This window comes from Colwellia sp. KS18-150 (assembly GCF_057551365.1).
Genome location: NZ_BAAJMC010000007.1, coordinates 1 through 115,343, shown reverse-complemented (window position 1 = coordinate 115,343; position 115,343 = coordinate 1). Strand labels below are relative to the sequence as shown.

104 protein-coding genes and 1 other RNA gene (1 of these 105 running past the window's edge) are annotated in these 115,343 nt (G+C 38.4%); 38 read left to right on the top strand and 67 right to left on the bottom strand.

Translation table 11 applies throughout. From position 1 onward, the window contains the following. Together aspS and AC27IF_RS11215 are read right to left on the bottom strand one after the other, a co-directional pair. A protein-coding gene (gene aspS / locus AC27IF_RS11220; RefSeq protein WP_487054414.1) for an aspartate--tRNA ligase crosses the window boundary here: on the bottom strand, window positions 1-109 show its start. The gene continues 1,664 nt to the left of window position 1, outside the view; only the first 109 of its 1,773 coding nucleotides appear in the window; it begins with the start codon at window positions 107-109; its stop codon lies beyond the left edge, outside the window. A 194-nt stretch (window positions 110-303) separates the two neighbouring features. Then, on the bottom strand, window positions 304-3,120 hold the full coding sequence (locus AC27IF_RS11215; protein WP_487054413.1) for a transporter substrate-binding domain-containing protein: 2,817 nt from the start codon (window positions 3,118-3,120) through the stop codon (window positions 304-306). 136 nt (window positions 3,121-3,256) lie between these two features. On the opposite strand from AC27IF_RS11215, the gene cmoA reads away from it, so the two are divergent. From cmoA to AC27IF_RS11190, 5 genes are all read left to right on the top strand, one after another. Further along, complete coding sequence (gene cmoA / locus AC27IF_RS11210; RefSeq protein WP_487054412.1) at window positions 3,257-3,991, top strand: carboxy-S-adenosyl-L-methionine synthase CmoA; 735 nt, start codon at window positions 3,257-3,259, stop codon at window positions 3,989-3,991. Between the two features lie 13 nt (window positions 3,992-4,004). Next, complete coding sequence (gene cmoB / locus AC27IF_RS11205; protein ID WP_487054411.1) at window positions 4,005-4,973, top strand: tRNA 5-methoxyuridine(34)/uridine 5-oxyacetic acid(34) synthase CmoB; 969 nt, start codon at window positions 4,005-4,007, stop codon at window positions 4,971-4,973. A 409-nt stretch (window positions 4,974-5,382) separates the two neighbouring features. Further along, complete coding sequence (locus tag AC27IF_RS11200; protein WP_487054477.1) at window positions 5,383-6,735, top strand: anti-phage deoxyguanosine triphosphatase; 1,353 nt, start codon at window positions 5,383-5,385, stop codon at window positions 6,733-6,735. Window positions 6,736-6,745: 10 nt separating this feature from the next. Continuing rightward, window positions 6,746-7,549 (top strand): hypothetical protein, encoded by an 804-nt coding sequence (locus tag AC27IF_RS11195; protein ID WP_487054410.1) that lies wholly within the window; start codon window positions 6,746-6,748, stop codon window positions 7,547-7,549. Between the two features lie 38 nt (window positions 7,550-7,587). Continuing rightward, window positions 7,588-8,664, top strand: a complete 1,077-nt coding sequence (locus AC27IF_RS11190; protein WP_487054409.1) for a patatin-like phospholipase family protein — start codon at window positions 7,588-7,590, stop codon at window positions 8,662-8,664. A gap of 283 nt (window positions 8,665-8,947) precedes the next feature. Here AC27IF_RS11190 and rpsO read toward each other — a convergent pair whose 3' ends face one another. From rpsO to rimP, 7 genes are all read right to left on the bottom strand, one after another. Then, entirely contained in the window at window positions 8,948-9,217 is a 270-nt protein-coding gene (rpsO, locus tag AC27IF_RS11185; protein ID WP_487054408.1) for a 30S ribosomal protein S15, read from the bottom strand. A gap of 167 nt (window positions 9,218-9,384) precedes the next feature. Beyond that, window positions 9,385-10,596: a sodium/glutamate symporter gene (gene gltS, locus AC27IF_RS11180; protein ID WP_487054407.1), complete on the bottom strand. Its 1,212-nt coding sequence runs from the start codon at window positions 10,594-10,596 to the stop codon at window positions 9,385-9,387. Window positions 10,597-10,916: 320 nt separating this feature from the next. Continuing rightward, a complete protein-coding gene (truB, locus tag AC27IF_RS11175) occupies window positions 10,917-11,864 on the bottom strand; it encodes a tRNA pseudouridine(55) synthase TruB (protein ID WP_487054406.1) in 948 nt (315 codons plus the stop codon). A gap of 3 nt (window positions 11,865-11,867) precedes the next feature. Further along, entirely contained in the window at window positions 11,868-12,272 is a 405-nt protein-coding gene (gene rbfA, locus AC27IF_RS11170) for a 30S ribosome-binding factor RbfA (protein ID WP_487054405.1), read from the bottom strand. Window positions 12,273-12,477: 205 nt separating this feature from the next. Further along, window positions 12,478-15,156 carry a translation initiation factor IF-2 gene (infB, locus tag AC27IF_RS11165; RefSeq protein ID WP_487054404.1) on the bottom strand — a complete coding sequence of 893 codons (2,679 nt, stop codon included), beginning with the start codon at window positions 15,154-15,156 and terminating at the stop codon, window positions 12,478-12,480. Between the two features lie 23 nt (window positions 15,157-15,179). Beyond that, window positions 15,180-16,676: a transcription termination factor NusA gene (gene nusA / locus AC27IF_RS11160; protein WP_487054403.1), complete on the bottom strand. Its 1,497-nt coding sequence runs from the start codon at window positions 16,674-16,676 to the stop codon at window positions 15,180-15,182. A gap of 185 nt (window positions 16,677-16,861) precedes the next feature. After that, window positions 16,862-17,317, bottom strand: a complete 456-nt coding sequence (rimP, locus tag AC27IF_RS11155) for a ribosome maturation factor RimP (protein WP_487054402.1) — start codon at window positions 17,315-17,317, stop codon at window positions 16,862-16,864. 535 nt (window positions 17,318-17,852) lie between these two features. Between rimP and AC27IF_RS11150 the strand changes: the two genes are divergently transcribed. From AC27IF_RS11150 to nth, 8 genes are all read left to right on the top strand, one after another. Continuing rightward, window positions 17,853-19,763 carry an EAL domain-containing protein gene (locus tag AC27IF_RS11150; RefSeq protein ID WP_487054401.1) on the top strand — a complete coding sequence of 637 codons (1,911 nt, stop codon included), beginning with the start codon at window positions 17,853-17,855 and terminating at the stop codon, window positions 19,761-19,763. A gap of 177 nt (window positions 19,764-19,940) precedes the next feature. Continuing rightward, window positions 19,941-20,522 carry an electron transport complex subunit RsxA gene (gene rsxA, locus AC27IF_RS11145; RefSeq protein ID WP_487054400.1) on the top strand — a complete coding sequence of 194 codons (582 nt, stop codon included), beginning with the start codon at window positions 19,941-19,943 and terminating at the stop codon, window positions 20,520-20,522. A 5-nt stretch (window positions 20,523-20,527) separates the two neighbouring features. Then, a complete protein-coding gene (gene rsxB, locus AC27IF_RS11140; protein ID WP_487054399.1) occupies window positions 20,528-21,094 on the top strand; it encodes an electron transport complex subunit RsxB in 567 nt (188 codons plus the stop codon). Between the two features lie 8 nt (window positions 21,095-21,102). Then, a complete protein-coding gene (rsxC, locus tag AC27IF_RS11135; protein ID WP_487054398.1) occupies window positions 21,103-23,373 on the top strand; it encodes an electron transport complex subunit RsxC in 2,271 nt (756 codons plus the stop codon). 1 nt (window position 23,374) lies between these two features. Continuing rightward, on the top strand, window positions 23,375-24,481 hold the full coding sequence (rsxD, locus tag AC27IF_RS11130; RefSeq protein ID WP_487054397.1) for an electron transport complex subunit RsxD: 1,107 nt from the start codon (window positions 23,375-23,377) through the stop codon (window positions 24,479-24,481). Further along, complete coding sequence (gene rsxG / locus AC27IF_RS11125) at window positions 24,481-25,224, top strand: electron transport complex subunit RsxG (RefSeq protein ID WP_487054396.1); 744 nt, start codon at window positions 24,481-24,483, stop codon at window positions 25,222-25,224. Before rsxD ends, rsxG begins: the two co-directional genes overlap by 1 nt. Then, window positions 25,208-26,014 (top strand): electron transport complex subunit E, encoded by an 807-nt coding sequence (locus AC27IF_RS11120; protein WP_487054395.1) that lies wholly within the window; start codon window positions 25,208-25,210, stop codon window positions 26,012-26,014. Before rsxG ends, AC27IF_RS11120 begins: the two co-directional genes overlap by 17 nt. A gap of 71 nt (window positions 26,015-26,085) precedes the next feature. Then, window positions 26,086-26,745 carry an endonuclease III gene (gene nth, locus AC27IF_RS11115; protein WP_487054394.1) on the top strand — a complete coding sequence of 220 codons (660 nt, stop codon included), beginning with the start codon at window positions 26,086-26,088 and terminating at the stop codon, window positions 26,743-26,745. A gap of 84 nt (window positions 26,746-26,829) precedes the next feature. Here nth and AC27IF_RS11110 read toward each other — a convergent pair whose 3' ends face one another. Both AC27IF_RS11110 and AC27IF_RS11105 read right to left on the bottom strand, forming a co-directional pair. Then, the gene (locus AC27IF_RS11110) at window positions 26,830-28,809 is read right to left on the bottom strand and encodes a TonB-dependent receptor plug domain-containing protein (RefSeq protein WP_487054393.1); all 1,980 of its coding nucleotides are present in this window, start codon (window positions 28,807-28,809) and stop codon (window positions 26,830-26,832) included. 88 nt (window positions 28,810-28,897) lie between these two features. Continuing rightward, complete coding sequence (locus tag AC27IF_RS11105) at window positions 28,898-29,242, bottom strand: hypothetical protein (RefSeq protein WP_487054392.1); 345 nt, start codon at window positions 29,240-29,242, stop codon at window positions 28,898-28,900. Window positions 29,243-29,583: 341 nt separating this feature from the next. On the opposite strand from AC27IF_RS11105, the gene AC27IF_RS11100 reads away from it, so the two are divergent. Together AC27IF_RS11100 and AC27IF_RS11095 are read left to right on the top strand one after the other, a co-directional pair. Next, entirely contained in the window at window positions 29,584-30,501 is a 918-nt protein-coding gene (locus AC27IF_RS11100; protein WP_487054391.1) for a sensor domain-containing diguanylate cyclase, read from the top strand. 120 nt (window positions 30,502-30,621) lie between these two features. After that, a complete protein-coding gene (locus AC27IF_RS11095; RefSeq protein WP_487054390.1) occupies window positions 30,622-31,041 on the top strand; it encodes a VOC family protein in 420 nt (139 codons plus the stop codon). Between the two features lie 33 nt (window positions 31,042-31,074). Here AC27IF_RS11095 and AC27IF_RS11090 read toward each other — a convergent pair whose 3' ends face one another. Beyond that, the gene (locus AC27IF_RS11090; protein WP_487054476.1) at window positions 31,075-32,196 is read right to left on the bottom strand and encodes a pyridoxal-phosphate-dependent aminotransferase family protein; all 1,122 of its coding nucleotides are present in this window, start codon (window positions 32,194-32,196) and stop codon (window positions 31,075-31,077) included. A gap of 175 nt (window positions 32,197-32,371) precedes the next feature. On the opposite strand from AC27IF_RS11090, the gene AC27IF_RS11085 reads away from it, so the two are divergent. Beyond that, window positions 32,372-32,914: a YaeQ family protein gene (locus tag AC27IF_RS11085; protein ID WP_487054389.1), complete on the top strand. Its 543-nt coding sequence runs from the start codon at window positions 32,372-32,374 to the stop codon at window positions 32,912-32,914. A gap of 15 nt (window positions 32,915-32,929) precedes the next feature. Continuing rightward, the gene (locus AC27IF_RS11080) at window positions 32,930-34,303 is read left to right on the top strand and encodes a M28 family peptidase (protein ID WP_487054388.1); all 1,374 of its coding nucleotides are present in this window, start codon (window positions 32,930-32,932) and stop codon (window positions 34,301-34,303) included. Window positions 34,304-34,321: 18 nt separating this feature from the next. Here AC27IF_RS11080 and AC27IF_RS11075 read toward each other — a convergent pair whose 3' ends face one another. Both AC27IF_RS11075 and AC27IF_RS11070 read right to left on the bottom strand, forming a co-directional pair. Continuing rightward, entirely contained in the window at window positions 34,322-34,789 is a 468-nt protein-coding gene (locus tag AC27IF_RS11075) for a GNAT family N-acetyltransferase (protein ID WP_487054475.1), read from the bottom strand. A gap of 86 nt (window positions 34,790-34,875) precedes the next feature. Further along, the gene (locus tag AC27IF_RS11070) at window positions 34,876-39,186 is read right to left on the bottom strand and encodes a response regulator (protein WP_487054387.1); all 4,311 of its coding nucleotides are present in this window, start codon (window positions 39,184-39,186) and stop codon (window positions 34,876-34,878) included. Window positions 39,187-39,368: 182 nt separating this feature from the next. On the opposite strand from AC27IF_RS11070, the gene AC27IF_RS11065 reads away from it, so the two are divergent. Further along, complete coding sequence (locus tag AC27IF_RS11065) at window positions 39,369-40,397, top strand: HD domain-containing phosphohydrolase (protein ID WP_487054474.1); 1,029 nt, start codon at window positions 39,369-39,371, stop codon at window positions 40,395-40,397. A 238-nt stretch (window positions 40,398-40,635) separates the two neighbouring features. Here the strand turns inward: AC27IF_RS11065 and ffs are convergent. The 4 genes from ffs to AC27IF_RS11045 all read right to left on the bottom strand — a co-directional run bounded on the left by ffs (window position 40,636) and on the right by AC27IF_RS11045 (window position 43,288). Next, an RNA gene (gene ffs, locus AC27IF_RS11060) (signal recognition particle sRNA small type) lies at window positions 40,636-40,732 on the bottom strand. A gap of 126 nt (window positions 40,733-40,858) precedes the next feature. Further along, window positions 40,859-41,452, bottom strand: a complete 594-nt coding sequence (locus tag AC27IF_RS11055; protein ID WP_487054386.1) for a lysophospholipid acyltransferase family protein — start codon at window positions 41,450-41,452, stop codon at window positions 40,859-40,861. A gap of 5 nt (window positions 41,453-41,457) precedes the next feature. After that, window positions 41,458-42,351, bottom strand: a complete 894-nt coding sequence (locus AC27IF_RS11050) for a DUF3014 domain-containing protein (protein ID WP_487054385.1) — start codon at window positions 42,349-42,351, stop codon at window positions 41,458-41,460. A gap of 43 nt (window positions 42,352-42,394) precedes the next feature. Then, complete coding sequence (locus AC27IF_RS11045; protein ID WP_487054384.1) at window positions 42,395-43,288, bottom strand: LysR family transcriptional regulator; 894 nt, start codon at window positions 43,286-43,288, stop codon at window positions 42,395-42,397. A 133-nt stretch (window positions 43,289-43,421) separates the two neighbouring features. Here AC27IF_RS11045 and AC27IF_RS11040 point away from each other — a divergent pair, with 133 nt between their 5' ends. After that, window positions 43,422-44,924 carry a CoA-acylating methylmalonate-semialdehyde dehydrogenase gene (locus AC27IF_RS11040; protein WP_487054383.1) on the top strand — a complete coding sequence of 501 codons (1,503 nt, stop codon included), beginning with the start codon at window positions 43,422-43,424 and terminating at the stop codon, window positions 44,922-44,924. Between the two features lie 81 nt (window positions 44,925-45,005). Here AC27IF_RS11040 and AC27IF_RS11035 read toward each other — a convergent pair whose 3' ends face one another. The 3 genes from AC27IF_RS11035 to dbpA all read right to left on the bottom strand — a co-directional run bounded on the left by AC27IF_RS11035 (window position 45,006) and on the right by dbpA (window position 48,645). Continuing rightward, on the bottom strand, window positions 45,006-45,809 hold the full coding sequence (locus AC27IF_RS11035; RefSeq protein WP_487054382.1) for a tRNA-uridine aminocarboxypropyltransferase: 804 nt from the start codon (window positions 45,807-45,809) through the stop codon (window positions 45,006-45,008). A gap of 116 nt (window positions 45,810-45,925) precedes the next feature. Then, window positions 45,926-46,774, bottom strand: a complete 849-nt coding sequence (locus tag AC27IF_RS11030; protein ID WP_487054381.1) for a DUF2884 family protein — start codon at window positions 46,772-46,774, stop codon at window positions 45,926-45,928. Between the two features lie 452 nt (window positions 46,775-47,226). Continuing rightward, window positions 47,227-48,645 carry an ATP-dependent RNA helicase DbpA gene (gene dbpA / locus AC27IF_RS11025; RefSeq protein WP_487054380.1) on the bottom strand — a complete coding sequence of 473 codons (1,419 nt, stop codon included), beginning with the start codon at window positions 48,643-48,645 and terminating at the stop codon, window positions 47,227-47,229. A 113-nt stretch (window positions 48,646-48,758) separates the two neighbouring features. Between dbpA and AC27IF_RS11020 the strand changes: the two genes are divergently transcribed. Continuing rightward, the gene (locus tag AC27IF_RS11020) at window positions 48,759-49,172 is read left to right on the top strand and encodes a hypothetical protein (RefSeq protein ID WP_487054379.1); all 414 of its coding nucleotides are present in this window, start codon (window positions 48,759-48,761) and stop codon (window positions 49,170-49,172) included. 207 nt (window positions 49,173-49,379) lie between these two features. After that, window positions 49,380-49,538: a DUF2986 domain-containing protein gene (locus tag AC27IF_RS11015; RefSeq protein WP_487054378.1), complete on the top strand. Its 159-nt coding sequence runs from the start codon at window positions 49,380-49,382 to the stop codon at window positions 49,536-49,538. 77 nt (window positions 49,539-49,615) lie between these two features. Here AC27IF_RS11015 and AC27IF_RS11010 read toward each other — a convergent pair whose 3' ends face one another. From AC27IF_RS11010 to AC27IF_RS10815, 40 genes are all read right to left on the bottom strand, one after another. After that, window positions 49,616-52,726, bottom strand: coding sequence for an efflux RND transporter permease subunit (locus tag AC27IF_RS11010; RefSeq protein WP_487054377.1), 3,111 nt, complete (start codon window positions 52,724-52,726; stop codon window positions 49,616-49,618). 15 nt (window positions 52,727-52,741) lie between these two features. Continuing rightward, window positions 52,742-53,944, bottom strand: coding sequence for an efflux RND transporter periplasmic adaptor subunit (locus AC27IF_RS11005; RefSeq protein ID WP_487054376.1), 1,203 nt, complete (start codon window positions 53,942-53,944; stop codon window positions 52,742-52,744). Window positions 53,945-54,087: 143 nt separating this feature from the next. Then, on the bottom strand, window positions 54,088-54,444 hold the full coding sequence (hpf, locus tag AC27IF_RS11000; protein WP_487054375.1) for a ribosome hibernation-promoting factor, HPF/YfiA family: 357 nt from the start codon (window positions 54,442-54,444) through the stop codon (window positions 54,088-54,090). A gap of 221 nt (window positions 54,445-54,665) precedes the next feature. Then, the gene (locus AC27IF_RS10995; protein WP_487054374.1) at window positions 54,666-55,139 is read right to left on the bottom strand and encodes a phosphatidylglycerophosphatase A family protein; all 474 of its coding nucleotides are present in this window, start codon (window positions 55,137-55,139) and stop codon (window positions 54,666-54,668) included. Window positions 55,140-55,141: 2 nt separating this feature from the next. Further along, window positions 55,142-56,107 carry a thiamine-phosphate kinase gene (thiL, locus tag AC27IF_RS10990; protein WP_487054373.1) on the bottom strand — a complete coding sequence of 322 codons (966 nt, stop codon included), beginning with the start codon at window positions 56,105-56,107 and terminating at the stop codon, window positions 55,142-55,144. Between the two features lie 57 nt (window positions 56,108-56,164). Further along, the gene (gene nusB / locus AC27IF_RS10985; RefSeq protein ID WP_487054372.1) at window positions 56,165-56,581 is read right to left on the bottom strand and encodes a transcription antitermination factor NusB; all 417 of its coding nucleotides are present in this window, start codon (window positions 56,579-56,581) and stop codon (window positions 56,165-56,167) included. A gap of 10 nt (window positions 56,582-56,591) precedes the next feature. Further along, window positions 56,592-57,056 (bottom strand): 6,7-dimethyl-8-ribityllumazine synthase, encoded by a 465-nt coding sequence (ribH, locus tag AC27IF_RS10980; RefSeq protein ID WP_487054371.1) that lies wholly within the window; start codon window positions 57,054-57,056, stop codon window positions 56,592-56,594. Between the two features lie 104 nt (window positions 57,057-57,160). Beyond that, entirely contained in the window at window positions 57,161-57,940 is a 780-nt protein-coding gene (locus AC27IF_RS10975) for an MlaA family lipoprotein (protein ID WP_487054370.1), read from the bottom strand. Between the two features lie 119 nt (window positions 57,941-58,059). After that, window positions 58,060-58,419 (bottom strand): DUF2802 domain-containing protein, encoded by a 360-nt coding sequence (locus tag AC27IF_RS10970; protein ID WP_487054369.1) that lies wholly within the window; start codon window positions 58,417-58,419, stop codon window positions 58,060-58,062. A 136-nt stretch (window positions 58,420-58,555) separates the two neighbouring features. After that, complete coding sequence (locus AC27IF_RS10965; protein ID WP_487054368.1) at window positions 58,556-59,050, bottom strand: chemotaxis protein CheW; 495 nt, start codon at window positions 59,048-59,050, stop codon at window positions 58,556-58,558. A 53-nt stretch (window positions 59,051-59,103) separates the two neighbouring features. Beyond that, window positions 59,104-59,880 carry a chemotaxis protein CheW gene (locus AC27IF_RS10960; protein WP_487054367.1) on the bottom strand — a complete coding sequence of 259 codons (777 nt, stop codon included), beginning with the start codon at window positions 59,878-59,880 and terminating at the stop codon, window positions 59,104-59,106. Continuing rightward, on the bottom strand, window positions 59,881-60,660 hold the full coding sequence (locus AC27IF_RS10955; RefSeq protein ID WP_487054366.1) for a ParA family protein: 780 nt from the start codon (window positions 60,658-60,660) through the stop codon (window positions 59,881-59,883). A gap of 62 nt (window positions 60,661-60,722) precedes the next feature. After that, on the bottom strand, window positions 60,723-61,730 hold the full coding sequence (locus tag AC27IF_RS10950) for a flagellar motor protein MotB (RefSeq protein WP_487054365.1): 1,008 nt from the start codon (window positions 61,728-61,730) through the stop codon (window positions 60,723-60,725). Then, window positions 61,727-62,473, bottom strand: coding sequence for a flagellar motor protein (locus AC27IF_RS10945; protein ID WP_487054364.1), 747 nt, complete (start codon window positions 62,471-62,473; stop codon window positions 61,727-61,729). The genes AC27IF_RS10950 and AC27IF_RS10945 overlap by 4 nt, the downstream gene beginning before the upstream one ends. Continuing rightward, the gene (locus AC27IF_RS10940) at window positions 62,466-63,611 is read right to left on the bottom strand and encodes a protein-glutamate methylesterase/protein-glutamine glutaminase (protein WP_487054363.1); all 1,146 of its coding nucleotides are present in this window, start codon (window positions 63,609-63,611) and stop codon (window positions 62,466-62,468) included. The genes AC27IF_RS10945 and AC27IF_RS10940 overlap by 8 nt, the downstream gene beginning before the upstream one ends. Window positions 63,612-63,638: 27 nt before the next feature. Then, a complete protein-coding gene (locus AC27IF_RS10935; protein ID WP_487054362.1) occupies window positions 63,639-65,765 on the bottom strand; it encodes a chemotaxis protein CheA in 2,127 nt (708 codons plus the stop codon). Between the two features lie 12 nt (window positions 65,766-65,777). After that, window positions 65,778-66,521, bottom strand: coding sequence for a protein phosphatase CheZ (locus AC27IF_RS10930; RefSeq protein WP_487054361.1), 744 nt, complete (start codon window positions 66,519-66,521; stop codon window positions 65,778-65,780). Between the two features lie 91 nt (window positions 66,522-66,612). Next, window positions 66,613-66,996: a chemotaxis response regulator CheY gene (gene cheY, locus AC27IF_RS10925; protein ID WP_081967698.1), complete on the bottom strand. Its 384-nt coding sequence runs from the start codon at window positions 66,994-66,996 to the stop codon at window positions 66,613-66,615. Between the two features lie 68 nt (window positions 66,997-67,064). Then, the gene (locus tag AC27IF_RS10920) at window positions 67,065-67,784 is read right to left on the bottom strand and encodes an RNA polymerase sigma factor FliA (protein ID WP_487054360.1); all 720 of its coding nucleotides are present in this window, start codon (window positions 67,782-67,784) and stop codon (window positions 67,065-67,067) included. 94 nt (window positions 67,785-67,878) lie between these two features. Beyond that, entirely contained in the window at window positions 67,879-68,721 is an 843-nt protein-coding gene (locus AC27IF_RS10915) for a MinD/ParA family protein (protein WP_487054359.1), read from the bottom strand. An 85-nt stretch (window positions 68,722-68,806) separates the two neighbouring features. Continuing rightward, window positions 68,807-70,354, bottom strand: a complete 1,548-nt coding sequence (flhF, locus tag AC27IF_RS10910) for a flagellar biosynthesis GTPase FlhF (RefSeq protein ID WP_487054358.1) — start codon at window positions 70,352-70,354, stop codon at window positions 68,807-68,809. Between the two features lie 49 nt (window positions 70,355-70,403). Beyond that, window positions 70,404-72,506, bottom strand: coding sequence for a flagellar biosynthesis protein FlhA (gene flhA, locus AC27IF_RS10905; protein ID WP_487054357.1), 2,103 nt, complete (start codon window positions 72,504-72,506; stop codon window positions 70,404-70,406). Between the two features lie 135 nt (window positions 72,507-72,641). Continuing rightward, a complete protein-coding gene (flhB, locus tag AC27IF_RS10900) occupies window positions 72,642-73,772 on the bottom strand; it encodes a flagellar biosynthesis protein FlhB (RefSeq protein WP_487054356.1) in 1,131 nt (376 codons plus the stop codon). 16 nt (window positions 73,773-73,788) lie between these two features. Then, entirely contained in the window at window positions 73,789-74,574 is a 786-nt protein-coding gene (gene fliR, locus AC27IF_RS10895) for a flagellar biosynthetic protein FliR (RefSeq protein WP_487054355.1), read from the bottom strand. Then, window positions 74,574-74,843: a flagellar biosynthesis protein FliQ gene (fliQ, locus tag AC27IF_RS10890; RefSeq protein WP_487054354.1), complete on the bottom strand. Its 270-nt coding sequence runs from the start codon at window positions 74,841-74,843 to the stop codon at window positions 74,574-74,576. The genes fliR and fliQ overlap by 1 nt, the downstream gene beginning before the upstream one ends. A 35-nt stretch (window positions 74,844-74,878) precedes the next feature. Beyond that, window positions 74,879-75,640, bottom strand: coding sequence for a flagellar type III secretion system pore protein FliP (gene fliP / locus AC27IF_RS10885; RefSeq protein WP_487054473.1), 762 nt, complete (start codon window positions 75,638-75,640; stop codon window positions 74,879-74,881). 30 nt (window positions 75,641-75,670) lie between these two features. Then, window positions 75,671-76,192 (bottom strand): flagellar biosynthetic protein FliO, encoded by a 522-nt coding sequence (gene fliO, locus AC27IF_RS10880; RefSeq protein WP_487054353.1) that lies wholly within the window; start codon window positions 76,190-76,192, stop codon window positions 75,671-75,673. Continuing rightward, window positions 76,192-76,599: a flagellar motor switch protein FliN gene (gene fliN / locus AC27IF_RS10875; protein WP_487054352.1), complete on the bottom strand. Its 408-nt coding sequence runs from the start codon at window positions 76,597-76,599 to the stop codon at window positions 76,192-76,194. Before fliN ends, fliO begins: the two co-directional genes overlap by 1 nt. Before the next feature lie 63 nt (window positions 76,600-76,662). After that, window positions 76,663-77,727: a flagellar motor switch protein FliM gene (gene fliM / locus AC27IF_RS10870; protein ID WP_487054351.1), complete on the bottom strand. Its 1,065-nt coding sequence runs from the start codon at window positions 77,725-77,727 to the stop codon at window positions 76,663-76,665. Window positions 77,728-77,798: 71 nt separating this feature from the next. Beyond that, complete coding sequence (gene fliL / locus AC27IF_RS10865; RefSeq protein ID WP_487054349.1) at window positions 77,799-78,359, bottom strand: flagellar basal body-associated protein FliL; 561 nt, start codon at window positions 78,357-78,359, stop codon at window positions 77,799-77,801. Window positions 78,360-78,496: 137 nt separating this feature from the next. Beyond that, window positions 78,497-80,620, bottom strand: coding sequence for a flagellar hook-length control protein FliK (locus tag AC27IF_RS10860; protein ID WP_487054347.1), 2,124 nt, complete (start codon window positions 80,618-80,620; stop codon window positions 78,497-78,499). 102 nt (window positions 80,621-80,722) lie between these two features. Next, a complete protein-coding gene (fliJ, locus tag AC27IF_RS10855; protein WP_487054345.1) occupies window positions 80,723-81,166 on the bottom strand; it encodes a flagellar export protein FliJ in 444 nt (147 codons plus the stop codon). 29 nt (window positions 81,167-81,195) lie between these two features. Next, complete coding sequence (gene fliI / locus AC27IF_RS10850; protein ID WP_487054343.1) at window positions 81,196-82,569, bottom strand: flagellar protein export ATPase FliI; 1,374 nt, start codon at window positions 82,567-82,569, stop codon at window positions 81,196-81,198. 63 nt (window positions 82,570-82,632) lie between these two features. Then, complete coding sequence (gene fliH, locus AC27IF_RS10845) at window positions 82,633-83,415, bottom strand: flagellar assembly protein FliH (RefSeq protein ID WP_487054341.1); 783 nt, start codon at window positions 83,413-83,415, stop codon at window positions 82,633-82,635. Between the two features lie 52 nt (window positions 83,416-83,467). Continuing rightward, window positions 83,468-84,526 (bottom strand): flagellar motor switch protein FliG, encoded by a 1,059-nt coding sequence (gene fliG / locus AC27IF_RS10840; protein WP_487054340.1) that lies wholly within the window; start codon window positions 84,524-84,526, stop codon window positions 83,468-83,470. Continuing rightward, entirely contained in the window at window positions 84,519-86,249 is a 1,731-nt protein-coding gene (gene fliF, locus AC27IF_RS10835; RefSeq protein ID WP_487054472.1) for a flagellar basal-body MS-ring/collar protein FliF, read from the bottom strand. The genes fliG and fliF overlap by 8 nt, the downstream gene beginning before the upstream one ends. Before the next feature lie 179 nt (window positions 86,250-86,428). Continuing rightward, window positions 86,429-86,782: a flagellar hook-basal body complex protein FliE gene (gene fliE / locus AC27IF_RS10830; protein WP_487054338.1), complete on the bottom strand. Its 354-nt coding sequence runs from the start codon at window positions 86,780-86,782 to the stop codon at window positions 86,429-86,431. A gap of 194 nt (window positions 86,783-86,976) precedes the next feature. Further along, the gene (locus AC27IF_RS10825) at window positions 86,977-88,317 is read right to left on the bottom strand and encodes a sigma-54-dependent transcriptional regulator (RefSeq protein WP_487054336.1); all 1,341 of its coding nucleotides are present in this window, start codon (window positions 88,315-88,317) and stop codon (window positions 86,977-86,979) included. Next, a complete protein-coding gene (locus AC27IF_RS10820) occupies window positions 88,314-89,516 on the bottom strand; it encodes a sensor histidine kinase (protein ID WP_487054335.1) in 1,203 nt (400 codons plus the stop codon). The genes AC27IF_RS10825 and AC27IF_RS10820 overlap by 4 nt, the downstream gene beginning before the upstream one ends. Before the next feature lie 111 nt (window positions 89,517-89,627). Beyond that, window positions 89,628-91,127, bottom strand: coding sequence for a sigma-54 dependent transcriptional regulator (locus AC27IF_RS10815; protein WP_487054333.1), 1,500 nt, complete (start codon window positions 91,125-91,127; stop codon window positions 89,628-89,630). Between the two features lie 262 nt (window positions 91,128-91,389). Here AC27IF_RS10815 and pseB point away from each other — a divergent pair, with 262 nt between their 5' ends. The 17 genes from pseB to AC27IF_RS10730 all read left to right on the top strand — a co-directional run bounded on the left by pseB (window position 91,390) and on the right by AC27IF_RS10730 (window position 107,460). Further along, window positions 91,390-92,391 (top strand): UDP-N-acetylglucosamine 4,6-dehydratase (inverting), encoded by a 1,002-nt coding sequence (gene pseB, locus AC27IF_RS10810; RefSeq protein WP_487054471.1) that lies wholly within the window; start codon window positions 91,390-91,392, stop codon window positions 92,389-92,391. Between the two features lie 26 nt (window positions 92,392-92,417). Continuing rightward, entirely contained in the window at window positions 92,418-93,650 is a 1,233-nt protein-coding gene (pseC, locus tag AC27IF_RS10805; protein ID WP_487054470.1) for a UDP-4-amino-4,6-dideoxy-N-acetyl-beta-L-altrosamine transaminase, read from the top strand. Continuing rightward, window positions 93,647-94,573: an aldo/keto reductase gene (locus AC27IF_RS10800; protein WP_487054331.1), complete on the top strand. Its 927-nt coding sequence runs from the start codon at window positions 93,647-93,649 to the stop codon at window positions 94,571-94,573. Before pseC ends, AC27IF_RS10800 begins: the two co-directional genes overlap by 4 nt. A 12-nt stretch (window positions 94,574-94,585) precedes the next feature. Continuing rightward, on the top strand, window positions 94,586-95,401 hold the full coding sequence (locus AC27IF_RS10795; protein WP_487054329.1) for a cytidylyltransferase domain-containing protein: 816 nt from the start codon (window positions 94,586-94,588) through the stop codon (window positions 95,399-95,401). Next, window positions 95,394-96,689, top strand: a complete 1,296-nt coding sequence (locus tag AC27IF_RS10790; RefSeq protein WP_487054327.1) for an aminotransferase class III-fold pyridoxal phosphate-dependent enzyme — start codon at window positions 95,394-95,396, stop codon at window positions 96,687-96,689. Before AC27IF_RS10795 ends, AC27IF_RS10790 begins: the two co-directional genes overlap by 8 nt. Before the next feature lie 19 nt (window positions 96,690-96,708). Next, window positions 96,709-97,830, top strand: a complete 1,122-nt coding sequence (pseG, locus tag AC27IF_RS10785; RefSeq protein WP_487054325.1) for a UDP-2,4-diacetamido-2,4,6-trideoxy-beta-L-altropyranose hydrolase — start codon at window positions 96,709-96,711, stop codon at window positions 97,828-97,830. After that, complete coding sequence (locus AC27IF_RS10780; RefSeq protein ID WP_487054323.1) at window positions 97,820-98,476, top strand: formyltransferase family protein; 657 nt, start codon at window positions 97,820-97,822, stop codon at window positions 98,474-98,476. Before pseG ends, AC27IF_RS10780 begins: the two co-directional genes overlap by 11 nt. Beyond that, on the top strand, window positions 98,466-99,185 hold the full coding sequence (locus AC27IF_RS10775) for a formyl transferase (protein WP_487054321.1): 720 nt from the start codon (window positions 98,466-98,468) through the stop codon (window positions 99,183-99,185). The genes AC27IF_RS10780 and AC27IF_RS10775 overlap by 11 nt, the downstream gene beginning before the upstream one ends. A gap of 15 nt (window positions 99,186-99,200) precedes the next feature. Continuing rightward, window positions 99,201-99,980: a class I SAM-dependent methyltransferase gene (locus AC27IF_RS10770; protein WP_487054320.1), complete on the top strand. Its 780-nt coding sequence runs from the start codon at window positions 99,201-99,203 to the stop codon at window positions 99,978-99,980. Between the two features lie 34 nt (window positions 99,981-100,014). Continuing rightward, window positions 100,015-101,070: a pseudaminic acid synthase gene (gene pseI, locus AC27IF_RS10765; RefSeq protein WP_487054319.1), complete on the top strand. Its 1,056-nt coding sequence runs from the start codon at window positions 100,015-100,017 to the stop codon at window positions 101,068-101,070. Then, window positions 101,060-101,746 (top strand): PIG-L deacetylase family protein, encoded by a 687-nt coding sequence (locus AC27IF_RS10760; protein WP_487054317.1) that lies wholly within the window; start codon window positions 101,060-101,062, stop codon window positions 101,744-101,746. Before pseI ends, AC27IF_RS10760 begins: the two co-directional genes overlap by 11 nt. Window positions 101,747-101,841: 95 nt before the next feature. After that, window positions 101,842-103,026 (top strand): N-acetyl sugar amidotransferase, encoded by a 1,185-nt coding sequence (locus AC27IF_RS10755; protein WP_487054316.1) that lies wholly within the window; start codon window positions 101,842-101,844, stop codon window positions 103,024-103,026. After that, complete coding sequence (gene hisH, locus AC27IF_RS10750) at window positions 103,023-103,646, top strand: imidazole glycerol phosphate synthase subunit HisH (RefSeq protein ID WP_487054315.1); 624 nt, start codon at window positions 103,023-103,025, stop codon at window positions 103,644-103,646. The genes AC27IF_RS10755 and hisH overlap by 4 nt, the downstream gene beginning before the upstream one ends. Continuing rightward, a complete protein-coding gene (gene hisF / locus AC27IF_RS10745; RefSeq protein WP_487054314.1) occupies window positions 103,640-104,401 on the top strand; it encodes an imidazole glycerol phosphate synthase subunit HisF in 762 nt (253 codons plus the stop codon). Before hisH ends, hisF begins: the two co-directional genes overlap by 7 nt. A gap of 2 nt (window positions 104,402-104,403) precedes the next feature. After that, window positions 104,404-105,486 (top strand): hypothetical protein, encoded by a 1,083-nt coding sequence (locus AC27IF_RS10740; protein ID WP_487054313.1) that lies wholly within the window; start codon window positions 104,404-104,406, stop codon window positions 105,484-105,486. 5 nt (window positions 105,487-105,491) lie between these two features. Continuing rightward, window positions 105,492-106,862: a DUF4910 domain-containing protein gene (locus tag AC27IF_RS10735; protein WP_487054311.1), complete on the top strand. Its 1,371-nt coding sequence runs from the start codon at window positions 105,492-105,494 to the stop codon at window positions 106,860-106,862. Window positions 106,863-106,881: 19 nt separating this feature from the next. Then, window positions 106,882-107,460, top strand: a complete 579-nt coding sequence (locus tag AC27IF_RS10730) for a GNAT family N-acetyltransferase (RefSeq protein ID WP_487054309.1) — start codon at window positions 106,882-106,884, stop codon at window positions 107,458-107,460. A gap of 18 nt (window positions 107,461-107,478) precedes the next feature. On the opposite strand, the gene AC27IF_RS10725 is transcribed toward AC27IF_RS10730, so the two are convergent. The 6 genes from AC27IF_RS10725 to AC27IF_RS10700 form a co-directional block, all read right to left on the bottom strand. Continuing rightward, window positions 107,479-109,593, bottom strand: a complete 2,115-nt coding sequence (locus tag AC27IF_RS10725; protein WP_487054307.1) for a GSCFA domain-containing protein — start codon at window positions 109,591-109,593, stop codon at window positions 107,479-107,481. A 75-nt stretch (window positions 109,594-109,668) separates the two neighbouring features. After that, window positions 109,669-111,828, bottom strand: a complete 2,160-nt coding sequence (locus tag AC27IF_RS10720; protein WP_487054306.1) for a motility associated factor glycosyltransferase family protein — start codon at window positions 111,826-111,828, stop codon at window positions 109,669-109,671. A gap of 60 nt (window positions 111,829-111,888) precedes the next feature. Beyond that, window positions 111,889-112,227, bottom strand: coding sequence for a hypothetical protein (locus AC27IF_RS10715; protein ID WP_487054305.1), 339 nt, complete (start codon window positions 112,225-112,227; stop codon window positions 111,889-111,891). Window positions 112,228-112,256: 29 nt separating this feature from the next. Next, window positions 112,257-112,682, bottom strand: coding sequence for a flagellar export chaperone FliS (gene fliS / locus AC27IF_RS10710; RefSeq protein ID WP_487054303.1), 426 nt, complete (start codon window positions 112,680-112,682; stop codon window positions 112,257-112,259). A 39-nt stretch (window positions 112,683-112,721) separates the two neighbouring features. Continuing rightward, entirely contained in the window at window positions 112,722-114,089 is a 1,368-nt protein-coding gene (gene fliD, locus AC27IF_RS10705) for a flagellar filament capping protein FliD (protein WP_487054301.1), read from the bottom strand. A gap of 194 nt (window positions 114,090-114,283) precedes the next feature. Then, window positions 114,284-115,096 carry a flagellin N-terminal helical domain-containing protein gene (locus AC27IF_RS10700; RefSeq protein WP_487054300.1) on the bottom strand — a complete coding sequence of 271 codons (813 nt, stop codon included), beginning with the start codon at window positions 115,094-115,096 and terminating at the stop codon, window positions 114,284-114,286. Window positions 115,097-115,343 lie beyond the last annotated feature (247 nt).

The following is a 115,343-nucleotide window of genomic DNA, read 5'->3' as shown; positions in this document are numbered from 1 at the left end:
CTAAAAAGATCACCGCACCTAAGTCACGACGACGGTTTACCCAACCACAAAGAGTGACCTCTTGACCAATATGAGATTCATTAACCTCACCACAATAAAGACTACGCATAGATTTTGCCTTGATAATAAGATGAACTACTGCTTGCAGGTATTTTTAGCAAGCCTATAAATGCCGCATATTATAAAGCAAAGTTTATTAAAGTCACCTAGGGTATGTTGATCTTTCAGTTTATCATTCTGTTGCGCTTGAAAAAGAGGCCAATTGAGGCGCTTAAAGCCATGTTTGATTATTCTATTTGAACTTTAATAATTTTCATTAAATAAATAATGATTTTTACCTTTAGACTTCACTTGGTACATTAAGCTATCTGCTTTTTTTAATAAATCAGTTTCATTATGACCATCTTCAGGAAATAATGAGACACCAATACTACAACCAACTTGTATCGTTTGAGTGGAAAGTTCAACAGGTACTTGCATTAACTCTATCACTTTTTCTGCGACATATGCGGCTTCATTAGCTGTATGTAAACCCGTAAGTAATAAAACAAATTCATCACCACCAAACCTAACCACTGTGTCAGATTTTCGCACGCATGACTGCAAACGCTTAGCAACTATTAGCAACAACTCGTCACCAACATCATGACCGTACGTATCATTAACTTCTTTAAAGCCATCCAAATCAAGAAAAAGTACAGCCAAAATTAGCGATTGCCGTTGATGAAATTCAATGGCGGTATTCAACCTATCTTTTAATAAAACTCTATTTGCTAATCCGGTTAAATCATCGTGCGTAGCCATGTGCTTCATGCTTTTTTCAAGCTGCTCTCGTCGATTTATCTCTTTTTTCAATCGTCTATTCCAAACTATGATGATGCTCAGAACCACAATAATGAGTATGGTCGCTTGGATTGCCACACGTAATACTATCGCCTTATCTAGACCGGTATTAATATCAACGTTAAACCACTTATCATGAATTTTTTCTCTTTCTTCCTGCGTAATACTTAGCAATCCCTCGTTTAAAATACTTTGTAATTCAACGTCATTTTTATCAACAGCAAAGTGATTCTTTTCTGCTGGTAATCCTTCCATCACTGAGATCATTAAATTCACTAGACTTTCATGTTTTAATAATTGAGTAGCGGATGAGATGTTTACGATTAAACCATCGACTTTCCCTTGCTGCACCAAACGCAGTCCTTCTTCCCTACTTTTAACTATATTCAAGGTGATTAACGGATGACTTTTTCTAATATCTTCGATTAAATAATAATCTTTCACTATCGCTAATTGTTTACCGTAAAAATTGCTCAGCTCTGACTGTCTACCAAGATGATAAGGATGCAATACTGTCCATGGTGTTTCCCGATACTCAACGGTGAACAAGAGCTGCTTGCTTCTTTCTTGTGTTGGCGTGATGCTAGTGACGATATCAATTTCACCATCAAGCATAGCTTGGTAGAGTTGGTGCCAAGTATCATAAGGAACAAAATTAAAATTTAACCCTGTTCGCTCTGCAATCAAATCAATAATATCTCTATCAATCCCTGCAAACTCTCCTTTTTCGTTAATAAACTCAATAGGAGCTAACGTTCTCATTATACCAACATCAATCACTCTATTTTGGGCAATGAATTCCTGCTCTTGAGGTGTCAGTGTTACTTTTTCAAATAAATTTCGGTAATAAGTATTATCGCCGGCTAACCACCTGTCCTCAATAGAGACGAGTTGCTCAAGTTTTAGCTGTTGAAAACCATCATTAATTAATTGTATTAACCGACTATTTCCTTTTTTTACCAAAGGAGAAATGCTAGAAAAAAATATTGGCGAATCAAGAGTATAAAAATACGATTGCAAATTAGACTTTAATAACTTCAACGACATAAAATCCACATGAGCTATAAAAGCAGATATTTCACCTAGCTCAGCAGCTTTTAAAAGCTCATTAAAAGTTGAGTATTCTTTCAAATTCAAATCAGGATATAAGGTAAACAGCTCTTGCTTCAGGGGCGTTTTATCCCAAATCCCTACATAGCCACGCTTATTACTACGATTAAAATAGTTGATAGAATTTACATTATTGATATTTTTGTTGATAAATAGCTTAGCTTTTGACTGATAAATATCTTTAGCCTGTGAAAACTGCTCATTCTCTAGCCAATCGTTTGGATAGCCAAGTAGTACATCTACCTCATTATGATTGATTAACGTTAATAATTGCCCAACTTCTCTGGTAACAAAAGTAATTCTAGTATTGGTTTCTTTAGCCCATAACCGCCACATATCAATAAACAGCCCTTGAGGTTGCCCAGTTGGCGATAAAGCCGCATAAGGGGAATAGTCAGGAGGCAATCCAACGGTTAAGCTATCTTTTACTTTATCTATGCCTAGCCACTTTCTTTCAATAATGGCTCTTTCACTATCACTAATTTTAGCCATTCCAGCTTCAACATAATTGAGTAATGCAACATTTTCCTTAGCGACAGCCACACCATAGTTTCCCTGCTTATAGCGTAAGCGTTTATGGGGAGGGTACATATTTTTGAGTTGTTGGTAATTACTTGATAGCTTTTCTAATCCCGTAAAAACTAAGATCTCTTGCTTTATTGCTGCCTCATATAAGTCATGTCTACCGAGATATAATTTTTGCGTTAGCTCTGGAAAGTTAGCACTCAACATATCAATGTGGGCTGAGCCTTCAACGACACCAATGCCATAGGGAGATAAATCTTCCATATTAGTAACATGAGATAAATCCGTATGAACGTATACATGAGTATAAAGAGGAAATAGCGGCTCAGAAAAAGACAAATAGGTTTTTCTACTCTCTACCATGGATAATCCCGCATGAATATCAACACGCCCCTCTCCAACTTGCTTTAGTGTTTCAAGCCAGGGTAAGGTGACAAACTTAATATCTACATTTTGCTTTTGTGCCCACAGCCGCCATAATTCAGGCATTAAGCCTGTTGCTCCCCCTTCGTCATCAACAAAGTGATAAGGGTAAGATGTTTCATTAATCGCAATCGTTAAGACTTTTTTATTATGGCTATCAGTAATAGATTGTTGCGGTAATGTTGTTGGTACTTGCGCATGCGTCAGGAAACTACTCAAGACGATAACTAAAAACAAGATAAGGCTAGTGCTATATTTCTGGAATTTTAATAACAAACTTTTTCTCAAAATAGGGTTATTTATCTCATTCAATATCAGTTAAAATACTTCATCATATTTAAAAACTAAATTTATCATGCGTAACTCTGATACCGATTTAATCTATTCAAGTCCTCAAGCCCAAGTCAAAGACTTTGCTTTTGATGCTCAAGTTGTTGAAGTCTTCCCTGATATGATTTCACGATCGGTGCCTGGCTATAATACTATTATCGACACAATCGGCCATCTTAGCCAACGATTTGTCAAAAAAAACACTAATATCTACGATTTAGGCTGTTCTTTAGGCGCTGCTACACTAGCAATGCGTAAAGGGATTAATGTTTCAGGGTGCAACATTATTGCTGTTGATAACTCGAGTGCTATGGTTGAACGTTGTACTATGCATATTAACGCCTTTAAAGGTGATACTCCTGTCAATGTTATTGAAGGTGATATTGAAAAAGTGACTATTGAAAATGCCTCCATGGTGGTACTAAATTTTACTTTGCAATTCATTGATAAAGCTAAGCGACAGGCATTAATAAATAAGATTTATAATGGGCTGTGTCCAGGTGCTTTATTAATAATATCAGAAAAAATATCCCACAGTGATGATACTATTGACGAGCACTTAATAAACTTACATCATAACTTTAAACGAGCTAATGGTTATAGTGAGCTTGAAGTTGCACAAAAGCGTACTGCATTGGAAAATGTAATGCGAACAGACTCAATAGAACAGCATATAGCACGCTTAAATAAAGCTGGGTTTAACCATATATCACCATGGTTTCAATGTTTTAACTTTCTCTCTTTTATCGCTATAAAATAAATGCAAATAATTCATGACAAATTTTAATAAATTCTATCAAAAAATAGCCGGTAATCATTTAAATCACTGGTTAAATACCTTGCCTGCTCAACTTACTCACTGGCACAACAATGAGCTGCATGGCGAATACAAGCATTGGCAGAAAACCCTTGATGCTCTACCTAAGGCTAAAAATACTGATATTGAGCTAGTCAATAGTGTCAGCGTAGGTCAATCAGGGGATCTCAATGAAGGTGAATATAAGCGCCTAGAAAACTTATTAAAAAAGTTTAAACCTTGGCGTAAAGGTCCGTATCACCTACATGGCCTTCACATTGATACTGAATGGCGTAGCGACTTTAAATGGGACAGGTTAGCTAAGCACATTGGTGACTTATCTAACAAATACGTACTCGATATTGGCTGTGGAAGTGGCTATCACTTATGGCGAATGCGCGGAGCAGGTGCTAAGTTTGTTGTTGGTATTGATCCCACACAATTATTCTTAATGCAATTTAATGCTGTGCAACATTTCATTCAAGATGATGCTGTTAATTTGCTACCATTAGGTGTTGAACAATTACCAGAGCTAAACGCTTTTGATACTGTTTTTGCTATGGGTGTTTTATATCATCGGCGTTCACCCATTGACTTTCTTTACCAATTGAAAGCACAACTCATTAAGGGTGGTGAATTAGTGTTAGAAACCTTAATTGTTGATGGCGATGAAAATACGGTCTTAGTTCCCGGAGAGCGTTATGCGAAAATGCGTAATGTCTGGTTTTTACCTAGTAGCAAAGCAATGTGTGCTTGGTTAGAACGTTGTGGATTTATCAATATTCGCGTAGTTAATACCGATATAACCGCACTAGATGAGCAACGTAAAACCGACTGGATTGACACTGAGTCTCTATCGGACTTTTTAGACCCTGATGACAATAGTAAAACCATTGAAGGCTACCCGGCACCGCAACGCGCTATATTTATCGCAAATAAAAAATAGTCAACGCTTTTAAAGTGCTCAATTACATAGATGCAGTGAGCCGCAGTACTTTGTTTATACTCAGTTATTTTTATATGTATTTTTAAATGAGCATGTTAATGTAATACCAATCCGTATAAGAAAGTGACCTCTTAGCGAGAATTTAAAGGCTTATAAGCAAGGCTTTGATTGTAGGGAATGGTTATTCCCTTGTCAAAATCAATAACGCCGAATAGAAGCCTTTAAAACTCGCCCTTTGGGAGCGTATGGGCACCATGATTACTACACAAAATATCCTTGATATAGAATAACTATATCTACACACATTTTGTTTGTTCTAATGGCGCCCATGTCGCTCTAAGTCGTCACTTCTTTATGCGAAATGGTATAAGGTTAATTATAATAATAATGCCCTGAATAGGTTAACGGAATAATGACTGAACTTTGGTTAGCTAGGCGACTAAAAAAAGTATCTCAACGACAACAAGATCATCGTGATCCTTTTCAACGAGATAGAGCACGTATACTGCACTCTGCAGCTTTTAGGCGCTTACAATCCAAAACTCAAGTTATGGGCAGTGGTCAAAGCGATTTCTACCGAACACGTTTAACCCATTCTCTAGAAGCAGCCCAAATAGGCTCAGGGATCACTTCTCAATTACGCTGTAAATATCCTGAGCTGTGTCAAAACTTATTTCCCGCTAGCGACAGCCTAATAGAAGCTATTTGTTTAGCACATGATATAGGTCACCCGCCATTCGGTCATGGCGGTGAAGTTGCTTTACACTATATGATGCATAACCACGGTGGCTTTGAAGGCAATGGACAAACATTTAGAATTGTTGCTCGTCTAGAGCCTTTTAGTGAACACCATGGTATGAACTTAACTCGTAGAACCTTGCTCGGTTTAATGAAGTACCCGCAAACATTGGCTAACCTTGAGCAAGCAGTACCAAGCGGTGAAATTAACAGTCACCGTCAATTAAAAGCTGAAGATTGGCATCCTCCCAAAGGGCTCTATTGTGATGATGCAGAGATAATTGATTGGGTTTTAGCACCGCTATCAAAAAATGATCGAGCTTTATTTCAACAAATCAATCCAGCTAAAAATAACAGCACGCATAAAAGAACCCGTTTTAAATCTCTTGATTGCTCAATAATGGAACTTGCTGATGATATTGCTTATGGGATTCATGATCTTGAAGATGCCATAGTAACTGGCGTTGTTGGACAAAGTGATTTTGAACAGCATGTTATCCATAAACTGCAGCAATTAAACGATCCATGGCTGATTGAGTATAGTCAAACGTTAACTGAAAAGTTATTTAGCGAACAGCATCATTTGCAAAAAGATGCTATTGGCGGCTTAGTTAATTACTTGATTACAGCGATCGAGCTAACCGATTTGAATAATGCTAATGATGAAATTAATTTCGACGAGCCATTATTACAATATAATGCTCGTTTACCCAATGTCACTAAGCAAGTATTACAAATATTTAAAGATTTTGTTTTTACTTTCGTCATTAAGCAAACGAGCATTCAACGTTTAGAATATCGTGGTCAACAAATTGTCATGGAGCTATTTGAAGCCTTATCATCAGATCCTTTACGCTTATTACCCGCTAATAGTGCCAAGCGCTGGCAGCATGCTATTGACAGTGGTAACAACGCCCATCGAGTTATCGCTGATTATATTTCAGGGATGACAGATGAATACGCAACTAAGCTTTATCAGGCACTTTTTGTACCTAATGCAAATACAACTTATCACCTAAATTAGAGATGATTAAATGCTAAAACATAAACTCTATTATCTATTTACATTACTGTTAATTTCTTGCGGAGGCGGTAGTGATGAGCCTGCAAAACAAACTGACTCTCAGTATATTAAAGAAGTTGTATCCACCGCTCAAAGTAATCTCAGCATACCAAATAATGAAGTAACAGATCATTATCAAGTTTTATTACTGGGTAATAGTCACGTACAAAGTTTAGCAAGCATGATAAAGCATTTAATTGCTGCTCGCTTTGCTGAAAAACAAATCACCACATCATCGGCTTTAGGTGTGTATTTTTTATCTGAACGTTTAGAGGATAGAACTTCAGTTGAAAGGCTAGTTAATTCGCCTTGGACACATGTTATTTTACAAGCACAAAAATATTCTTCTAGTGGTGCATTTACCTACCCTACCGATGCCGCTGTTACTTGGATACAACTAGCCAAAACACAAAACACTACACCTATCATGTTTCCTGAGCACCCTCCCCTTGGTGACGCAGCAGAAGCGGTTCGCGTTCATTTGCTTCATGAAAGTATCGCAGAAGAAGAGTCCGTTTGTGTAGCCCCGATTGGCCTAGCATGGAATAGAGCAATCAAACTCTACCCTGAGTTAGATTACCACCAAGCAGATGGTAATCATGCCAGCACTACAGGTAAGTTTTTAACTGCTGCAGTGTTTTATCAAATAATTACTGGTGAGCTTGCTGATAGTTTACCTTACATAGAAGCTATAGATGTTGATGAAGCAACCCAAGCTTTATTACGGGAAGTTGCCTCCTATACCCTTGCTCAAAACTTAGCATGTGAGTACTAACTCCTTTATTTCAAATTTTAAAATTACAATTATTAAAAATGCTTAATATTTACGCTGGCGAAAACGCCTTAAAAACCATTCAAGAACACGGCTTTAAACAAGAGATTTTCACTAACTTTTTAGGTGCTAGTGGCGGTCCTAAATGGTTTGCACTGCTTGGATTAGATAAATATCTCTTTGGTGATTTTTTTAAACATCGTCAAACAGAATTAAATCTTATCGGCTCTAGCGCTGGTGCTTTTCGTACGGCCTGTTTTGCACAACACGATCCTATTGCTGCCATCAGCCGTTTAGCAGATAAATATGCCCATATTACCTATTCAGATAAACCTTCGGTTGCTGAAATATCTCAATCCGCCTATGACATGCTCAGCCATGTTTTTAGCAAAACAGGGGTTGATGAAATTATCCACAATAAGGTCTTCAAAGCGCACTTCCTAGTAACTAAAAATAAGGGGCTCACTAGTTATGAAAATAAGCTAGTACAGGGCTGTGGTTTATTGGCGAGTATAATACTAAATAAAATTGACCGAAAACTACTGAACGGCCAGTACGAACGCTATATTTATCGTCCCTCATCGAGTCAACTTAAAATTAACGACCCTTATAATTTTACCAGTCACTATATCGATTTTACCACAGAAAATGTTGCCAACTCGTTGTTAGCTTCTGGCTCAATTCCTTTAATTATGTCAGGGATTAAAAACATAGCGAACTCCCCTCAAGGTACCTATCGAGATGGCGGTATCATTGACTACCATTTTGATTTTTCTTTGCAAAATGACAACGACACTAGTGAAGCATACGGTCAAGGCTTAACACTCTACCCTCATTTTAATGCTCAGCCTAAGGCTGGCTGGTTTGATAAAAGTTCTTCACGGCAAGTACTTAGCAAGAGTTACGGCAATACAGTATTGCTGGTACCCTCTGAGAAGTTTATCAATTCTCTACCATATCAAAAGATACCAGATAGAAATGATTTTAAAAATTTAGACGCTGATACACGCTTGAAGTATTGGTTAAAAGTATTAAGTGAAACTGATAGGTTAGCTGATGAATTAAATGAGTTTATCCATAAACAAGATCTAAATAAGGTAGAAAAGTTTATTGTATAGTTTGAAATGAATTATATTTAACCTGAACTCGGTTTAAGAGATTTTTAACTCGTTGAAATAAAATGATAAATATTTCAATCAATCTCTAACGTGATAGTTTTACTTAATTCAAGGCAAATTTCGCCTCAATAGCTGACCTATTGCAAGAAAATTTAACACAGAAGTCAATAAAAATAGTGGTTAGAGAAACATGTGTTAAGCCGATCTCAGGTTATTTAGACTGTATAAAACTAAAAAAGGAGCCTAAAGGCTCCTTTTTATTTCATTTGTTAAAAACAAATGATTAACGACGTAAACCTAATTTACCGATCAAAGCACCGTAACGTTCAGTGTTTTTACCTTTTAAGTAATCAAGTAATTTACGACGTTGTGCAACCATGCGTAATAAACCACGACGTGAGTGATGATCATGGATGTGCTCTTTGAAGTGACCTTGTAAGTGGTTGATTTGTGTAGTTAACAAAGCAACTTGTACTTCTGGTGAACCTGTATCACCTTCTTTTTGAGCGTATTCTGCAACGATTGCAGCTTTTTCTGTAGCATTTAAAGACATAATAAATCCTTAGTGTAAGAACTCTTACCATAATTGATAAAGAGCTATAATAACGACCTTAGCCAAACACTAATTCAGCCAAGGTAACGAAAGAGCGCGTATTCTATCAGGACAAGACAAAAAAGCAACTAGAAACACGCACTTTCGCCATTTTCGATTACTGTCAATTAGGGGGTAATAAATCCTAAACTTAAATAAACCTGTAATACCAGAGCGTTTGTTATATCAATAAAGAAAGCACCTACTAGCGGAACCACTAAAAAGGCCTGTGGTGATGGGCCGTAACGAGCGACTAATGATTCCATATTAGCTACAGCAGTTGGTGTTGCCCCTAGGCCAAACCCACAGTGTCCACCAGCAATAATTGCAGCATTGTAATTTTTTCCCATCACTCTAAAGGTAATGAAATAGGCAAAAAACATCAGAATAATAGCTTGCAAGATAATCAGAATAAACATTGGGCCGGCTAAATTAGCAAGCTCCCATATTTTAAGTGACATGAGCGCCATCGCTAAGAAAATGGATAATGCCATAGTCCCCCATAAATCAATACAAGCACGGCTGATATGATATCGTTTGGAAAACTCACATAGGTTGGTTGCTACTACACCGCATAGTAAAGGCAATAAAAATGACGGCAAAACTAAACCATTGGCTTTTAAAGTAACGTGTGCCAAATGACCAATGACCATACAAGTTAAAATGATAAACAAAGTTTCCATCATTTTTTTAGGTGTCACTAAATCATGATCTTCTGGATTAAAAGTTATCGTATCATCCAGCTCTTCATGATATTCATCAGCAGATAAATTATATTTGCTGATCAGTCGTTTACTCACAGGGCCACCAATCAAACCACCTAACACTAACCCCATGGTAGCCGCAGCCATTGCTAATTCAAGTACACCTGCACCTAATCCATACTCTGTTGTGAATAAATCAGCGTATGTAGCACCTGTGCCATGACCGCCAGAAAGTGTAACCGAGCCACCTATTAACCCCATTAATGGATCTAAACCTGCAATTAAAGCAACCCCAACCCCAACACCGTTTTGTAAAAACAAATATACTGTTGCTACCGCTAAAAAAAGGAGAACTTTAGGGCCGCCTTTAACCAGTAATGAAAAACTTGCTCCTAAACCCACAGTAGTAAAGAAAACAATCATCAATGGATTTTTAAAGCTCATATTAAAATTAAAATTCACATCAAAATAACCATGGGCAAAAGCAGCTAAAATTGAAAAAGCAATGCCACCAACAACAGGCTCAGGAATGTTGTTCTCACGTAAAAAAGCAATTTTTCCATTTAAAAAGTACCCTGAAAACAATATTAATAATGCTACCAATAATGTTTCAATAAGCCCTACATCTATATTCATTTATACATCAACCTTTATTATTATCTTATGCCAATCGGACTAATCAATTGAACACTGAGTGAGAATTAAAAGGCTTAGAGGCAAGGCATTGATTGAAGAGAATGGTTATTCAAGAGAATATGCTCCTGCATTTTCTAATCAGCTACATCCATGTAGCGCCCTTGTCAAAATCAATAACGCCGCATGTAATCCTTTTAAACTCGCCCTTCGGCAGTTCATTTCTTAAAGAGATAGACATTTCATCGCTAAAAATCCGCTATTTTAGGTAATAAAAAAGCGACAATTATGTCGCTTGTTAAAATCTATCTAGGAGTCAGTATTTATATTACGACGATTCGCTTCGGTGCAACTTGACCATCATCATCAATGATACCTACACCGATAAACTCTGCACTTTCATCGATTTCATCTTCACCAATATACACTTGAACACTTCCTTCCATAGGCGCTTTATAGGCTTTTACAGGGTTACCGTGGCGCAGAAAGTTAGCGGACATATCGTCTACATAAACAGCAGGCATTCCCTCTACCGCGCTTTGCATTGGTAACAGTAAGGGATCAAGTAACTCTGATGGAGTAATATCTTGCTCTTTAGCTTGTTCAAGTAACGCTTCTAGCTCAGCCAGCGTAACCATTTTATCAATAGGGTAACTACCGACAGCTGAACGCCTAAGATCGGAAACATGGGCTCCACAGCCTAATAACTCGCCTAAATCATCCACAATAGTGCGAATATATGTCCCTTTTGATACATGAATATTAAGCTCTACTTCATCATGTTCAAAGCGCAGTAATTCCAAAGAAAAGACTGTGATATCACGAGCTTCACGAGGAACCTCTATGCCTTCACGTGCATATTTATATAAGGGCTGACCTTGATACTTTAATGCTGAGTACATCGATGGTACTTGTTTAGTCGTGCCACGAAAACTATCAAGGGCAATAGCGAGTTGGTCACTCGAAACATCAACAGGCTTTTCGCTTACTATTTCACCATCAGCATCACTGGTAGTAGTTCGAATTCCCAGTTTTGCAATCACTTGATAAGTTTTATCAGTATCTAATAAAAACTGTGAAAACTTAGTGCCCTCACCTAAACATATAGGTAACATGCCCGTCGCAAGTGGATCTAATGCACCAGTATGCCCTGCTTTTTGGGCAAAATAGATACGTTTAACCGCTTGCAGAGCATGGTTTGATGACATTTCATAAGGTTTATCTAATAATAAAACGCCATTAATAGGACGACCTTTTCTACGCTTAGCCATACTCTATTCGCTCTTGTCACTTTCAGAACTGTCATTATCTGCATTTTGTGGTTTGTCACTGGCAACGGCTTGATCCACTAACGAGCTCATACGAACCCCTTCAGCCATCGACTTATCATAAACAAAGCGTAAATGCGGCATAATACGCGCACGTAGGCGTTTGCCTAATAACGAACGGATATACCCTTCAGCTTCAGTCAATACTGATAACGACGCTTCAATTTCTTCTGGCTTATCATTAAAAAATGTTACAAATACTTTTGCGTAAGCTAAGTCACGAGTAACTTCCACCGCTGATACTGTTGTCATGCTCAAACGAGGATCTTTAATTTCGCGCATCAAAATAACCGCGATTTCTTTTTGGATTTGCTGACCAACGCGGTCAGTACGGGCAAATTCTCTAGCCATCGTATACTCCTAAAAGCTGTACTAATAAATAACAGCTTTCTTCTTAAATTTTAAATTATCAACGCAAAAGGGGCATAAGCCCCTTTTGTATTTAACTGTTAGCTCAAAGCTAGTCTATTCAAATACAAGGCGGATGCACGGAGTTGACGTGAGTCAATGAGTACATCCAACGCAGTAGTTGATTCTACTAGCAATGAGATGATAGTTATAATGAACGTTTGACTTCAACCGTCTCAAATACTTCGATTTGGTCGCCAACACGCACATCATTGTAGTTCTTAACACCAATACCACACTCAGTACCGTTACGAACTTCTTGAACATCATCTTTAAAGCGGCGTAATGATTCAAGCTCACCTTCGTAAATTACAACGTTTTCACGTAATACACGAATTGGAGCACTACGTTTAATGGTACCTTCAGTAACCATACAACCAGCGATAGCACCAATCTTAGGCGACTTAAATACGTCACGTACCTGTGCAAGACCAATAATCTCTTGCTTAAACTCAGGAGCAAGCATACCGCTCATGGCTTGTTTGACTTCGTCAATCAAGGCATAGATAACGCTATAGTAACGTAAGTCTATATTTTCAGACTCTATTACTTTACGAGCAGCCGCATCAGCACGAACATTGAAACCAACAACAATAGCATTTGAAGCAGCTGCTAATGTTGCATCGGTTTCAGTGATAGCACCAACACCCGAACCAATTATTTTCACTTTTACTTCTTCAGTAGAAAGTTTTAACAATGAGTCTGAAATTGCTTCAAGTGAGCCTTGAACATCCGATTTAAGTACCACATTAACTTCTGATACTTCACCTTCTGCCATGCTAGAAAACATATTTTCAAGTTTAGATTTCTGCTGACGTGCTAATTTAACGTCACGGAATTTTCCTTGACGGTATAAAGCAACTTCACGTGCTTTCTTCTCGTCTTTAACAACCGTTGCTTCATCGCCTGATTGTGGAACACCACTTAATCCTAATATTTCTACTGGGATTGAAGGGCCAGCAGATTGAATGGCTTTACCATTCTCATCACGCATAGCACGTACACGGCCGTACTCTAGACCACAAAGAACAATATCGCCTTGTTTTATCGTACCTTCTTGAACAAGTACCGTTGCAACAGGGCCACGACCTTTATCCAGTTTAGATTCAACAACAACACCACTCGCCATTTTATCAACAATCGCTGTTAGCTCTAATACTTCAGATTGTAATAAAATTGAATCAAGTAACTCATCGATACCTAAGCCAGTTTTAGCTGATACGTGACAGAACTGAACATCACCACCCCAATCTTCTGGAATAACGTCATGCTGAGAAAGCTCAGTTTTAACGCGATCTGGGTCAGCAGTTTCTTTATCCATCTTGTTAACAGCGATAATGATTGGCGCTTCAGATGCTTTAGCATGCTGGATAGCTTCAATCGTTTGTGGCATTACACCATCATCAGCTGCAACAACAATAATAACGATATCGGTTGCTTTAGCACCACGTGAACGCATTGCTGTAAACGCAGCATGGCCTGGAGTATCTAAGAAAGTGATCATACCGTGACCCGTTTCTACATGATAAGCACCAATATGCTGAGTAATGCCACCCGCTTCACCATCAGCCACTTTCGCTTCACGAATGTGGTCAAGTAATGAGGTTTTACCATGGTCAACGTGACCCATGATAGTCACTACTGGTGCACGAGTAATTGCATCACCGGCATCGCCGCGATCTGCTAATACGGCTTCTTCGAGCGCATTCTCTTTCACAAGTACCACATTAAAGCCCATTTCTTCTGCTACTAATGCGGCAGTTTCTTGGTCAATAACTTGGTTAATGGTTGCCATTGCGCCCATTTTAAACATAGCTTTAACTACTTCAGCGCCTTTCTTAGCCATTTTATTCGCTAATTCTGCTACAGAAATAGTTTCACCGATACGAATATCTTGTACTTTAGTTTCAACAGGCTTAGTAAAGCCATGTTTTAAACTTTGCGGTGCAGACAAGGTTGCTTTACGGCCTTTACCTGAACGACCACCACGAGCATTTCTATCTTGAGGTGCTTTTTTCTTCTTACGACGACGGCCAGCGCCTTCATCGGCAGCATCAACTTTATCTTCAGCTTCTTGAGCGTACTTAGAAGAAGTAACGTGTACTACTTCTTTTTCTTTTGCTTTACGCTCTTCTTCTTGCTCTTTCCAGCGTGCTTCGTTTTCTTCTGCTAGTTTTCTAGCAGCTTCAGCAGCTTCTTTAGCTTCAGCTTCAATTTTAGCTGCGGCTTCTTTTTCTTGAGCTAAGCGAAGTTGTTTAGCTTCTTCAGTTTCTTCAACTTTAACAACCGGCGCTTTGTCTGCGTTCTTCGCTTTTTCTGCTGCGGCTTGTTTAGCTTTTTCTGCATGTTCAGCTTTTGCTGCAGCTTTACGTTCAGCTTCTGCTTCTGCTTTTGCTAACGCTACAGCACGTGCATTTTCAGCTTCTTTAGCAGCTAATTCAGCTTTTGCTGCAGCTTCTGCTTCAGCTTTTGCTGCGGCTTCTGCTTCTGCTTTTTCTGCTTCTGCTGCTAATTGCTGCTCTTCTAACTCACTACGTTTAACATAGGTACGTTTTTTACGTACTTCTACATTAACCGATTTAGCTTTTGAGCCGTGTCCCATAGTCAATGTCGACTTAGTTTTACGGTTAAGGGTTAGTTTATTAGGCTTTGCCGCTGACTCATCGCCATGCTGCTTCTTTAAATACCCTAACAATGATTCTTTTTCGTCTTGCGAAATAGCATCGGTTGCCGATTTGTTTACGCCTGAGTCAGCCAATTGGCTCACTAGACGATCCACCGGTGTACCAATTTCTTTGGCAAGTTCTGCTACTGTTATATCTGCCATTTACACTATTCTCCCGGTGTTAATTATTCTTCGTTAAACCAACAAATGTTACGTGCTGCCATTATTAGCTCACCCGCTTTGGTTTCATCTAATTCTTCAATATCACTAATTTCATCAATGCCTTGCTCAGCTAAGTCTTCCAGTGTACAAACACCGCGACTAGCTAAAACAAATGCTAAATGACGCTCTAGACCATCAAGGGCTAGTAAATCTTCAGCAGGCTCTGCACCTTCTAAAGTTTCTTCACTGGCTAATGCTTGTGTTGTTAATGCTTCTTTAGCACGGTCACGAAGCTCTTCAATAATCTCTTCATTTAAACCGTCAATTTCTAACATTTCAGCCACTGGCACGTAGGCTATTTCTTCTAATGAAGTAAAACCTTCTTCAGCAAGTAAAGTAGCAAAGTCTTCATCCAAGTCTAACTTGTCAATAAACAAGTTAAGTACTTTGTCGTTTTCTGCCTGATGCTTCTCTTTCATATCAGCAACAGTCATTACATTTAATTCCCAACCAGTTAACTGGCTAGCTAAACGAATATTTTGACCACTGCGACCAATAGCCATGGCCAAATTGCTTTCTTCTACCGCAATATCCATAGTGCCTTTGTCTTCATCAACAATGATAGAAGCAACTTCAGCAGGTGCCATCGCGTTGATAACATATTGTGCAACATTATCATCGAATAAAACGATATCTACACGTTCGCCGCCTAATTCACCTGACACAGCTTGTACACGAGAGCCACGCATACCAACACATGCACCAACAGGGTCTATTCGTTTATCATTACTTTTTACAGCAATTTTAGCACGAGAGCCAGGGTCACGAGCAGCGCCTTTAATTTCTAGCATTTCTTCGCCAATTTCTGGCACTTCAACACGGAACAACTCAACTAACATTTCAGGTTTAGTACGGCTAACAAATAATTGTGCGCCGCGAGCTTCTGGTTTAATTTCATATAATAAACCACGAACTCTATCGCCTGGACGGAAGCTTTCACGTGGTAACATGTCATCACGATAAATAATTGCTTCTGCGTTGTTACCTAAATCTAAAATAACACTTTCTCGGCTGGCTTTTTTCACTACACCAGTAACAAGTTCACCCACTTGTTCTTGGTAAGCTTCAACAACTAATGCACGCTCTGCTTCACGAATTTTTTGAACAATAACTTGCTTTGCTGTTTGTGTGGTAACACGATCAAATTTAACTGATTCAATTTGATCTTCAACATAATCACCAACAGTTAATTCTGCATTGTCATATTGAGCAGCAGCTAAACCAATCTCAGCATATGGATTTTCCATAGGCTCTGAACTGTCTTCAACAACTAACCAACGACGAAAGGTATCGAACTCACCAGAAATGCGGTCAATACATACACGTACGGCAATATCACCTTCATACTTTTTCTTAGTCGCTGTTTCTAAAGCAGTTTCCATTGCTTCAAAAATACTTTCTCTAGGTAATGCTTTTTCATTTGATACTGCATCAACAACCAGTAATATCTCTTTACTCATGCTCTTTTAATCCTAATTTTGGCGTAATCAGTCATTTTATATCCTGCCTAATCATAATTTATTAACTGAAAGTACTGATTGATATTCGTCAACTTCGTATTCAATTCTCAAAATTAAACCATACAACTTAAATTTGAACGATTACTGCTATTAAACTTAAAATCTATTCTTTTTCTAAACTAATTCTAAAATTTTGCGACAAGATTTGCTTTATCGACATTATTGATGACAAGTTCATAATCTATACCATCAACTTCTACTATTAATGTATCGTTTTCAATTGCTGATAAAACACCTTTAAATTTTCTACGGCCATTTAATGGCATAGATAATTTCACATTGATGGTTTCACCAATCACTTCTTGAAAGTGAGATAATTCAAATAAAGGTCTATCAACGCCTGGCGAGGAAACTTCTAAATTATATTCACTGCTTATAGGGTCTTCTACATCTAAAATAGCACCGACCTGACGACTAACTTCAGCACAATCATCAACATCAATGCCATTTTCATGGTCAATAAACAAACGTAAAACTGAATTATTACCCGCGCTGATAAACTCCACCCCCAGTAATGCTTTACCTGTTTCTTCCACGGCGGGACGAAGCATGTCAGTTAGTTTTTGTTCGAATTTAGCCAATCGTTTTTCCTCTTTATTTAAAATATATAACGCTATAACATAAGTTTTTCATTGCTCTGATAAATTTCAGATACAAAAAAAGGGCATATAGCCCAGCGTTTTTTTGCTGTAAATTGTCTGTTCGGCAATATTAATTCTCTATGCCTATAAACAAAAAAACCCCATAGCGGGGCCTATATCACTGACCCCAACATCTGAAATTAATTTAATTAGAGATGTTTATAACAAGAATAACATTCAACTTTTTATCTAGTTAAATGCCTCAGTGACATCTTGCTACCAACTTAAGACACCAAAAGGCGTATTTAAGATGGGCGAATTATATAGCGACAAAGCGGCAAGCGCAAGCTTGTTAGTGAATATAACTTAAAAATAAATTGGGAATTAATGCAAAAAATTAACTTATGCTTTACAATCAGTTAGTATAGCTTAAACAATCGTGCTATAACACATTATTGAGTACCAGTCTTTACTCGAGTTTATTCAGTTTAACTGACGGTAAAGTCGTTATTTTTGCGGAGCAATTTAATTTAACATGTACACATTTCCCCAGTTATTAATGAGAAATTCGATTTTAGCACTGATATTTATTTTTACTTTCAGTCTTTTTTCTATTTTCCTTTTATCATCTTTGCTTGAAGATAAAGCCCTTCAACAGCAACATACTATAAGCGCATTAACTGAGCAACTAACCGCTACAGGCGAACAACAAGATGCAAATTTAGTTGCCAATTTATTAAAGCAAGCAAGCGATTATGACAAATTAACTATAAGTAATCTCGCAGGAAAATCACTGGTAAGCTATAAAAATAACAATCCCGGCTTTGCAATGCCTTTTAGTGCTCCTGCAGTTAGAAAAGTTAATGTTAGTAAGCTTAATTTAGTCATCAGCTATCAACTTAATTTCTCAGGTGAATCTTCATTACTGTTAGCTATGTTCCTAATCTCAATAAGCTTAGTGTTAGCACTAGTTTTTTTCGCTGCAACTATGAGTACAAAACGCCATAAGGCGGTATTTACTGTAATTAGCCAACAGATTAAGCAAGATCTTGCTTTAGTAAATCATACCAACCTTCCTCCAGAAGATTACCAAGATAGTGATGATGATATTTTAGAGATACCTGAACTGAAAAAAGGCATTGCAGATATTAAGCAATTAATGACTAAGCAATTAGAAAATGCCATCAATTTAGAAAAAGAAGCGTATGTAGATCACTTAACGAAATTAGATAACCGTGGACGATTTGTACAATTTTATGAAAATCAAATAGTACAAGATAGCCCGGTTAAATTTGGTGTATTAATTATCACTCGTTGTTCTGAATTACAAACTATTAATCAAATTCATGGTTATAAAGAAGGTGACAATTACATTGCTAAAGTCGCCGAGATAATTAAGAAATCACTATCGACTTATAATGACGGTAGGCTCTTTAGATTAAATAGCTCTGACTTCGCATGTATCTTGCCCAATGTAAAATTGCCAGAAGCGGAAAAGCTCACTAAAGATCTTACGGCGGAGTTTAATGATTTCCAACAGTCTTCAGAGTTAGACTCTATCGCTTATTCCGGCTTAGTGGCTTTTGATAAAACTAACCCATTAGGCGAATTACTTGCCTTAGCTGATACTGGCGTGAGTGTTGCTCAAACACAAAGTGCAAACTCTTGGTACTCTCAGAAAGACTCAGATATTTTACAAAAAAATAGCAGTGGTTACGGTAATCAAAACTGGCGTCAAGAAATTGATAGCGTAATAGAAAATCATCGAGTTACTTTATTATTACAACCTATTCAACCTAGTGGTCGTAATAGTAAAGTATATGGTGAAGTTTTAGCACGTTTTCTTAACTCAAATGATGAGATGTTACCGACAGCCTCTTTTATCGCAATGGCAGAGAAGCTTGATAAGATCATTGCCATCGATAAATTAATCATCGATACCACGATTAGAGAAATAGTAAATAAAAATATGCTAGAGCACAGTTTTGGTATCAATATCAGTGCTCGTAGTATTAGCGATGAACATTTTATGATTTGGTTAGAGCGTAAATTGTTACGCGAACCTAAAGTGGCTCCTCGATTAATATTTGAAATCACCGAATACGGTTTACAACAAAACATTAAAACCAGTAAACGATTAATTGATATGCTACATCGCGTAGGCTCTCGTGTCACTGTAGAACGCTTTGGTGTTGGTTTAACCTCATTTAAATTCTTTAGGGACTTAACCCCTGATTACATTAAAATGGATAGTTCTTATACTCGTGATATCGATGATGATAAGAATAATCAATACTTCTTGCGCTTAATGGTTGATTTAGCTCACCGTCTCAGTATTAACGTCTTAGCTGAAAGTGTTGAGAGTCAAGAAGAAAAACATACACTTGAAAAGCTATTTATCGATGGCTGTCAAGGCTTCTATATAGGTAAACCCACCCCTTTATAAGTAGTTATTCTTCAACCTAATATAAAAATAACCAAGCATAGTCAAAGTGCTTGGTTTTTTTTCATCTAAATCCAGTAAAAATCAATAACCCTACCGTTAGTAGTATTGTTATATGTAATAAAAAAAAGGATAATACTGATAATCATATTATAAACAACTTCCTGACTTGTAACGCAAATGACCGATTACATTCTGCTGCTCATTGGCACAGTACTAGTAAATAATTTTGTTTTAGTACAATTTCTTGGCTTATGCCCATTTATGGGAGTTTCTTCACGCACTGAAACTGCCATTGGCATGTCCTTTGCCACAACTTTTGTATTAACTTTAGCCTCGTTATTAAGTTATTTAGTGACTAATTATATTTTAGTGCCGCTTAATCTCGAATACTTAACAACAATGAGCTTTATTTTAATCATTGCCGTAGTTGTACAATTTACTGAGGTGGTTGTCCATAAAACCAGTAGCAGCCTTTATCGTCTTCTCGGTATATTTTTACCGTTAATTACCACAAACTGTGCCGTGCTTGGCGTTGCCTTACTTAACTTAAGGTTACAACATAACTTTTTTGAATCAATCGTCTATGGATTTGGCGCTGCAGCAGGCTTTTCTTTGGTTCTAATTATGTTTTCGGCGATGCGAGAAAAACTTGCCAACGCTGACGTGCCGACTCCATTTAAAGGTGCAGCAATTGCCATGATTACCGCAGGTTTAATGTCTTTAGCCTTTATGGGCTTTACTGGCCTAGTTAAACTTTAGGTGCAATGGATCTTATGATAAATATATTAATTGCCATTATTGTTTTAGGTTTTATCGCAGCATTATTTGGTGCACTACTAGGCTATGCTTCTGTCCGCTTTCATGTTGAAGGCGATCCTATCGTTGAGCAACTTGATGCGTTATTACCTCAAACTCAATGTGGTCAATGCGGATACCCTGGCTGTAAACCTTATGCGGAAGCTGTCGCTAATGGTGAAGCCATTAATAAGTGTGCTCCTGGCGGCGAAGACACTATTAAAAAAATCGCTGATTTAATGGGGGTCGATGTTCAGCCGCTGGATGAAAATCATGAGCAAGAGACAGGCCCTAAGGTTGCCTTTATTATTGAAGAAGACTGCATTGGCTGTACTAAATGCATTCAAGCTTGCCCTGTTGATGCCATATTAGGTGCGGCAAAACAAATGCACACAGTTATTGTTGACGAATGTACGGGTTGTGATTTATGTGTTGCTCCCTGCCCTGTTGATTGTATTGAAATGCGTCCTATTCCTGACACAATTCAAAACTGGCAGTGGGATTTAAATAAAATTGCTGTTAAGCAGTTAGATTAGAGGGCGCAATGGAATCAATTATTGAACGCTTAACACAAGGCAAACTTTGGAATTTCCACGGTGGTATACATCCACCTGAGCAAAAGCAAATAACTAATGAAAAACCAATTAGGCAACTACCATTACCTAAGCAGCTTATTTTACCGCTTCAGCAACATATTGGACGCCAAGGTGATTTATTAGTTAACGTTGGCGATAAAGTGTTAAAGGGCCAAGCCTTAACGCAAAGCTTTAATCCAATGGCAGTACCTGTTCACGCACCAACAAGCGGCACAATTAGCGCAATTAAAAAATCGGTTATTGCTCACCCATCAGGTATGAGTGAGCTTTGCTTATTCATTGATGTTGATGGTGAAGATACTTGGCGCTCACGTGAAATATGCCAAGACTTCACGCAACTTAACCGTCAAGAAATCATCAGTAAAATCGCTAATGCTGGTATTGCTGGAATGGGCGGAGCAGGTTTTCCAACTCATATAAAAGTAAACACCAAACCTGATATTAATTTTTTAATTATTAATGCTGCTGAGTGCGAGCCCTATATAACTTCAGATGATTTATTGATGCGCGAACACAGCGCAACAATTGTTGATGGTATAAAAATACTCGACCATTTGCTTAATCCTGCATTTATCTTAATTGGTATTGAAGATAACAAGCCTGAAGCAATTAAAGCCCTAAAACAAGCAACAGAAGCGATTGAAAAAATTAAAGTTTGCGTTTTACCGACCAAGTACCCTAGCGGTGGTGAAAAACAATTAATTAAGCTATTAACCGGTAAAGAAGTTAACAGCGGCAGCTTACCTATAAGCTCAGGTATCGTCGTTCAAAATGTTGCCACTTGTTTTGCAATCAGTGACGCGGTTATTAATGACACGCCACTTATTCGCCGTGTAGTCACTCTCACCGGTCGAGCATTAGCAAAACCTCAAAATGTTTGGGCATTACTTGGAACACAAGTAAGTTATCTCCTTGAACAAACGGGGTTTAACAATGAAAGCGATGAATCATCAAACAAAAGTACGCCATTAGCTACACCTCCCGTCATTATGGGTGGGCCTATGATGGGCTTTAGTATTTTAAACGAGCAAGTACCCATTGTTAAAACGAGTAACTGTATTCTAGCGCCTAGCCGCAAAGAAATGCCAAGTGCTTTTGATAACAATTCTAACGAAGTAGAATGTATACGTTGTGGTCAGTGTGCTGACGTTTGCCCTAGCCAGCTTTTACCTCAGGAGCTGCAATGGAGTGCAAAAGCGAAAGACTATAATCAACTAGCTAAACTGAACTTATTTGACTGCATCGACTGCGGTGCGTGCGCCTATGTGTGTCCAAGCCAAATTCCTTTAGTCCAATATTACCGCGTAGCTAAAGCTGAAATTCGTCAACAACAGCAACTTGATATAAAAGCTGAAAAAGCAAAAGAACGATTTGAAGCGCGTAAATTGCGACTTGAGCGAGATAAAAAAGCAAGAGAAGAAAAAAGTAAAAAAGCAGCCGCAGCTCGCAAAGCAGCGATGAATAAAAAGACACCTGAAGCTGGCGCAGCTAAATCTGCCGTTGCAGCAGCCCTTGCTCGAGTAAAAGCAAAAAAAGCTGCTAAAGGCTCTGTTGATGAATCTACATCGACACACAACCCTGTACAAGATAATAACGTAACAGAAGCACCTGTTAGCGCTGAAGTGACTGATGAAAAGTCACAAGTGAAAGCGGCAATTGCCAGAGCAAAAGCTAAAAAGCTTGCTAAAAAAGGCTCTGTTGATGAATCTACATCGACAAACAACCCTGTACAAGATAATAACGTAACAGAAGCATCTGTTAGCGCTGAAGTGACTGATGAAAAGTCACAAGTGAAAGCGGCAATTGCCAGAGCTAAAGCTAAAAAGCTTGCTAAAGCGAGAGCTAGCACAACCTCAAGTTCAAATGAAAAAACACCTGAAGATATAAATACACCTGCTGTTATCGAGACTGACCCGGCTGCAGATAAAAAAGCTAAAATAGCTGCAGCAGTAGCTAAAGCTAAAGAGAAGGCGAAAGAGAAGGCAAAAGCTAAACAAGCAATATCACCTTCAGACTCTGAACAAACGAATTCGGTTAAGACGTCTCAGGCAAATCAAAAAGATGATAACGAAGTCAACGATAAAAAAGCTAAAATAGCCGCAGCTGTAGCTAAAGCAAAAGAAAAAGCACGTGCAAAGGCAAAAGCGAAAATGGCGGAAAAATCACAGCCTAAAGCGGCAGAATCTACCTATGAACATAATAGCGATGAAATAAAATAATATGGCTTTTTGGATAGCAAGCTCACCTCATAATCATAATCAAACAGAAACATCAGCATTGATGCGGCTTGTCATATACGCTCTTATACCGGGTATATGTGCACAATGGTATTTCTTTGGTTGGGGCAACTTAATTCATATTTCTTTAGCGATAATCACTGCCCTCATTAGTGAGTTTATTGTTTTATCATTGCGTAGTAAGCATGGTAATAGCAGCTCAAACAAACAAGCGATTAGCAAGCAACTTGGTGATGGCAGTGCTATTCTTACGGCAATATTATTAGGCATAAGTTTACCCGCTTTAGCACCTTGGTGGCTGACGATTATTGGTGTTATCTTTGCTATCGTTGTGGTTAAACAGCTCTACGGTGGTTTAGGTCAAAACCCATTTAACCCTGCTATGGCAGCTTACGTGATGTTATTAATTTCCTTTCCTGTACAGATGACCTCTTGGCAGCCTCCTCTATCATTAATGTCTGTAGATTTAACATTAAGCAATACAATTAATACCATATTTACAGGTTTTAGCAGCGAAGGTTACTCCGTTGAACAGCTAAGAACGAGTATTGATGGTTTTACTATGGCAACTCCTTTAGATACTTTGAAAACGGATGCGAGCTTAGGCTTAACTGTTTATGAAAGTATGCAAAAACAAGTATTTGGACCTAACTTTTCTGTAGGTTGGGAGTGGATTAACGCCGCATTCTTAATCGGCGGAATATTATTAATTGCTAAAAAAGCCATTGCTTGGCAAACACCTTTGAGCTTTTTATTGAGTTTATTTATCTGTACATTTATCGCCTACAGTGCCAGCCCAGATAACAGTGCATCAACTATGTTTCACTGGCTAAGTGGTGGTTGTATGTTAGGGGCCTTCTTCATTTTAACCGACCCTGTAACGGGTGCCACAAGTGCGAAAGGTCGTTTGATTATTGGTGCGCTTGCTGGCTTACTAGTATACGTGATAAGAGATTTTGGTGGTTATCCAGACGGCGTTGCCTTTGCGGTGCTACTTTGTAATATGGCGGCACCATTGATCGATCAATACACTCGTCCACGAACATACGGTCATGCAGCAGAGATAACTAAACAGCAGGCAGGTAAATAATGACTGAGCCAAACCTTCAAAATGACAATAATGAAGTAAAAGAAACAACGAGTATTTTTCGTTTACCTATTCAAAAAAACAGTCAAATTTTAGCAATTTTTGCCATCGCTTGTACGGCGATAGTAGGCTTAGTTTATGAGCTCACTAAAGAAGAAATTCAAGCACAAGCTCAACAGCAATTATTATCTACTTTGCATAGCATCATTGAGCCCAGCCGTTATGACAGTGATATTACAAAAGATTGTGTGAATTTCAGTTTTCTCCCACAAGTTGATGGGCAAGATAACTCAACTACTGCAACCGCTTATATTGCCCGAAAATCAGGAGATGTTATTGCAATGGCAATGACCAATACGGCCCCTGATGGTTACAATGGCGATATAGACCTTATTATTGCGATAAATATGGATGATACGGTTAGCGGAGTACGTGTACTAAAACATAAAGAAACCCCCGGCCTTGGTGATAAAGTAGAGCTACGCAAAAGTGATTGGATCACTAGCTTTACCGGAAAAGATATTATATCTGAAACAGATAACCGTTGGGCTGTTAGTAAAGATGGCGGTATGTTTGATCAATTTACTGGTGCAACTATCACTCCTAGAGCCGTAGTAAATACTACAAAAGATACGCTACTATTTTTTAAGAAGAATAAGCAAAGTCTATTAACCCTTGCTAACGCTTGTGATGTTAGTGAAGAGCAAGAGTCAACAAGCCGCGAGGTAAATGATGACAACAAATAATGAGCAAATATCAGAAACTGATATTGATTCAACATTACCAAACGCTGATACCGAAGCAGACCTAGCCGCCAAAGCGCAAAAAAAAGCTGAGCTTAAAAAAGAATATAAAGAGCTTGCGATACAAGGTTTGTGGAAAAACAACCCCGGTTTAGTGCAATTACTAGGGCTTTGTCCATTACTTGCTGTTACCGCAACCGTTACTAATGCTCTTGGCTTAGGTTTGGCGACGTTATTAGTATTGATATGCTCTAACGCGACAGTATCCGCTATTCGCCAATGGGTACCTAAAGAAATTCGAATTCCTATTTTTGTACTCATTATTGCCGCCTTCGTAACCTGCGTGCAATTATTAATGAATGCCTATACCTTCGGCATCTATCAATCACTTGGGATATTTTTACCCCTAATCGTCACCAATTGCGCCATAATTGGTAGAGCTGAAGCATATGCTTCTAAGAACCCGATAAAGCAAGCCAGCTTTGATGGTTTAATGATGGGATTAGGTTTTGCCTTAGTGCTTTTTGTACTTGGCGCTATACGTGAAATCCTAGGGCAAGGTACCTTATTTGATGGCGCCAATTTATTATTTGGTAATTGGGCTACAGTTTTGCGTATTGAAGTTTATCAATTAGATAGTCAGTTTTTACTCGCTATCCTACCGCCTGGAGCTTTCATCGCCATGGGTTTTATTATCGCACTGAAAAATGCGATTGATAATCACTTAAAACAACGTCAACCTAAGGTTAGTGAGCAAACCATAGAAAGAGTTCGAGTCAACTTTGATTCATAACACTTAAGTTATAGTCGCTAAAATATGTCCTGAATGGGTAAGCTTTACCTAAGAAATAGTGAACAATAATAATGAATAAAGAAAAACGTGTAGAGATGTTGACTAGGTTACATGATGATAACCCTAACCCAACAACAGAATTAAACTTTTCATCCCCGTTTGAGCTACTTATTGCTGTTCTTCTTTCAGCTCAAGCTACCGATGTAGGTGTGAATAAAGCAACAGCAAAGCTTTATCCTGTCGCCAATACCCCACAAGCTATTTTAGACCTAGGCTTAGAGGGGTTGATCTCATATGTCAAAACCATAGGCCTTTTTAATACTAAAGCCAAAAACACCCTGAAAACCTGCCAAATGTTGGTTGATTTACACGGCGGTGAAGTCCCCGAAGATAGAGCGGCGCTAGAAGCCTTGCCTGGTGTTGGTAGGAAAACGGCCAATGTTGTTCTGAATACCGCCTTTGGCCAGCTAAAAGATAATGGAGGTAAATACTTCCTTGCGGTAGATACTCATATCCAGCGACTTGCAAACCGCACAGGTTATGCAAAAGGTAAAACGGTTGAACAAACTGAGCAAGCAATAATAAAGAATACTCCAAATAAAACAGAATTCATGTTCAATTTACATCATTGGTTTATTCTTCATGGCCGTTATACCTGTACTGCAAGAAAGCCCAAATGCGGCTCATGTATTATCGAAGATTTATGTGATTTTAAGGAAAAAACAGAGTAAAAACACTCGTACAACATGATAAAAAACATATAAGGAGGTAATTTAACTTACCTCCCAAATACCTATTTTGTAATTTCAAAAACTTTAGTGGCCAAATTGAACACGAATACCTGCATTAACAGTAAAGCCATCATTACGTGACCAGATATCCGTAGTCCAACGGCCGCTTGGAGCTTGTTCTGGTAGCAATAACGACTCATCTTTGGTTTGGCGTACATTAAGTAAATTCTCTGCATTTAAAAAATAACTCACTCTGCCAACAGTAATTTGACCAAGTAACCCTAAATGCCAATATGCATCACTTTTGTCACGATACGGGTTACCTTCTAGATGCTGTGTACCTGTGTAGTAGGCTTCAAAGCCAACTAGATGACTACCATGCTCTTCCCACATAATCACCGCACCTGCAGAGTGCTTTGGTGTAAGTGTTAAAGGCTCTCGGCCAATGCCTGACTGACTTTGTTTACTGGCATCAGTGTACAAATAACTCCCCGTTAATTTAATGTCATGCCAACGATAGCGAAGCAGTAATTCAGCACCACGAATTTCGCTTTTACCTGAGGCATTTACAATGCGTACTTGTTTATCGGAGTTAATATCATATGAAGGGATCACCTCAAGCTCGGTAACATTATCAACATCAGATGCAAACAAGGTCAGGCTCGTTTCAACACTGTCAACGAGATAACTAATATCAATTGCTGCAGTAGTAGCCTGCTCTTCTTCAAGGTTTTCAAGCGGTGTTAGACGTGATAACCCGGCGTCTTCAATGTCTTCAATAAAGGGAGTTGGAGCAAAAAAACCCTGACCATAAGAGCCACGTACAGTCCAATTTTCTGGGCTATATAACATAGAAATTCGCGGACTTACTTGCGTGCCATATTCACTGTGCCAATCAGCACGGGCACTAAGTGACAGTGAAATATCATCACTTGCGTCATAATCAATTTGCGAGAATAATCCCGGCACTTGGTAATTGTAGTTAAACTCGGAATAATCATTTGAGTCAAAACGATCTGATTGGTAGGCAATACCAACAAGCCAAGCGGTGGTGTCACTATATCCCGACACACTAGATTCAAGTAAGTAACTTTCATGAATGTCATTTTCTTCTACCAAGCCATTTACATGGTCGTGCTCTTGGCGCATAGCCGAGCCACGTACATTAAGGTTAAGCACATCTCCTAGTGGTTGATCAAAAATCAAACCACTGTCAAGTCTTAGCGAATCTTGGCTTTGTTCAAATGGGTTACCATCTGGTACAGTTGCTCCTTCAACTGTACCACCTAGTCGCTCTTCCATCATAGCGCCAAAAGTTAGATATAGATTGGCACCACTTTCGCTTTCCCAATAAACTCGCGGGCGAATGGTTGCACGTTGATACTCTGCCATATCAATCCAACCATCACTATCTAAATCTTGTTGCTCTTGATTGTGTAAGCCAGCAGTTACCGACGCGCTAGTCGCGTCATTTATCGGCGAGGAAAAATATGTAGTGATATCTTGCCCATTTTTCGATGTCGCATTCAATAACACTTCCCCTTCAACTTCATTTGATGGGGTTCGAGAAATCAAGTTAATTACCCCACCAAGTGCTGAGCCACCATAAAGTGATGATGCCGAACCTTTTATGATTTCAACATTAGCAAGATCAGTTGGAGGTATTTGTAATAAGCCAATCGATGCGGTTTGACCACCGTATAGCGGTAAACCATCACTCAGTAATTGTGTATAACGACCATACATACTTTGCAATCGAATATTGGCACTGCCTAAAGCTGGTGAAGTATTTTGAACACGCACTCCGCCAGTTTCTGCAACCAGCATAGAAATGTTGCCTGGCCTCATTAAGGCTTTTTCTTGAATTTCTTCGCCGTTAATTATCTCTGTACGAGTTGCAGACTCTGTCACAATTCGGCCAAGTCGAGATGCGGTTACTTGGATTTTTTCAATTTTACTTTCGCCATGCTCATGATGGTCGTCATGGTGTTCATCTTCACTAGCGTAAGATATTGAAGGAACGAACAGCACCACAAGTGCTATTTTTGAATATTGATTAAGCATTTTTTACCTCAAATAATGCTAAAAATTGTGAAACTTTCACAATTAATGAATAAATTTTAGTGTTGTCTAGGGTATGAGTGTAAGTAATCTAGGAGGTAAAAATTGGCGGCCGATAAAGAGATGTGGCGATAAAGTGCGTATTTTTTGTTGCTAATGACAGCAAAGACTCACCTAAAACCGCTAACTGTGACAGAGGAAGGCTGTTATTTAAATACGCAATAGAAGCGCATGTATTTACAGGGCAAATGCATTCGCCTTCACAACATTCAACTTCACAACAATCATCACTATTTTCTGATAAGTTGGCGCTATTATTATCATTCATCAAAGCTTGCTGCTGTATGCTTGTCTGGAGCTCTTTGCTCTCGTGATATGACGTCATAAAATGATAAGTCACTGTTTGCCCTATAAAGGCAACCAGAAGTGTTATCATAATTAGCAATTTTGACAATGGTTTAAGCATATATAACTCGAATAAAAATCGTGGTCATTGTAGGTGCTTTTAAGATATATGTGAAGGGGAAATTAGTATAAACCTTCTACTAATAGAACAGCTCATATTTCTTTAAGATTTCGAGGTTAATCTCAAGCTATTTTACCCTGAGTAAAACATCCTGAAGTAGCGTTCTAGGAGTTTTCATTAAAATAAAGGCTCGCAATAAGGTACTTGAAGTTAACGCTATAATTAAAACAGAAAATAAGCTGTATTAACATAAGGATTGTCGATAAAATAGACAGCACACTCAATGAATAATTAAGAGAATGGAGTCTATTATGATCATTGTTAAAGGTGATAGCTTAGAAGCTGATTTAAAGCTTTGTCGATTGGTTTTAGATGATATTGGTGCCTATGTTTTTGTTAAAGATATCAATAAAATATACATTTATGCTAACCAACTAACAGAAGCGTTATTTAAAGATCGCTTTGATACCATTATTGGTAGAGGAGATGATGAATTATTTGATATAGAAACCTCTACTGATATTACGGAAAACGACGATAAAGTACTTAATCTTGGCCAATCGATTAAAAAGAAAGAAGTAAACATACTCAAATCAACAGGTGAGAAAAAAGTATACCTGTCAGTTAAAAAGCCCATTTTCAATCAAAACCATGAAGTGATTGGCATAATGGGAATATCAACCGATATCTCTGAAATAAATTCATTAAAAGAAGAGTTAGAAGTACAAGCGACAACAGATCATTTAACAGGGTTATTTAATCGCCGTTTCTTCTTTGATTTAGCCCGAAGAACATTCTCCGAATCTGCTCGACATAACAAACCATTGTCAATCATCATGCTAGATATCGATCTATTTAAAAGAATAAATGATAAATACGGACACCCAGTTGGTGACATCATAATCAAATTTGTTAGCTTACAAGCACGAAGTTTATTAAGACAGGAAGATATACTCGCTCGAGTAGGAGGTGAAGAGTTTACGATATTATTACCGAATACCGACTTGAAAGCGGCTCAATTAATTGCGGAAAAAATTAGATCTCATATTGATTCTCAAAGTGTCAGTGGCGAATGGCTTGGTGCAATAGAGCCTAAAATAAGTTTAGGTGTAGCAACCTTTAATGAGGGTGACACTGAATTTCATGAAATGTATACTCGCTCCGACAAAGCACTCTATGAAGCTAAATATTCAGGTAGAAATAAAGTATTCTCGGCGGTTCGAGTGTAACCAAAAAGAAAGTACCTATTACTTCAGCTCAACGCACAATTTAAGAAGCCAAACTCAAGTAAAACCAGTAAACTACCAACCATTAAAACCTCAAAATAGATGATGACTAAAGGAAAACCAATGAAGTTTTTACATACCATGATACGCGTCAGCAACGTTGAAGAGTCACTAGATTTTTATATTAATAAGTTAGGCTTAATTGAAGTTAGGCGCCATGATGTTCCAGAAGGTAAGTTTACCCTGATATTTTTAGCTGCTGCATTAGGAGAGGCAGAAATAGAGTTAACACATAACTGGGGAAGCGAGGAACTATATCAAAGCGGTCGTAATTTTGGTCATATCGCACTAGAAGTAGATAATATTTATAAAACTTGTCAACACTTGCAGGACAATGGAGTAATTATTAATCGCCCTCCACGTTGTGGCTATATGGCGTTTGTAAAATCCCCAGATAATGTTTCTATTGAATTATTACAAAAAGGCGATGCCCTAGCCCCACAAGAACCATGGCTTAGCATGGAAAATACCGGTACTTGGTAACATCACCAATAAATACTCAGGCGTTAAGTTAATTTATTTCGTTAACGCCGATTTTAAAGCTGCTAAGCATAAGGCTACATTCTCATTACGTGCTGCATAGCCCATCAAACCAATACGCCATGCCGAGCCGGCAAACTGACCTAACCCCGCGCCTATTTCTAAATTGTAATCAGCTAGCAAAGTTTGGCGTACTTGAGCATCATCAATACCTTTAGGAATGTAAACGGCATTAAGTTGCGGTAAACGCTCTTGCTTTGGCACGATAAACTCTAAGCCTAAATCTGCAAAACCTGCCGCAAGATTATTATGCTGCTCACGATGGCGAGCCCAACTTTGTTCTAAACCTTCATTTTGTAGAATAACGAGTGATTCATGTAAGGCATACAATGAATTAACTGGCGCCGTATGGTGATAACTACGTTTACCTTGACCTGACCAATATTCCATTACTAGAGATTGATCTAAAAACCAACTTTGCACACTAGTGTCTCTATTTTTAATCACTTGTGCAGCTTGCTCGCTAAAACTCACCGGAGAAAGTCCAGGTACACAAGACAAGCATTTTTGACTACCAGAATAAACCGCATCTATGCCCCAGTCATCAACCTTTAACTCAACGCCGCCAAGAGAGGTAACCGCATCAACAATTGTTAAACAATCATGCTTACGGGCAATCTCACATAAGGTTTTAGCATCTGATAAAGCCCCCGTTGAAGTCTCAGCATGCACAAAAGCAACAAACTTAGCCTGTGGCGTTTTCTGTAAAGTATCTTCTAACGCCTGTGGGTCAACGGCTCTTCCCCACGTACCATCAACCACCACAACTTTCGCGCCGATACGCTGCACGTTTTCAATCATCCGGGCACCAAATACGCCATTTCGGCATACAACGACAGTATCTTGAGGACTTATCAGGTTTACAAAGCAAGCTTCCATCCCCGCTGAGCCAGGTGCTGAAATAGCCATGGTGTAAGTATTTGTTGTTTGAAATGCATATTGTAATAATGATTTCACTTCATCCATCATACCGATGAAGGTTGGATCTAGGTGCCCAACCGTTGGTCTAGCTAAGGCAGATAACACTCGAGGACTAACATCAGAAGGTCCCGGTCCCATCAAGGTTCTTTGCGGTGGTATAAAAGATTGAATCGTCATCATAATCTCACAGAATAGTATATGCATTTAATTGCTATCAGCATATCACTAGTTTCATTATTTACTTCATTAATACTTATTATCCTAGCTATTCATTGTAAAAATACAGTACTTACCCCACAGCTTACTGATATCATCAAGCATCATTAACTTTTATCAACACGACATTTTCTTAATGGCTCTTAAAGCAACTATTTATAAAGCAAACATTGAACTAGCTGACATGGATCGTAATTACTACGACACTTTACAACTAACCATAGCACGACACCCTTCTGAGACAGAGCAGCGCCTGATGGTGCGAATAATTGCCTTTGTGTTAAATGCTCATCAAGATTTACAGTTTGGTAAAGGAGTAAGTGACGAAGATGAAGCGGCAATCTGGCAAATCAATTATAGTGACGAAATTGCTTTATGGATTGAGCTTGGACAATTGGATGAAAAACGACTCAAAAAAGCCAGTAATAAGGCTGAACAAGTAAAGTTGTATTGTTACGGCAGCAGTGTTGATACTTGGTGGTCACAATCTCAATCTACTTTGAGTAAATATGAGAAACTAGTGATAGAACAATTCGATACTGATACAACTGACGCTCTAGTAAAGTTGCTTAACAGAAATATGGAGTTTCAATGCAGTATTCAAGACGGTCAATCATGGTTAAGTTTTGATGACCAATCCTTATTAATAGAAACAAAAAAATTAAAACCCTCTCTTTAAACAACAAGGAAAAATATGTTTACTAATAAAAATAAGCAACTGATCACACTTTTTCTTACAGCCTGTTTTAGTATGGCTAGTGCTGCTCATACCGATACGCCGACAATATCTTTAAAGCAGGTAACTAAAGATATTAGTTATTTAGCTAGTGATAAATTAAACGGTCGCGGAAATTTTTCGCCTGACATTCAACAGGCAGCCAAATATATCGCCAAACGATTTAAAGAAATCGGTTTAATGCCTATGACAGGAAATGACAGTTATTACCAAAAATATAAGGTGACTCGTTTTTTACCTAATAAGCTTGAAGTAAACATTAATGATCAAAAAATACCTGTTAGCCAATTAGCCGTAGCCAGTACTGAGGAAAACGTCACATGGGATTTTTCCAACGACAATAAAGATAACTTTAAAACTAAGATCACGACAGTTAATGAGCAGGATAATTTTCGAGCTATATTAGGTCAATTGAATACTCAGGGAGGACAACACCTTGTGCTTTTACATCCATCACATCAGGGCATATTCTCTCGGTACCAGTATTACTTCGCGCAAGGCTTAACAAAACTTGCTAATGAAACCAATTCCCATACGGGCGGTACAATAGTTATTGCTTTGACTACCACAACAGCTGAGCAGCTTGATAGCTTATCTATTAATGCGAGTAATACCATTAGTAATGTTGAATTAACCAATGTTGTGGCTATGTTACCTGGCGCAGAAAAAGCTGATGAAATAGTACTTTATAGTGCTCACTATGATCATCTTGGAGCTATGAGTAATGATGACGGCACTGATGCAATATTTAATGGCGCAGACGATAATGCTTCAGGCACCACAGCAGTGATAAACTTAGCTCAATACTATGCTGAGCAAGGGAAACCAAATAGAAGTTTGATGTTTGCAGCCTTTAGCGCTGAAGAAATTGGTGGTTTTGGCTCTCGTTACTTCTCCAAACAGCTTGTTCCTAATACTATTACCGCCATGATAAACATAGAAATGATAGGAAAACCGGCTAAATTTGGTGCTGGTACTATGTGGATGACAGGTATGGATCGCTCTGATTTGGGTGAGCAGTTAAATGCGGCGTTATCTGATAGCGGTATGAAAATACATAAGGACCCTTATCCTGAGCAGCAGCTTTTCTACCGTTCTGACAATGCTACCTTAGCAAGGCTTGGTGTTCCTGCACATAGCTTTAGCAGCACCCAATTAGATAAAGATGAGCATTATCATAAAGTCACTGATGATTTAGCCTCACTAAATCTACCTTCTTTACATAAAGTCATTAATGCTTTAGCCATTGCAACGCAGCCATTAGTTGCCGGTAAAGTGACTCCTACACGTATTGATACAAATTTAGTTAAAAAGGGTGGGCTTATCTATTAAGTCTTTGGCTATGTGATGTTACGCGGCAATCACTTCTAAAGGGCAACGCATTTTAAATTCGATTTTATTCTTGCCCTCAATTTGAAAGCCATGACGCAAGTAAAGCCCTCTTGCAGGGTTTTTGAGTAACACATTAAGCGTTATAGGTAATTGTAACTGTAACGCTTTCTTTTTAATTACAGATAGCACTTTACTGCCAATTCCTTGTCTTTGATATTCAGGCAGAATTTGCAATTGTTTGATATGTAAGCTCTTCGATGTACCTTTATGTGATACCACAGCAAACTTTACCAAACCAATAGGTTTTCTATCACGCAAAATAATATGAGAGTCATAATAATGCTCTTTAATTCGTTCAAGATGCTGTTTGTCGGTCAGATTTATTTTAGCCGCAGATAAATGCCTAGTCATCGATTGTTTTCTAAGTCGTAGCAAGAACTTCAGATCTTCATCTTTTACATTTCTAAAGCCAATAGTAAATTTCATCACACAATTTCATCACACAATGTTCATATTCATATGATATCAATTTTTCTGCTCAAATAAATCCATGAAGACACTAAATTCCCTATTTAGGTGGTACTCTCCGATAATTCAAGCAATGAATCTAACGCCGTTAGAGCATTGTCAAAATCATATTCAGAAATTAATACATCAACTTTTGTTAATAAGCTTGAATAATCTTTTGGATAACTTAATTCAACTAAATCGGTAATGATATCAGCTGCATCAGCATCGTTATCTACCACCATTGCACGTAAACGTTGTAACTTTTCAACATCTGGCAGTTGAACGTCTACAGTATTATCTTCAGTCACAAGGTTTTCTTTAGCGTTAACAAAGCTTTCTAATCCCTGTAATACTGGCGTTAATTGTCTATCTAGTGCTGATATTAATTCAGTAATACTCTGCTTATCAGTAGCGCTCTGGCAAGCGTTCTCTAAATCACCAGCAGCTTTTTCAACATCTACAGCCCCTATCGTTCCAGAAACACCTTTCAAAGTATGAGCAGCCCTTTCAGGGGCGGATTCATCATCATCAAGTAAACTTTGCTTAAACTGAGAAATGAAGTTTTGTTGACTATGATAAAATTTTTCAAGCAGTCTAATAAATAACTTCTCATTGCCTTGTGTGATACTCAGGCCTTTTTGAGTATCAATACCAATAAGACCAGCAAAATCACGTTTTGCTTCAATACTCGCACTATTATCCGAAATTAAAGGCATGTTTTGCCCATCTGCTACGCAAATCCATTTAGCCATAGTCTCTATCATAACTTTAACATTAATCGGTTTGGCAATATGATCGTTCATACCCGCTTTAAGTACTTTCTCTTTATCTCCAGCCATGGCATTCGCGGTCATGGCAAGTATCGGTAATTGTTGAAACTTAGATTGGCTTCTAATGATCTCAGTGGCTTCATACCCGTCCATAACAGGCATTTGACAATCCATAAGTATGCCATCAAAACTATGTTCACTTAATATATCTAGGGCAACTTGACCATTTTCAGCAACGGTAACTTGCATGCCATTAGTTTCAAGTAACTCTACTGCTAATTCTTGGTTAATTTCATTATCTTCTACCAAGAGTATGTTCGCCCCTTTGATTTTATTTTGAGCCAATATAAATGAACGGTTTTCATTCTCAACTCTTGAGTGGATAACAGCTAAACCTTGAGCTTGATAGATAGAGTCAAGTAATGTTGATGAGGTGACGGGTTTAGTTAATATACACTCAAACAAGTCTTCTTTTTGTGAAGATAACACCTGCTCACGCCCAAACCCTGTTATTAAGATTATCTTCGGCGCCTCATTTTGTAAGGTGTTTTTAATTTGTTCAGCACTGTCAATACCATCCATAACAGGCATCTTCCAGTCCATTAAGACGATATCAAACGGTGATTCTAACTTATGTGCATCAATGACCTTATCGAGTGCTTCCTTACCATTTATTGCAACCTCACATGATAAACGAAGGCTTTTTACCATTTCAGCAAGAATGTCACGGGCACATACATTATCGTCAACCACCAAGATTTTTAAATCACTTGGTAGCTCTTTTTTGATAAGTGGCTGTGACTCGGCTTGTGTTTGCAAACCAAACTCAGCCGTAAATTCAAAGCTACTCCCCTCACCCAACGTTGAATTGACAGAAATCTCCCCGCCCATCATCTCTGTTAAGTTTTTAGATATCGTTAAACCTAACCCCGTACCACCGTATTTTCGACTTGTAGAGCTATCCGCTTGTGAAAAAGATTTAAACAGCTTTTGTTGTTGCTCAGGTGACATGCCAATTCCAGAGTCTTGTACACTAAAGCGAATGATTACTTTATCTGATGTTTTTGATTCAACACTGGCAATAACAATAATCTCTCCTTCTTCAGTAAATTTTAGCGCATTGTTACCTAAATTTATCAGCACTTGCCCTAGCCTTAACGGGTCGCCAATAAGGTTTGTAGGTACTTCTGGTGAAATATCAAAGAGAAACTCGAGACTTTTTTGCTCAGCTTTTAGGCTCAATAAATTGACTAAATTATCTAAAACACTGCCTAATTGAAATGAGGTCTGTTCAATATCCATTTTCCCCGCTTCAATTTTTGAGAAATCTAAAATGTCATTGATTATCCCAAGTAAAGACAGCGCCGAATTGTGAACTTTTTCAATATAATTTTTCTGCTTTTTATCTAAACTCGTTTGTAAGGCAAGCTCTGATAAGCCAATAATCGCATTCATTGGCGTTCTTATTTCATGCGACATGTTCGCTAAAAAATCCGCCTTAGCTTGGTTAGCTTCATCTGCCGCTTTTACCGCCACCTCTAGTTGTCTGGCATTTTCTTTTTCATTGGTAATATCAATAAAATTCCCCACTAAACCCGCGGGGTTATTTTCGCTGTCATTAAAACCGGTTACCCAATACAAGGTGTCATGTTCTTTGCCATCGGCAAAGGGGATTTTAATTTCTTTCTTGATAGTTTTTTGATTGGCTATAACATCATTATCTTCAGCTTGGTATAAGCGACGATCTTCTTCCGGTAAATATTCTAAATCAGTGACCTTTAAGCCAATCAATGACTTTGAATCGATACCAAAAGTCTGCTCATAAGCTTTATTAAAACCTTGGAATCGAGTTTGCTCATCTTTATAAAACAGTGGCATTGGCACTGTATCCATTAACAACTGCTGAAACTTGAGTTGCTCTGACAGTCTTTTTTGCGTGGTCTCATTCTTCTGTTCCGCTAATTTTCTTAACGAAATTTCTTTTGCCATTCTTCGGTTCCAAAAAATAACTAAAGCAATAATAAACAATAAGCCGATAGATACTTTTGCGATAAGAGTATAATCACTGCGAGCAACAAATTGATTCCTTCCCCACTTAGCCATTATGTGTTTTTTTTCTGATGGATGAATGGCAGCTAATGCTTTATTGATAATTGGCACTAATGGCGCTAACTCTTCTCTCACCCCAAAAGCTAATTGTGTGTCTAGCCCAGTTTGACCCGAGATTTGAACATTGTTTATCCCCATTGCCGCTATGTGATAACTTGCTTGTGCTAACGTCGCTATTAATACATCTATCTTTCCGGTAGAGACAGCCACTAAACCTTCTTTAATATTGGCGACACGTTTAAATTCAATGTCAGGATAGGCTTTAAATAAGCTTTCAACATAGCCATAATTATTTATCACCGCTATTTTTTGATCTGCTATTTGTGCTAAGTCTTCTACAAACGTCATTTCATCATTGGTGATAATAACAACGGGGCTTGATAAATAAGGCTTAGTAAAAGTGAGTGTGTTGTTTAAGCTTGAGTCACTTGTTTCAGAAATGACATCAATATCCTTATGTTGAATTTTCTCAATAGTTTCACCCCAAGATTTTGTCACGACAATATCTAGCTTGATGGATAGCTTTTCTTCAATAAGCTTAATAAAATCAGACACCATGCCAATATATTGCCCTTGTTCATCAAAGGCCTCATAAGGTAGCCAATCAGGATCGCCACTAAAGCGGATTGTGCCTTGTTCCTTTAGCCATTTTTTTTCACTCGATGTCAATAAACTTGTCGGTTGTTCTGCACCCTGTGCCGCGCTAACGTCTTTTGATTGAGGAAGTTTATCTACCCAACGAGAGTATATAGTTTGTTTTTCTTGTGACGTAACAGAATTAAGGGCTTTCTCAATGATGGATTTTAAACGCGGTGAGTTTTTTTGTATCGCAAAGTGAACTGAATTCCCCCCTAAACCTTGTTCTGATTCAAAAGGTAAAATTGTTCCTATCCCTTTATTCAACAAAGTAAAATTAGCTAATGAATAAGCGTCAAATAAGATTTCTGCCTCACCGGCAATCACTGCCTCAATCGCCTCATCTAAGGTATTAACAGGCAAAACACTAATGTTTGGAAAGTGGTGTTGTAAATAATCATTTTGACTATAGCCAATTGGGATTGCCGCGGTTAGTCCATCGAGATCTGCTAGTTGGTGAGCAGGCACCTTATTACTAATAAAGAAGTAATTATAAACATAAAAATATGATGGAGAAAAAGACATTAACTTTAATCGCTCTTCAGTAGCGTACAAACCGCTATACATAGCAATTTCGTCCTGCTGAAAGTCGCCATTTAATACTGACCATTCCCTTTTTTGTACGTTAAATTTTAACCCTGTACGTGCTGATATGAGTGCTAAATAGTCGCTAGAAATACCTAGATGTTTGCCATCACTAGAGAAATAATCGAGAGGTGGCCATTCAATTACCCCCAACTCAACGGCTGGGTTATCAGCCAACCAAGCTAGCTCTTCGTTAGTAAAATCAATTACATTTTTTTTTGTAATAACGCTTTCTTGTGAATAAACAAAGCTAGAAGTGATTAATGAAATCACTAGGAAAATAGTTAAGATAAATCTGATTTGATAAATGACGAGAGCTAAAATAATAAATATCCTTTTTTATTTACAACCGGTTAAATCCGTGAGTATACTCGTGATTAGGTTAGCACGATTTTTAAACAGTTTTCTAGAGTTTTTACCGTTAGAAGGTAAATCAAGGCATAGTCATGGAAGAGATAAATAAACCCGTCATTTTAATTGTCGATGACACCCCAACAAACATAGAAGTTTTAAGGGGAGTATTAAAAGAAGATTATAAAATAAAAGTAGCTATTAATGGTGACAAAGCACTTACCATAGCTCAAGCCTCCCCTCCCGATCTCATTTTACTCGATATTATGATGCCTGGTATGGATGGCTATCAAGTGTGCAGCATACTCAAAGAGAATATTAGCACTGCGAATATACCGGTAATTTTCGTGACGGCAAAAGGAGAAGTGTCAGATGAAAGTAAAGGTTTTGAAATTGGTGCTGTTGACTATATTACCAAGCCCATCAGTCCTGCTATTGTGCTGGCAAGAGTGCGTACTCACCTAGCATTATATAATGAAAAAAGACTGCTAGATAACTTAGTGCATGACCGTACAGAGGTCATTAACCAAACTCGATTAAAAATCATCCATCGTTTAGGTCGTGCAGCTGAGTTCAAGGATAATGAAACAGGTTTACATGTTATCAGAATGAGTAAATATTCAAAGGTTATTGCTCTAGCTTGTGGAATGTCTGAAGCAGAAGCCGACATATTACTTAATGCTGCGCCAATGCACGATATAGGTAAGATAGGCATCCCTGACAAAGTACTATTAAAACCGGGTAAGTTAGATGAAGATGAGTGGAACATCATGCGCCAACATCCAATTATCGGCGCAGAGATTTTAGGTGAACCCGAGAAAAATTCATTTTTATTAAACATGGCGCGAGACATTGCCCTGACACACCATGAAAAATGGGATGGTAGCGGCTATCCAAATGGTTTAAAAGGTGAAGAAATTTCAATACACGCTCGCATAGTGATGGTAGCGGATGTTTTTGATGCCTTAACCACTAGCCGACCTTATAAAGAAGCTTGGCCAGTTGAAAAAGCTGTCAATGTAATTGAAGCAGATGCTGGCACCCACTTTGACCCTAAAATTGTTGCTGTTTTTAAAAGCGTATTGCCACAGATATTAGAGATTAAAAGTCAGCACGCAGAAGAAAATATTTGAATAGCTATAAAAGATCGCTATTAACCTCACACAGCAAACAGCAACGTAGATAAGGATTTTAATTGTTCGGTTGTTGCTATATTTCTTTTTGGGGCTAAAAATTATATTTAGGTAATCCAGAGTATAGCTTTATGGTAAAGATGTAAGTAAGCAGGTCGAAAGATTAATACGCGTAGCAATTGTTTAGTGGAGTAAATAAACTGAAAATATGCTTAGATATAAGAAGATTGGGTGGCAACCCTAATAGCCACACCTCGGCACATGAGTCGTCTGCTGCGGTTGCTTCCTTCCGGACCTGGCCGAGTTCACAGAGTATCATTGCGAGGGGACCAAAAGGGTCACCATAATGTTGAATCAATGATTGAGAGAAGTATATCTTTCTTGCAAAGTTCAATAACGGCGCGAATTATCGCTAATGGCGTAGCTAGATGCAAGTACTAGTTAGTTTTTTTCCACTGCCATTAAACTGCTTGTGGATTTTTTGCACAGACTCCGGCAAATTTCTCTTTGATAGAAGATAACTCAAGCTCTATATCTTCACCAACGTTAATAGATGGATGAAATTTTAATTCTTTGTGGGCAAAATCTAAACTGACTGGCACAACGGGTACATTCGCTTGATGGGCAATATGTAAAAAACCACTTTTCCATTCTTTAGTTTTACTACGGGTACCTTCTGGCGCTATTCCTAGAATTAATTGATCGTTGTTCTCAAATTGCTCAACCATCTGCCCTACCACGCCATGCTTAGTATTACGATCAATCGCTATACCTCCCAAGTTTTGCAATAATGATTTAAAAGGCCAAACAAAAATTGCTTTTTTACCCATAAATCGAACACGTAAATTAAGCGCTAACATGGCTGAAACCGCGATGATAAAGTCCCAATTAGAAGTATGAGGGGCAACCGCAGCGACAAATTTAGGCTCTTGAGGAAACTCCCCCGTAACTCGCCAACCAAAGGTATTAAGTATAATTAAGCCTACTTTACTGGCAAATGCTCTATTAGTCGTTGGGATACATTCAGGTATATAAGGTAAATCTGCTTTTTTCATTACGACTAATTAACACCATTTTCTTGTTGCGCTAATTTTTCATGTAATTCTAATAAAATAGATTTCATCACTAATAAGTTATCTTTGCCTAAACGTAAAAGTAGTTTATCACTCTCTGGTAAAGACTCTAATTCATCACTGGAAAAATGATACATAACGCTTGGTCTAGTTAACTCCATAGCATTTTTCTCTGGTAACTCCATATCTAATACCCGAGTTATAGCATCTTGTAAGGTCACGGTAAAATCACTATCACCATAACCTAATTCACTATATGCCTCATCAATTAAGGGCTTAACTTCAAAGTACCACTGTACTAGACTTTCACTGTCTATTGAGCGCATTAAATCAACATAAAGGCTAAAACGTCTTGTTGAACTTTCGCTCCATTGCCAAGTTTCCTTATTGTTTTCTAGGTTTACGCTAGCTTGATCAGGAGAAAACTTTTCCTTAGGTAAAATAAACGGGCTATGCTCATAAGCAACAGTGCCTTGAGCAAAGTTATCAGTAAAGACAACAAAACGCCTGATCATATCTTCATCAATCACCAATTTAAGCAATTCTTTTCGCCATGTCACCTCTGGTAATTTAACTTTCAACCAATCATCACTTTCATCGAGAGATGGTAAGGCTGGTTTAGCAACTTCAACTTCTTCTTCAACAACCACAACAACAACTGGCTCTTCAATTTCAGGTTCAATAACTTCTTCCACTTCTTCAACAACAGGCTCAACAATGGCTACCGGTTTTTTCATCTCTTCTGGTGCTTCTTTAGTACCAGTAAACTGCCAAGCGACACCGACACCAATAATGATTATCACTATGATAACAATCAAAGACCAAGGCGCTGAAGACTGCACTGTTTGTTCTGATTGCTGTGTTGAGTTTGAATTATTCATGATCACCTATACATTGTTGTTCAAAAAGCTAAGCCTAGTTGTTTTAGCCTGATGGCATTAATAACTGTGCATTTTGTTGCGTTAACTGTTTTAAATATTGCCATACAGTATTCACTTGTGAAAGTCGTTTAGACTCAGGATGAGCGACTAAATAAAAACTACGTACTAATTTTACTTCATTAACACATAACCCCTCTAAGCTAGCATCTTGCTCAGCTAAAAAGCAAGGTAAAATACCAATACCTAAGCCACTTTTTATCGCAGTGTACTGGCTAGTTATACTTGTACTTTGAAAACTTGGTGAAATATCTTTATTAAGCTCTTTGAGATAAGAAAGTTGCTCAGTAAATAGAAGGTTATCGACATAACTCACCCATTGGTACTGGGCTAATTTATCATAGCTAACGTTGTCATTAAGTGACTGTAAATATTGCTGATGACCATAAAGTCGCAGTTGGTAATCACAAAGTTTGCTAATGATGGTTGAGGTATTTTTAGGTTTTTCAACAGCTATTGCTATATCGGCTTCATTGCGACTTATTTTTACATCGCGAGAAAAGTGAACTAACTCAATATGGATATTAGGGTACAATTGTTTAAGTTGAGAGAGATGAGGAGCAATAAAAAAGCTACCAAAGGCTTCAGTAACTCCTATTCTCACTTTGCCACTATTAATACTTTGTTGTTCATGAATATCATTAAAAGCTTGAGCAGCATCTAACTCCATTCGTCTAGCGTATTGCAGTAGTTTTTGACCATCTGAGGTTAACATATGTCCTTCAGTGGTACGTTCAAATAACTTTGTTGCTAAGCTCTCTTCAAGCTTATGAAGTCGTCTTGATAACGTAGAGGCATCTATAGACAAACGTTTTGCTGCAATTGACAAACGTATGCTACGCGCCACTTCTAAAAATACTTTTATATCATCCCAGTTCATCCGAATATTGTAACAACACCAAACCCAACTTGCAAAAACGCAATAAATATTGCATTTTTGCGTATTGTTCTCTAGGCAATAACCTCCTATTTTAGTAACAAGTATTCAAAATTTATTGTTCTAAAGGCTCGCTATGACTATTAAAGAAATTCCGCTGATCATCAATGGTGAAAAAGTTCGTTCAAACACAGATACCTGGTTAGATGTATTAAACCCTGCCACTCAAGAGGTTGTTGCTCGTGTACCCATGGCAACAAAAGAAGAAGTAGCAGCTGCAGTGAACAATGCCGCTGAAGCTTTTAAAACTTGGTCAAAGGTATCTCTCACTAATCGCATGCGCATCATGTTAACGTTTCAACAGCTTGTTCGAGAGCATACACAAGAGCTTGCTGAATTAGTCACTCTAGAACACGGTAAAACATTACCTGATGCCACTGGTGAAGTAGGTCGCTCGCTAGAAGCTATTGAAAACGCTTGTTCTATTACGCGCTTGCAATTAGGTGATATGGCCAATAATGCGGCAACCGGGGTAGATACATATACCTTAAATAAACCTTTGGGTGTTGGTGTTGGAATTACCGCTTTTAACTTTCCATTAATGCTACCTTCTTTCATGTTTCCACCTGCTATCGCTTGTGGTAACACCTTTGTATTAAAACCTTCAGAGCAAGATCCTTCATCCACAATATTATTGGTTGAGTTAGCTCTTAAAGCCGGTATTCCACCAGGAGTATTAAATGTTGTCCATGGTGGACCTGATGTTGTTAACCAGTTAATCGAGAGTGAGGCTGTAAAAGCAGTATCTTTTATTGGCTCAACAGGTGTAGGTACCCATGTATATAACCACGCGAGTAAGCATGGTAAACGTGCTCAAGCTATGATGGGCGCTAAAAATCATATGGTCATCATGCCTGATGCAAATAAAGATAGAGCTATTAACGACTTATTAGGCTCTGCATTTGGCGCCGCTGGTCAACGTTGTATGGCAAATCCGGTTACTATTTTAGTAGGAGAATCTCGCTCATGGTTACCTGAAATAGTTGAACGGGCAAAACAAATGAAAGTTGGACCAGGCACACAGCTTGATGCAGATTTAGGCCCTGTGGTATCCCCACAAGCAAAAGCGCGCATATTAAGCTTATTAGACTCAGGGGTTGAGCAAGGAGCGACGATGTTAGTTGATGGTAGAGACTGTCAAGTTGAAGGTTATCCAAACGGTAATTTTGTCGGTCCAACATTATTTACTAATGTGACTACTGACATGGATATTTACACTCAAGAAATATTTGGTCCTGCATTATGCGTACTTGAAGCTGAAACCTTAGAAGAAGCGATTGAGATTATCAATGCTAATCCAAATGGCAACGGCACTTCTATTTTCACTTCTTCAGGTTGGAACGCACGTAAATTTGAAAATGAAATCGATGTCGGTCAGGTGGGTATAAATGTCCCTATTCCAGTACCAGTCGCATATTTTAGTTTTACTGGCTCACGTGGCTCTAAACTTGGCGATTTAGGTCCTAATGGTAAACAAGTGGTAAGTTTTTGGACCTATACTAAGTCGGTTACGGCACGTTGGTTTGAACCTGATCATCAAGATGGAACAAATATTCACACTACAATTAGCATGAAGTAGTACTACTGACTGCTTGTAACGTTAACATTATAGTTTTTAGTTACAAGCAGGCTTTTCTTATATACTTAGCGGCTTGCTTCTTTATAAAACACTAATGCTTTTTATAAAGCTTTGGTAATTCTCAATGGCATCAGGGTTGCCTTTAGTACGCTGACAGACACTTTTCTGATATTGAAAATTAAAGACATCAAACCATAAATCTAGCAAATGTGCATTATTATGCTCACCTGACATAGCTAAAACTCTTGCTGCCACTTCCGCAGTGGAAAATTGATGCGCTAATTCAGTTTTTCTTACTGTATAGCGAGAATTATCACCAACTGGCGTCTGTTCAAAAGAAGCTCCTGCTTGTTCGGTATCTAGATTAGTTTCAATAAGTACCTTAGGATCAAATGACACTACAGGAAACTTATCTAGGTATGGGCTTTTACGAAACATTTTTTTCGCTTCTCGCCAACTACCGTCCAACATGATAAATAATGGTCTCTTGCCCGTTTGACAATTAACCGCTTGGCTTTCTACTTGACGTCCATCTTGTACATACTCCTGTGGGAATACTACAAAGGGTTGCCACTTTTCATCATCAAGTACTGCTTGTAATTCATCATTTCTTGTCGTCCGCGACCATAAAAAGGCAAAAGTATCAGGAATTAAGTCGGCAATTAATTTCCCTGTGTTGCTAGGCTTAAGGACTTCAGTATCGTACATCAATAACAAAAATCCAGCATTAGTGTTTACCTGCCCTTTAGTTGGAGCCATATCACAGATACAAAATTGTTTTGCCAATTGGCATAAAGGACAGCGAATTACTCGTTGCCCTCGTGCTTTATAGGTTGTGGTACTTAAACTTTTACGAAAAAGGTGGAGTTGATGAACAGCGTGCATGTAATGAAATTTGCTAATGAACTAAAAAGGCCCAACAATGATAACATTGTCGAGCCTTTCCTTATATTTATATGTGATAGCATTTTTACCGAAATTTTTATCTAAATAGACAGTGATTACATTGCACTTCTGTCATCATGTTTTTTACCATGACCGTCATAGCTTGCTGAAATTACATCAATATCACTAAGTGAGTCGATGTTAGACTTCAACTCTTCCTCAAGTTGATCTATTTCAACCGCAGCTAAACAAAGCTTCTGTGCTTTTTCTTCTATCTGTTTAGCTCTTGATTCCATTTCATGTTCAATGTTTTCTCCAAAGTTTTCCATACGTGTTTCAAAAGTATCACTGTCTCCGCCAGAGAACATCATTTCTTGTCCTACAGCGACCATGATGCTGCCAATTGAACTCATTACTGCTTTTTCAACCGCTGACTCTATACGCTGTTCAAACTCTTTACCCAGTAACTCATCATTTTCTAAACCATCTTCACCAATAGTAAAACCGTGCTCTAAGGTAAAACGCTCTGTTACTTCATTACGGATATTTGATAATTCATAGGTTAGATCTTCTCCGACACTATTACCTTCACCTAAGAGCTCATTAAAAGCAAGATTAACCCCTTCAAGTGCTAGGTCAACGCCTTCAATAGCAACACTTCTTACTTCTGGTACCATAGCTTTAATACTTTTTGAATATTGACTCACTAAAGCTTGTTGCTGCTTGTTTAAATCGATTGATTTGCCGTCAACAATAAGGACTTCATCATGATTAATTTTATACAGTGTGTTTTTATTTTTTTCATTAAAAAACTCAATGCTTGCTTCGTTTATGGTTACACCCGCTTCTAACTCAACATTACAGCTATTATCATGAGCAGAGGCATTGGTTGATGCTAATAAGGCAATTAATGAAGTCGCTAGAAATGTTTTTTTAAATGCTTGAGTATTTTGTTGAGTTGTCATTGTTCTTCCCTTTAGTGATTTTTATTGAAATCAGTGGTTTCTTATGTTGTTATGAATAATATTACAAGAGCAGTGCCAACTTTATTTTCTATATTTTTCAGCTACATACAACAACCACTTGTTTTTAAAATAAATATAAAAGTCACTTTTTGGTTAAATTAACTAAATTATTGTTATTTTAATATCTAACGGTAATTTTGAGTATACTAGTTAGCTATATTGCATTTTAGCTAAACGAGATTGACATCGTTTAAATTCAAACGCTAACTGTGGGCTTTGATAAAGCTTAGACTTGCTGGAGGGTGCTAGAGTTGTTTTGTTTTTCTGAGATAGGTTAAGTTGAATCGATAACTCAGTTAACGCTATATCTGCTAGCAACTGTGCTTTATCCTCACAAAGCACAGTTGTTTAATTAGCTGTTGATATTGTTTTAACAATCTAAAGATTATTGCTTAAACAGCTAAATGGCGTACTTTAAAACTTCTTCCTTTCATTTTTCCATGGCTCAATTTTTTTAATGCCAGTTTTAGTACTTTTTTATTAACCGCTACGTAAGCCTTAATATCTAACACATTAATTTTACCTACATCAGCACCGTTAATATCACCAAGACCTTTAGCAGTAAGAGCGCCTAATATATCTCCAGGACGAACTTTTTGTTTTTTACCGCCATCTATTTGAATTGTGGCCATTTTTGCTTGTAATCTTGGTTGAGAAAGTAGTTCGCTATTAGGCAATAACTCGGCTTTAATCGTTTGTTCAAGCTCATCTTCAAGTAAACCTACTTTGTAACTTTCTTTATCACTAAAGATAGATAACGCTTTACCTGAGCTACCTGCACGGCCAGTACGACCAATTCGATGAATATGTACTTCACTATCATGAGCAATATGATAATTTATCACTACATCAAGCGAGTCAATATCTAAGCCTCGCGCTGCAACATCTGTCGCAACTAAAATAGACACACTTTTATTGGCAAAGCGAAGTAAGGTTTGATCTCTATCACGTTGCTCTAAATCACCATGTAATGCCAGTACACTAAAGCCATCGTTATGTAATCCCTGACAAACAGCCTGAACTTCTTTTTTGGTATTACAAAAAATGACAGTCGACTCTACTGGGTTTGCCATCAAAAGTAATCGCGTGGCCTCGAACCTTTCATCATTATCATCGACATGGTAAAAGTGTTGATTAATACTGCTTTTATCTTCATTAGCACTCACTTTAACCAAAACAGGATCTGTCATAATGCTTTCGCTGATCACTTTAATTTGTTTTGGGAAGGTAGCACTAAATAATAATGTTTGACGTTCAACCGGCGTACGCTCAATAATATTATCAAGTGCTGCTTCAAAGCCCATCTCTAACATACGATCAGCTTCATCAAGCACAAGTAAATTCAAATCATCAAGTTTTAATGTCCCTTTAATAACATGTTCTTCGATTCGCCCAGGGGTACCAACAATAATATGAGCACCATGCTCTAATGAACCAATTTGAGGGCCAAAAGGTGTACCGCCACAAAGAGTGAGTACTTTAATATTGTGAATTGTACGTGCAAGTTTTCGAATCTCTTTCGCCACTTGGTCCGCAAGCTCTCGAGTAGGACAAAGTACCAGAGACTGAATCCGAAATCGCTTAACTTGCAATTTTTCCAGCATAGCTAAACCAAAAGCAGCCGTTTTACCTGAGCCTGTTTTGCCTTGAGCAATAACATCTTTACCGGCAAGCATAGGAGGTAAGCTTTGCCCTTGAATTGGCGTCATTTTTTCATAGCCTAATGAAATCAAGTTTTTCAATAACTCTTGAGGTAACTTTAAAGATGAAAAATCTAGGTTAGTTTTTTGAGAATCCGTTGAAGAATGCAAGGTGTTACCTCTAATTGTAGCAAGACTTAAAGTGAAATTACTTTCATGAGAAAGTGATTGCGCGCATAATAACAGCAAATTTACCCGAGCCCTAATTTTAACTAACGATGACATTGAAATTTAATCCAAGTTTAGCCAAAGAATGGCAATCCCTGCACAGTAGTCATGAGAAATATGAACATGCTTCATTAATCATCAAACTCTTTAGTGTCGCTCTAACCGTTGTTGTTATGGTTTTGCTGCTACCTAAAGTTCTTGCAGTATGTCTTTTAGCTCTTTTATGGTTACAAGAAGGTATCTGGAAAACCTTTCAATCAAGAACCAGTTCCCGTATTGAAAAGATCGAGCAAGCAATCGAAAAAAGCCAATCGAATGAAAGTGATGAAACTCCATTTCAACATTATTGCCAATGGGCAGATAACCGACCATCTAGCGCTACATTGATTATTAGCTATATTAAAAGTGCTTTGCGTCCAACAGTAATGTACCCATATTTACCCTTAATGATATTAGCCATATTTTACTAGGGTCTGTAGAGCTTTCGGGATTTTATTTGCAGTAAAGATGACCCACAAACGGGGTCGAAGGATTCGGCTAACAGCGATTTTTTCATTGTTGAGTAATGTTTGCTTAGAATGACTAGGCAACACATTACTCGCCGCGAATGATACGCTTTTAGCACGAACAAAATTTAATCACGAAAGATCAACAGGCCCAACTTAAGAGAAAACAAAATGAATAGAAAAAAGAAGATCAACGAAACTTTGAAAAAAAAGCAGAAGAAGGCCAATGCAAAACTGCATAAAAGTAACAAGCCGAAATACATATCTAAAGCTGAACGTGAAAAACAAGCGCTAAAAGATAACCAAGAAGATAACTTAACTGAGTCCTAGATAGAAAATCAGCAATAAAAAAAGGCGATATAAATCGCCTTTTTTATTCACTTAAACCGAGTTCAGGTTAAGTAAGTTTAGTTTGTTGCCTCACCTTTTAACTTTTCACGCATACGCTGCACTATTAAGTAAAAGTATGGAACGAGTAAGGTACCAAATATAGTGGCGGCTATCATACCAGAGAGCACTGTAATACCTAACGATATACGGCTACCAGCACCAGCACCACTAGCAAAAACTAATGGTAAAACACCTAATACAAACGATAATGCTGTCATCAATACCGCTCGAAAACGCATTCTTGCGGCATTTAAAGCAGCATCAAAAATACTCTTACCTGCCGCTCTTTCTTCCATAGCAAACTCAACGATTAGAATAGCTGTTTTGGTGGACATTCCAATTAATAATACTAAGCCTACCTGGGCATAAATATTATTTGCCATACCAACAGTATATAAAGTCAGCATGGCCCCAAAGAGAGCTAATGGCACCGCTGCAATTACAGAAAATGGAATACTCCAACTTTCATACTGCGCAACTAGAAACAAATAAACAAATAAGATAGCTAAACCGAATAAGATAGGTGCTAAATTACCTGCTTCTATTTCTTGTTTAGATTGGCCAGACCATTCATAAATATAACCTTGTGGTAATGTACTTGCCATTTCTTGCATAACATCAATAGCCTGCCCTGATGAATAGCCTAAGGCTGCTTGTCCTGTGATACTAGCACTACGATACAAGTTAAAATGTTTAATGGTTGTAGGGCCTAATATTGGCGTTAATTTAGCGAGCGTTGTTAACGGCACCATATCATTATCTTTATTACGTACATAGTAATGGCTTAAATCTGAAGGTTCTTTCCTAAATTCTGTTTGCGCTTGAATAGTTACCTTATAGATTCGCCCAAATTGACTGAAATCATTGATATATAGTGAGCCTAATTGTGCTTGTAAGGTCATAAAGATATCTGATAATGATACACCTTGAGCTTTTGCTTTATTACGGTCTACTTCCAAAAAGTATTGAGGAACATTCGCTCTAAACGTACTAAACACACGATTTAGCTCAGGTCTTTGGTTAGCATCATAAATAAAGCCATTAAGAACTTCTGCTAACAACGCGGGATCACGTCCTTCACTATCTTGTAATTGAAACTCAAAACCAGAGCTAGTCCCTAAACCTGGAATAGGTGGCGGGTTAAATACCATAATTTGCGCTTCAGGCATCGACCAAAGCTGTCCCATCAGTCGTGGTATTAATTGCCTTAAACCAAGCTCAGGTGCTGTTCTATCATCCCAATCTTTCAAAATGATGATACCTAAACCATTATTTGAGCCTGGGCCACCTAATAATGAAAACCCTCCCACTGAAATAAAGTCTTCAACGGCTGGATCGTTTTTAATAATAGGAACAATTTTATCCATTACATCCGATGTTCTATTTGCTGAGGCTGCATCTGGTAACTGTACATCCACAAACAAATAACCTTGATCTTCATCAGGTAAAAATGCTGTCGGTACAGAAGTACTCAAAACGCCTGCTCCGGTAAATAAAATCAGTACAAATATACCAACTCGAATTAAGCGTTTTAGTAAAAAGTTAACCATTGTAGTATAGCCACCTGTCATCCTAGTGATCAGTGCTTCCATTGGCTCTAGCCACTTTATTGGCTTCATGTTTTTTTCTGACAGCAATACACTACACAAAGCAGGACTTAACGTTAAGGCATTAACTGATGAAATAAGAACAGCAAAAGATATTGTCATAGAGAATTGTTTATACAATTCTCCGGTAATACCTGGCATAAAACCAACAGGTACAAACACCGCTAATAACACTAATGTAGTGGCTATGATGGGGCCAGATACTTGTGACATTGCTTTTTCAACGGCTTCTTTAACTGGTAGTTTCTCTTCTTTTAAGATCCGTTCAACATTTTCAATAACAATTATGGCGTCATCAACAACAATACCTATCGCTAATACCAAACCAAAAAGAGTAATAGTATTAATGGAGTAACCCATTAATAACATAAAGGCGAAGGTACCAACCAAAGACACGGGTATCGCTAATGTTGGAATAATGGTTGCGCGCCAGTTTTGTAAAAACAAGAACACCACTAATATTACTAATCCAACGGCTTGAAATAGAGTAACTTTTACTTCTTCTATGGAGCGATCAATAAACTCAGTAGTATCAAAAGGCACCACATAATCTAAACCATCAGGAAAACGCTCTGCAAGCTTAGCCATTTCTTCTTTTATCAAACGAGCAACTTCAGTCGCATTCGCATCAGGAAGCTGATAAATAACCACGAAAGCAGTGTCATTACCATTTAGTCGGGCTTTAGTTGAATAGTCCTCCGCCCCCAGTTCAATACGCCCTATATCACTTAACCGAACAAAATTACCATTATTGTGTGCTCGGATAATGGTTTTACCAAATTCTTCAGGGCTTTTAAGTCTTCCCTGCGCTTGAATAGAATATTCGAACTGTTGATTAGGTAGTGTTGGACTTGCTCCTAATTTACCCGCAGCAACAATCATATTCTGCTCATTTAACGCTTGTTGTACTTCGGTAATAGTAACGTTGAGTGATGCCATACGATCTGGATTCAACCACACTCGCATACTGTATGTCATTTCACCCATCACCTCTGCAGAAGCGACACCTTTTATACGACCTAACGGCTCAACTAAATAGTTAGAAGCATAGTTACTTAAAAAGAGTTGATCTATCCCTTCTTGCTTGGAATAAAGGTTGATACCAAGCAACATTGAACTCGATTGTTTCTTAACATTCACCCCTTGCCTTGTAACTTCAGAAGGTAGGGAGCTTGTGGCTAAAGCAACACGGTTTTGCACGTTTACTTGCGCAATATCTCCATCAGTGCCAACTTTAAAATACACTGTGATAGTCGCACTACCATTATTCGATGCTGAAGAATCGATATACATCATATCTTCAACGCCATTTACTTGTTCTTCAATAGGTCGAATAATTGACTCTTCGACCACTTGAGCACTTGCTCCTGGATAGACTGCAGTAATTTGTACTTGTGGAGGTGTGATCTCTGGGTACATATTGACAGGAAGCAGTCCCATCGCGATTAAACCTGCCAATGAAATAACGATAGAAATTACAAAGGCAAACTTAGGACGATGTATAAAAGTTTTACTGATCATAAAATCGTCCTTTGATTAAGGGTTGTTACTCTGAGGTGATGACGATGTACCAGCTTCATCAGTAATAACACCTGTTAAATTATCAACAGATTTAGTTACCGCTTTCACTTCAATACCCGGTCGGACTTTTTGTAAACCTTCGATGATAACTTGTTCATTAACACTCAAGCCATCGGTTACCACCCACATAGCATTTATTCGACGTCCTAACACCACATGACGTTGCTTAACCGTGTTATTTTCATCAACTACCAACACAAACTTTCCTTGCTGGTTAGATTGCACTGCAGCTTGTGGTACCAATGCCATAGCTTGTTTATTTTGGCTTTCAGTAAGTAAGGTTACAAATAGGCCAGGTAGAATAATGCCATTGGGGTTAGCAAAAGATGCTCTTAACTCAACAGTCCCCATGCCTTGTTCAATCTTGGTATCAGCAAAATCTAACACCCCTTTCTCAGCATAATCACTGTTATTAGGTAAACGTAAAGATAAATCAATTTTTACTTCATCTGGGTTTTTCGAGTTTTGGTGCTTTTGTAAATAATCTAAATAAAGACTTTCTTCAACTTGAAAGCTCACATAAATAGGGTCTGTAACAGTAAGTGATGCTAATACATCGCTAGTTGGTCCAACAATATTACCTATATTATAGTTTACTTTACCAATACGACCTGAGAATGGTGCTGTTATAGTGGTATAGCTTAAATCCAATTCCGCTCTTTTTAATGCCGCCTCAGCAGACTTAACCGCCGCTTTAGCTTGTGATTCTTCAGTGGTTAATCGATCAAAATCAGACTGAGAAATATAACCATCGCTAATTAGATCTTTAGCACGCTTTAAATTACGCACAGCATTTTCTTCACCCGATTGTTTACTAATCAAATCAGCTTTGGCTTGAGTTAATGATGCTTCATAAGCTGCTGGGTCTATTTTTAATAATAATTGTTCTTTTTCGACAAGAGCGCCCTCTTTAAAGTGCCTCTCAATTAACTCACCCTCAACTCGTGCTCGTAAATTAGCCTCTTTAAAAGCTTCAGTTCTAGCAACAAATTCACGTTGACCACCCACTTCTGCGGTATGTATTTTATAAACTGAAACTGCAGGAGGTGGTGTTTGCCTTGGTTTATCTGCTTCGCCACAAGCAAAGAGTGTTAACGAAAGTAATCCAACTAAGGTGATTTTATATCGTTTAAATAAATGTGAATTGCGCTTAACCATCAAGGCTTCCTTTTGATAAGGGTTGAGTTTTTTTAAATTATTGCACAGCAAGCATTCAAAAGTGTATCTATTTGTTAAAAACAGGTAAAAAAAAAGCTGCGAACCATATTCGCAGCTTTTAATTTGTTAAAAATACTTAAATGTTATGCCAAATTCATCTCTTGCACTTTCTCATGTGCAATGTCTGGAGCAGTACTAACTGGCTTGCTATGTAAATTTGCTTTCAATTGGCCTTTACGATGTTTTAAGGCAGAATCTAGTTTCTTCGCTGCACTGGCAATCGCAGGATACATTACATCATCAGCCGCTTTAGCTGATATTCGTGAGCCTTCATAGTTTGTGGTTAACTCAACCTGATGTTTATTATGCTCTTTAGAAAGTATTACATTAAGTGAAATTAAGGTGGGAAAATGATTAGCAATTTTGGAAAATTTTTCCTCGACATGTTCTCTTATTGAATCAGTAACTTCAACATGGTGACCAGAAAGATTTATTTTCATAAGTATTCCTTTTAACTGTTACTTTTAACTGAAATTATTAACAAGCAGTGTTAACAACTTTTCTATTCAACTACTTTTTAAATAGCCTATAGTAGAGCTGAGGGTAGAAAAATAAAAAACAAGTTGTTTAGTAAACTTTTTTCTCCAACTCTGTTTTTAAATTAGCTTAAAAGCCTGAGAATTGCTATTGATCCAAGTCAATAAATAGATAAAAGATAAGACTAAAAAATTAACTGCATGATAATTAAAGCAAAGAATCCGGCAATAACATCATCAATCATAATACCAAATCCCCCCGCTACTTTTTTATCAATAAAAGAGATGGGCCAAGGTTTAACAATGTCAAAAAACCTAAAGAGTACAAAGCCGACAAGTATCGATTGCCAACTAACCGGAATCATAAACATGGTGATAAAAAAACCAACAAATTCATCCCAAACTATAGCCGGATGATCGTGGACACCTACATCTTCTGCAGCCTTACCACAAATGTAAAACCCGACAATTGTCAGAAAAAAAACGACCAATGCAAAGAGTGGAGCCGAGAGCAAACTTAACAACAGGTACACTGGAATAGCAGCCAAGGTACCAAAAGTTCCTGGAGCTTTTGGGGCTAAACCACTGCCAAAGCCTAATGCTAAAAACTGTATAGGATCGCTTAAGGTAAACTTAACCTTTGCTGAGGGATTTTGCATAGCTATTTTGCTGAAAAATGTTCAAAGCCGCTGCTACTAATTGGCACTGGCTTATTATTTAAGGTAGTCGATATGGTTTGCGAAGCATTGACTTGACCAATACAAGTTACAGGCGTGCCTGCATGAGCTAAAGCGGTTTCCATTCCTACTTTATTATCTTCAGAGATGGTGAATAACAGTTCATAGTCATCCCCCCCTGTTAGTGCTAAATTAATAGCATCTTCGAGTAACAAAGATTCACGCATAATGTTAGATAAAGGTATCGCATCGAGTACTATGTTAGCACCAACGTTAGATGCTTGGCATATATGGCCTAGATCAGCAATTAAACCATCAGAAATATCTATCGCTGATGATGCATACTCCCTTAACGTTTGCCCAGCTAACACCCTAGGTTTTGGAAAATCAAGTTTTGCTCTAATTGGTTCGACATACTCAGACTCTAAACTGACTTCCTGCTTAAGATGCTGAAGAGCGAGCGCAGCATCGCCAACATCACCTGTGACATAAATCCAATCACCTGCTTTAGCACCCGCTCGAGATAAATATTTATGCTCTGGTGTTAAGCCTTGAGCTGTAATGGTAATACTTAAAGGCCCTTGTGTGGTATCACCACCAATAAGCTCAACATTATAATATTCACATAACTCAAAAACACCTTCGCAAAACTCACTAAGCCAAGTGTCATCAACCTCTGGAATAGTAATTGCCAGGGACAACCAACTGGGTTTAGCACCCATAGCGGCTATATCCGATAAATTTACCGCGACAGCCTTATGGCCTATTGCACGTGCAGATGTACCTAGAGGGAAATGAACGCCCGCTACCAAAGTGTCGGTAGTAACCACAATATTTTGTTTTTCCGTGTTAGCAATAACGGCGCAATCATCGCCTATGCCAAGTAAAACATCTTTACGTTTTACTGACTGCTCAGTAAAAAAATGTTTTATTAACTCAAACTCTTTCATAATAGGGGCTTAGTTCTTTGTAATAAAAAGTTAAATAATTAATCTTTAACTATTAAGCTAGTCTTGAGAGCGAACTAATTTGACGACTTTGTCTAGGACACCGTTTACAAATTTATGGCTATCATCAGCAGCGAAAGATTTAGCTAATTCTATCGCTTCATTGATAACCACTCGGTATGGTACATCTTGACAATCACTTAGTTCAAAAACAGCAACACGCAGAATAGCCTTTTCTACTTGATCAATATCATCAATAGGTCGGTCTACATGAGGAGAAATAGCCAAATCGAGTTCGTTTATACTATTGGTAACGCCTCGAAGTAATAGCTGAAAATACTCAATATCAAAACGACGCTTAGCGTTGTCAGTGATAAAATTCACTTCAACATCAGCTACCGAGTTTTGACTAAGTTGCCATGAGTAAACTGCCTGAACGGCTAATTCACGTGCTTTTCTTCTTGGTGAAGGTTTCAAAATATCTATCCTAAATTTGGCTAAGAACGTTAACCATTTCAAGTGCGCCAAGAGCTGCCTCAGCACCTTTATTACCAGCTTTAGTGCCAGCACGTTCAATGGCTTGCTCAATAGAGTCTGTAGTAATCACACCAAAAGAAACAGGAATTTCTGATTCCAAGCAAACTTGTGCAAGACCTTTGTTACATTCGCCAGCAACAAAATCAAAGTGTGGTGTTCCACCACGAATAACAGCACCAATAGCAATAATGGCATCAAAATCACCTTTTGATGCTAATTTTTTAGCCGCTAATGGCAATTCATATGCACCAGGTACGCGTACAACAGTAATATCAGCATCAGCAACACTGCCATGACGCTTTAAGGCATCAACAGCACCTTCTAATAAGCTATCAACAATAAAGTGGTTAAAACGTGATACTACAATAGCGAACTTTTTGCCCTTCGCTTCAAATGAACCTTCAATGATATTCATCTATAATTTCCAAAAATGTGGGTTGAATAAAAATTGGCGCAATTCTAACAAATTGCGCTCAATATAGGTACTCGTTTGTGATCTTAAGTTGATATTTCCTTTGATCATTCATCGATATCGTCAAACTCATCTAAAAATGCATCTATTTCAGCTTCTTCATCTTCATCAATAATTAATGGAGGATTACCGTCATAAAGGCGATAATTCATATTTTGAAAATAAGCATTCTTGATAAATTCATATGGGTCTGCAGATTCCACAACGAGTTGTTCTTGATCTCGAATTGCAGCCCTTTTCTCTAGGCCTAAAATTCCCAAACGTACTAGATTAGGCCATAAATCTATCACTGCAAGCGGCCAATATAAGCCGTCAACATAGTCACCAACCTCTTCTCTTACGGAGCTTGGCCCTAAACCGGGTATGACAAGGTATGGACCATCGCCTATACCGTAACTCCCCAATACTTCACCAAACTCTTCTTGCTCACCTGACCATTCAAAGTCACTGGCAGGATCATAAAACCCAAATAAACCAATAGTGGAGTTAAGCACAAAACGGCCCGTACTTTTTGCGGCGGCTGTAAATTTCAATTGTAGTAAATTATTGATAATGCTTGATGGCTCATTTAGGTTTAGCGCCATATTATATAAGCCAGTACGTAAAAAAGGCGGTGTATAAGTGGTGTAAAGCTCAGATGCTGGCTTAGCGACATATTTATCGGCATAGTCCCAAGTAAAGGTCCAAAAAGGACGGTTAATAACTTCTAAGGGATCGCGAGGGTCACTTACTGCCTCATCATTAGAAGGTGTAGATGAACAGCCACCAAGAAAGATAAAAATTCCTAGCATTGAAAAACGAAAAAAATGGGATACTGAAAAATTCACTGGCCTAAAATCCTTGCCGTTGAGCTACATAAAATTACAAATAGGAGATAAAACGGCTCAGTTTAAATAAATTTAACGGCCTTTGTCTAGCGGTAATTTATCGATAGACTTGGAAAATATTAAGAATGGCTTGTACTTTGATAAACAGACAACAACATTTCAACTTCCGCTGCAGGTAGTTCACACTCATCAATGATTTCTTCAAGCTTGGCACCTTTTTTTGCCAATTTAATCGCTCGTGAATAAAACTTATCTTCTCCTTGCGCCAATTGTAATTGTTCCATGGAAGCCTGATGTTCACCAATTTGGTCTTGCAAGGTTTTAATTCTATGCTCTAGTTGCTTGGAGACTTGGATATTCTCTAATGATGCCTGTTCGTGTTTGGTTATAGTGCTATTAAGATCTCGCTGTAATTGCTCATTTGCCGACTGCAAGTTCGCAATCAGCAATTCAAAGGCCTGTGATTGCGATTCAAGCACAGCAAAATTAACTTTGTTACGGCTAGATAAAAGTATAATTATGATTAAACACACAAGGCTCAATACTAAAGCTAGCACTGATATAATAGGTACAGCCAACATAGACATAGAATTCAATTACTCAGCACTTACGTTACTAAAACTGTTTAAGCTCGTCCCACTCATCATCTGAAAGTAACTTATCTAAATCAACAAGAATGAGTAATTCGCCTTCGCGATTCGATACTCCCTGAATAAATTGAGCACTTTCTTCATTACCAACATTAGGTGCATCATCAATTTCAGAAGCTTTCAAATATACCACTTCAGCAACACTGTCGACCAGTATACCTATCACTTGTTTTTCAGACTCAATAACAACTACACGAGTGTTATCAGTTACATCACATGGCTCCAAGCCAAAACGTGAGCGAGTATCAATAACAGTAACAACGTTACCACGTAAATTAATAATTCCTAGTACATACAATGGTGCGCCGGGTACTGGAGCTATTTCGCTATACCTTAAGACTTCTTGCACTTGCATAACATTAATGCCGTAGACTTCATTTTCTAGCTTGAATGTTACCCACTGAAGCACTTCATCATTTGCATCTACTTTATCACTAGTACTGCGTCTTTCATCTGACATACCACTTGCCTCTTAAATTTTATTTTTAATTAATTGTTTACTTAATAATAGTATTAATCAAGATGATTAATTCCGCTACCTTCATTTAGCAATGCAATCAGCGCATCAACATCTAGTAAGGCACACATTTTATCTTTTACTAATCCTGCTAACCAAGGACGCTTGCTTGAATTATCTAACCATTTAACTTCATCTTGCTTTAATACCACAGTATCCACTAAGTTTTCAGCTAATAATCCCCAGCGACTATCACTTAACATGATAATATATTGATAGTTTAGCGAATTTTTTAGCTCTTCGTCACATTTTTCTGGCATTACCCATAATGCAGTATCAACAACATTGATTTTTTCATCGCGATAGAGCATAACTCCTTTGAACCAATCGGGCTTGCCCATTAATGAAGTTGTTCTACTAACTTTATGAATCCCACCTAGCTCAATTAAAGGTACAGCAATAGTTAAGCCTGCGACATTAAAGAACAATGCCTGAAACTCACCTTGACGATAGCTTTTAGGTGTTTTGACAATAAAGTCGCCACTACTTTTTTGTGTTGTTAACACTTCATCTTCTTCGGTGGTAACTTCTGCTATTTCATCAACGGATTTTTGCTGAGCTTCCCTCTTTGTTGTCGATACCTCTTCAGGTGCTATTTCAAGCTCTGCATTGACATTCTGTAATAATGCCTCTAAACGATTACTTTCCAATACATCTGGTTTTGAATCCTGAGACAATATTTCTTGTTTATCGAGTTCAGGAGTTTCCTCCGTCAATAACTCGGACAGATAATTTGTCATCACCTTTTTACTTGCTGCTAATGGCTTTTCCATTTACTTTCTACTTTTAATAGGTGATTTTAATAAATAATCTAATAAACTTTTATAGGCAAAAACGCCTCGAGAGTTAGCTGCAAAATGAGATGGAACCTTTTGCGCTATACTGGCGTTTCTAAAGTTAGTATCGATAGGGATAACTCCAGGCCATACTTTTGATTTATAAGCATCTTGAAGCTGTTGATAGGCTGAAATAGATGCTTTGGTGCGCTTATCAAACATAGTTGGAACGATAGTATACTGAAAAGGGTTATCTTGCTCACCTTGCATTATATCCATGGTTTTGATCATTCTGTCTAAACCCTTTAAGGCTAAAAATTCAGTTTGAACAGGCACTACTATTCGATCAGAAGCAGCTAACGCATTAACCATTAACACCCCTAGAACGGGTGGGCAGTCTAATAGAGCAAAATCATAATTACTCGCTATTTTTTGCATGGCTTTTTTTAAGACTAAACCCATGCCACCCTTGGCACCAAGAGAGCGATCTAATGTCGCTAACCCCATAGTGGCGGGTAAAATATCAATATTATTATACTGTGTTGGGCATAAGCTTTGTAATATTTGCTCTTTTGAAGAAACTTGTACGAATAAATCATAAACGCTAAGTTCTAGATCTTCTGATTCTATACCAAAATAATAACTTAACGAGGCATGGGGATCAGTATCTACTAATAGCACTTTTTTGCCACACTCGGCCAATAATCCCGCTAAGGCAATGGTTGTAGTAGTTTTACCTACACCACCTTTTTGGTTTGCTACAGTCCAAACTTCCAATAGATATTCCTATTTATTTATGCAAAGCTAATTTTATTCGATAAACGCAGGAAAGTTAATCGTTAGTTTTGTTGATCAACGCCATCTTCACCTGCAACATTTTCGCCCTGCTCAACTGATTCAGCTTCATTTCGCGTAGTAATTCGAATGCCGCCATTTGGTAAACGAATAATTTTCACTTCATTTCCTTCTTCAGCTACAGAAGGCACTTTCTTAATAGCTTCAACATCTTTAATACTGATTGTAGGTGCGCTCAATAGGTTTGACTTTTCCAAACCGTATTTCGAAATGGCGACAACAACTTTTCTATTTTTAGCACGCCCCACTGCTGTTGCGTTATCTGCACTAGGATAATATTGGCCATACCCTTCTATTGCCATTCTCGCAGGGTTCATACCTTGATCTTCTAAAATTCTTAATATAGAGGTAGCTCTATAAACCGATAATTCCCAATTAGATGAAAATATTTCAGTATTAATCGCCTGATTATCAGTATAGCCTCTGACGCGGACAAAGTTAGTAACTTCTCCTAGAACATCATAAATAACAGCTAATATATTTGTGGCTGCATTAGTAGCAGAAGATGAGCCACTTGGAAATAACAAGCCACTGTTCAATTCAATTTCTAACCAGTCACCATCAATTTGTAACTGCGCGTAACCTGATTCAACGATTTCATAAAGCGCAGTGTGCAGTTCATTTTCTAAAGAAGTTAAATTGGTGCCTACTTGTGAATCTGAAATGTTAGAGAGAGTTTTCTCTCCATCTAAAACTTCTGGCCCAGCAACATCTAAAATTCCATTTCCATATAACTTTTTATTAGTTTTACTGGAATTAACGTTAAGAATATCGTCGCCATGGCCTCTATTTTTAGGGAGTAAATCATTAGCTTGAAAAACCCGTCCCACAGACTCTGTGATAGTTTCAAACGGCTTTTCATTTACCATAGCCATTGCGTACAATACAACAAATAATGCGAATAACAAGGTCATATAATCAGCGTAAGATATCAACCAACGATGTACATTGTCTTGTTCTACGCTATGCCTGTTTTTTCGTAGCCGATTCATTGGGCTAGCCTAAAAGCCGATAATTTATTCTCTATTGCATGAGGGTTTTCTCCCTGTGCGATTGAGTGTAAGCCTTCAGAAATCATTTCTCGATACATGGTTTGCTGATGAATGATCGCTCTTATTTTATTGGCGATAGGAATATAAATAAGGTTAGCAAAGCCAACACCATAAATAGTGGCAATAAATGCGGTGGCAATACCTTGCCCAAGCAGCGATGGCTCTGTTAAGTTACTCATGGCATGAATAAGTCCTAACACTGCGCCTAATATGCCAATAGTAGGACTATAGCCTCCCATTGCTTCAAAAATATTAGCAGATCTTAAATTGTGCTCACGATAAATATCAAGATCTAGTTCTAGAGAAACTCTTAAATTCTCAATTTCTACACCATCAACTAATAAATTCAAACCCTTTTGAGTAAATGGCTCTTCTTCATCTAAGGCAATATCTTCTAGCGCAAGATAACCAGATTCACGTGATTTTTCTGCCCATAAAACGATATTATTAATCCCTTCATCAATATCATAAGTAGGAGGAGAGAAAACCCACTTTAGTAAAGATAAAGCATGAAAAAACTGACCACTGGATGACTGCAACATAACAGCACCAAGCGTACCGCCAAAAACAATCACAAAAGCTGGTAGCTCAAATAAAGTAGCAACAGAGCCACCATCAAGCGCAAATCCTAAATAAATAGCCAATATTGCAACGAATAACCCTGCAATACTGAGCTTATCCATGGGAAACTTCCTTGGTAATAGCTTCTGCAATATCCTCTAATGGTAAGGACAATTGTGAAATTCCCGCGATATGAACTGCTTGTGGCATCCCATAAACGACACTAGTTTGTTCATCTTGTGCCCAAATTGTTGCGCCTTTTGCTTTTAACATTCGAGACCCCTCTCTTCCATCAGCACCCATTCCCGTTAAAATAACACCTAACACATCGCCGTTGAAAATTTTAGCTGCAGAACCAAAACTAACATCAACACTAGGCTTAAAGGTTATTTTTGCTGAATTATCATCAATTATTTTGATTTTAGCTGCATTTTCTGTACCACTAATAATCATTTGACGACCGCCAGGGGCTAAATAAGCACATCCAGGCTTAAGTATGTCTCCATCGCTCGCTTCTTTGACTTTTATATTGCATAAAGAATCTAAACGATTAGCGAATGCTTGAGTAAACGTTGCCGGCATATGCTGGACCATAATGATCGGCAATGGAAAGTTTACAGGAAATTGAGTAAGGATCTTTTGTAAAGCAACAGGGCCTCCTGTGGAAGTACCAATAGCCAGTAGCTTATAGTTTTTTCCTGAGGCTTTTTTAAAACTCGATGAGGTAGTTTTAATCTCAGGTTTTTCAGCTCTAGTTCTTGTTAGAGAAGCTTGGGATTTTCGAGTACTAAGAGGTAATGGACTTGTTGTTGAACGAATACTTGAAACTCGTTTCGTGGTTAAGTTACTTTTGGTAAAACTTCGCTTTCTAGCTAGTTGAGCAACACGTTGACGAAGCAAACTTCCTGCCTCATCACTATTCTGCGCAATTTCACTGAACTTTTTAGGTAAAAAATCTAACGCACCGGCTTCAAGTGCTTCTAGAGTAGATTTAGCGCCTTGATGGGTTAGTGAGGAAAACATTAAAATAGCGGTTGGTGATTGCAACATGATTTTTTTCACGGCAGCAATACCATTTAACACTGGCATTTCGATATCCATGGTAATCACATCTGGTTTTAAAGACAGAGCCTTATCAACAGCCTCTTGACCATTTACCGCGACATCAATAACTTCTAATTGTGGGTCTTTATTTAGAATATCTGTGACTCGTCGTCTAAAAAAACTTGAATCATCAACAACGAGTACCTTATAGGCCATCTACTTCCTCTACTTATTCAAAATCAGCTATGAACGCAACTTCTTATTTACCGGTGATTTTTTAGCATAAAACTTTAACATATTTGCGATATCTAAAATTAAAGCAATACCACCATCACTTGTGATTGTTGCGCCAGCCATACCAGGTGTACCATGCAATAATCTATCAAGCGGCTTTATGACAACTTCTTCTTGGCCAATCAATCGATCCACTACAAAGGCAATTTGCTGATTTCCTAATTGAACAATAACAACATGTCCTTTATCACGAGGTTTATCTGTATAATTTCGAACTAACCACTGATCTAAATAAAACAAAGGAATAGCTTTTTCTCGAACGATAATAGTTAACTGACCGTCGACACTATTGGTATTCGTTAAATCAAGGTGGAAAATTTCATTAACAGCGGCCAATGGTAAAGCAAATGTTTGCTCACCAATAACAACCATTAACGTAGGTAAAATCGCTAATGTTAGTGGTACTTTTATTTCTAAGACCGTACCGACACCCATTTCAGAATCAATACTAACGGTACCATTGAGCTGGGTAATTTTAGTTTTCACTACATCCATGCCCACGCCACGACCTGATACCTCAGAGATTTCAGTTTTCGTGGAGAAGCCAGGAGCAAATATTAAACTAAACGCTTCTTTATCTGGCATTTTTGCGGCGGCATCTTCATCAAGAACACCACGTTCAATGGCAATACTCTTTAATTTCTCTGCGTCCATACCTGCGCCATCATCTTTGATGGTTAATAAAATATGGTCACCTTCTTGCGAAGCCGCAAGTATAACAGTACCTTGGCGTGGTTTACCTATAGCCTCACGAGCATCAGGGTTTTCAACACCATGATCGACAGAGTTACGCACCAAATGAACTAAAGGATCAGCTAAAGCTTCAACAAGGTTTTTATCTAAATCGGTTTCTTCTCCCTCAAGTACCAGTTTAATGTCTTTATCTAAACTTCGGGCTAAATCACGTACAACACGTGGAAAACGGCCAAATACTTTTTTGATTGGCTGCATGCGGGTTTTCATTACCGCGCCTTGCAAATCAGTGGTTACTGCGTCTAGATTTGATACGGCTTTATTTAAATCTTCATCATCTGAAGTTAAACCTAAACTTGTTAAGCGATTTCTCACTAACACTAACTCACCAACCATGTTCATTATTTTATCGAGACGTTTAGTATCAACCCTAACGGTAGTTTCGCCCTGCGGTGCGGCTGGTTGGGCAGCCTTACCTTTGCTTGGCGCAGATTTAGCAGGTTTAGCTGCCGGCTTAGCAGTCGTGGAAGCTTGTGGAGCAGGTGAAGGTTTCGATGTCGGTACTTTTGCTGCTGCAACAGGAGGTGTAACTGGGCTAGGCTCACTTGCTTTAGGTGCTTGGCCTTTACCATGTAATTCGTCTAACAGGCTTTCAAATTCATCATCGCCTATTTCATCTGATGAAGAGGTTGTCACCGCCGAGTTGCCAGAACTAGCAGAAAATGCGCCTTGGCCATGCAATTCATCGAGCAGTGATTCAAATTCATCATCAGAAATTTCATCGGAATTATCAGCCGAAGAACTCGTGCTCGTTGGTGCAACTGCAGCAGGTGCTTCAACAGTGCTGGGTGAACCACCACCATGTAATTCATCTAAAAGACGCTCAAATTCGTCTTCACTCATTTCATCATTAGCATCAGCGGCTTCAATTACAGGCTCAGGTACATCAGGCACTGCAACTACGGCTTCAGGCTGTGATGCTGTTTCTTGTCCTTCAGGAACACTTAGGCGGTTGAGCTCAGCAAGTAATGCAGGCTCTGCAGCAACCAATGGTTCCCTGTTTTGTACCAAAGCAAACATGTCATTAACAGTATCAAGCGCAGATAAAATAGTATCCATTAATTCTGCAGTAACTGAACGTTGTCCGTTACGAAGTAAATCGAATATATTTTCTGCGCCATGACAAACATCAACTAATTCCGTTAATGAAAGAAATCCTGCTCCACCTTTTACGGTATGGAAGCCTCGGAAAATTGCATTAAGTAAATCAGCGTTATCAACATCATTTTCAAGTTCAACTAATTGCTCTGAAAGCAATTCAAGTATTTCACCCGCTTCAACTAAAAAGTCTTGTAGAATTTCTTCATCAGCTTCAAAAGACATTCGTAACTCCTATTAAAAACCGAGGCTTGATAAAAGATCATCTACATCATCTTGATCTTCAACAACATCATCTCTATTTTCGGTATTAACTATTGGCCCTTCAACAAGGTTTTCACCTACTTTAGGAGTTGATTGCTCTTCTCCTTCTCCTGAAGTGATACCAAATGCAGTTAACATATTGATCAAACTATCTTCAACTTCACGTACTAGATCAATTACCTTGCGGATAACTTGGCCAGTTAAATCTTGAAAATCTTGTGCCATTAATACGTCAGTCATTAAGCTATGGATATGTTGAGTTTCTTTACCTGTTGTTAGCAGTAAAGTATCAATGTCACCACATAAATCTTTAAACTCTTTTAAGTCAATTTCATTATTCATTAGCTTAGTCCACGCAGGATTAACTGCACGTACTTGGTCAGCAATGTTATCCACTACCGGGAATATTGACTCAACCGCATCCATGGTTTTATTAGCCGCTTCTTCTGTGCGAGTAATAACATAGTTCAATCGTTCTTTAGCATCCGGAATATCGGCCGTTGCTAAGTCATTTAAACGGGAATCTAGCTGAAAATTTGTTAACGAGTCATGAAGTTGACGTGTTAACTTACCTATTTCAGCAAATAATTCTGAGTTGATTGGGTTTTGAATTTCAGCAACAAGCGCATCCGCTTTGTCTTGCTGATCAGTTTCTAAAAACTCAACCAAAGATTTAGCCTGCTCTAAAGAAACACGGCCCATCATTGCGATACTCATGCAAAGTCCTTAACTATTAAACCAAAGCATTACTTTGTTTTATCGGGAAATTTTCATTTACCTTTAGGAAACTCCCCAATAAAAACAAAAACTAAGCTAAACGTTCAAAAATTTTGTCTAGTTTCGTTTTTAGCGTTGCTGCGGTAAATGGTTTAACAATATAGCCATTAACACCTGCTTGAGCAGCCATAACAATTTGCTCTTTTTTAGCTTCAGCAGTGATCAGCAATACAGGAATATGCGATAAACTTGCATCAGCACGTATAGCTTTTAATAAGTCAATTCCCTGCATGCCAGGCATATTCCAATCGGTAACGACAAAATCAAAATCGCCACCTTGAAGCATAGGTAAAGCAGTACTACCATCATCAGCTTCTTGAATGTTAGTAAACCCTAAATCGCGCAACAAATTTTTCACTATTCGTCTCATTGTTGAAAAATCATCAACTACAAGCACTTTCATATTTTTATCCAAGGCACCCTCCGGCGAAACATTCAAGTTTCAAATTAATATATATATTACTAAGTTACTACTTATTCTACTCAACTTTGCCAAGATTGCATACGTGATTTTAAACGATGCATTGCTTGACTATGTATTTGACTGACCCGTGATTCACTCACGTCAAGAACTTGGCCAATCTCCCGTAAATTTAATTCTTCATCGTAGTACAGTGACAGTACTAAAGCTTCACGCTCTGGTAAAGAGGAAATACACTCACTAAGGCCTTTTTTAAAAGCACTATGTTCAATGTCTTGATATGGATCATCTGAGTGAGATGATTCATCAAAATTGATAGCATCTTCACTAACACCAAGATCATCAATACCGAGTATTTTTCCTGTACTAACCTCGCTTAATATATGATGGTATTCATTTAATGAAATATCAAGTTTTTCAGCCACTTCTATATCGGTAACATCTCGGCCTAATTCAGCCTCTAGTTGTTTTATCGCTTCACTTACCATGCGACTATTTTTATGCACAGAGCGAGGAGTCCAATCGCCACGGCGCATTTCGTCTAACATTGCACCACGAATACGGATTCCAGCAAAGGTTTCAAAACTTGCACCTTTGGTATTATCAAAATTATTTGCCGCTTCAAATAAACCTATCATTCCCGATTGAATTAAATCGTCAACGATAACACTGGCGGGTAATCTTGCTAATAAATGGTAAGCAATACGTTTGACTAAGACGGTATGCTGCTCTAATAACACCGTTTTATCAATTTGATTGTTATAAGCATTAGCTTTTGCCACGTTATATCGTTCTCACTCAAAATTTATAGTTTATTTAAAATGGTTACGTTTTCAGTTTAATATATCTACCCTGTTAAGGGTGGTGAATCAATGACTAATAATCAAGTAATTGTTCAATAAAAAACTCTAAATGACCTGAGGCTTGTTTAGGAATAGGCCAATTTGTCACTTTGGTTGCTAAGCCTTTAAAAGCTTTAGCTGCAGGTGACTCAGGGAACGCTTCAACAATGGCCTGTTGTTTTCGTACTGATTTTCGAATATTTTCATCAAAAGGTATGACGGCAACTAATTCAAGCGCAACATCTAAAAACCTATCAGTTACCTTGGTTAGTTTTGCAAAAAGTTGTTGCCCCTCTTTAGGAGTACGTACCATATTGGCAACCACTTTGAATTTAAACACGCCATGATCTCGGCTTAATAACTTCATCAGCGCATAGCAATCGGTAATAGACGTAGGCTCATCGCAAACAACTAGCATCACATCTTGCGATGCTCTAGTAAAGCTCAACACCATATCTGAAATACCCGCTGCTGTATCAACGATGAGTACATCAAACTGAGTTTGCATTTCACTGAACGCGCGAATTAACCCTGCATGCTCTGATGGTGTTAAATCGACCATTGATTGTGAGCCGGAAGTTGCAGGAATAATTTTAATATTACTAGGACCAGTAATAATTATATCATCAAGCTCACATTCACCTGATAACACATGAGATAGGTTACGTTTAACTCTAAGCCCTAACATCACATCAACATTGGCTAAACCTAAGTCAGCGTCTAGCACTAAAACTCGTTTGCCTTGTTGACCTAAAGCTATAGCAGTATTTAGCGATACGTTAGTTTTACCTACACCGCCTTTACCACCTGAAACTGCGATTACTTTAACTTTTTTTAAGTCCTGCATTTTTCTTAAGCCGCTCGCTTGATCTGCCATTAACGTTACTTCTTTGATAATTCTTATTATATTACTTCTTTACAGCCGTGAAGAAAACTACAATTAATAAAACTTATATCTCGGTTTATATAACTGCGGCTGGTGCTATTGGCATTGGCCGAGCAGTTGAATAAGAGGTATTTTTCGCTGACTTACTTGCCATTTTATCAGCAAGCGTAACTAATTTTTCAGCATTTGCAACTTTAATATCTTCAGGCACTCTTTGTCCGTCAGTAAGATACCCTATTGGCAAGCCATTTTGAATTGAAGTTGTAATTATTTCGCCAATACTGACACTTTCGTCCAGTTTAGTATAAATACAACCCGATAATGGTACTTTTTTAAAGCGATCGACATTTTCTTGCATAACTTGTTGTTGACTGTTAGCCGCCATCACTAAGTAATTACGAATTCTAACCCGCGTGTTCGAGACTAAATTGGCTAGATTTTCAGCCAATCGCATATCCCTTTGTCCCATACCTGCAGTATCAATCAGTACTAACTTTTTCTGGCTAAACTGTTGTAATAGTGTATCTAACGCTTGACCATCTTTGGCAAGTTTAACCTGACAACCAATAATTTTACCGTATGTTTCTAGTTGTTCAAATCCCGCAATTCTAAAAGTATCCGTAGAAATTAAAGCGACCTGTTCAGCACCATTTATTTGTGCGAATCGAGCGGCTAACTTAGCTATTGTTGTCGTTTTACCTACACCGGTTGGCCCAACTAAGGCAATAACACCACCACGCTGAATAATATCATTTTGTGTGGTATTTATTTGCTCGCTAATTAACTTAGTCGCCTCTTGCCATGCTTGTACTTCATGGTGCTGTGCGGGAATATAACCCGCTATCTGATCCGCTATTTGTTCATTCAGTCCTAATGCTAACAGTCTAGAAACTAGCACGGCTCTTTGAGGATCTTTTTGTGCCATGTCTTGCCACATTAAACCAGAAACTTGGTGCTCAAGAAGCTGTCTAATCGAAGCCATCTCTTGCTGAATTTTATCAAAATCTTGCTGGTTTACTGACGTTTGCTCTGTAGGTTGCTGGCTGTTTTTCTGTTCATTTAATTGTTTAGCCATTTGCTGAGCTTCAACTGAACTATGTTGCTCAGATTCACTAACTTGCATTGATTCTGTATTTAGCGCAGTAGATGTTTCATCAGGTGCAGGTATCGTCCCATCAGGACTTGAATGACGTAATCTTTCGGTAAAGCTTCGTAATTGTTGCTCAATATCATCATCAGCGTTTACAGAGGCATTTCTTTTATGCTCATCACCAATAGTATGGTTTACTTCTTTAGGTTGCTGCACTTGGCGGCCTAATAAAGCGGACAAACTATCCATTGGGATTTTGGGCTCAGTTCTTCCTGATTCTTCCGCATTGGGAACAGAAGTAGAAGGCGCACTAATATTAACGACATCATTGCTCATTTCACGTGGAAGATCGTCTCTTGTTTCAATGCTAGCCTGAGCTTCAGGTACAGATTGGCTATAATCTACAGCTGCCATTAATTCAACCCCTTCTGGGATTTTCTTATTTGACATAATAACCGCATCTACACCTAATTCTTCTTTAATTTGTGCTAATGCGCTACGCATATCTTTGGCAACAAAACGTCTAATTTTCACAGCTAACCTCTCATTTAGTAACTTACTCGCTCGTTACTTAAGCTATTATTTACTGCCCTATGGCACTAACAATTTTAATCTGTTTATCATCAGGTATTTCTTGATAAGAAATCACCCGCAAGCCAGGAATAGTGTATTTTACAAACTTAGCTAAAACGGTACGTAAAATCCCTGATGTTAATAATATTGGCGCTTCTCCGGCCATTTCCTGCTGTTGAGCACCATCAGTAAGTGATTTTTGTAAACGCTCAGCTAAACCAGGCTCAATGCCCGCGCCATCATCACCTGCCATTTGCATAGACTGGTGCAACATTTGTTCCAACTCAGGCGCCAAGGTTATGACAGGTACCTCTGAAGCAGAGCCTACTAGGTCTTGAATTATAAATTTACGTAAAGTAATGCGCACTGCCGCCGTTAATACTTCAGCATCTTGACTCTTAGGTCCATATTCAACAAGTGTTTGTACGATTGAGCGCATATCACGTACTGCTACCCCTTCATTCATCAGGCTTTGTAGTACTTTTACTACGGTGCCTAACGTTAAGGTATCCGGTATAAAACCTTCAACAAGTTTAGGGTAAGATTTTGCTAGCATATCAAGTAGGTTTTGAACCTCTTCATGACCAAGCAATTGTGATGCATTATTCGTTAGAATTTGGCTTAAATGAGTCGCTAATACCGTTGCCGAATCAACTACGGTATAACCTAATGTTTGTGCTTGCTCACGCTGATTTTGATTAATCCAAACTGCGTCGAGACCAAAAGCTGGGTCTTTAGTAGCAACCCCATCTAAGGTCCCAAAGACTTGTCCTGGATTAATTGCTAATTCTTGATCATGTCTGATTTCTGCGCTACCAATCGTTACTCCCATCAATGAAATTTGATAGCTGTTAGGATCTAAATCTAAATTATCACGAATATGTACGGCAGGTACCAAGAATCCGAATTCTTGTGAGAGCTTTTTACGAACCCCTTTAATACGGCTAAGCAACTCGCCACCTTGCGCTTTATCCACTAATGGAATTAATCGATAGCCAATCTCTAATCCAATTACATCAACATGATTCACATCATCCCAATCAAGCTCTTTTACTTCTTCTTCTTTTTGTTTATTTTGTGCTTGCTCTTCTTGAGCTACCTTTTCAATTTCAACGGCTTTATTTGCCTTACGTTTACTACCCAAATAGGCACTAGCCGCAATAACCGCAGCAAAAAACAAAAAGACAAAATGTGGCATTCCAGGAATAACACCCATGACGAACATGACACCTGCTGCGATATATAATGACTTCTCTTGTCCTAACTGGCTGCTTACTTGTTCTCCCATATCTTGGGAGGTGTTTTGTCTGGTTACAACTATCGCTGTAGCTACTGATAATAATAGACCAGGAATTTGTGCTACTAAGCCGTCACCAATAGTAAGTAAGGTATAAATCTCAACCGCACTATCAAAGGTTAAATCATGTTGCACCATACCAATGACTAAACCACCGATAATATTGATGAACAATATTAAAATACCGGCTATTGCATCGCCTTTTACAAATTTACTCGCACCATCCATTGAGCCATAAAAATCAGCTTCACTGGTCACTTCAATTCGACGCTCTCGAGCTTGCTCTTGATTGATGAAACCCGCATTTAAATCAGCATCTATCGCCATTTGCTTACCGGGCATTGCATCTAGAGTAAAGCGAGCAGTCACTTCAGCAATACGACCCGCACCTTTAGTGACAACGACAAAGTTAATGATAATTAGGATTAAAAATACCACTAAACCAACAGCGTAATTTCCACCTATGACCACTGAGCCAAAAGCTTCAATTACCTTACCAGCAGCGTCAGTACCTTCATGCCCTTCTAATAGAACCACACGAGTACTGGCGACATTGAGTGCTAAACGCAATATTGTTGCAATAAGAATAACAGATGGGAACGAGCCAAACTCGAGTGGCTTTAGGGTGTATACCGTAATGAGAAGTACAACCAGAGATAAAGCAATATTGAAGGAAAAGAGCACATCCAAAAGCCATGCCGGCATCGGTAAAACCACCATACCGAGCGCAGCCATAACGAGTAAAGGCGTACCTAAACCGGAAAAATGGCTTAATTTTGTTTGTTTAAATTGATTGATATAGGTGGTTAATTGCATTCGTTACTGCTAGCTCTTAATGATAATTTTTTGACGCTAGTTGTGAAATTGCAAAAGCTATACCAAAAATCAATTCGTGGCGAAGTTTAAACCTTAAAATAAAACGTTTAGCTGTTTATGCTTTGATTTAAGATCTTAGTACTTGAAGTCGTCTGGTATAGGTAAGTTTTTCGCAATTGGGATAGGTCTTTTAGCACGACCTCTTTTATGTAAGTCCAACTGATAAATAAAGGCTAATACTTGAGCCACAGCAGCAAATAGCTCTTCAGGAATATCTTGATCAACTTCCGCAGTATAATATAGTGAACGTGCTAAAGCGGGCGCAGGAATAATTTCCACACCATGCTCTTTACCTATAGTTCTAATATGAATTGCCATTTCATCAATGCCTTTTGCGATAAGAACAGGCGCACCACCTACTGCAGAGTCATACTTTAAAGCAACACTAAAATGTGTCGGGTTAGTGATAATCACATCAGCATTGGGCACTTCAGCCATTTGACGACGCTGTGACATTTCATATTGAGTACGTTTTATACGCCCTTTAATTTCAGGATTACCTTCAGTATTTTTATGCTCATCTTTTATTTCTTGTTTAGTCATTTTTAACTGACGAGTATGATTCCAAACCTGATAGGGGGCATCAATGGCGGCAATGATACCGACTGACAAAGAAAGGACTAAAAACATCCACAATAGCATGTTAACTGCATGTTCAAAGTTCGTTGGTATGGTTTCTAAACTTAAACCTAAAATTTGATCGAAGAAACTACTCAGCAATAAAAAAGCCACGATAAAAACGACGAAAAATTTTAACAAGGATTTTATTAACTCTACTGCGGCTTGTACACCGAACATACGTTTAAAGCCAGCGAGGGGTGATAATTTACTGGCTTTAGGTGCCATTGCTTCCCAAGAGAAACTCATACCACCTAACATAGTATTGCCAACAAACGCGGCAAGTATAACGATAAAAAAGATCCACAATATTGGCCATATAACAGCACCAACGGTGCTACTAATAACATTAAATAGGGCATTAACATCCATTGCTTCAGCTCGGGTGATAGTAAACATACGTTTCATCGCCTGAAATAAGCCATCCACTAGTGAGCTGCCCATTAAGAACATGGCGCATGCGGTGCCCACTAAGACAAACATGGTACCTAAGTCTTTAGAGCGTGCTATCTGACCTTTTTTTCTTGCGTCAGTTAGCTTTTTCGCTGTCGGTTGTTCGGATTTTTCACCGCTGTCTGAATCTGCCATAGTGTTTTACCCTAAATCAGGGAGTTGCTCTACAGTCTATAAGGTAGCAACTAAAATCTAACGCGCGTTGCCACTGTAGTTCAAAATGGGTTAGGAAATTACCAAAAGTCAGCCACATAATAAGTAAACCTGCCATCATGGTAATTGGAAAACCAATAGCAAATATATTAAGCTGTGGCGCAGCTCGAGTCATGATCCCGAAAGAGAAATTAATAACAAGCATCGCCGTAAGAGGTGCTAACGCTAATGATAGCGCCGTCGCAAACATCCAACTTCCCCACTCTGCAATCTCTTTAAATTTAGTACTTGATAAATAATCACTGCCAATGGGTAAAGTATCAAAGCTAGCCACAACAAACTGCAAATAAGCAAGGTGTCCATCCATCACCCAAAAAAGTAATGAAGATAATATTAAAAAGAATTGACCAACAGCGGGAACATTCATACCACTTGCGGGATCAACTAATGAGGCAAAGCCTAACCCAGACTGCATGGCGATAATTTGTCCGGCTAAGGTAAAGGTATTTACCACCATCACTGTGATAAAACCAAGCATGACACCAATAATAGTTTGCTGCGCCACTATAATTACCGTATTAAAAGATAATAACTGTTCAACATTTGTTGGTGGAATAGCCGGCATTATTGCAAAGGTTATTGTTATGCAAAGAAACAGTTTAATACGCGTAGGGATGGTGCGAGCCCCAAAACCTATCATAGTCATTACTAAGGCGGAGACACGAGTGAAAGGCAGAATAAAATCAGCCAGATATTGATTAATAACTGACTCAGTAAATTCCATTAGCTAACCACACTTGGAATACTAGCCACTAACCTGAAAGTATAATCCATCAACTTTTCAACCCCCCAATGACCGCCATAAATAAGCGCTAGCAGAGTAACAATAAGTCTTGGCAAGAAACTTAAAGTTTGTTCGTTGATAGAGGTTGCAGCTTGGAATATAGCGACAATTAAGCCAATAAATAAACTAGGCAAGATCACAGCACTAACCAGTATAATTACTAGTAGTAACGCATCTCTTAATATGTCAACAAAGACCTCTGGACCCATTTTATCTTCTCTTGTTTACTTAAAGGTCTACGCCTTTAACTGCCTAAACCATAACTTGTAGCTATGGTGCCTATCACTAAATTCCAACCGTCAACTAACACGAATAGCATTAATTTAAACGGTAATGACACTATCATTGGCGATAACATCATCATACCCATGGCCATTAAAATACTTGCTACGACTAAATCAATGATCAAAAAGGGAATAAACAAAATAAAACCTATTTGAAACGCAGTTTTTAATTCACTGATAATAAAAGCAGGAATAATCACCGTCATTGGTAAATCAGTTGGCTTATCAACTGCATTTAAACCTGCCATAGAGGCTAAAGTATCTAAATCTTTTAATCTTGTTTGCTCAAGCATAAAAGCGCGTAATGGCACCTTACCTTGATCAATAGCTTCCACTGATGTGAGCTGTTTTGCAAGGTAGGGCTGTATCGCCGTTTCATCTATTTGATTATAAACTGGCGTCATAATAAATAAGGTCATAAATAAGGTTAACCCTATTATCACTTGGTTTGACGGTGTTTGTTGTAAGCCAAAGGCTTGTCGCAAAATCGCCATAACCACAACAATACGTGTAAAAGAAGTCATCATAATAACGGCTGCAGGAATAAAACTGAGCGCCGTCATAAAAATTAATATTTGCAGTGTGACAGAGTATTCTTGTGACCCATCAGCATTGGTGGTGAGTTTTAATGCTGACATAGACAAATCTTCTGCCGCATAGATGCCAAAGCTTGGGCTAAAAGCGATTAAAAATAATAAAGTCAGTAAGAGCGTTTTTTTCATCATAATTATTTATCGTTAACTTACTTTTAATTAATTTTCTTTGAGTTTAGAGGGCTGGTTACTGGCCTTTTTTAAAAAGTTAAGTACATTACCCGCCATTGGCAAGGCTGACTCACTATTTATTTGTAAGGGCTCTTCTAGGTTTTCAATTAAGGTAATTTGTGAAGCTGTAACACCTAACACGAGCTGTTGTTCGGCTATTTGCACTACCACAACACGCTCTTTAGCGCCTAAAGATAAACTGGCTACCACTTTCAATTGACTGGTGTTTTGCTGGGTAATATTAAAACGTTTTAACACTAGGGCACTGATAATGATTATGGCTAATACCATCAACAAGGATACGATCATGCTGCCGGCATCCATATTTGCCATCACATGCTTTCCTACTTCTGGAGTTTGTTCAGCCGCAGCAAGTTTAGACTCTGTACTTTGTTCAGCTATACGCTCGACTCCCTGCTCTGCCTCTTGTTGTGTCTCTTGCTGTGCATAGGCTACTTGGAAAAATAAACTCAATATAATGGCTGATAAAACACTAACGAGTCTTGTCATTATTTTAACTTTTTAATACGTTCTATTTGGCTGATCACATCGGTTAAACGAATACCAAACTTGTCATTAACCACCACAACTTCCCCATGGGCGATTAATGTGCCGTTAACTAAGACATCAAGCGCTTCACCTGCGACGCGGTCTAATTCAACAACAGAGCCTTGGTTTAACTGTAATAAATTTCGGATGCTTATATTACTGCGCCCTACTTCCATTGAGATAGTCACAGGAATATCTAAAATCGCATCTAACTTGCGCTTTTCTTCCCCGGTTATCGGGTTGTCATCTTCGGTAAGCTCTTCAAGCTCAACCGCTTCGGCTTCTTCAGATTCTTTCGATGAGGCTTCGGCTTGTTCGTCTAAAGCCTCGTCCCACATACTTAGATCTTCATCATTATCATTACTCATACCGCTTGCCTCAATGTTCAATTCTGTAAAATATTATGCTTGATTTACAACCCGTTATTTAGGTTATAAATCATCTTCAAGTAGCTGCAACTCTGCATCACTATCAAGACGTTTTCCGCCTTTGGTTAAAATGGTCAACTCAGATTTAACTGATTCTGGACGCCTAATTTTTTCTTCAATTTTCAATGCTACGTTATCGCGGCTTCGACCTAGCTTAGCCCTAAATGTCGGTAAATCTTCGATAAGCACAGTAATATGATCTGGCATTTCAATTGGGATAATATCGCCAGCTTGTAAATCCATTACTTGGCTTAAAGGTATTTCTACTTCTAAAAATTTGGTATTAATTGCAACAGGAACATCCATAATTTCATCTCGAAGTGCTTTCGACCAACGCATGTCAGTATCTTCTTTATCACTTTGCACACCTGCATCGAGAAGCTCCCTAATCGGCTCTAACATAGAGTATGGCAATGCCACATGAAAATCGCCGCCACCGCCATCAAGTTCAATATGAAAGGAGCTGATCACGACCACTTCTGTTGGACTAACAATATTTGCCATTGATGGGTTTACTTCTGAGTCTAAATATTCAAAAGAAACATCCATTACCGGCGACCAAGCTTCTTTATAGTCTTCAAAAATAAGCTTTAACAACATTTGAATAATTCGACGCTCTGTTGGCGTAAATTCACGACCTTCAATTTTTGCGTGATATCGGCCATCGCCACCAAAAAAGTTATCCACTAAAATAAAAACTAATCTTGCTTCCATGGTGATTAAGGCAGTACCTTTTAGAGGACGAAAGCGCACCATATTCAAACTTGTAGGTACAAATAAAGTGTGAATATACTCACCAAATTTAATCATTTGTATGCCATTAATAGACACTTCAGCCGTACGGCGCATCATATTGAATAAACTAATCCGCATATGACGAGCGAAACGCTCATTGACCATTTCCAGCGTTGGCATACGACCACGCACAATACGGTCTTGTGAAGAAAAATCATAGTCAGAGGTACCGTCTTTTCGCTCGGCAACCTCTTCAACTACTTCTTCTTCTTCAACGTCATCAACACCATGTAACAATGCATCAATTTCGTCTTGCGATAGTAAATCACTCAATGGTCATTCTCTTTTTTAACTTAGTTTCTATTAATAACTTAAAGGTTAATTTCTCGTGCACTGGCTTTTGATTACTGCATCACAAAACCGGTAAATAATACTTTTTCAATTGTCTTATTGCCTTCAACATCCGTCATGGCTTTTTGTACAGCGGCTAATGACTGCTGCTTCAACGATTCTTTACCTGCACTTGTTGATAAATCGTCGGCATTGGCTTGTGAAAAAATACCTAATAAGGTGCTTTCAATTAAAGGCACATGCATTTTGGCATTTTCTTCATTATCGCCACCGCGAACGAGTAATTGCACTCTAATCTCTACAAAGCGATCTCGTGCAGCACCAGGAACATTAAATCTAAAAGGTCTTGGCATTGGAACATAAAGGGCAGTACCAACCTGTGCACCTTGTTGTTCAGTGCTTTGCGTGGTTGCTGATTCTGAATCTAATGCTGAATCAAGTTGCTCTTGACTCACTGGCTCATCACCACCTGACATAAAAAAGAAATAGCCACCTGCTGCGCCAAGTAAAACGACTACAGCAATTATGATGATTAGCATTTTTTTCTTTTTACCACCACCATCTAATTCTAATTCAGCTTCATTACCTTCGGCTGTTTCTTTCTCATCTGCCATGATTCGCCCTTGTTTGTTTTATATTGAACATAACTATCATTAGATAATATCCTTGAAACGCATCCTAGCCAATGTGTTTTCATCAACTTAACTACATTTTGCTCAATTTCTGATCGTTTAGCGGTAATTATTTCTTATTAAGCATAATAATCAACAGCATTTACCGATGAGTTAATCATATTTCCTGATAACGTGTGCTCCATCATATCTTCTGCTTGAGCAATATCTTCGTTTTGTTGAAAGCCTGATTTATCACTACCTTTGTTGTCTGACTGTTGTGATTGCTGCTCAACATTGGCATCACCAACATCAACCCCTTGCTCGGCTAGCATATCTCTTAACTTATGCATATTTTGCTCTAATGCGTCTTTAGCATGTTGATTTTGCACCATAAAACTTACCGCGGCTTGCTCGTTCTGCAAGTTTACTCTCACTTGCATATTTCCTAACTCAGGCGGGTCTAGGGTGATATCAAATTGTTGTAACTTTTGTGAAATCATCAACATAACTTTATCTTTTACCGCATCAGTAAAGTCTTTTCTAAAAATAGAAATCGTTTCTTGGTGCAACTGTGCATTTGATTTCTGACTTTGAGGAACTTCAGTTGCCACAGCAGGGTTTAATAGTTCAATTGACTGCTGTTCTTGTGCTTGTTGAGCAACTTGTGTTGCTCTACTACTGACGTCGGTGAAGCTGGCATTTGCTGTCACCTCAGCCTTTACATTTTTAACTGTTTTATCAGCTGCTGCCACCTCTTCAGTGACTACGGCTTGTTTTTTGGCCGCTAACTGTTCTTGCTCAGACAATTGTGATACATCTTGCTTTTGAGCATTATTTTCTTGTTGGGCAATAACTTCATTTGCTTTTACAGCTTGGTTTGTATGCTTCATTTTTTGAACATCAGCGGCTGCAGAACGAGACTGTTTAGTATTTTCAGAGTTAATTGCCGTTTTTCCTGCAACCTGATTACTTGTTGCTATTTGGTTATTCGCTATCGCAACTTTACTGTCACTTTCAGAAACTAATGGCTGCTCAATGTTAACATCACTACCGTCACTAACTACCTCGGTACTGTCTTGTATGGTTGACTCTGTAAAATTCGTTTTTAATTGTTTATCAGCAGATAATAACGACTCTTTGTTTTGCTGTTGTTTCGCTTGTGCTAACGCTTCAACTTTTTGTGATAGTGCCGATTGAGCCTGTTCAAACTGACTTGCCGCATCTGTTGCTATTTTTATCGCAACAGTTTTTTGTACTTCGATCAACTCCGGATTCATAGCGTTTTTGATACTTTCTATCGTAGTATCAGAAATATCAGTAGCATTTTTAACACTAGAAGTAGGTGTAGCATTACCACTTAAACCACTTGTTTTAATTTTGCTCTCTAGATCTTGCTCGGTATGATTTTGAGAGGATTTTTGACCATTACTTTCTTCACTAGGCGTCAAAACTGAAGCATTAATGGCTGTCACTTTTTGTTCTGATTTTGATTTTATTAATTGAGCTTGCTCTGATTCAGTTAAGGTATCAGCACTGCCTGTGGTTTTAACACCTCGCTGCTCACTCCCTATAGCCTCTTCACTTTTGCCTTCAACAAAGGGCTCTACAGGTAGCTTAGCTATACCTTTATCAGCTTTTTCATGTTTAGACTCACTGCTTAACAACTGCTTTTTATCAATAACACTTTGCGTGACTTGTTGCTCAATTTGCTCTGCCGACAACGCTTTAGCAACACCCGATAAATCAGCAACTAGGTTACTACTATTGAGTAAAAGTTTAGTTTCATACAAGGCTTTTTGCTCTGCAGATAAAGGAGCTACGTCTTTATGTGATGACTGAGTGTCATTGAGTAATGTACTGTCGGCTTTATGTAAAAACGACATCAGCTGCTCTGACTCTGATAATGCTTGTTGCTCAGCAGCTTTATCACTTTCTTGACCGTTATTGCCGCTCGCGGCAACTTCTTGCTGCTCAGATGTTTTATCTACATCACCACTGATATCATCTTTATTAAGCTCTCGACCCTTGCTTTGATTTGCTGATTTAGTTGTGTGCTGAGCGTTATCATTATGCCGGGAGTTTTCTGTTGAGGTGTTAGCCTCATCTTTTTTTGCATTCGACTTTTCGTGACTTGTAGCAAGGTGCTGGTCGATAAGTTGTGAAAATTCTTCATTACCCTCAGTGCTAGAAAACCTTGCGTTTTCTTCAGTCGACTCGACATGTTGTGAGACACTAATCGGTAATACATTAAGTTGCGGCATATTTATTCCAACACTAAAGCTAATAGCAAAGTTAACACAGACGGTATATTAATTAGTATAAATGCTGCAAAAAACATTCCAGATTAAAATACTAACTAAGTTTTATGACGATTGACGACGAATAAATTGCTGTGTGGCGATTTCATCAAACATATTTTGCTCTTTTTTATTAGCAATTTTGGTCAGAGCAACTTGCCGTTTAGCTGCCAACATTTCAACGGCCTGTACTTTTTGTCTTTGCTTTAGCCATAATTCTCGACTCTGTGTAACCAATGCTTTTGCTTGTTTCATGGCTATTTCGACTTGTGACGAGGCGTAATCCAGCTTACTAATAAAAGCATGATAATGGTTATACGTAGCGCTATCCAAACCAATACTAGAGCGTTGGCTTAACCGTTTCATATACTCAAGACGATAATCAGCAACACTCTGTAGACGTATAACATTTTGTTGGTAATCGTTTTCAGCCACTCGTAATGTGTTTGCTGCTAACTCTTCTTTACCTTGTTCAAACTTTAATAAGGTTTCAAGTTGCTTTGTCGCCATTACTACTCTCCCAAAATAGTTATAATCACCTAAGCGGGTGCGCCTTGGTTAGCATTTGCTTGGCTGTTGGCATTCGCCGCAGCAATGATTTCTTTTAGCTGACCAATACTTTGCTCATAAGGAATAACTTCTTGCATTTGCTGTTGTAAAAAGAAGTTAATGACAGGGACCACTTTAATCGCTTGATCAATACGGGGATCATTACCTTGGGTATACGCACCAATGGCAATCAGATCTTTGTTTTGTTGGTAAACTGCATATATTTGTTTAAGTTGACGTGCCAAAGATTGGTGCTCTTCACTTGCCACCATAGGCATAACCCGAGAAATAGAGCCTTCTATATCAACGGCTGGATAATGCCCTGAATCAGCTAGCTCTCTTGATAATACGATATGCCCATCTAAAATGGCTCTTGCAGCATCAGCGATGGGATCTTGTAAATCATCTCCTTCCGTTAATACGGTATAAAACGCGGTGATAGACCCTTGACCTTCCCCACCATTACCTGCTCGTTCAACCAACTGTGGTAATTTTGAAAATACCGATGGCGGGTAACCCTTTGTTGCAGGAGGCTCGCCAACAGCTAAAGCTATTTCACGCTGTGCTTGTGCGTATCGTGTTAATGAGTCGAGTAATAATAAAACGTTTAAACCTTTATCACGAAAGTATTCGCTAATTTGTACCGCACTTTCACAGCCCTTTAAACGCATTAAAGGTGAGTTATCCGCTGGTGATGCCACCACTACTGAGCGAGCACGTCCTTCTTCGCCAAGAATTTCTTCAATAAATTCTTTTACTTCTCGGCCACGCTCTCCGACTAAACCTACAACAATAACATCGGCATTTGTACCTCGAGTCATCATGCCCATCAGAACACTTTTACCAACACCTGAGCCGGCAAATAATCCCATTCGCTGCCCTTTCCCCACGCTGATAAAACTATTAATAGCTCTAACACCAACATCAAGTGGCTCAGTAATCGCGCGTCTAGATAAAGGGTTAATTGGCTGATTATCGTTTACATAATCGTTATCTGACTCTATAGGCCCTTTGCCGTCTAATGGTTTACCTATGCCATTAATGACTCGGCCAAGTAATTTCATTGATAAAGGTAAATGTAGTTTTGTTGATACGGGTAAAACACGAGCTCCAGGTGAAACACCTCGCAAGCTTTCTTCTGGCATAAGATAAGTAATATCTTGAGCAAATCCAACCACTTCTGCCAGTAAGTCACCATGAATAGTTTCGACTAAACATTGGCTGCCAACATGCGCTTTAACGCCAACGGCTTCTAAAGTTAGTCCCACCACCCGCACTAAGCGGCCAGCCACACTTTCTTTAAAAGGATGAACAAAGCGTTGACTGTTTTTAAGTCGTTCACTAATGCGTGCACTATCTACCATGACTTACCTTTTTAAAATTACTAAAGCGCGAACAAGTTCCCGCCTACACTTTTTGCATCAAGGCTATTGATGTAAAGCATCTTGCAAAAATGACTCCAATACTTGTTTCAAACGCGATTTCATCTGTAAATCAATATTTGAAGTACTGTTTTCAATTTGACAACTACCTGGAGTGAGTTGAGGTGCTGGCAAAAGGTGCCAACCACTTTCTTTAAGATGTTGTTCACCAAATTGTTGTGCTACTAATTTGATGTCATCTGGGTGTAAGTGAATTTGTGTTTGTGCTTCATTACTTGGCAGGACTTTAATGCCAGTACTGATTGCCGCCATCAAAATATCTGGATTTGTTTTGGCTTCTTGTAATACCACGGCTTCTGTAAGCTGTACCACTAAATTAAGTAGTTGCTCTTCAACATTTTTTTCAACACTTGCTAGCGGTTTATCAAGCTGTTCAATTAAACCTTGCCAGTGAGCGCTTAAATTATCTATGGTTTCTTTACCTGCGGCGAGCCCTTGCTCTGTGCCTACTTCGATTCCTTGATTTGTACCTTCTGTTAGCCCTTCGCTCTTGCCTTCTTCGTATCCTTTGGCAAAACCTTCTTCTTTACCTTGATTAAAACCTTCTTCATGTGCCGCTTGTCTTATGGCTTCAATTTCTTCAGCGGTAAGGGGCTGTACTTCAAGCTCTTCTTCTTCAGGTGGCTCATATTGCCAATTTGTTTTTTTACCTAACGCATTAGTATGCTGTTCTTCTTGTGCTGTTGGCTTAGATTCAACATTAGGCAGTGCCCAGACATCAGAGTCTTGTTGGTCTGCTTTAATGATACGAATAGGTGATTTGTTCATGTTAATTTACTCAATACTGCTAAACATCAAAATAATACCAGAGCATATAAGCTTATAAGAACTCATCGCCGCCGCCGCCGCCGCCAAGCATAATTTCACCTGCATCAGATAATCGACGCGCGATAGAAAGAATTTCTTTTTGTGCCGCTTCTACTTCACTGATCCTTACAGGCCCCATAGCTTCTAAATCATCCGCTAACATTTCGGCAGCACGTTTAGACATATTGCCTAATATTTTCTCTTTCAGGGCATCATCAGTCCCCTTAATAGCTTTCATTAAGGCATCTTGTTGTACTTCACGTAAAATAGCCTGCATGCCTCTATCATCAACATCCGCCAAGTTTTCAAAGACAAACATTAAGTCTTGAATTTGTTGACTCATTTCTTCATCACTTTCACGGATAGCATCCATCAACATACCTTCTACATTAGTATCAAGGTAGTTCATAATGTCCGCTGCTGCTTTCAAGCCGCCCATCTTCGCAGCTTGCGCACCTGCTTGGCCAGCAAACTGTTTCTCCATGATTTCATTTAATTCTTGTAGTGCCGCTGGTTGTACTTCTTCTAAATTGGCAATACGCATCATTAAGTCTAAACGAACTTTTTCAGTAAATTGCCCTACAATTTCAGCGGATTGCTCTGGCTCTAAATAAGATAAAACTATGGTTTGAATTTGAGGATGTTCATTACGAATAATATTAGCTACTTGTTTAGAGTCCATCCACTTCAATGAATCTAAACCTTTAGCACCACCACCCATAACAATTTGGTCAATCAAATTCCCTGCTTTATCTTCACCTAATGCCGCGGTTAAGGCTTTACGCACAAATTCTTCACTTTGGAAACCAATAGTAGAGAAGTTTTGTATTTCATGAATAAACTGCTTGTGAACAGCCGTTATTTTTTCTTGAGTAAAATCTTCCATCGCCGCCATAACCGTACCGACTTGCTGTACTTGCTTTGGCTCAAGATGTTTTAATATTTGCGCAGCATCTTCTTCAGATAAACTTAACAGTAAAATACCTGCTTTTTCAGCGCCTTCTAACTTATCTACATCAAAGCCTGATGGTGCTGCAGTTAATTCAGCAACTTCTTGGGTTTCATCACTCATCTTCGTTCAACCAACTTTTAACTACTTGCGACGACAATTCTGGCTCATTTGCTACTAAGGCACGAACCGCTTTTAATACATCTTCATCTCGGTGCAGATCAGGTAATTGTAAACTACCATCTGGGGCGAAACCAACATTACCAGCATCAAATTCAGAGGTAAGCATATCCATAGTTTCATCACCTAAATCAATATGACTATCCAGTGACTTATCACCATAGTCTTCAGGCGTACTGTCTGGGTAAATTAAGCGTTTCAGCATTGGGCGAACAACGGCTAGAATAAGCACAATAATCACCAAAGCTCCCATCACTAATTTTAGCACCTTCATAAACCAAGGTTGCTCCCAGATAGGAACTTCTGCAACTGCGCCAAAATCAGAACGACTAAATGGAATAGTAATAACTTCTAGGATATCACCACGCTGTAAATCAAAGCCGATACTTCCTTGCAATAAACGGCGTATGGCTGCAATTTCTACTTCAGATCTAGGTGCTTTGCTCGCACTCGCTGTTTGTACATTTTCACTATCCCCCTCTACAGGGGCTGGAGTTGCACCATCAACATAATCTAAAGCGACAGAAACACTGACTTTTCTAATAATACCGGCCTGCTGCTTCGTATGGCTTATAGCTTCATCGAGTTCATAATTTTTAGTGGACTCACTGTGTTTTCTACTCGGCATAGCTTTATGTTGGCCTGTGGTAGCATCTTCTGGAATACTTGACTCTAACGGAGGCTGGTTGGTTAATGCGCCAGGGATTCCCCCTAATGCGCCACCGATAGTGTTATCTTCTACTTTCATTTCACTGCGCAGTGCTGGTAAATCAGAGTTATACCTGCGCGCTGTTTCTTCTGTATGTGTGAAATCCATAGTGACATCAACTTGAGCAGTATAATTACCTAAGCCAACAACAGGAATCAAAATACTATCGATTTTATCTCGATACTCTTGTTCACGTTTTTGTTCAATTTCAAATTCACCACGAGAACGTGATGAAATGGAGTCTTGTGAGCCAGAGTTAAGTAAGCGACCATTTTGATCGGTAACCGTAACTCGATTCGGACTTAACCCTTGTACTGCTGAGGCAACAATATCCACCACAGCATCCACTTCTTCTGCAGATAATAAGCGACCACGTCGTAGCGTTAATACCACAGTTGCCGATGGATTCTTTTCACGGCGAGCAAAAATATTTTCTTTTGGGATGGCTAGTAAGACCTTGGCACGAGAAATACTTTGCAATTGCTCAATAGTTTTGCCTAACCTTTGCTCACGACCGTATTTTAATCGCTCTTGCTCCATTCTTTGGCTGACACCAAAGCCCATGTCCTTCATCAATACGTCTTCACCCTGAGAAGGCTCACTGTTTAAACCTTCACGGGCAAGTAATAATTTAATGTTCTGGTATTCGTCTGTTGGTACTGAAATAGTGTTGTTTTCTTGACGATAATCCACTTTATTGGCATCAAGAAAATCCATTGTTTTGATAAGTTGCTCGGTGGGTAATTTAGATAAAAAACGGTAATCTGGCTCATTGGCTAAAATAATGACAAATACCGCGATAGCCAAACAAATGGATAAAGCCACAACTAAGGTTATTTGACGTAAAATATCAACATTACCTAATGTGGCAGAAAAGCCTGATTTTTGCTCTTGCATGGCACCATTGTCACCTGAATCGCTGGCAATCATATCTGTGCCACCATCAGTTGCTACCATTGTATTTGTGTCAGCCACTTAACTTCTCCACTACTACTTATTTTTAAATTGTTACTTTAGATTTTATTAACTCACATTTAAGAGTGAATAAACCATCAAGAGCAAGGCGCTTGAATGATGAATAGCTTGCCTATTGAGAATGAAAGCAACGAAGCTATTATTGGTTTAGGCCGCTTAAATTAAACTGGCATGCTCATAATTTCTTTATAGGCCTCAACAAATTTATTTCTTACTTGCACGGTTGCATCTAACGCAATACCTGATTTACTTGAAGCGATCATCACTTCTGCCAAAGTCACGTTACGATCCCCCATTTCAAACGCCATTTTTTTAGCGCCGGTATCTTGTTGTAAATCATTAACCGTTTTTAATGCATCGGTGAGTAAATCGCCAAAATTATTCGTTGATTGATTAACTTCTCTTGGCGCATTTACGGCTTGTAAGTCACCACCCACAGCAGGAATTTTACTGCCTGTAGCTTGAGATGACATACTTTGCATTTGAGCAAATAAAGAATTTGTGTTGATATCCATGATGGGCTCACTTGTGTCAATTTTTTGCTTATTAAAGCTTTTAACAACCTATTAATGGTAATAGTGCAAGCATGGTGCCAAAAGGACAGTTTCAACTAGGATGAGCGCTATGCCAGACAAGAGAGCTTGCCGACTGCATAAAAAAGCCACAAGTATTAATGTACCTGTGGCTTGAGGGATTATTCTTTTATTGATTACGCGGGAATTTGAATGCCAGAGTCTCGCATACGGGCTATTTTATAACGTAAGGTCCTTGGACTTATTCCTAAACGCTCAGCAACCTCTTTTCTACTACCGTGACAGGCCTGCAAGGTATCAAGAATAATTTGATGCTCTTGTAGCTTTAATTCACTGCCTAACTTGTCATCAGGTATTGCTTGCTGATCAACCTGACTGACATCTGCGGTCTCAAAGTTTTCAATCAACAAATCTTGCGCATCAATGATTTGATTATTATGTAAAATAAGCGCACGCTGAATAACATTATCTAGTTCGCGAACGTTACCAGGCCAACTGTACGCTTTTAACTTACTACGTGCAGCGGGACTAAACTCAGCAACTTGCTCGCCACTTTTTTGACAGTAACACTCAACCAAATGTTGCGCTAAAGGTAAGATATCATCAACCCGCTCAGCCAAAGGTAACCAAGTTAATGGAAATACATTTAAGCGATAATACAAATCTTCTCTAAAGTCACCTTTACTTACTGCGTCTTTTAAATCCCTATTACTTGTGGCAATAACACGAACATCTAAATTAATCGTTTTTCTACCACCTAAACGCTCTACTTCACGCTCTTGTAATACTCGCAGAATTTTTGCTTGTAAGCCTAAATCCATCTCGGTAATTTCATCGAGTAAAATAGTACCACCTTGGGCTTGTTCAAATTTACCAGGACAAGCTTGAATCGCCCCTGTAAATGCGCCTTTTTCATAGCCAAATAATGTCGCCTCAAGCATATTCTCAGGAATAGCGGCACAATTTATCGCCACAAATGGCTGTTTTGCTCGTGGTGAATTGTTATGCACATATTGCGATAACACTTCTTTACCTGAGCCACTAGGTCCAAGTACCATCACAGAGGCTTCAGTAGTTGCGACTTTTCTTGCTAAATTAAGCAGTTCGATACTGCGTTTATCGGCAACAATTGGAGAGTTACTATTGACAGAAGACGGTGGAATATATTGGCTCACCATATTCAATAACACTTCTGGAGCAAATGGTTTAGCAATATAATTACAAGCGCCATCTTTCATAGCTTGTACGGCATCATCGATGGTGCCGTAAGCGGTCATCAGCAATACCGGCATATTCGGTAACTGACTTTTTATACTTTTTAACAGTGATAAACCAGACATGCCGCCCATTTGTACATCACTGATCACCAAATCTACTTTATGATTTTTAAGTAACAAGAGTGCCGCTTCAGCTGAGTCGGCTTCAACACACTGATAATTGGATAAACTTAAGGTATCAATTAAGGCTTCTCGTAAGCCAGCATCATCCTCAACGACTAAGATCTTATGATGGTTCATTCTATTTCTCCTCGTTTAACGCTGGCCAACTGCGGTAACTTCAGGCAAAAGTGTGCTCCTTGTCCTGCTTGGCTAAGGTAACTAACTTCTCCCTGATGCGCCTCAAGTACCGACTTAACCACAGACAAGCCAAGACCAGTGCCTTTGGAACTCGAGGTATAAAACGGTTCAAAAATTTTATCAACTATCGCTAAATCAATACCGGGACCATTATCTTGAACGCTAATAAATACCATGTTTTGCTCGGCGTACACTTGAATGTTAATCACCGCTTGCTCAGTGCCAACTTCAGCTGCTTGTAAAGCATTATGAATTAGGTTTTGTATTGCGCCAGCCAGAGCATTTTTATTCGCTAAAATTTGACAATACTCATCATTGACATGGACATTAACTTTGGCATTCGCTTTGGTAACTAACGCGTCCATTGCTTGTACAGAATCGTTAATGAGCTCATTAACAAATAATGGTGACACAACTTGTTCGTTGCCACTTTTAGAAAACAGCAACATATCATTGACCTGTTGTTCTAAATCATGCAAACGGGCAGTAAGTTTTTCTTGAAATGTAGCGCGGGCACTATCAGCAAGTTTTCTATTAGACAAGTTAGCGCTGTACAACATAGCTGCAGATAACGGGGTACGAATTTGATGTGCTAGGGTTGAAACCATTTTACCTAACGAAGACAATCGCTGCATTTGCCCTACTTTATCTTGTAATAAGCGGGTTTCAGTTAAATCAGTGATCATAATTAACTGACCAGGCTGATCTCCTAAACTGGCGATTTCTAACTTAACTCGACGACCATCTTTAAGGGAGACTTCATGCCAATCATCGGCTCTGGGCTTAAAAGACCGAGCAATTACGTTAAACCAAGGTTGTCCTAGAATAGGCTCTTCAAGTAAGCTTCTAGCAACTTTATTGATTTTAACAACAATACCGTTACCGTCTAACATCACCAAACCTGTTGGCATCATTTCAATCAGTTGATCCGCCATCTGCGTTTGTTTTAACGCTTTAGCTGATCCTGATGAAATTGGTGTTGGCTGTATATTCGAGCTTTGTTTTAGCTGAGAAAGCTCATTACGAAGAGCCGCTAACTCACCAGGGAAAGCCTCTTTAGCAAGCAAACTATTGCTGCTATAAGCGACGTTAGCTGGGTTAAAGGGTTGTGTGGCATCGAAATGCTGTGCTAGTGCCATAAAACAAAGTCCAAATAAATAACTATCTACTTTGTTTAAAGCATTTTACGTACCACTATTTTTTAGTAGCTAACTCAATAACTTAAAGTGAAAAACCTGACTAACTGAGCGTCAAGTTATTGGCTTTTGCAGATCATATTTACGCATTTTCTCTACTAAAGTCGTTCTACGCATACCTAAGGTTTCTGCAGCTCGAGCAACAACATAATCATGTTTAATGAGTGATTGTGATATTAAAGAAACCTCTAATTCGGCAAGATGTTCTTTAAGGTTTAAGCCATCATTGGGTAATAATCCTGCATTAGATTCAGGTGCTAAATCTTCATCCGCATCAGTGTCATCATCGTCATAATCAAACCCTGCAAACAATTCATTAATAGCGTCCTGCTCTTGTAACTCTTCAGGGTATTCAGGCGTATATTCTTCCACTTCTATATGCTGATATTTATGAGGTAATTCAGCAACATCAACAATTTGCTCACCATACATGATCAACATACGTTCAATTAAATTAGATAATTCACGAACATTGCCCGCCCAAGGATGCTCCATTAATGACTCGATGGCTTTTTCGGTAAAACGAACGGTTCTTCCTTGCTCATGTTCGAAGCGGCTAAGTAGCTCTTTCAGTAATAACGGAATATCTTCCTTACGTTCACGCAGTGCAGGAGTCTCAATAGGAAAGACGTTTAAGCGATAAAATAAATCTTCACGAAAATCACCAGACTTAATCATATCTTCTAAATTTTGATGAGTCGCGGCAACGATTCTAACGTCAGCTTTGATGCTTTTACTGCCGCCAACACGTTCAAAAGTTCGCTCTTGCAACACTCTTAATAATTTCACCTGCATAGGTTGTGGCATATCACCAATTTCATCAAGAAACAGTGTGCCACCTTCGGCTAACTCAAAGCGGCCTTTTCGCGCTGAAATTGCGCCAGTAAAAGCGCCTTTCTCATGACCAAATAGCTCACTTTCTAACAACTCTCCGGGAATAGCACCACAATTTACGGGTACAAAAGTCTCTTTGGAGCGATCAGACAAATTATGAATATTGCGAGCAACCACCTCTTTACCCGTTCCAGACTCACCGAGAACTAGCACACTTGCTGGCGTTTTAGCCACTTGTTCAATAAGAAATCGAACATCATTCATTGGCTTACTTGAGCCCACTAAAGAACGAAATAATGCACTCGTACCAAAATTGCTGCCAGCTCTAGGTAATTTATTATGATATTGATGACAATGATGAATAAGCTCGGTGAGTTGAGCATAGTTTAACGGAGTGGATAAACTGCCAATCACATTGGCGTAACTACTGACTTCACTGGCATCAAGTAAATCATGCAATAAAAAAGGGGTTTTGGGGTTGGTTTTAACAGCCGCTAACGTTGCCGGATCAATATCTCCAGCAAGGATCACCGCCAGTAAGCTATCGTTATTCTTAGTAATCGAGGATATTTCATCTTGCCTACATTGCTGAAAGTGTTCACCTACAAACGATAATACTGTCGCCAGCTGATGCGATCTAGCACTGTCATTATCAACAACAATAATTTGTTTGTGACCTTGAGGATGCGAAAGTGGAACTTTAGAAGCAGTGTCTGGCATAAAAGAATAATATCAATGAATAATCTTAGAGCTGATTTTAGCTACTCAAAACAATTTAGCAACAAAAAATTGACGGTTTTAAGAAAATATAGGCCAGTTTTTTGACTGGCAAAAATAAAACTAATAATTAACCAACAACTTGCTGTAAAAACCAACAAAATCAATTAATTTAGTATCATGGGTATAGAATTTGCTATATTAGTAACTAAGTATTTGGTTATGTTGGTTAGCTCCTTAACGTTTGGAAAGTATTATGACGACGATGTTTGACGATAAAAGTATTTTAATTACTGGTGGTACAGGCTCATTCGGTAAAAAATATGTAGAAACACTATTAAAAAATCATCGCCCTAGAAAAATCATTATTTTTTCCCGAGACGAGTTAAAGCAATTTGAAATGCAACAGGTATTCAACCAGCCTTGTATGCGTTACTTCATCGGCGATGTTCGCGATAAAGAGCGATTAAACCGTGCTATGCGAGGGGTTGACTATGTTATTCACGCCGCAGCAATGAAACAAGTACCTGCCGCTGAATATAACCCTATGGAATGCGTAAAAACCAATATTAATGGTGCAGAAAACGTCATTGATGCCGCACTTAATAATAATGTTGAGAAAGTTATCGCGTTATCAACAGATAAGGCTGCGAACCCGATAAATTTGTATGGCGCGACCAAGCTCGCTTCAGATAAAATATTTGTTGCCGCGAATAATATTTCCGGAGGCCATAACACTACTTTTGCCGTAGTGCGTTATGGTAATGTTGTTGGCTCACGCGGCTCAGTGGTGCCGTTTTTTGAAAAACTTATCAATGAAGGCAGTGATCATTTACCTATCACCCATATGGAGATGACACGCTTTTGGATCACATTACAACAAGGCGTTGATTTTGTCTTAAAGAATTTTCAGCGTATGTTAGGAGGAGAGATATTTGTTCCTAAAATCCCTTCCATAAGGATCTGTGATTTAGCAACAGCCATGGCGCCTAACCTACCCCAAAAAGAAGTAGGGATCAGACCCGGTGAAAAACTTCATGAAGTAATGTGCCCTGCTGATGACTCGTATCATACCTTTGAATATGAAGATCATTTTGTTATCGCACCAAGTATTATATTCTCCAGTCGCAGTAACGACTTTACCATTAATGCCATTAAAGAACGTGGCAAACCTGTTGATCATGCTTTTGAATATAATTCAAAAAATAATAGTCACTTTTCAACGATTAGTGAAATTCAAGCCTTTAATAAGCAAGCTTGTTTATAGTGGTTAAGCCCATGTTTCCAGATGAGATGATCCCCTATGGTAGACAAGATATTAATGACGATGATATTGCCAGTGTTCTGGAAGTATTAAAGTCTGATCTTATAACTCAAGGGCCAAAAGTTATTGAGTTTGAGCAAGCCATAGCCTTAGCCTGTCAAAATAAAAACGACACAACCCCACATGCCATTGCCACTAATAGCGCAACTTCAGCGCTACATATTGCCTGCTTAGCGCTTGATGTGGGCACAGGCGATAATGTTTGGACATCGCCAGTATCTTTTGTAGCTTCCAGTAACTGTGCTCTTTACTGTGGGGCGAGTGTCGATTTTGTCGATATCGATTTAAGCTCAGGTAATATGTGCCCTAAAGCCTTAGCAATAAAACTGGCTGACGCCGAGAAAAATAACTGCTTACCTAAAGTAGTCATTGCGGTACATTTAGCTGGACAGTCTTGTGATATGAAGGCGATAAAACAGCTAGCAGAGCAATATCAGTTCGCCATTATTGAAGACGCCTCTCACGCGATTGGTGCTCGTTATAACGACTTTGCTGTTGGCTGCAATACCTATTGTGACATTAGCATATTCAGTTTCCACCCGGTTAAGATCATCACCAGTGCCGAGGGAGGAATGGCCTTAACTAACAGTGAACCGTTAGCTAAAAAAATGCGTGCATTACGCAGCCATGGTATTACTAGTGATCCTAAAGAGATGACGGAAGAGTCTCACGGCCCTTGGTACTATCAGCAACAATCATTAGGCTTTAATTACCGTATGACAGAGCTACAAGCTGCCTTAGGGGTTAGTCAAACCAAGCGCTTGCACCACTTTACAGCCAAACGAAATGCTTTAGCTAAACAATATGACCAGCAATTTGTGAGCAGCGGTTTAACACCCTTAATTCCCAAAGAAAATGCCTACTCGGCCTACCACCTTTATGTAGTGTTATTACCTAAATTGATTGATAAATCAAAGCAAATTAACATTCATAAAGACATTATAATTCGCCTAAGAGCAAAAAATATTTTAGCGCATGTCCATTATATTCCGATACATTTACAGCCCTTTTATCAAACCTTAGGTTTTGCTGAAGGAGATTTTCCAGCAGCTGAAGAGTATTACCAGCGTGCTATATCACTGCCTTTGTTTCCACAACTCACGAAAGATGAACAGCAATATATTATTGATTGTGTACTATCAGAGGTTGCTAGCATTCCTGTCGAAGATATTGATAAGCTCACAGGTGAAAACCAGCAATGAAACTCGCCTTAGGCACAGTACAATTTGGCCTTGATTATGGTGTCAGTAATAGCCAAGGGCAAGTTGATAAAACAGCAGTGGCTGAGATTTTATCACTGGCTCATTCTCTAGGTATCGACACCTTAGACTGTGCTGGAGCTTATGGTAATAGTGAACAAGTTATCGGCGAAACGCTCACTGAAACGCTCACTGAAACACAATGCACTGCGGGATTTAAACTGATCAGTAAAATTCCAACGCTGGATAAAAGTGAACGTGATATTGACGGCTATATTGAGCAAAGCTTAACTGACTTAAAAACCGATAAACTTGATGCACTATTATTTCATGATGGCGATAACTTAATCCATCATCCCAACAAAGATGAGCTTTTCCATCAACTAGAGCAACTTAAAGCAGAGCGGAAGATTAGTCGTATTGGTGCCTCGTTATATCACCCAGCACAGTTAAAAACTATCGCTGAACAATTTAAGCTCGACCTTGTTCAAGTGCCGTTGAATATATTTGATCAGCGCTTTATCTCAGCAAAGAACATAGCTTTGTGCCAACAACAAAATATCACCCTGCATGTCAGATCGTTATTTTTACAAGGGCTGATATTTTTAACAGAAGATAAACTGGCCCGTTATTTCACCCCTTATAAAGCCAAGTTAAGGGCTTTTTCTGAGCTAGCTCAATTTCTTGGTTGTTCCAAACTAACCTTAGCGCTTGCGATTGTGGCACAAGAGTTGCCTCATTCAAATGACAATCTCGCAAGTGATATTATCGAAAAAGTCGTTATTGGTGTTTGCTCTAGTAAACAGTTAACTGAAATTGTTGAAGACTATCAAAAAGCAAAAACAATAACGGTCAGTACTGATGAATTAATCGCTTTAGCCGATGATAGGCTTGGATTGATTAATCCGAGTTTATGGTCTCTTTAACGACATTAACCAATGAATAACAATATAGCGCCAATGCAAACAGCTGAAACCTTAATTATTTTACAAGCCAGAATGTCATCTTCTAGGCTCCCTAACAAAGTATTAAAGCCAATCTTAGGTAAACCTATGCTTGCGCATCAATTATCGAGGTTGTCTCAAGTAAAAACACCTCATCAATTAGTGGTTGCCACCAGTGACGATACTAGCGATAACGCCATTGATGATTTATGTAAAGCGCTGAATATTCATTGTTATCGAGGCTCTCTTGATGATGTGTTAGCAAGGTATTACTTTGCTGCTACGGCCTTTAATACCAACAAGCAATTGAAAACCATAGTGCGTGTGACCGGAGACTGCCCGGTGCTTGATAGTGACATAGTCGATCAGGTTATTTCCCTGTACTTTTCATCACAAGTTGATTATTGCTCTAATTGCCAGCCAGCAACCTTGCCAGATGGTTTAGACGTTGAGGTTTTTAGTTACGCCGCACTTAAACAAGCATATCAACAGGCTAATAAACCCTCAGAGCGCGAACATGTTACCCCCTACATTAGTAATAATCCAAGCTTATTTACTTGTGAAAATTATCACTATAACGTCGATTTATCGCATTTTCGCTGGACGGTAGATGAAGCAAGTGACTTTGAATTAATCAGTAAGATTTACCAAGCGCTTTATGATAAAAACCCTTACTTTAACTTAACTGATATGGTCAAGCTCATGGCAGAGCAACCACAACTAAGTGAAATTAACCGCCATATTATGCGCAATGAAGGCTTACTTAAGTCAGAGTTAGCCGATCAAACAGCAGGCAAAAATCATGAGTAACACCAGACAATTTACCCAATCAGATTTATTACTAAAGCGAGCTGAAACGACTATCCCATTAGGGTCACAAACTTTTAGTAAAAGCCGTATTGCTTATCCTAACAAGGTTTCACCTTTGTTTATTAAGCGCGGGCTAGGCTGCCAAGTTTGGGACGCAGACAATAACCAATATACTGACTTTGTCAGTGGCTTATTATCAGTGTCATTAGGTTATTGTAATGAAGCGGTTGACGAGGCGGTAATTGAGCAGATTAAATCTGGCGTAACCTTTTCATTACCACACCAGCTGGAAATGCAGGTGGCAGAAAAGCTAGCTGATTTAATTCCCTGTGCTGACATGGTTCGCTTTGGTAAAAATGGTAGCGACGCTACATCAGCTGCTATTCGTTTGGCACGGGCATACACAGGTAAAGAACATATTGCCGTCTGTGGTTATCACGGCTGGCAAGACTGGTATATTGGCTCTACCACTCGAGATTTAGGGGTACCAAAATCAACCAAAGCTCTTACTCACAGTTTTACTTACAATAATATTGATTCCTTAATAAGTTTGTTTAAGGAGAATGAGGGTAAAGTTGCTGCCGTTATTTTAGAGCCAATGAACACACACTTTCCGCAAAATAACTTTTTAGCTCAAGTAAAAGCGCTTTGCCAAGCCAATGGTGCCGTACTTATTTTTGATGAAACCATCACCGGCTTTCGCTACCACATGGGTGGTGCACAAACCTTATTTGATGTTACGCCTGATTTAGCGACTTTTGGTAAAGGTATGGCTAATGGGTACCCTATTTCAGCGGTTGTTGGACGTAAAGACATAATGATGCTGATGGAAGATATTTTCTTCTCCGGTACTTTTGCTGGCGAAACCTTATCTTTAGCAGCAACCTTGGCAACCCTAAACTATATGGAAAAAAACAATGTTGTCGACCATCTAAATGCCATGGGTGAGAAGTTGCGTCTAGGCCTACAAGCGATTATTGATGACATGCAAGCACAGCATTGGCTTAGTATTAGTGGCCATAATGTTTGGTCATTTCTCACCATTGCAGAGCAAGGTAACTATAGCGCTATTAAATTAAAATCTTTATTTTTACAAGAAATGGCTCAACATGGCTTTTTACTCGGCGGTGGACATAACTTAAATTATGCTCATAAAAGTGCTGATATAGAGGCATTATTAAACGCATATAGCCTGGTATTGCCTTTACTTGCTAAGACAATAACAAACAACGATTTTCAATCAACATTTCACGGTGAGTTACTTGAGCCGGTATTTAAAGTACGATAAAGGCAGGAGTAAAATATAGATGCATATTGCCTTTCGTGTAGATAGTTCAACGACTATTGGTCATGGTCATGTGATGCGCTGCTTAACACTAGCGTATGCCTTAACTCGTACGCGAAAAAAACTCCATATCAGCTTTATTACTAAAGCGAATCAAGGAAACATCAATCATTTGATCTGCAATGCAGGTTTTCAATTAGTACTCATTGCCACAGGTGAAGAAGCGATCATTCAATCTGACAGCTCCACTTGGCTTGGCTGCTCAATCGAAAAAGATGCCAGCCAAACCCTTGAAGCAATAAAAGTAATGCCAGCAATAGATTTACTGATTGTGGATCATTACGCCATCGATAATCAATGGCATAACGTTATTGCTCCCCATTACCAAACGCTAATGGTGATTGATGATTTAGCGAACCGAGCACTTGATTGCGACGTGCTTTTAGATCAAACATTAAATCGAGATGCTAAGCAATATCAACCTTTAGTTCCTGAGCATTGCCAGTTTTTACTAGGGCAAGATTACATGTTGCTAAGGGATGAGTTCAGCCATTTGCAAAACGATGCTCAAATACGACGAGAGCAACGATGTGAGAAACTTACTCAAGCCAATATTCTCATCAGTATGGGGGGCGGCGATCCAGATAACCTGTCTGAGCGTGCAATCTTGGCAATAAAAAACCTACGTAATTTATTCCCAAACCTCACCGCGACTTTAGTATTGGCCAGCCAAGCAAAACATCTAATAAGACTCAAAGCATTACAGCAAGAGCTAAGCTGGTGTCAATTAATCACTGACGCAAATAATATGAGTGAATTGATGCTAAACGCTGATATCGCTCTTGGCGCTAGCGGTGCCACCGCATGGGAGCGGTGCTGTCTAGGTTTACCTAGTTTAATTACCATTAACGCAGACAATCAGCAACTTATTGCCGGTAACTTAACAAGTGCAGGCACCAGTATTAATCTTGGCTGGCATGAAAAAATTACCAGTGATGACATCACAGCTAAACTGCATCGCTTAATCGAAAACCCTCAAACTTATTCTGCTATGGTGGCCTCCTGTTTTCGTGCTTGCGATGGTCAAGGGGCGAGCAAAGTGGTAAAAACATTATTAGCGAGGTGGCAAAGCGATGACTCATAATAAAGACATCAACATCATTACTGTCTTGGTTGATAACGACTCTTGGATCTTACCTTATGCTGAGCAGTTAATCGCGGAATTATCATCTAGCTACACCTGCCTTTTAGTGAGACAAGCAGATGATATTCCAGTAGGAGATATTTGCTTTTTACTCGGTTGTACACAATTAGTCAAAAATGAAATTCTGAGCAGAAATCGTCACAATTTAGTAGTGCATGAAAGCAATTTACCCCATGGTAAAGGTTTTGCCCCAATGAGTTGGCAAATTTTGGAAGGTGAAAACATCATCCCCATATGTTTACTATCTGCTAGCGAAAAAGCCGATAGTGGTGATATTTGGTTAACAGATACTATTAAGTTAACCGGTACTGAGCTACATGATGAATGGCGTGATAAACAAGGGCAAGCGAGTCTCGCTTTAGCTAAAAAATTTATTGAAAACTATCAAAATTTAACACCACAAAAACAACTGGGGAGTAGTAGCTTTTATCCAAGAAGAGCCGCCAAAGATAGTGAGCTAGATATTAATAAGAGCTTAGATGAACAATTTAACTTAATGCGCGTAGTGAGTAATCAAGACTACCCTGCCTTCTTTATAAAAGATGGGGTTAAGTACAAATTGCAGGTATCACTTGATGACGAATAACTATGTAGTTGCCACGATTAAAGACTGGCAAATAGAACAGTTTAATAAAACTTGCCCGACACTTGCTGGACAATGGACGTTAATTTCAGAGCATAACAAGCTCACCATAAAGAAGTTAAGAGAGCTAAAACCAAAGTATGTATTCTTTCCACATTGGAGCTGGATCGTACCAGAGGACATACTCAATGAATTTACCTGCATCTGTTTTCATATGACCGATGTTCCTTACGGACGCGGCGGCAGTCCATTACAAAACCTGATAGTACGTGGTAACAAAGAAACTAAACTTAGCGCGCTTAAAATGACCAACGAGTTCGATGCTGGCCCTGTGTATTTAAAAGCACCTCTATCTCTTAACGGTAGTGCCCAAGAAATATATGAACGTAGTGCCGTGTTAACCTATGAAATGATAAGCACCATAGTTAAACTTGAACCCGATGCAATAGGACAAACCGGTGAAGTCACTGTTTTTGAACGTCGTATTCCTATCCAGAGTGAAATTCAAGGTGATGAAGAAATCACTGAATTATATGATTTAATCAGGATGTTAGACGCTAAAAGCTATCCTAAAGCATATTTACATTATGGCGACTTTACCTTAACCTTCGAAAAAGCTAATTTAACGCATAAAATGACATCGTTAGCGGACTCGATTGATAGAAAAAAAGAAACCACTCTTACCGCAAAAGTACATATATTAAAAAATTGAGACCGAAGGAATGACATGAAAAATATAGCAAGTGATACATTATTAGACTTAGCTGCAAGCTCGCAAAACTTACAAAATCGAGCGGCAGGAAACCAACGGTTTGCTTCTGCTGATTTTAGTGCTTGGGTAAATAGCCTCTTTGATAACTATCCGATGAATTCAGTATTAGATATTTGCTGTGGAACTGGCAATCAGCTGGTTATTTACGCAGAAAAGTCTGTTGAGTCAATCACGGGATTAGACATCTCAGCCCAATCGATAGAAAAAGCACAACAACGTCTAGAGAGCTATCAAGGTGAACTTACTTTAGTCGCTTCAGCAATGGAAGATTACTTATCAGCAACACCATCAAACTCCAAAAACTTTATTTCGAGTTTTTATGGTTTATATTATAGCAAAGACATTGCAGAAACTTGTCAGCAAGCACACCGCATATTGTCTGATAACGGCCATTTTTTGGTGTGTGGCCCTTATGGAAACAATAATGCCAGCTTGTTTGCCTTATTAGAAAAATACTACACCTTGCCAGAGTTTGTCACCTATAGCTCAGCGACTTTTATGCAACAGACTCTAAGCTCAACATTAACGGCTTTAGGCATGACACTTGAAAATAAAACCTTTGTTAATACGATAAGTTACCCTGACACAGACGCCGTTCTAAGCTATTTAAAGGCTACCACTTTTTTCAATGAAAACTATCTTGAAAATATTAAACAAGATTTAGACAAACATTTTGAAAGTCACGACAGCTTTCAAGTAGAAAAACATGTTATGGCGCTGATTGCCAAAAAATAGCGCTAAAGACAGTTAATAAGCAGTAGGAAACCTTATGAAAGAAATAACAATTAATGGTCGCGTGATATCAAGTAATCACCAACCTTACATTATCGCTGAGTTATCAGGTAACCATAATGGTGATTTGACCAAAGCCTTAGCTATAATGGAGGAAGCTAAGCAACAAGGCGCTGATGCGATAAAAATCCAAACCTATACTGCTGATACGCTGACTATTGACTGTGATAAAGATGATTTCTTAGTTAAGGGAGGCTTATGGGATGGTAAAACACTTTATCAACTATATGAGTGGGCTCACACACCTTGGGAGTGGCATCAGGCTTTATTTGAAAAAGCAAAAGAGCTAGATATTACCCTTTTTAGCTCACCTTTTGATGAAACTGCTGTCGACTTTTTAGAAACATTAGACTGCCCTGCTTATAAAATTGCCTCGTTTGAATGCACAGATTTCCCTTTAATTAAAAAAGCTGCTGCTACTGGTAAGCCATTAATCATTTCTACTGGCATGGCAAATCTTGAAGAGATCGAATTATTAGTTAACTACCTCGAAGAATTACAAGTTGAGCAATACGCTCTTTTACATTGTATAAGTAGTTACCCAACACCTATTGAGCAATCAAACCTACATACCATGGTTGATATGCAACAACGTTTCGATACGGTTGTTGGCTTATCTGATCATACATTAGGTACAACAGTCGGTATTACCGGTGTCGCCCTTGGCGCAGCAATTATTGAAAAACACTTTATTATTTCAAGAGATGATGGTGGACCTGACTCTGCATTTTCAATGGAGCCTGCAGAATTAAAAGAGTTATGCCAGCAGAGTAAAACAGTATTCTCTGCACTTGGAAAAGCTAGCTATGAGTTAAAAGAAGCAGAAAAAGCGAATATTGTTTTTAGGCGTTCCATCTATATAGTGAAAGATATCAAGCAAGGTGAAGTGTTAACTCATGAAAACACACGTCGAATCAGACCGGGATATGGCTTATCGCCAATACATTTCGAGTCCGTAATAGGTAAAAAGGCCACTCAAAATATCAGCAGAGGCACCCCTTTGAATTGGGAGATGATTGAGAATGAGCACTAAACAAAGTAAACAAAATATCTTAGTGGTCGCCGCTCATGCGGATGATGAGGTACTCGGATGTGGTGGTACATTAGCTAAGCATATTCATCAGGGCGATGCCGTTAAAGTGATATTTATGACCAACGGCGTCTCTTCCCGCTTAGGAAGTTCATCAAGTGATAAAAGTAACCGTGAGATAGCTATGATACAAGCATTAAAAGTGCTTGGCATAGCAGACTATCAATGTTTTGATTTTCCAGATAATCAGATGGACTCAGTGCCATTACTGAACATTGTACAAACTATAGAGCAAGTTATCTCTTCATTCACACCAGATACTATTTACAGTCACTACAGTCATGATTTAAATGTCGATCACCAAGTTACTCATCAAGCGGTGATGACAGCCTGTAGGCCTATTAAAGGTAGCAGCGTAAAAAAAATATTATCCTTTGAAGTATTATCAAGTACCGAATGGCAAACATCCAACCATGCTAACTTTAGGCCTCAGTATATTGTTGATATCAGCCAATACTGGTCGGTGAAAGAGCAAGCTTTGGTTTGTTATCAAGAAGAATTACGTGAATCGCCTCATAGTCGTTCCTTAAATTGTATAAGCGCATTAGCCACTCTGCGCGGTGAAACTCATGGCATGGTAAAAGCAGAAGCGTTTCAAGTTGAACGTATTCTTAATTAAAAGCTAAACCTAGCAACTCTGCACTAATCATGGCATTTAATTTGCTCTAATTAGTGATAAGCACAACACAATAAATAGCATTGGAATAGAGCACTATGCAAAAATGTACTGCCTGTAACTTACCTGAAACTTATGAAACCATTGAGTTTGATGAACATGGTGTTTGTAATATCTGCCGACAAAAAGTATTTAAAGATGAGCAAGTAGACTGGAAAAAACGCGCCGAAATGTTGGCACGTGTGATCGAAAAGCATCGTGGTAAGTATGAATATGACTGTATATTGCCTTTTTCTGGCGGTAAAGACTCTACATACACCTTATGGTATTTAGTAAAACACTTTAATATTCGCCCTTTGGTCGTACAATTTAATCACGGGTTTATGCGTGATACTTTATTGGAAAATAACCGTCGCACTTTTAAAAAACTTGGTGTTGATGTTATTTCATTTACGCCAAATTGGAAGTTAGTCAAACGGCTAATGTTAGAAACATTAATCCGCAAAGGTGATTTTTGTTGGCATTGTCATACCGGTATTTTCGCTTATCCTATGCACATAGCCCTTAAATACCAAGTACCGCTTATTTTCTGGGGTGAGCCATCATCAGAGTACACCGCTTATTATAATTATGAAGATAATGAAGTGGAGCAAGTAGATGAAACTCGATTTAACCGCTTTATTAATTTAGGTATTACAGCTGAAGATATGTATTCGATGATCAAAGACGATTATCAATGTGATCCGCGTGAATTAATCCCTTATACCTATCCTAAATTGAGAGATTTAAAGAAACTAAAATATCAATCAGTTTGTTTAGGCTCGTATATTCCTTGGGATGTAAAAGCCAATACTAAAATGATTGAAGATGAGCTGGGTTGGCAAGGTGACCAGGTTGAAGGGATGCCTTGGGAAGAATATTCTTATGAAAAAATAGAGTGTTCTATGCAAGGAATGCGCGATTATATTAAATACTTGAAGCGAGGTTATAGCCGAGTCAGTCAAATGACGGCGCTCGATTTACGAAACGGTAGAATTGCCAAAGAACATGCCGATAAATTAATTGCCGATTATGAAGGTAGAAAGCCGCCATCATTGAATTTATTTTTGGAGTACTTAGGTATTAGTGAAGATCAATTTAATCACATCGTCGCCAAAACAGTAGTCCCTCCCTTTAAACCAGATTTTGACGGCATGGAGTATGCGCCTAAAACCAGTGATTTCGATCGTTGGTATCGAGAAGATCCTCAAGACCGAGGCATAATCGCGAAGAACTCAGTGTGATAGGTATACTTAATATTGGCTTAGGTAATGTGCAATCGGTTTATAACGCCATCTATGAAAATGGTTATGATCCTGTTTTTGTCAATAAGCCTGAAGAGCTTGATGAACTAAGCCATTTTATCCTTCCCGGTGTTGGAAACTTTAATGCGGTAATGGCTCGTATGCAGCAACTTGGCTTTGTTGATGCAATCAAAGCATTAATTGCCCGTGGCACTCCCACCCTAGGCATTTGCTTAGGAATGCAGTTATTAGCAAGCTCAGGAGAAGAAGGAGGAGTCACCTCAGGCTTTGATGCCATCAATGCAAAGGTCACTAAAATACCGAATAGCTCAGGTTTACGGGTGCCACATGTTGGTTGGAATGAAGTTAAGTTCACCCAAGCACACCCTGTATTTGAAGAGATAAAAGACAGCCGAGATTTTTATTTTGTGCACAGCTACCATATGCAATGTCAGCAAGTAGATTCAGTTATTGCCACAACAGAATACGGAGAAAATTTTGTCTGTGTTGCTGCTCATAAAAATGTTATCGGTGTACAATTTCATCCTGAAAAAAGTCAGAAAAACGGCATGCAATTACTCGAAAATTTTTGTGAATGGGATGGAGTTTTTTCATGTTAAAGAAGCGCATCATCCCAATGATGATGTTACTGGATGATCAGTTAGTAAAAACGAGTCAATTTGATACTTGGCGTAATGTTGGCGATCCAATAAAAAGTGCTAGCGTTTATAACTCACAATATACCGACGAATTAGTACTAGTAAACATCAGCCGCGAAAACAGAAGTTTAGAACAATTAGCTCAACTAATACCTGAAATAGCGCAAGTGAGTTTTATGCCGTTAGCCGTAGGTGGCGGTATTAATAGCCTTGAAGATGCCGCTTATTTGATTAACCAAGGTGCGGATAAAATTATTATCAACTCAAATGCTTATCGTAACCCTGAACTAATCAGCGAAATAGCCAATAAATTTGGCCAGCAAGCGGTGATTATTAGTATTGATGTTAAAACCGATACTCAAGGCGAACACCTGTTATTTTCCCATTGTGGCAAACAGGCAGAAAGCATTAGCTTATCTGAACATATTAATACCTGCCAAGAAGCCGGCGCAGGTGAGTTTATGATCCAATCGATTACTCATGATGGCATGATGGCTGGATTTAACTTACCCTTATTAACACAAGTAATGTCATTGGCTAGTGTGCCAGTGATCGGCTGTAGTGGCTCTGGTAATTACCAGCACCTTAGGGAGGCATTTGTTGAAACAGATGTCAGTGCGCTAGGTTGTGGCAGTTTGTTTAACTTTTCCGATAGCAACCCAATACGGGCTAAAAACTATCTAACCAATTATGGTCTCCCTTTTAAAAAGGTTTAGCTATGGCAGATGATTTTAATAAAAAAGTGAGTGTTAATTATGCTCAGTTAAATCACATCGTTCTTATTGGCGGTGGTGATTTAATGGCAGAAAGCGCTCATATATTGCATAGCGCAGGCTTTAAGATAAGTATCATTGCTGCTACACGTCACATTAATGAGAAGTTAGTGCTAACAGATAGAACCTTGGCACAAGCTTGCGATGAATTATCTTTAAAGCAAACGACACTCGATGATATTAACCAGCTCAGTAAAGCTCAATTACAAGAGCTGCTCCCTGAAAAATCCATGGCCATTTGTTATGGACCCGCTTGGGTGTTTGGCAAACAAGTGATAGCGCAATTTCATTTTGGTATGTTTAATATTAACGCCATCCCTATTCCACATTATTTAGGTGGTGCGCACTATACTTGGCAGTTACTCAATAAAAACCGCCAAGGTGGCTGCTTTTTTCAACAAATAACCCAAGATATTGACCAAGGTGATATCTATGCCAAACATGAGTTCAGTATTAGTGAACAAGCGATTACGCCTGATGAGTACTTTATAGAGAATATAAAACAAGGGAAATGTTTTATCGAAAAACTGGCTGAGCAGTTTAAACAAGGTAGTGGCTTTTCCCCAACCCCCTACTCGCCACTAAATAAAGATAGGCTTTACCTACCTCGTCTTAGAACAGATAAACAAGGCTATATTAATTGGCAATGGTGTGCGGAAGATATTATTAGCTTTTGCGAAGGCTTTGACTCTCCTTATATTGGCGCAGCAAGCTTTCTTAATAACAAGATACTGCGCTTTAAAAACGTAAAATCGATAATATTAACCGGTAATAATGGCGAAGAAGTGCCACCGATGCACCCCTTTTGCGCAGGACTCATTGTACGGAAAACCTCAGATGAAAATAGCTGTCAGATTGTGGTTGCAGCGCAAGGTGGCTTTATCTCATTAGACGGCGTTTTTGATGAGCAAGGTGATTGCGCTAAAGAGACATTAAAAGAAGGTATGCGTTTACATACACCACAAAAAATCCTCGATGAGGCGCTCGCCTATCAAGTGATTATTGATGGTCAAGGATTTAAGGATTAATGACGATGACGGTACTTGCATTAGTCAAAAAGCTCTTCCCTTTTAGTTATTCAATCACAGGTCAAGGTAATGATGATGCCATTGCTCAATACCTAACTGAGCTAGATTTTACTGTTCATGAATATGCTTCAGGTCAAAATTTGAATGGTTGGTTTATCCCACATGCTTGGCAAGTGAATAAAGCCTGTATTTATCAAAACGAACAATTAATTTATGATGCTAAAACATCGCCATTAGGTGTTGCTAGTTTGTCCCCCAGTTTTTCAGGTGAACTTACTTTAACTCAACTACAAAACCATATTGCCAGTAGTGAGTTATTACCAAATGCAGTGTTATATCAATGGCAAAATTTATATCGACCTAATGACATTACTTGGGGAATTTCTATGCCCCATCAGCAAAGAGAGCAATTAACCGATAGCCGTTACCGTGTGGAGTTAGAAACCGAACAGTTTCCAAGCACCATGAAAGTATTAGACTATCTATTAGTCGGTGAAAGTGAAGAAACCATCGTTATTAATGGCCATAATTGCCATCCTTTTCAAGCCAATGATGATATTTCTGGCTGCGCAGTAGCGATTAGAGTGATACAAGCGCTAGCAAAAAAAGCAAAAACTAAGAGACTAAAATACAGTTATCGAGTGCTAATTGCGCCTGAATTACATGGTCCTATGTTTTGGCTAGACGAAATGACAACGCAAGCACAGTCACAACTTAAAGGCTGTATTTTACTTAAATCAGTAGGTAATACCGCCGCTATGCGCTTGCAACGCAGTTATTTAGGGGATAAGTCACTTGATAAAGCGGCGCAACAAGCGTTTGCCAATCAATACGGTGAATTTGAACAAGGAGCATTTCGCAGTATCTATGGTAATGATGAAACGGTTTTTGAATCACCTCCCTATAATATTCCAACAATCTCACTTACTCGTTGGCCTTTTAGTGAATATCATAGCGATTTAGATACTCCGGAAACATTATCTGAACAGCACTTACAAGACAGTGTCGATCTGGTGCTTAATATTATCGACTGTTATGAAGAACTACCGAGTGAAAACCCTATATCTGCTAGCAATACAATAACGACTAAGCTTGCCAGCGACAATTATTCACAAAGTTACAACATTAACTTTCAAGGCTTAGTTTGTTTATCTGCTTATGGTCTATACAAAGCCATTCCACCGGTCGATGATGATGGCGTAGACTATAATTCTTTACATGGTCGCTGGAATAAATTAATGAATTGCTTGCCCAGGGAGCTTGACGATAATATGACGGTAAATGAACTAGCAAACAAATATCAATTACCTGATGATGAAGTGTATCACTACTTACAAGAGTGGCTTGAACACGGCTTACTTACTATTAAAGATTAAGAAAACTTAGGTTAAACATATGACAGTAATCAAACTCTCAAGTGAACAAGTACCTTTAGTTTACTTGCAATCAATTACCGAGCAAGACGCCAGTGAAGACTATGTACAATGGCTTAATGATCCCTTAGTTAATCAGTTTCTAGAAACCCGGTTTTATCTGCAAGATTTAAATGCTGTACTTGGCTTTATTCGTAGCATGGTAACAAACCCTAATGAGCATTTATTTACCATACGTTTAAAAGAGAATGATCAGCACATAGGCAATATCAAAATAGGAGGTATAAACACTCATCATAATATTGGTGATGTGAGTTTATTTATTGGTGATAAAAACTCCTGGGGCAAAGGTATCGCGACCCAAGCGGTGCAATTAATATCACGCTATAGTTTTGAGCAATTAACGCTTCGAAAACTTTGTGCTGGCGCCTACCAAGACAATGTCGGTAGTACAAAGGCCTTTTTAAAAGCTGGCTACCAAAGTGATGGTGTGTTGGCTAACCATTATACCAGTAATGGTAAGCCTGTTGATTTAGTGCAAGTTTGTTTATTTGATCATCAACAAGCACAACTACCCAACATTGTTATTGAAAGTGACTAAGTCACTTAAATGACAACGCTACGACTCAGTAACAAATATTTCTTTGAACATATTAACCACTTTTGCCACGGTAGATGATTTCACGTGACGTGTATCACTTTCCCAGGCATCAGGCGTACATTCAGTCACTAACTCATAACTGGGTAAATAATACATATCTTTATTGGCGGCAACTAACTGATCTGCTGCGACACGAAGTACTGCTTTAGAATGACAGTTAGCACTAATGATGTGCTGCTCATCTGCTCTACCTGTTGCTAAAAATGGGATTGGAGAGACACTTATAATCAATTTAAAATCAGGGTTATGCAGTTTTATAATGTCAAAAAATCTTTGTATATTGGCAACATTTTCTTCTACCGTTAAGGTTTTATGTTTTACTAAATGAAACATATTCTCTCTTGGGTTACGCGACATTACCGTGCCATCAGCAAGCTGCCAACATTCATTTAGACCTAATGTCACCACGAAGACCTGACATTGTAAAAATGCCTGTTTTACCGCATCAATATGTTGCTCATAATCAGCTAAATAAGCTTGTTGTGAATTAAAAGCGACATTTTCACGGTAAGGGTCGAGGTAGTGACCGGTTTCAGATTGTATTAATAATTTATTAAATTCCCTAACTCCAAACGCTTTTTCAGCTAATTGGCAGAAGCTTGGTGTGTTAAATAGTATGCCGTAATTAGCACAGAACTTGGCTATCTCATCTCCTGGAGTATAGCCATCAACTTGCATACCTGAATACAGATTATCATTCCGCTCAGTGATGACATAGTTATAACCTTCTTGCTGAAAATATTTTGCTATTTCAAAAGCAAAACAACTACCGGCTGAGCCAATAGCAGTGCCCATATCCATGATTGGATGTTTTTTGGCATAAGGCAGCATTTCAAATTTCGATTGAGGATATTTTTCATGGGCTGGGTTTGGCCAGAATACGCCATTAGGGTTAGGCTTATTAGCTAAGGCATAACGCCCCATACTATCAATAAAGCTGCTTTCATAATCAGAAAATTCAGTTAATGCTTTTACCCACTGTTTTTCAAAAACTTTTTCAATAGAGAGCTGATTGACGATTAAAGTCTTTACATATTTTAATAAAGTAAAAACCGAATAACATTCAATCAAATGAGCATCGTTAGACTTGATATATTTAGAAACCGTAGCCGCCGTTGCTATATCACTAAAGATATTTGCCATTAAATATTCAACGTGTTCAAAATTTTCTACGTTATAACCAAGTCCTATCTCAATTTGCTCTTGAGGCTTTAAGGTCTCGATCGTTATTCTTTTACTGATTTCAGTAAAATCCCTAAAGTCTTGGCAGTCATAAATAGGAAAAAAGTACTCCTCTACCACTCGTTTCCAGTGAACCTCACTAGGTACTAAACAAAAATTAAGGGCATATCTTGGTATCCCAACTTTAGGTGGTATGACACGGTGAGCAATTTGATTAGGGTTAAAAATTAAAGTATCGCCTGCGTTAGCTTGTATACCTTTAGGTTGATAATCAATATTAAAATGCTGACATAAAGGCTCGATATCGATATTTCGTTCATGAACTTGATTAAAAATATAGCCAATTTCCTTTAATGCTAATGTCGATGCTTCATCAAAGTAGCCAGTATCACTACCATGCTCTTCAAAACCATTCAGGTAAGTAATCAGTTTTAAATGTTTAGACGGACCGCCATCACAATGCCATTTAGTAGAGTACCAGTCTTCTTCATCATCAATTTGTACTTTATTGATTGACCACCAATACACACAATATTCACTGTCAAAATATGAACGAATATGATCATCAAGCTCAGCGGTAATTACTTGCGGCAAAATAACTTCTAATACTGAAGGGTGTTGAATACCTTTATCGTCATTTTCAAATTCTTGAATTAATGACTGACAAAGTTCAGAAGGAATATGATTACGTAAAACGTGCAGGTGATCTTTTTTTAAGGGAGTATTAACCGAGTTTCGCTGATAGGCTGATTGTGCTTTTTTAGTAATTTCATCAAATCCATGTTCATGCTCAAAGAATTTAAATACTTCTTTATCAGCATTGGCTAACAAAAAATAGTTATGCTCACCTATGGTTAATTCTTCACGTTTTAAATCATTTGCAGACATCATTTACTCCCTAAAAATCATCTTTCTCAGTTATCAAGCAATAGCTATACCAATACTATTAGCTAATGATGACTACAATTAATCATTCCACCAATCAGAAGTGGTGATATGCGGCACTAAATAATTTTCTTTATAGTAGACAGGTGCTTCTTGGAAGAAGTTTTGAAAATGCTTTTTCGCTTGATTAAAGTCATCAACAGCGACACTTTCATCACGTGCTTCATAAAGTGTACGCATTAACATGGCTTGGTAATGTAAAAGCGTACCATCAAGTAGCAATGAGAAATTAGTAAATTCACCCGTTTCTAATTCGGCTGCAGCACGAGATTGCTCTCGAATCATCTTGACGCCTTCAGCAATGCTATCAACAGGCTTATCAATAATGTCACTTAGGTTTTGGCAAATTTCTTCAAGCTTTTTACAATCGACTTTTTCTATGACTCGTTGATAAAGAGCATGATCTTCATCCAACCATGCCGATTGTGTATAAGCATCATCAACTAATTGTTTTTTATCAATATCGTTTTTGTGTGATAAATCAATACTTTTAGCTGGTTTAGCATTTTGTATTTTCGCACCATCACTTAAATTGCTACAGCGTATATCACTTTTGGAGAGTAATAATTTTTCAATCATAGCTCGTGACATATTAAAGAAATCATTACAAACAAACTCACCACCGAAATTACCTTCAATACGGTTTTGAGAGTCTTCACTAAGGTATAAAGAAAGATCTTCACCATCTTTATTATAATAAATACTTTTAGAGCTATGGTGCTGACCGCCCTGTTTATGCCCTAGGTCGACACCAAATAAATAAAATTCTCTAAAGCCTAAAAAGTACCCCATCGCCATCGCGGTATTAGATACTGTTGGGTTAATAAACACTGTCGGTTCGAACAAGTCTTTACCGACAATATCATTAACAATAATATCTGTAGACGGCTCTCTAGATTTAGGGCACATGATAGCGCGGTCGAACAACTTAAACGTTTCTGGATGTACTGTAGAAGGCGCGAGAAGCATATGAGTGCGAACAAACTCAGCATCACCATAATCTTTCACTTTTGCCGCTACTGGTAAAGTTCTTTCTTGCTCACAATGAAAATCTACCTTGATACCGTAACTCATTAAGGCACTTAGCGCTGAGCCACAACTGATCACTATCGCTTTATCTTGATATTTTTTAACTAAAGCTATGGTTTGATCTAAAGATGGACCATTGCCAACAACGAAGACTGGCACGTCTACTAGCTGCTCATTAAATTGCGCCGACTTCTTCAATAGTGGGATATTACTTTTTAGGTTACTTAACGTATGAGACAGTGACATCACACCATCATCAAAAAATCCCCAACCTTGTATCATCTCATAAAAACGGCCTTTATATATTGCCAATAAGTTTTCTATAAGTGGTGAATGGTAGTGGACATAGCCAAACGTTTTAACAACATCATAACGGCCATTTTGATAGGTTTGAAATAATAAATCCTCAAAAAATTCATTATCTTGTACGCCAATAGATAAGTGTAAATTACTTTTTTGATTATCTAAGCGATCAAAAATATATTGCCAATTGGCGGTATACAAAGAAGCATAAAAAAGATCTAGCTCGGGCTCAATTAAGTACAAGTTATTAATATGATGTTGGTTAATCAATAACTCTATATGGTAGCCAGCACCGGCACCAAATAAGACTAAAGAGCCGATGGTATCGGGTAAACCTTTATTTGGAGAGTTCTCTTGCTCTACCCGGTTAGTCAATATTTTCAACACTTCATTTAAATGTGTTGAATGAATAAAGTTGCCTTTATTCTCTTCATTCATTTCGAAAGTTGAGTGCGTTGATTGCGGTGCCTGTTGATATTGAGCTAATTGAGCGGTAGCCATTAAATACGCAGGATATGGGTATATATGCTGCTGAGTTTCTTCATCAAAAATATTGGCAAAACCATCAACAATCTCAACAAAATATCGACTAGGTTGGTAATCTTTTACAACCTCATAAACCTCAGGGAAATACTCCTGAAATGCCAAGAGATTTTGCTCAAATTGAGCTAGCAGCATTTCTTCATTGCTAGCAAGAAGAGACATAGTATCTGCAATAGCTTGCAAATTTTCTTCAGTTTCTGATGAGTGAAGCTTGCCCTTTATTTTCTGCTCAACCGCTTGTGCTTTTTCTTCTAATAAACGGATTTTTTCAACAAGCTCAGCTTGAGTGGGAATGTGATTTGACAAAATAATTAACCTTAATAAGACCAATAATGAAACTATAATGCGTCAATATAATGATGGAAACTAGCGACTATTCGATTGGTATTGCTTTAATGCATATTTAGTCTTTGATTGTTTAACACTTTTTTGCAAAATAGTCGATTTTTGCTCGTTAAGTTTATTAATCGCGGCTTCATCAGTACGTAATATCCATGACATCAAATCAATATAGCTTTCCACCGAGGGGGATTTTGAATGTTCGGGTAAGGATGCTTGTATGGTTTGATCAAGCGCTACTAACATGGTTTGTCTTTGTTTTAGCGCTTGCTGGCATGATGCTATTTCATCATCAAAAGTAAATTGAGCCGCTGCAAGGGTTAGCTTTTTAATCTCACTTATTTGTTGTTCAATAGTATCAGTCATAATAAGTCGTCATAAATACTTGAGCGTTATTAAGCTTGTTTTTCTTTTGATCTTAATAATTGATGACCTTCAGATTTATCGGCCTCAGACATCTCGGCCCAAGCATCTCTTAATGGCTTTAATAATGAAATCACTTCATCAAGAATAGCAACATTTAAAGTAGCACTAGCATTCATCAATCGATCTGCACAATACTCATATAATGCATCAAAATTCGCAGATATTTCTGGTTGGGCATCATCATCAAGTGATGCACGTAATGAATTAATGATATTAACCGCTTTGGTTATTTTTTCTGCTTTTACAGTAAAGTCTTTACGCTCTATAGCGCCTTTCGCAAAAGCAATACTTTCTAACGCACCGTTAAATAACATTAAAATAATAGTGTGTGGCTCTGCAGCAAGTAAGCTACTTTCTCGATTTACATTTTGATAGGTTTTTAAGTTACTTCTCATTAGATTCACCTTAATTAATTATTAGTGAGTATTTCATCGTTAGTCGTCACCGCTACCTATAATATTAGATAGTGAAGACTTAACATACTCAGCAGTCGCGTTATAACCAGCAAGTGTTGCATCCAATGCTGTAAAACGCTTTCTTAATGTATCTTCATAGTCACGTAATCGGTCTTCTAAATCGATCCACTCTTGATCTATATCAGAAATTTGCTCATTTAAGGTTGTTTCTCTTGAAGATAAAACACCAGTAGATGAGTCAATATAGGTATCAATGAACGTAGTCATTTGAGTCGCTATACCATCTGTAGAAGCAAATATCTCGCCAACTTGATCTAAGTTGTTTTTTAATGCATCGGCTAAGCGCTCTTCACCGCTTGGTATTGAGCTACTGCTAAAGCTTGAAATTTCAAGCTGGCCGTCTTTATTTAAATCAATTCCTATCTTGCTTAATGAGTCTAAACTTCCGGTTAAGCCTGTAACGCTGTTAATAACAACATCAGTAAGTTTTTGTCTTACCTGACGTAAATTAGGATCGAAAGCCAAGCGCCCTAACTCAGGCGCACCAAGGCCTGTAATGTTATACATCAAATCATTAAAACCATCGACAAACTCATTAATAAGCGCGGTGCCATTTTCTTCATCTTGGGCAATACTTAGAGTCGCAGGTGTACCAGTATTAACTTTTTCAGCGGTAATAGTGACGTCTTCAATAACGTTTTGAAATTCATTTGTGTCATTAGTTATGGTATTGCCATCAACAATAATAATAGCATCAGTCGCTGCTTGCTCAGTGACATTATTAGTCGATATTTTATCTAGTGAGGCATCTGACGTTGTTACCGTCAAATTATTGGCTAAACCAGTAACCGTAGAGCTATAAACTAAATATGAACCAGCATCACTATTAATAATGTTAGCAGTAACACCAAAATTTTCTGACTGTTCATTGATTTTGTCACGAATAGCCGAAAGATCATCGCCAGCATCTATGGCAACATCAAAAGTATCAGCACCTGCCGTTAAGGTTAATGTCCCTGAGCCAACAGTATCAGTTGCACTGGTAAAAGAATCAGACTTTAATCGAGTTCCTTGTGCAAGTTGCTGTACTTCCACTGAAAAATCACCATTACTAGCAAAACCGTTCGTAGTAACACTGATATCTTCGGTTGAAACACTAATCGTTTGTTGATTGAAAGCATCAGCATCGGCAAGCTTTTCAAGCGTTTCATTAAAAGTAGATAGCGCTGATTTAAAACTACCAACACCTGAAAGTTCAAGGGTTAATCTTTCTTCTTTTTCTTGAAGCCTTATTTCAGTAGGGATCGCTTCAGCATCAATAAATGCCGTCACTATACCTTCTAAATCTAACCCTGAGCCAATACCCAGAGAGGTAATGCTAGTCATAATAACTCCAAAAAAATACTATTTAATTAAATCTATAAAGATGCTATTCATGTTACAGCAAGGATAAATAAATTTATTTTACTCAATTTAAGAGTATCTTCAAAATATATGCCAAAAACAAACTTTTAACCAATAAAAACAAAAAGGCGACTAGTAATTAGTCGCCTTTTACGTATTTATTAGCGACTATGTAATTATAGTAGCGATAAAGCAATTTGTGGTTGCTGATTCGCTTGAGCAAGCATTGAGCTTGCCGCTTGTTGTAATACTGAATTACGAGCAAGCATTGCTGATTCTGCAGCATAATCTGTATCTTCGATACGAGAGCGTGATGCTGATACGTTTTCAGCTGCGTTATCATTACTACGGATAACACTTGAGAAACGGTTTTGCTTAGCACCTAAGTCAGAACGAGTACTGTTTACTGTCGATAATACTGAATCTAAGTCAGTAATACGCGATTGAGCACCATCAAAAGTTAATAATGAACCCGAAGCGCCAATTGTACCTGAATCAAAATCTTGTGCGATTGATACAGAAATCGTTTGTCCTGCTTCAGCGCCGATTTGGAATTCTGCAGCGTATGAGCCATCAAGTAGGTTAGTACCACCAAATGAGGCTTGAGTAGAAATACGCGTTAATTCTAATTCTAATTCACCGAATTCAGTATCTAGTGCCGTTAAATCAGCTGCAGTATTTGAACCATTTGATGCTTGTACTGCTAAGGTACGCATACGCTGTACTGTATTTGTGTACTCATCAAGTGCACCTTCAGCGGTTTGTGCTAAAGAGATAGCATCGTTTGCATTTCGTGAGCCTTGATTTAAGCCATTAACTTGTGAAGTTAAACGACTTGAAATTTGTAAACCAGCAGCATCATCCTTTGCACTGTTAATACGCTTACCTGATGATAGGCGTTGGTAACTTGTCCCTAATTCTTCAGTTGCTGCTGACAACTGACGCTGTGAGTTTAATGAGGCTATATTACTATTAACACTTAAGGCCATGATGCTTTCCTACTATAGTTATTTATCTTCTGTAGAAATAGTTAGTATAAATCACTAATTATTTCCTGTTCTAATATCTATATCGACCGCTTTAAACAAAGCTTTAATATTATTTAACTTTTTTATTAAATAATATTAAAGCCATCACAAAAACAAAGTAACCAATTGAAACTAAAGGATATTACCGATTTACCTTTCCTAACCATGCCTTTTATAAGCACTTTAGGGAATATATATTTGTACTCTT

Coding starts and splice junctions, on each gene's coding strand:
- pseG (WP_487054325.1), top strand. CDS start 96,709: ATGCATATTGCCTTTCGTGTAGATAGTTCAACGACTATTGGTCATGGT.
- gltS (WP_487054407.1), bottom strand. CDS start 10,596: ATGAATATAGATGTAGGGCTTATTGAAACATTATTGGTAGCATTATTA.
- AC27IF_RS11045 (WP_487054384.1), bottom strand. CDS start 43,288: ATGAACTGGGATGATATAAAAGTATTTTTAGAAGTGGCGCGTAGCATA.
- AC27IF_RS10795 (WP_487054329.1), top strand. CDS start 94,586: ATGAATAACAATATAGCGCCAATGCAAACAGCTGAAACCTTAATTATT.
- hpf (WP_487054375.1), bottom strand. CDS start 54,444: ATGAAAATAAATCTTTCTGGTCACCATGTTGAAGTTACTGATTCAATA.
- cmoA (WP_487054412.1), top strand. CDS start 3,257: ATGCGTAACTCTGATACCGATTTAATCTATTCAAGTCCTCAAGCCCAA.
- fliQ (WP_487054354.1), bottom strand. CDS start 74,843: ATGGGTCCAGAGGTCTTTGTTGACATATTAAGAGATGCGTTACTACTA.
- fliD (WP_487054301.1), bottom strand. CDS start 114,089: ATGACTAGCATTACCTCTCTGGGTATTGGCTCAGGGTTAGATTTAGAA.
- truB (WP_487054406.1), bottom strand. CDS start 11,864: ATGGCTAAGCGTAGAAAAGGTCGTCCTATTAATGGCGTTTTATTATTA.
- AC27IF_RS10715 (WP_487054305.1), bottom strand. CDS start 112,227: ATGACTGATACTATTGAACAACAAATAAGTGAGATTAAAAAGCTAACC.
- AC27IF_RS11085 (WP_487054389.1), top strand. CDS start 32,372: ATGGCTCTTAAAGCAACTATTTATAAAGCAAACATTGAACTAGCTGAC.
- AC27IF_RS11075 (WP_487054475.1), bottom strand. CDS start 34,789: ATGAAATTTACTATTGGCTTTAGAAATGTAAAAGATGAAGATCTGAAG.
- AC27IF_RS10965 (WP_487054368.1), bottom strand. CDS start 59,050: ATGTCAGATGAAAGACGCAGTACTAGTGATAAAGTAGATGCAAATGAT.
- fliH (WP_487054341.1), bottom strand. CDS start 83,415: ATGAACAAATCACCTATTCGTATCATTAAAGCAGACCAACAAGACTCT.
- nth (WP_487054394.1), top strand. CDS start 26,086: ATGAATAAAGAAAAACGTGTAGAGATGTTGACTAGGTTACATGATGAT.
- AC27IF_RS10725 (WP_487054307.1), bottom strand. CDS start 109,593: ATGATGTCTGCAAATGATTTAAAACGTGAAGAATTAACCATAGGTGAG.
- rbfA (WP_487054405.1), bottom strand. CDS start 12,272: ATGGCTAGAGAATTTGCCCGTACTGACCGCGTTGGTCAGCAAATCCAA.
- rsxA (WP_487054400.1), top strand. CDS start 19,941: ATGACCGATTACATTCTGCTGCTCATTGGCACAGTACTAGTAAATAAT.
- pseB (WP_487054471.1), top strand. CDS start 91,390: ATGTTTGACGATAAAAGTATTTTAATTACTGGTGGTACAGGCTCATTC.
- flhB (WP_487054356.1), bottom strand. CDS start 73,772: ATGGCAGATTCAGACAGCGGTGAAAAATCCGAACAACCGACAGCGAAA.
- AC27IF_RS10735 (WP_487054311.1), top strand. CDS start 105,492: ATGACGGTACTTGCATTAGTCAAAAAGCTCTTCCCTTTTAGTTATTCA.
- infB (WP_487054404.1), bottom strand. CDS start 15,156: ATGGCAGATATAACAGTAGCAGAACTTGCCAAAGAAATTGGTACACCG.
- fliJ (WP_487054345.1), bottom strand. CDS start 81,166: ATGGCGACAAAGCAACTTGAAACCTTATTAAAGTTTGAACAAGGTAAA.
- fliI (WP_487054343.1), bottom strand. CDS start 82,569: ATGGTAGATAGTGCACGCATTAGTGAACGACTTAAAAACAGTCAACGC.
- flhA (WP_487054357.1), bottom strand. CDS start 72,506: ATGCAATTAACCACCTATATCAATCAATTTAAACAAACAAAATTAAGC.
- AC27IF_RS10945 (WP_487054364.1), bottom strand. CDS start 62,473: ATGGATAAGCTCAGTATTGCAGGGTTATTCGTTGCAATATTGGCTATT.
- AC27IF_RS10935 (WP_487054362.1), bottom strand. CDS start 65,765: ATGTCTTTTGAAGCTGATGAAGAAATTCTACAAGACTTTTTAGTTGAA.
- fliS (WP_487054303.1), bottom strand. CDS start 112,682: ATGAGAAGTAACTTAAAAACCTATCAAAATGTAAATCGAGAAAGTAGC.
- fliG (WP_487054340.1), bottom strand. CDS start 84,526: ATGAGTGATGAAACCCAAGAAGTTGCTGAATTAACTGCAGCACCATCA.
- fliO (WP_487054353.1), bottom strand. CDS start 76,192: ATGACAAGACTCGTTAGTGTTTTATCAGCCATTATATTGAGTTTATTT.
- fliN (WP_487054352.1), bottom strand. CDS start 76,599: ATGAGTAATGATAATGATGAAGATCTAAGTATGTGGGACGAGGCTTTA.
- AC27IF_RS10915 (WP_487054359.1), bottom strand. CDS start 68,721: ATGGCAGATCAAGCGAGCGGCTTAAGAAAAATGCAGGACTTAAAAAAA.
- fliR (WP_487054355.1), bottom strand. CDS start 74,574: ATGGAATTTACTGAGTCAGTTATTAATCAATATCTGGCTGATTTTATT.
- AC27IF_RS11015 (WP_487054378.1), top strand. CDS start 49,380: ATGAATAGAAAAAAGAAGATCAACGAAACTTTGAAAAAAAAGCAGAAG.
- AC27IF_RS11040 (WP_487054383.1), top strand. CDS start 43,422: ATGACTATTAAAGAAATTCCGCTGATCATCAATGGTGAAAAAGTTCGT.
- AC27IF_RS10995 (WP_487054374.1), bottom strand. CDS start 55,139: ATGCAAAATCCCTCAGCAAAGGTTAAGTTTACCTTAAGCGATCCTATA.
- cmoB (WP_487054411.1), top strand. CDS start 4,005: ATGACAAATTTTAATAAATTCTATCAAAAAATAGCCGGTAATCATTTA.
- AC27IF_RS11120 (WP_487054395.1), top strand. CDS start 25,208: ATGATGACAACAAATAATGAGCAAATATCAGAAACTGATATTGATTCA.
- AC27IF_RS10775 (WP_487054321.1), top strand. CDS start 98,466: ATGACGAATAACTATGTAGTTGCCACGATTAAAGACTGGCAAATAGAA.
- rsxD (WP_487054397.1), top strand. CDS start 23,375: ATGGCTTTTTGGATAGCAAGCTCACCTCATAATCATAATCAAACAGAA.
- ribH (WP_487054371.1), bottom strand. CDS start 57,056: ATGAATATCATTGAAGGTTCATTTGAAGCGAAGGGCAAAAAGTTCGCT.
- AC27IF_RS10825 (WP_487054336.1), bottom strand. CDS start 88,317: ATGAACCATCATAAGATCTTAGTCGTTGAGGATGATGCTGGCTTACGA.
- hisF (WP_487054314.1), top strand. CDS start 103,640: ATGTTAAAGAAGCGCATCATCCCAATGATGATGTTACTGGATGATCAG.
- pseI (WP_487054319.1), top strand. CDS start 100,015: ATGAAAGAAATAACAATTAATGGTCGCGTGATATCAAGTAATCACCAA.
- AC27IF_RS10700 (WP_487054300.1), bottom strand. CDS start 115,096: ATGGCCTTAAGTGTTAATAGTAATATAGCCTCATTAAACTCACAGCGT.
- fliL (WP_487054349.1), bottom strand. CDS start 78,359: ATGGCAGATGAGAAAGAAACAGCCGAAGGTAATGAAGCTGAATTAGAA.
- AC27IF_RS10960 (WP_487054367.1), bottom strand. CDS start 59,880: ATGGAAAAGCCATTAGCAGCAAGTAAAAAGGTGATGACAAATTATCTG.
- AC27IF_RS10800 (WP_487054331.1), top strand. CDS start 93,647: ATGAAACTCGCCTTAGGCACAGTACAATTTGGCCTTGATTATGGTGTC.
- rpsO (WP_487054408.1), bottom strand. CDS start 9,217: ATGTCTTTAAATGCTACAGAAAAAGCTGCAATCGTTGCAGAATACGCT.
- AC27IF_RS11110 (WP_487054393.1), bottom strand. CDS start 28,809: ATGCTTAATCAATATTCAAAAATAGCACTTGTGGTGCTGTTCGTTCCT.
- fliF (WP_487054472.1), bottom strand. CDS start 86,249: ATGGTAGCAACTGATGGTGGCACAGATATGATTGCCAGCGATTCAGGT.
- AC27IF_RS10860 (WP_487054347.1), bottom strand. CDS start 80,620: ATGCCGCAACTTAATGTATTACCGATTAGTGTCTCACAACATGTCGAG.
- AC27IF_RS10755 (WP_487054316.1), top strand. CDS start 101,842: ATGCAAAAATGTACTGCCTGTAACTTACCTGAAACTTATGAAACCATT.
- AC27IF_RS10740 (WP_487054313.1), top strand. CDS start 104,404: ATGGCAGATGATTTTAATAAAAAAGTGAGTGTTAATTATGCTCAGTTA.
- AC27IF_RS11100 (WP_487054391.1), top strand. CDS start 29,584: ATGATCATTGTTAAAGGTGATAGCTTAGAAGCTGATTTAAAGCTTTGT.
- AC27IF_RS11195 (WP_487054410.1), top strand. CDS start 6,746: ATGCTAAAACATAAACTCTATTATCTATTTACATTACTGTTAATTTCT.
- rsxC (WP_487054398.1), top strand. CDS start 21,103: ATGGAATCAATTATTGAACGCTTAACACAAGGCAAACTTTGGAATTTC.
- rsxG (WP_487054396.1), top strand. CDS start 24,481: ATGACTGAGCCAAACCTTCAAAATGACAATAATGAAGTAAAAGAAACA.
- thiL (WP_487054373.1), bottom strand. CDS start 56,107: ATGAAAGAGTTTGAGTTAATAAAACATTTTTTTACTGAGCAGTCAGTA.
- AC27IF_RS11105 (WP_487054392.1), bottom strand. CDS start 29,242: ATGATAACACTTCTGGTTGCCTTTATAGGGCAAACAGTGACTTATCAT.
- pseC (WP_487054470.1), top strand. CDS start 92,418: ATGATCCCCTATGGTAGACAAGATATTAATGACGATGATATTGCCAGT.
- AC27IF_RS11080 (WP_487054388.1), top strand. CDS start 32,930: ATGTTTACTAATAAAAATAAGCAACTGATCACACTTTTTCTTACAGCC.
- AC27IF_RS11010 (WP_487054377.1), bottom strand. CDS start 52,726: ATGATCAGTAAAACTTTTATACATCGTCCTAAGTTTGCCTTTGTAATT.
- AC27IF_RS11090 (WP_487054476.1), bottom strand. CDS start 32,196: ATGACGATTCAATCTTTTATACCACCGCAAAGAACCTTGATGGGACCG.
- AC27IF_RS10770 (WP_487054320.1), top strand. CDS start 99,201: ATGAAAAATATAGCAAGTGATACATTATTAGACTTAGCTGCAAGCTCG.
- AC27IF_RS11005 (WP_487054376.1), bottom strand. CDS start 53,944: ATGGTTAAGCGCAATTCACATTTATTTAAACGATATAAAATCACCTTA.
- AC27IF_RS11150 (WP_487054401.1), top strand. CDS start 17,853: ATGTACACATTTCCCCAGTTATTAATGAGAAATTCGATTTTAGCACTG.
- AC27IF_RS11030 (WP_487054381.1), bottom strand. CDS start 46,774: ATGACAACTCAACAAAATACTCAAGCATTTAAAAAAACATTTCTAGCG.
- fliP (WP_487054473.1), bottom strand. CDS start 75,640: ATGAAAAAAACGCTCTTACTGACTTTATTATTTTTAATCGCTTTTAGC.
- AC27IF_RS10820 (WP_487054335.1), bottom strand. CDS start 89,516: ATGGCACTAGCACAGCATTTCGATGCCACACAACCCTTTAACCCAGCT.
- nusA (WP_487054403.1), bottom strand. CDS start 16,676: ATGAGTAAAGAGATATTACTGGTTGTTGATGCAGTATCAAATGAAAAA.
- fliE (WP_487054338.1), bottom strand. CDS start 86,782: ATGGATATCAACACAAATTCTTTATTTGCTCAAATGCAAAGTATGTCA.
- AC27IF_RS11095 (WP_487054390.1), top strand. CDS start 30,622: ATGAAGTTTTTACATACCATGATACGCGTCAGCAACGTTGAAGAGTCA.
- AC27IF_RS10760 (WP_487054317.1), top strand. CDS start 101,060: ATGAGCACTAAACAAAGTAAACAAAATATCTTAGTGGTCGCCGCTCAT.
- AC27IF_RS10950 (WP_487054365.1), bottom strand. CDS start 61,730: ATGAATCGGCTACGAAAAAACAGGCATAGCGTAGAACAAGACAATGTA.
- rsxB (WP_487054399.1), top strand. CDS start 20,528: ATGGATCTTATGATAAATATATTAATTGCCATTATTGTTTTAGGTTTT.
- AC27IF_RS10930 (WP_487054361.1), bottom strand. CDS start 66,521: ATGAGTATCGCAATGATGGGCCGTGTTTCTTTAGAGCAGGCTAAATCT.
- AC27IF_RS11050 (WP_487054385.1), bottom strand. CDS start 42,351: ATGAATAATTCAAACTCAACACAGCAATCAGAACAAACAGTGCAGTCT.
- AC27IF_RS11190 (WP_487054409.1), top strand. CDS start 7,588: ATGCTTAATATTTACGCTGGCGAAAACGCCTTAAAAACCATTCAAGAA.
- AC27IF_RS10815 (WP_487054333.1), bottom strand. CDS start 91,127: ATGCCAGACACTGCTTCTAAAGTTCCACTTTCGCATCCTCAAGGTCAC.
- AC27IF_RS10730 (WP_487054309.1), top strand. CDS start 106,882: ATGACAGTAATCAAACTCTCAAGTGAACAAGTACCTTTAGTTTACTTG.
- AC27IF_RS10780 (WP_487054323.1), top strand. CDS start 97,820: ATGACTCATAATAAAGACATCAACATCATTACTGTCTTGGTTGATAAC.
- AC27IF_RS11055 (WP_487054386.1), bottom strand. CDS start 41,452: ATGAAAAAAGCAGATTTACCTTATATACCTGAATGTATCCCAACGACT.
- AC27IF_RS11035 (WP_487054382.1), bottom strand. CDS start 45,809: ATGCACGCTGTTCATCAACTCCACCTTTTTCGTAAAAGTTTAAGTACC.
- AC27IF_RS10790 (WP_487054327.1), top strand. CDS start 95,394: ATGAGTAACACCAGACAATTTACCCAATCAGATTTATTACTAAAGCGA.
- AC27IF_RS10940 (WP_487054363.1), bottom strand. CDS start 63,611: ATGGCCTATAAGGTACTCGTTGTTGATGATTCAAGTTTTTTTAGACGA.